Here is a 113338-nt window from a genome sequence, read left to right on the forward strand (position 1 = left end):
CACCTCGACGAACTCGGCATCCCCGACCGTACGCTGGCCTGGCTCTCGCACCAGTTGCGGGGATGATGCGGCGGCATGGGAGGCCGGCCGGTGGACCTACCCCCTTCACAAGACCGACACGTTAATCCTACATTGTGTTGGACGAACAGCCGAATCGGCCTTTTCGGCTGGACTGATGGTGACGGGAGCGCTTCGTGACAGCGCATGTTTCGCCTGCTGTGTTTCATCCGCCGGTCTCGCCCGAGGCGTGCCCCGCCCTCGTGCTGAACGCCGATTACCGGCCGCTGTCCTATTATCCGCTGTCGCTATGGTCCTGGCAGGATACGGTGAAGGCGGTCTTCCTCGACAGGGTCAACATCATCTCCGAATATGACAAGGTGGTGCGAAGTCCCACCTTCGAGTTCCGATTACCCTCGGTGGTGTGTCTCAAGACCTACGTCAAACCCAGCCGGAACCCAGCCTTCACCCGCTTCAACGTCTTCCTGCGCGACTGTTTCACCTGCCAATATTGCGGCACGCGCTCGGATCTGACCTTCGACCACGTCATCCCCCGTTCCCGGGGCGGACAGACCACCTGGGAAAACGTCGTCGCTGCTTGCTCGCCCTGCAATCTGAAAAAGGGCGGCGCCATGCCCGCCGAGGCCGGCATGCATCCCAACCAGAAGCCCTACGCCCCTTCCCTCAGCGACCTGCACCAGAACGGCCGGCATTTCCCGCCGAACTATCTGCATGAAAGCTGGCTCGACTATCTCTATTGGGATACCGAACTGGAGCCTTGATCGGCTTCATCCACCGGGGCATGCTTTACGCGTTGCGACAGCTTCATTCCGCGCTTTCGGCGTGGTTTGATGGCGACCTTTCCGATTGTTAACGAGCGCTCACTACGGAACTCTCCTATAGTGAAGCGGCCGCAAGGCAATCATCAAACAGATCTGGGGTGCTGTAAGCACGTCGAAGGCTCGTTACGACCGCGAAGGGAGGTTCCATGCCGCACGAGACACCGTTGATTGCAACGATCGTGGCGGGTTTGGGACTGGCATTCATCTTCGCGCTCGCCGCGCAGCGATTGCGGCTGTCGCCGATCGTGGCCTATCTGCTCGGCGGTGTGGTGATCGGCCCCTTCACGCCCGGCTTCGTGGCCGACCAGAATCTCGCCAACGAGCTGGCCGAACTCGGCGTCATCCTGCTGATGTTCGGCGTCGGCCTGCATTTTTCGCTGAAGGACCTGCTTTCCGTCCGCGCCATCGCCATTCCCGGGGCGCTGGGCCAGATCGCGGTGGCGACACTGCTCGGCATGGGCTTTGCCTGGATCATGGGCTGGGGGCTCGGCACGGGCCTGGTCTTCGGCCTCGCCCTCTCGGTCGCCAGTACCGTGGTGCTGCTGCGCGCCATGCAGGAACGCAAGCTGATCGAGACCGAACGCGGGCGCATCGCCGTCGGCTGGCTGATCGTCGAAGATCTGGTGATGGTGATCACCCTGGTGCTGATTCCTCCTCTGGCAGGCCTACTCGGCGGCCATGCACCGGGTGAGGTCGCCCCCTCCGGCCTTGCCGCCAATCTCGGCCTCAATTCGATCGCAGCCACCCTGATGGTCACCGCCGTCAAGGTCGCCGCCTTCGTGGCGCTGATGCTGGTGGTCGGGCGCAAGGTCATCCCCTGGGTCCTGCATTTCGTCGCCCATACCGGCTCGCGTGAGCTCTTCCGCCTGGCCGTGCTGGCGATTTCGCTGGGGGTCGCCTATGGCGCCGCCGTGCTGTTCGGCGTTTCCTTCGCGCTGGGCGCCTTCTTCGCCGGCATGGTGCTGGCCGAATCGCCGCTCAGCAAGCAGGCCGCCAATGAGACGCTGCCGCTGCGCGACGCCTTCGCGGTGCTGTTCTTCGTCTCGGTGGGCATGCTGTTCAACCCGGCGATCCTGCTCCAGCATCCGCTTGCCGTGCTCGCCACCTTCCTGATCATCGTGGTCGGCAAGTCGATCGCCGCCTTCCTGATCGTGCGCGGCTTCGGCTATTCCAAGGGCGTGGCCCTGACCATCTCCGCGAGCCTGGCCCAGATCGGCGAGTTCTCGTTCATCCTGGCGGTGCTCGGCGTCAAGCTGCAGATCATCCCGGGTACGGCACGCGATCTGGTGGTGGCGGGCGCGCTCATCTCCATCGTGATCAACCCGATCCTGTTCATGGCGCTGGACCGTTTCGTCTTGCGCCCCGAACGCCAGCCGGCTGCGGCACCTAAAGCTGAGACCAGACCGGAGGCCGAGCCCGAGGCGCCGGCTCAGCCCGAGGCCCAGCCGGGCGCGCCCGTGGCGGAAGCCGCTCCCGCACCTTTGCCTGAGGAGGACGACATCGAGGTCGTCCAGCCGACCAAGCTCAGCGAGCACGCCATCCTGGTCGGCCATGGCCGCGTCGGCAGCCGGGTGGCCAAGGCCCTGCATGAGGCCGGTATACCGTTGGTGGTGATCGAAGAATCGCAGAACGAGGTCGAAAAGCTCAAAGCCGCGGGCATCGAGGTTTATTCCGGGCCGGCCGGCGACTACGAGACGCTGGAACTGCAGAATCTGGCCGGCGCGAAATGGCTGGTCGTCGCCATTCCCGACGCCTTCGAAGCCGGCCATCTGGTGGAACAGGCCCGCAAGCTCAACCCGTCCATCCGCATTCTCGCCCGGGCTCACAGCGAAGAGGCCGTCGACTATCTCAAGGGGCTCGGGGCCGACGTGATCCTGATGGGCGAAGAGGAAATCGCCCGCGGCATGATCCGCGACCTGTTGCACCCCGTGGAAAGCCATCCAGGCCAGGCCGCCTGAGCCGGCGCGACCTGGTCATTGCCGGGCCCGCCGGCCCTTCGCGAGCGGAAAATACCTGAACGGCGAATGAGCAGGTCAAGCCCAGGCACGGCAATACGAGAACCGCTTGGCCGATGTCTGATACTTACCCCCACTAAACACAGGCTGGCGCCAGCTTTTACCTCTACGTTAAGACCTCGATAACCGTACGAATTGTTAATGAAGTGATACTCTTTACCCGCATTTTCAGCGGCTTTATTGCTATTCCATGAATAGAGCGAACCATTTTTAGACACCAACTCCATTTTGGATAGCGGGCGAAACCCACGGGCGCCCCGTGTCGTCAACGTCAGATCGAGATGCAGCACGAACCGTCGGGTCCTGGCCCGGACGGATCGCGGCTGCCTGCAAGGCATTGGGGGAAAGCGGCGATGCAGACGCCCACCGTCGACGAGGCAGATCAGGACCAAGAGGCAATAGCGGGCCATCCGTCCCTTGCGATCGATAGTCCGCCTCGTGACACCCGGGCGAGCGAGCCCACCATGCCGGCCGAAAGGCGCAGGCGGCGACCGATAGCCCCCACCAAGCTGCAGAAGAGCGCCGGGCGCATTACGCTCATCGTGGTAGGGTTCGTCTGCATCTATGTGGCGATCCTGGCCCGGCTGGTGCAGTTCGGCATCGCGCCGGACGAGCAATATGACGCGCGCCGCTCGGCGGCCGACCAGTTGGCGGCATCCCGCCCTGACATTCTCGACCGCAACGGAAAGATCCTGGCGACCGACGTGCAGGTGCCCTCGCTCTATGCCGAGCCCAGGAAGATCATCGATGTCGACGAGGCGACCGAACTGCTCACCGCCCAGATGCCCGAATTCGACGCGCGCGACCTGAGAGCGAAACTCTCCTCGGGCAAGGGCTTCATCTGGCTCAAGCGAGAGATCACGCCCGAGCAACGCAACCGCATCTACGCGCTCGGCCTGCCGGGCATCGGCTTCCTCAACGAGGCCAAGCGCATCTACCCCAACGGGCCGACGGTGAGCCATGTGCTCGGGGCCGTGAACATCGACAATCAGGGCATCGCCGGCATCGAGCGCTATATCGACAGAAAGCGCGGCCTCTCCGAATTGCAGGCGCTCGGCTACGCCTCGGACCCGCATGACCTCAAGCCGGTCCGCCTGTCGATCGATCTGAGGGCCCAGGCGGTGATGCGCGATGAACTCGTCGCCGGGATGGAGCACTACCAGGCCAAGGCGGCGGCCGGCGCCATCATGGACGTCAATACCGGCGAGATGATCTCGCTGGTGTCCCTGCCCGATTTCGATCCCAACAACCCCGCCGAAGCGCTCGATCCCAACCGGATCAACCGCATCAATGTCGGCGTGTTCGAGATGGGTTCGACCTTCAAGGCCCTGACCTCCGCCATGGCCATCGAATCGGGCAAGTTCACCACCGCCTCCATGCTCGATGCCCGTACCACGCTCAAATATGGCCGTTTCACCATCCACGACGACCATGCCCGCCGGCGCATGCTGAGCCTGCCGGAGGTGTTCACCTATTCGTCCAATATCGGCTCGGCCAAAATGGCCCTCGCCCTCGGCGTCGATGCCCACAAGGCCTTTCTCAAGATGATGGGCCAGACCACGCGGCTGATCACGGAATTGCCCGAGAATGCCATGCCGATCCTGCCCAGGCGCTGGAGCGAGATCAACACCATCACCATCGCCTTCGGCCACGGCATGGCCGTGGCGCCGCTGCAGGCGATGATGGCGGTGGGAGCGATGATGAATGGCGGCCATCTGATGAGGCCGACATTCCTGGCGCGCAGCGAAAGCGATGCCCTGGCGGGATCCAAGCTGGTCCTGAAGAAACACACCTCGGACGTGATGCGCTACATCATGCGCCTCAACGCCACCGACGGCTCCGGCAAAAAGGCCAATGTTCCCGGCCTCGGCGTCGGCGCCAAGACCGGTACGGCCGAAAAGGTCATCAACGGGCGCTATTCGAAGAAGCTCAACTTCACCACCTTCATGGCGGTGTTTCCCTTCGACAAGCCGAAATATCTGGTGCTCGTGCTCTATGACGAGCCCAAGGGCCTGCCCGAGACCTATGGCTATTCATCGGCCGCCTGGAATGCCGGCGTCACCACCGGCAAGATCCTGGAACGTGTCGGGCCGCTGCTCGGCGTCAAGCCGCGCTTCGAAGAGATCCCTAACCCGGTGCCGCCACTCTACGCCCCCCGCAACGAAGACCACCCGATGGAGTGGCTGGTCACGCATTGAGGGCGGAAGGCTCTGCATGGCGCACCTTTCAGGGTGTTTGACGCTGTCGCGTCAGGTCTGATCGTCGAAGTCGCGCTGCCCGTCAGCTCCCCGACCCGCTCAGGGAAAATGCGTACCGGGCGGCGCGGGGATGGAGGCGAACACCTCGGCTACGTCATCCTCGAAGATTGCCGCCGTCAGCTTGCCGCCATAGCAGGCGCCGGTGTCGAGATTGATGCGGTTGGTGCGGAAATCCGGCTCCTCCACCGAGGTGTGGCCGTGCACGATCTTCTTCTCGAAGAGCTGGCCGGAGGGCAGGAATTCGTCGCGGATCCAGATCAGATCATATTCCTTCTGCCTGGCCAGCGGCACGTCCGGCCGCACGCCGGCATGCACGAAAAAATAGTCACCGAAGGTGAGACTCAAAGGTCGCGTACGCATGAAGTCGAAATGGTCGGGCAGCATCCTGGCGCGGAACTCGGCCCTGATACGCTCGACATCCCGCTTCGAATGCGGGTCGGCTCCCTCGATGTCGACGCCATAGCTGCCGACAGTCGCCATGCCGCCCCATTTGAGCCAGACATCGGCGTCGGGGTCCCCGGCCAGGAAGGACATCAGCAAGGTTTCGTGATTGCCCCTGAGCACATGGAGCTCGCAACCCGGCAGGTCCCCCATCAGCCGGGCCACGACACCGCGGGAGTCCGGGCCGCGATCGACGAGATCGCCGAGGCTGATGACGATGTGGCGCCGGTCCGGCTTGGCCCGGGCCCGGGCTTGCGCCTCGGCCAGGATCTCCTCCATCAAGGAGAGATGGCCGTGGACGTCGCCGAAGGCAATGATGGTCGTCCCCGCCGGCGCGCGCGGCGGGATTGGAAAGGGTACCGTACGATTCTGCATGTCATCAGCATAACAGCCACGCTTGCGCCAGCAAGGGGATGCGGCAATGCCGCTCAGGCCCGAATGCAGTTCACCAATGCAAGTTCCCCTTGATCGAGCCAAAGGCTCGATCAAGGGGAACTTGCAAGATTTCAAACACTTGCAGAATATCTCGATATTGCCCATTCGTGGGCAGTATCGAGATATTCTGCTTAGCCGACTTCGAGTTTGCACGCCCCTTGTCATTGCCGGGCTCGACCCGGAAATCCAGCCCCTTCGCGCCGATCCTGGATAGCCGGGTCAAGCCCGGCTATGACAATTCGGGATATTGCCTGCCTAAGAAAGCCGCATTGGGCGGCTCAGGCCCGATAGTCCAGGCCGATGTCGAGGATCGGCGCGCTGTGGGTGAGCCAGCCGATCGAGATCAGGTCGACACCCGTGGCCGCGATCGCCGGCGCCGTTGCCGCCGTGACCCGACCAGAGGCCTCGGTAAGCGCCCGCCCGCCGACCATGGCCACCGCCTCGCGCAGCTGGTCCGGGCTCATATTGTCGAGCAGCACGGCATCCACGCCGACGGCCAGCGCCTCCTCGAGCTGGGCCAGCGTATCGACCTCCAGCTCGATCTTGACCATGTGCCCTGCCGCGGCCTTGGCCCGCTCGAGCGCCGGGCGGATGCCGCCGGCGATGGCGACATGGTTGTCCTTGATCAGGATGGCATCGTCGAGCCCGAAGCGGTGATTGCCGCCACCGCCGGCCCGCACCGCATATTTCTCCAGGGCGCGCAGACCGGGCGTGGTCTTGCGGGTGCACACGATGGTGGCCCTGTGCCCCTTCACCGCCTCCACCACCGAGGCCGTCGCGCTGGCAATGCCGCTGAGGCGGCAGAGGATGTTGAGAGCCGTGCGCTCGCCCGTCAGCAGGGCCCGGGCCGAGCCGGTGACGGTGGCGATGGTTGACCCCGACGACACTCTGGCTCCGTCGCCACGCTCCACCGCGATCACGGCGGAGGGGTCGAGCAGGCGGAAAGTGGCTGCGGCGATGTCGAGGCCGGCGACCACGCCGTCCTGGCGCGCCGCCAGCACGGTGGTCGCCTTGAGATCGGCGGGCACGATGGCATCGGTGGTGAGATCGCCGGCCCGGCCGAGATCCTCGACCAGGGCCGCGCGGACGATGGGCTCGAACAACAGGGGAGAGAGAGGAGAAAGGGACATGTCAGGCACTTTCCGCGAAACAAAGGGAGAGGGCGACCTCGCGGGCGATGGCAAGGGTCTGGTCGAGCGAGAGCAGCGAGGGCACCGCCTCGGAACGGCTGGACGGGAAATCCGCCCGCCAATGCGCGCCCCGGCTTTCCTGCCGGTTGAGGGCGGAGACGGCCAGCATCAGGCCGACCAAAGCCGGTCCCGCAGCAGGCCGCGCGCTGGTGGCCAGCGGCAGGAGCTGCGCGACCGCCACCTCCAGCGCGGCACGATCCCGGACCAAGCCGAGCGCGCGCGACAAGATCGGACGCGTTTGCTCGGCGTCCCCGGTGCGCAGGTCGGCGACCTTCGCGGCGACGGGCGCTCCTGCGAGAAGGCGGCTCGTTGCCGGCGCATTCCCCACGCTGTCGGCGACCCAGGCGGCACAGACCGCGGCCTCGGCCAGGGAATTGCTGGCCAGGCGATTGGCGCCATGCAGCCCGGTACAGGCCACCTCGCCGCAGGCCCACAGCCCTGCTACGGAACTCCTGCCTTGTCCGTCCACCGCAATGCCGCCCATGTGGTAGTGCTGGGCCGGGCGCACTGGCAGCGGCTGCAAGGCAGGATCGAAGCCCGCGTCCCGGCAGAGCCGATCGATACCGGGGAAACGGCGCGCGAACCCCGCGCCGGGTTGATGGCGGGCATCGAGATAGACGCGGTGGCCCGCAACCAGATGCTGCCAGATGCCGCGGGCGACTTCGTCGCGCGGGGCGAGCTCGGCGCCCGGCAGGTGGCGAAGGAAGCGTTCGCCGGTCTCGTCGATCAGCACGGCGCCCTCGCCCCGTACGGCCTCGCTGACCAGCGCCATCGGCCGCGCCGCGGTATCGAGCGCCGTCGGATGGAATTGCACGAATTCGAGGTTGGCGAGCAAGGCGCCGGCGCGAGCGGCCAAAGCGAGCCCCTGCCCCTGGCTGCCCCGAGGATTTGTACTGTCGCAGAAGAGGCCACCGATGCCCCCGGTGGCCAGCACCACGCGGGCGGTCGGAATCGTCATCGCCTCGCCGTTCGGGCCGACGCAGACGATGCCGGCAACGGCGCCGTCCTCGACGATCAGGCGCCGTGCCTCGACGCCCTCCAGCACGGCGATCGAGGGCGTGGCGCGCACGGCGGCAGCCAGGGCCCGTACGATCTCCCGCCCGGTGGCGTCGCCATGGGCATGCACGATGCGGCGGCGGCCATGGGCGGCTTCGAGGCCAAGCTGGAAGCCTTCGCCGTTCCTGTCGAAAACGACACCGAGTGCGGCGAGCCGGCGCACCGCCTCGGGGGCCGCCTCCAGGATGGCGCGGGCAGCGGCCGCATCCACCAGGCCGGCGCCGGCGGCCAGCGTGTCGTCGAGGTGGAGGCTGGGCGTGTCGTCATCGGCCAGGCTCGCGGCAAGTCCGCCCTGCGCCCAGCCGGTCGAAGTCTCCGCACCGAGCGGTGCATGGGAGAGCAGCACCACCGGCTCGGGCGCAAGCGAAAGCGCCGTCATCAGTCCGGCGAGGCCGGCCCCGACCACCACCGGCCGGTCGCGATAGAGCTGGGGATGATCGGTCATAGCTCGAGCATCCTTTCGACAGCCCGGCGTGCGGGAGCCGCCACGGCGGGATCGATGGTGACTTCGTGCTGGCCGGTCTCCAGCGCCTTGCGAATATTGGCGAGCGTGATGCGCTTCATATGCGGGCAGAGATTGCAGGGGCGCACGAAATCGACGGTGGGGTGCTGCACGGCCACATTGTCGCTCATCGAGCATTCGGTCAGCAGCACCACGCGGGCGGGCCTGTGCTCGGCGACATAGTCGGACATCAGCGCGGTCGAGCCGGAGAAATCGGCTTCTGCCACCACTTCCGGCGGGCATTCGGGATGGGCGAGCACGACAACGCCCGGATGGTCTTCCCGGAGCTGGCGCACTTCGGCCGGCGAAAAGCGCTCATGCACCTCGCAATGGCCCTTCCAGGCGATGATCTCGACATCGGTCTCGGCGGCGATGTTGCGGGCAAGATATTCGTCGGGAAGCATGATCACCCGGGGCACGCCGAGCTTTTCGACGATGCGCCTGGCATTGCCCGAGGTGCAGCAGACGTCGGATTCGGCCTTCACGGCTGCCGAGGTGTTGACATAGGTGACGATGGGCACGCCCGGATAGCTCGCCCGCATCAGGCGCACATCTTCCGGCGTGATCGAATCGGCCAGCGAGCAGCCGGCGCCGAGATCGGGGATCAGCACCGTCTTGTCGGGATTGAGCAGCTTGGCGGTCTCGGCCATGAAATGCACGCCCGCCAGCACGATGATGTCGGCGTCGGTAGCGACAGCCTTGCTGGCGAGCGCCAGGCTGTCGCCCACCACGTCGGCGACGCAGTGGAAGATCTCCGGCGTCTGGTAGTTGTGCGCCAGGATGACGGCGTTGCGCTCGCGCTTCAGCGCCAGGATGGCGTCGACGTCGTCGGCGAAGACAGGCCATTCCATCGCCGGAATGACACGCCTGACCCGCTCATAGAGCGGCGCGGTGCGGGTGAGGACGGCAGTATCGGGGCCCATATTTATACTCCCATTGAGCATATATCGGTCATATGCTTAATCTGAGCATATGCAATGTCAAGCGAATTATGTTCACTTGGAGCATAAGAGGTCGGAGCAAAATCGAGAGTGCACACCGCGACTCCCTTCTCCCCTTGCGGGAGAAGGTGGCGTGAAACGCCGGATGAGGGGTCTCTCGACCTTGCCAGCCTTGGCGCTCGCTCGAAGCGTCGTTTCTGGACGGAGTGCGAGACCCCTCATCCGCCCCTGCGGGGCACCTCTAGTCAACTCAAGGGAGTTGACGACACCCGCAGGGGGAGAAGGGAACCGTGCCAAACTCGGGGAGGCGAGCCCCTACCCCCGCGCCAGTGGGAGTTTGGTGCCGGCGGCAACACGTTCGGCGAGCACGGCCTGGCGGAAGCGGAACAGCTTGGCCGGACGGCCGAGAGTCTCGGCGGCGATTTCGCCGGTTTCCTCCACCAGTTCCTGCTGCTCGATCAGGCGGCGAAAATTCTGCTTGTGCACCAGCCGCCCGGCCAGGGCCTCGACACTGCGCTGGAGTTGCAGCAGGGTGAAGGTGGCCGGCAGCAACTCGAACACCACGGGACGATATTTGATCTTGGCTCTCAGTCGCGCAATGCCGGTGGCGAGGATGCGGCGATGATCGGCGAGCATCGGGCGCCCCGGCACCGCCTGGGCATCCCCCGCCGTCGCTTCCGGCACCAGCCCGGCCTCGTAGAGCAACTCGTAGCGCTGCAGCACGAGTTCCTCGTTCCAGGCAAAGCCCGCCAGCCCGAAGGTGATGGCGACCCGCTGTGACCGGATCTCACGCAGGCCCGCAGTCTCGCCCCCCCCGGCCCAGGCGCTGAGAGGAGCGACGATCCCGGCCTGGAAGAAGGCCGGCAGGCCGGAACGATGGTCCTCCCAGGGGAAAAACTCGTACCAGTCGCGCCAACCGGTCTCTTCGCTTCCGGCGGCATTTTCCCGCGTCAGGCCGAGATAGGAGATCGAGATCGCCCGCTGCAGGCCCTCCGCGTCGCGGTCCTTGTCGGCGAAGGTATAGAGCTGCTCGACATAGCCGAGCGGATGGCCGGTCTGCCCCTCGACCCAGGCGCGCAGCCCCGTTTGCAGCGAGCGATGTCCGGCTTCGAAAGGCCCCGAAGGCAGCCCCCTGCCCTCGCGCACCGTCATCACCCGCGGCCGCCCCGCGGTGACCGCCACGAGCACGGCGATCAGGTCGGCGGTGACGAGGTTGCCGGTCTCTGGCGGCACGATCGGTTTCTCCTGGTGGCAAAGCTGCTATCTGGTGCGGAGACTCGCAGTTGCGCCCGGCTGGGGCAAGCAATCGGCAGCTTTTGACCAGAGGTTTCAACAGGCGAAGCGACGGAGGCGCCTCAGAAAATCGTCGCCTCCGTCCCTTCCAGCAGCACCGCGGTCAGCGGGCCGCCAAAACAAGCGCCGGTGTCGAGATTGATGCGGTTGTGCCGAAAGGTGGCGATATCGACCGGCGTATGGCCGTGCACGATGCGCTTGCCGAAATCACCGTCCCAGTCGAGAAACTCGTTGCGGATCCACAAGAGGTCCTCCTCGTCCTGCCGGTCGGGCGGACGGCCCGGGCGAACGCCGGCATGCACGAAGAAATAATCGCCGCAGGCATAGCTGAGCGGCATCTTTGCCAGGAAGGCGAGATGATGTTCCGGTATCGCGTCGAGAAAGGCGCGGCGCAGGCCATGAAGCGTCGGGCCCTCGGCCAGGGTCCGCTCCAGATCGATGCCATAGCTCGCCAGTGTGCGCAGGCCGCCATTGTGCAGCCAGGCCTCGGCGTCCTCGCCGCCGCGGATGAATTCCAGCATCATGGCCTCGTGGTTGCCCTTGAGCACCACGAGTTCGCAGCCCGGCAAGCCGGCCGCCAGCCGTTCGATCACACGGGCCGAATCCGGGCCGCGATCGACGAGATCGCCGACGGAGACGACGATGTGCCGCCGCTCGGGCATGGAGGCCAGGCGTTCCTCGATCTGCTCGAGCAGAATCTCCAGCTTGTCGTAACAGCCATGCACGTCGCCGAAGGCGATGACGCTGACATCGTCGGGGATAGCGGGCAGATGGAATGGCCCCATGATGCGCTCCCTCCATGCGACACAATAAGGGGGGCGCGGGCCGGGCTGCAAGAGGCCGGGAGCGCGGACATCTTGTCCGCTCTTGGAAACACAGCGCTAGCAAATAAGAAGAAGCGGACTGGAAGTCCGCGCTCCAAGGAGGTCAGAACACCACGGCCTCGATGCCCTCGAACCGCACGGCCGTCAGGATGCCCGAGGCATAGGCCTTGGTGTCCAGATTGATGCGGTTGCGGTTGAAGTCCGGCTTGCGCACAGGGGTGTGGCCGTGGACGATCTTCTTCTCGAAACGCTGCTTGGAATGCAGGAATTCCTCGCGGATCCAGACGAGGTCGCGGTCATCCTGCTCGGCCAGCGGCACGCCGGGGCGCACGCCGGCATGGGCGAAGAAATAGTCGCCAATCGAGTAGGAGGTGGGCAGGGCACGCAGGAAATCGAGATGGGCCTGCGGTATGGCGGCCAACATGTCCTGACGCAGGCGGTCTGGCGTCTTCTCGACCTTGTAGTTCTGCCGGCTGGCAATGCCGTAGCTCTGCAGGAAGGCGTCGGCGCCGAAGAAGCTGCGCCAGGCGTCGCCGATCGGCTTATCGTCCAGAAAGCCGAGCAGGGCGTCCTCGTGATTGCCGAGCAGCACAATGAGTTCGCAGCCCCGCACGCCATTCATCAGCCGCTCGATCACTCCGGCGGAATCGGGGCCCCGGTCGATGAGATCGCCGACGCTGACCACGATATGCCTGAGGCCCGGAAGCAGCGAGGCACGCCTCTCGATGCGCACGAGCAGCGGCTCCAGCAAATCGAGCCGCCCGTGGATATCGCCGATGGCGATGACGGAGGTCTCGGGCGGCATGCTGGGCGGCTCGGGAAAGCGCTCGATCTTCTTCTTGGCGACGGGTTTGGCTATCGGTTTCTTGGGCATTGCAGGCTCCCTCTCCCACACCGGGAGAGGGTTGGGGATTGAGATCCCTTACTTCCGCGTGCCGGCCCCAAACGTCAACAAGAGGGAGCAATTGTGACGTGGAGAACTCGGCACAGTTCCATGGAGGCGGGAACGTGGCGATATCATAACTGGGCAGGAGAAAGCGCGACCAGCCCTCTCCAGCGGAGCTGGGAAGGGCTGGTCGCGTTTCAATCTGCCCAGACTAAGCCGTACCCTCAGCTCCGCGGCTTGGTGTTCTCGGGGTCGTAGAGCGGCTTGTAGCCGACGCCGGCCACCTCGACCGGATAGGTCTCGCCAAAATACTCGACCTGGAACTTGCGGCCCTCCTCAGCATAAGCATGCGGCAGATAGGCGAGCGCGATGTTCTTGCCGATGGTCGGACCATAGGCGATCGAATAGGTGTAGGATCGGCGACCGAGTTCGTCGACCAGCGTCTCGCCCGTCTCCGGATCCATCACCGGCAGGATGCCGACGGGATAGCGTGCGACACCCTTGGCATCGACATTGTCGGTGATCACCAGCGTGCAGAGCATGGCCGGCTGGTGGGCGCGGGCGCGGTGCTCCAGATGCTTGGCCTTGCCGCAGAAATCGGCCTCCTTGACCTTCGGGCGCTGGAGGTCGGTTTCGATCAGATTGTACTCGGTGTTGAGCTCGGCATTCTGCAGGCGCAGGCTCTTTTCCATGCGGCGGGAATTGGCGTAGGTCTCGACGCCGACCGCCATCACGCCGGTGGAGCGCAGCGCGTCCCAGACGGCGAGGCCGTCCTCATAGCGCATATGCAGTTCCCAGCCCTGCTCGCCGACATAGGAAATGCGGAAGGCGGAAACGTCTTTGCCGCCGATGCGGAGCGGCTTGATGGCGGCGAAGGGGAAGTTCTCGGGATCGAGCCCGGCCGGATTCTCCACCACCTTCTTGAGGTTGACGCGGGCATTCGGGCCCCAGATGCCGATGGTGACGTATTTCTCGGATGTATCGGTGACGGTGACGTCGAAGCCCTTGTCCTGGGCGACGCGGCGCAGATAGTTGAGATCGCGCGGGCCGGCATCGGCGCCGTCGACCACGCGGCAACGGTCGGCCATGCGGAACACGGTGAGGTCGGCGCGCACCATGCCGTCCTCGTCGAGGAAATGGGTGTAGATGCCCTTGCCGACATTGGCGTCACCGCCGATCTTGGCGGCGCAGACCCATTCCATCAACGCGACATGGTCGGGGCCCTCGACGTCGATCATGGCGAAGTGCGAGAGGTTGATGATGCCGCAATCCTCGCTCATGGCGAGCTGTTCGGCATTGGAGACACGCCAGAAATGGCGATTGTCCCACTCGTTCTCGCGCACCGGCACGCGGTTGCCGTATTTTTCGAGCAGATGCTCGTTGGCGGCGTAGCCATGGGCGCGTTCCCAGCCGCCGAGCTCCATGAAATAGCCGCCGAGCTCCTTCTCACGCTCGTAGAAGGGCGAGCGCCGGATGTTGCGGCCGGTGTCATAGGGCTCGCGCGGATGCACGGCCGGATTGTAGATCTTGCGGGCCGCCTCGCCGCAACGCCCCTCGATGAAGCCTTCCTCCAGCATATGCGGGGAGAAGCGGGCATAGTCGATCTTGTTGTGGTCGATCGGCGTGCGACCGTCGGTCATCCAGTCGGCAATCAGCTTGCCCATGCCGGGGCCGTCCTTGACCCAGATGGCGACGGCATACCACAGGCCCCGCACCTTCTGGCTTTCGCCCATCGAGGGGCCGCCATCGGTGGTGACCTGCAAGAGGCCGTTGAAGGAATGACCCTCATTGTAGCCGAGTTCGCCGAGGATCGGCGTCAGCTCCATGGCGCGTTCGAGCGGCCCTATGATCTGCTCCATGTCGAGGTCGCGCTGCGAAGGCGACAGGCGCGCCTCGTGCTTTTCGAGAAGCTCGCGCGGATGGCACAAGCGCGGATTGGTTTCCTCGTAATAGCCCCACTCGATCTGGCCGCCCTCGGCAGTGGTCGGATCGCCGGTGTCGCGCATATAGGCGGAGTTGCCCTGGTCGCGCATCAGCGGCCAGCCGATCTCCTTGCCGGTGCCGGCGAACTCGTTATAGGGCCCGAAGAAGGTGAGCGGATGGTCGACCGGCATCACCGGCAGGTCCTCACCGGCCATCTCGGCGATCAGGCGGCCCCACAGGCCGGCGCAGACCACGACATGATCGGCCTCGATGGTGCCGCGGCTGGTGACCACGCCCTTGATGCGGCCGTTCTCGATGACGAGCGAGGTGGCCGGCGTGTTGGCGAAGACCTGGAGCTTGCCGGCGGCCTCGGCCTGGTCGACGAGCTTGCCTGCAACCGTCTGCGAGCGCGGGATGACCAGGCCGGCATCCGGATCCCACAGACCGCCCTGCACCAGATGCTCCTCGATCAGCGGGAACTTTTCCTTGATCTCGGCCGGCTCGATCAGGCGGGCACGGGTGCCGAAGGCCTTGCCGGAGGCGACCTTGCGCTTGATCTCGTCCATGCGGGCATCGTCGCCCACACGCGCCACTTCAAGGCCGCCGACGCGGGCGTAGTGACCCATCTTCTCGTAGAAATCGATGGAATAGAGCGTGGTCCAGCAAGACAGGAAGTCATGGCTGGTGGCATAGCAGAAGTCGGAGGCGTGGGCGGTGGAGCCGATATCGGTCGGGATGCCCGACTTGTCGATGCCGACGATGTCGTCCCAGCCCCGCTCGATCAAATGATGGGCGATCGAAGCGCCGACGATCCCGCCCAACCCGACGATGACGACCCTCGCCTTTTTTGGAAACACTGCCATTTGCCTGCGACTCCGGATGCGTTGCGGGGGACCTTAGCGCCTTCGCCGCCGCGGTTGCTGCCTGGGTGCGACCATCTCGCAAACCCGTGCGACCATCACCGCAGGACGCGGCACCGATGCCATCCCGTTGCCGACTAGCTCTATAGAAGACGCGTCAGAACGATGTCGCATATGGGCCGGGACATGGCCAGAAAACGACGTCATGAGAAATCCTGTCGCCGAGGCTGATCGCCAGCCGAGCTATTCCCTTCTCCCCTTGCGGGAGAAGGTGGCGCGAAGCGCCAGATGAGGGGTCTTACGACCTGACTTTTCTGATGCTCACTCGCAAGCACGACCTAGATAGGTTGCGAAACCCCTCATCCGCCTGCCGGCACCTTCTCCCGCAAGGGGAGAAGGAAAGATCCCGCCTTGTGCGCGCCGTCACGGCGGTATCCCGCTGCCTGTGGCTCTTACGCCATAGTCACGCACCGGACCCCGCCATGAATCGCTCCCTTCGTCCCCCGCTGCTCGCCGTCTGCCTCGCTTGTCTCTGGCCGGCCGCAGGCTCCGCCATGGAACTGTGCCATCTGCGCAAGACGCCGGATGGCTTCGTCGCCTTGCGGGCCGGCCCCGGCCCGCAGCATCGCCTGATCGCCCGCATGAAGCCTGAGGACGAAGTGCAATATGGCCAGGGCCGGCAAGGCAAATGGGTCGAGGTCACCTGGTGGCGCGGCGATTCGCGCCTGGAACAGGATGGCTTCAGCAAGGGCGTCCATGGCTGGGCCTTCTCGCCGCTGATCGCCGAGGATTGCGGGTGAGCCCCAAGGCAGTACGACACCATCGTACTTGAGGTCTCGCACCGTTTGCGCCTAAGGGTGAACGGTTCCAGCCCACCTCAGCCTGCGGTTATCAGCGATGCATCAGCCCCTCCCCGCCACCAACAGCATGAACGGCGCCGAAAGCCTGGTGCGCACGCTGGTCGATAGCGGCGTCGAGGTCTGCTTTGCCAATCCCGGCACGTCGGAAATGCACTTCGTCGGCGCGCTCGACCGTATCGAGGGCATGCGGCCGGTGCTCGGCCTGTTCGAGGGCGTGGTCACCGGCGCGGCGGATGGCTATGCCCGCATGACCGGCAAGCCGGCCGCGACATTGCTGCATCTCGGACCAGGCCTCGCCAATGGCCTGGCCAATCTCCACAATGCCCGCAAGGTGCCGGTGCCGATGGTCAACATCATCGGCGACCATGCCTCGGCGCATCAGGGGTTCGATGCGCCGCTGACCTCGGATGTCGCCGCCTTTGCCCGCCCGGTCTCGCATTGGGTGCATTCCTCGCCCAACGCCCGCAGCGTCGCCGCCGATGCTGCCCGTGCCGTGCAGGCCGCCCGCAACGCGCCCGGCCAGATCGCCAGCCTGATCCTGCCGGCCGACACCGCCTGGCTCGCTGCCGACAGGCCGGCCGCGCCGCTGCCCGTCCTCGGTCCCGCGCCCGTCTCCGACAGCGCCGTGGCGCAATCGGTGGCGGCCCTCAAGGCTGGCGGCCCCGTCGCCTTCCTGCTGCGCGGCGAGGCCCTGCGCGGCCGTGCACTCGCAGCCGCCGGCCGTATCGCCGCCAAGACCGGAGCGCGGCTGATCTGCGACACCTTCGTGCCGCGCGTCGAACGCGGCGCGGGGCGCATTCGCGTGGAAAGGCTGCCCTACCGCCCCGGCCCCGCCCTCGAATTCCTCGAGGGCACCCAGACCCTGATCCTGGTCGGGGCACAGGCGCCGATCGCCTTCTTCGCCTACCCGGGGCAGCCGAGCGAACTGACACCGCCCGGATGCCGACCTCTCGTCCTCGCCTTTCCGCACGAGGACGGCACCGGGGCGCTGGAGGCTCTGGCCGAGGCGATCGGCGCTACCGCGCCCGGCAAGGCCTCCGCGCACGCCCCGCCTGCCTTGCCTGCCGATGGTCCTATCACGGCGGAGGGTATCATGCGCATCGCCGGCCATTTCCTGCCCGAAAACGCCATCATTTCCGACGAGACGATCTCCTCTGGCTTTCCCTTCTACCCGCTCAACGAGACGGCCGCGCCGCATGACAGCCTGCAACTCTCGGGCGGGGCGATCGGCGACGGCATGCCGGTGGCCACCGGCGCCGCCATCGCCTGCCCCGACCGCAAGGTGGTGTCGCTGCAGGCCGATGGCAGCGCCATGTACACGCTGCAGTCCCTATGGACACAGGCGCGCGAAAAGCTCGACGTCACCACGGTGATCTACGCCAACCGGGCCTACAAGGTGCTGATGGATGAGGTGGCGGGCGTCGGCCTCGGCAGTGTCGGTCCCAGGGGTCAATCGATGTTCGACATCGGCAATCCCGATCTCGATTGGGTGAAGCTTGCCGAGGGCATGGGCGTGGAGGCGGTACGGGCGGAAAGCCATGCCGCCCTCGCCGCCGCCTTCAAGGCGGCGATGGGACAGCGCGGGCCGAGATTGATCGAGGCAGTGCTGTAGGGGCTGGTCTTCGGACCTCCCCCCGATCACACCCGTCCGCTCAGATGCCGCGCCTTGCGCAGTTCTGGGAACCAGTGCCACCACAGGCCGGCCACGGCGATGGTGGCGACGCCGCCGAAAATCACGGCGGGCACCGCACCGATCAGTCCGGCAGAGATGCCGGCGCGGAATTCGCCCAGTTCGTTGGAGGCACCGACGAAGACCTGGTTGACAGCGTTCACCCGGCCGCGCACCGCATCGGGGGTCCAGAGCTGGATCAGGGTCTCGCGCACATAGACGCTCACCATGTCAAAGCCCCCCATCAGCGCCATGGCGAGGATGGAAAGCCAGACCACGGTGGAGGCGCCGAACACAGCGGTAAACAGCCCGAACAGCGCTACGCAGACGAACATCACCACGCCGGCGTGGTCCTTGATCGGGTGGCGCAACAGCAGGGCCGCCACCACGATGGCACCGACGCCGGGCGCCGCCCTGAGCATGCCGAGACCCCAGGGCCCGACATCGAGGATGTCGCGGGCATAAACCGGTAGCAGCGCCGAAGCGCCACCGAGCAGAACGGCGAACAGATCGAAGGAGATGGCGCCGAGCACGATCTTCTCGTGCCAGATATAGCGGAAGCCCGCCACCAGCGTTTCGAAGCTCGGCTTTTCCTTCACCGTTTTCAATTGGGGCGGTGGCGCGATGGTGATGGTGAGCAGGGCAGCGAAGCCGAGCAGCACTAGCGCCGTGCCATAGGCGATATTGGCCGACAGGCCGTAGAGCAGGCCACCCGCGACCGGGCCGATCACGGTAGCGATCTGCCAGGACGAGGTGCTCCAGGCGATGGCGCTGGCCAAATCCTCCGCCGGCACCAGATTGGGCATCAGCGACTGCTGGGCCGGGCCGAAGAAGGCCCTGAGCGTGCCGAACACCACCAATGTGACGAAGATCGGCACGGCCGTCTGGTTGCCCCACAGGCCGAACAGCATCAAGGCCAGGGCGCACAATGCCTCGCCTGCGAGGCAGAGCGCCATGATCCTGACGCGGTTGAAGCGATCGGCCACCGCGCCGGTGACCAGCACCAGGAGGAAGGCTGGCAGGAACTGTACCAGGCCGACGATGCCGAGATCGAAGGGATCGCGCGTGAGGTCATAGACCTGCCAGCCGACGGAAACGCCGATGATCTGGGCCGAAAAACTACCGAGGAAGCGCGCCAGCCAATAGCGCGCGAAACCGCCGTGACGGAAGGCGCCTGCGCGCGAAAAAGAAAGCTCTGGCATGTCCAAAACCGTGGGAGAGAGGCCTTCTTGTAGAAAGACAGCGGATTCGGGGCAAGTTCCCGCGAATGGAACCTAGCCATACCCGGAATATGCTTCCGGCAGCACCGCTATCGGGCCGATCACCGTCTGACGTTGATATCGCAGAGAAGGTCCACCTTCGAGTTCTCGGGGTGGTTCCACGTCATCCGCCCAATCGTCTTCGCTGCGATGGAGGGGATCGAAAGCAGTGCACCGCGGGAATTGGCGACTTGCAGCCCATATACACCTTGCTCCAGCACGACCTTGACCGTCCAATCCTCTTCGCGCAGATCCGGAAAGAGCAGAAGGGCGAGGCCTGTGGTTTTTTTCAGCTTTGCGGTGCCTTTGCCATCAAGGACGAACTCCATGGCATTGTCACCCTCGCGACAGATCATGGTCCTCTGCGGCGGCTGATCGGCGCAGACCGATTGAACCCAGCATGCTCCGACGATCGCCAACAGGGTGGTTTTCGCCAAGAGCGGTCGCCAGCGCTCCAGGCCGGGATATCGCAGCTTTGCCGAAGGCAGGAAGGCACCTCGCCGGATAGCCGCTTTCATCATGGGATTTGCCGCCTGCATCAACATCCTGGGGCATCGCAGCGAAAAGTGAGCGCCGATCTTAGATAAAAACAATGCGGCAACAACAGCCTACAGCGTCAGACCCGAATCCGAAATCGGGTCTGACGCTGTAGAGGCATGTCGTGAACGACCGGTGCGGCAGGCTTCTCAAATGCTGCGGAGGTCGATTGCGGTTTAGGACGCAACGAACCGAAACGCTCGCCGCGCCCATCTCGTTGCCTCCGCAGCTAGGCGGCCGCCCTGGCGGATTTCACCACGGCCGGATCGACCCAGCCACCGAAGCCGACCGCGATGCGGTTCCAGCCATTGATGACATTGATCAGCAAGGTGAGCTTGACGCGCTCCTCCTCGCTGAAATGCACCTTCAGGGCCTCATAGGCCGCTTCATGCGCATGCCCCTCGCAAAGCCTTGTCAGGGCTTCGGTCCAGCCGAGAGCGGCCCGCTCGCGATCGGTGTAGCAGGGCGCGTCGCGCCAGGCTGGCAGCAAATAGACGCGCTGCTCCGTCTCCCCGTTTTCGCGGGCGAACACGGTGTGCATGTTAAGGCAATTGGCGCAGCCATTGATCTGGGAGGCGCGAATCTCGACGAGTTCGCACAGGCCTGGATCGATATTGGCGGCAATGATGGAGGAAACGCGCTGCCACTCCTTCATCAGGGCGGGAGCGGCGGCGAGGGGATTGAGCTTGGCGGTCATGGTCGGTCTCCTTGTTGGTACCGAGGCCATGACGATCCGGGATTCGAGTTTGTGACATCCAGGCCAGTTTTATCGGCGCTTGCATGTGTTGACAGTCTTCTTGTGACCGCTCCGTTCTAATGCGGTTCATTTAAGAAGGAAGCATTCCGAATTGTCATTGCCGGGCTTGACCCGGCTATCCAGCAGCCGCCCGCGCAATGCAGAGATCGAGGCTGGATTGCCGGGTCAAGCCCGGCAATGACAAAGGTCGAGCAAACTCGAAGACGCTCAAGTGAACTGCATTGCTGCCTCATACAGCCTTTCCCGCAGGAAGCGACGGGTCAGCTTCATCCCTGTCGGCGAGATGGTGTGGCCGACGCCGCGCAGGATGTGACTCTGCACCATCATGCCTGCTCCCTGAAGCATCCCGGCCGCCCGCCGGGTTTCCTCGGGCGGCACGGCCCCGTCCGCGCTGCCATGCACCAGCAACACCGGCGTGGTATGGGCCGGTAGAAAAGGAGCAGGCGTGACGAAGCGGCCTGAAAGCAGCACCAAGGCCCCCACGGGCCAGCGTCCGCGGGCCACGGCATCGAAGGCCAGGGTCGCGCCCTGCGAGAAGCCGACCAGGGCGACGCGGTCCAGCCGGCCAGCCAATCCGTGTGCGGCAACGAGCGAGCCGATCAGCGCATCGAAGGCCGGCCGCACCGCCGCGATGCGGGCCAGCCGGTTTTCCGGCGTGACGCCCTCCAGGCTGTACCATTGCCGGCCCGGCCCCTGCTCATAGGCAAAGGGCGCATCGGGAGCGACCACGGCCGTTTTGGCCAGCGAGCGCCGCAGCACGCTTGCCAATGGGTCGAGATCGTAGCCGAAGGCGGCCACGCCATGCAGCAGGATGACCAGACTGTCGGTTACCTGATCCGTCACGACACGCCTGGCAATCTCAGCGGTTTCCGCCCACCCTGCTGCGTAGCGCCATGCCGGTCATCAACGAGGCGAAGCCGTAGAACAGCAGCTCGACGCCAAGGAGGATACCGAGCAGCGAGGAGGCCGATTGCTGGAAATCCGAGAAGATCAGGACCGCCAGCAGAATCGAAATCAGGCCCGACAGCAGTAACCAGGTCCAGTTGGTGGAGGAGCGGATGTTGAAGGCGACGACCACCTTGGCAATCCCGTAGACCAGGAACATCGCGCCCAGCAGAGCCGTCAGGGAGACCACACCGGCCAGGGGATTGAGCAGCAGGGACGCCCCGAGCAACAGCGCCAGAATGCCCATGAGCGCCGTCATCAGGAAGCCGCCCCAGGCCCGGATCACCGTGGCATGCACCAATTGCCCCACGCCCAGCACGATGAAGGCCCAGGCTGCCCAGACCACCACCACCAGCGAAGCGAAGCCCGGATGGATCAGCGCAAGAATACCGCCGATCACCGCGATCACGCCGAGAATGACGAACCAGGGCCAGGACCGCTGCAGAACTTCCATCGTCGTCTCCCCCTTTGCCGTTGAAGAACGATGAGCAACATAGCATTGCCGCTGCCGGATTCGAGCTTTCAGCAACAATATGGTTTCGATGACGCTTCAGCCTGTCCTCGGCGGTCGCCGGCCCTCGCGCAGCCATCTTCAATATCCTGCCTCCGCCGCACACGTCGCTTTCCGGCAATTCGGCGGCGCGCTTGAGCCGCAGGCGGGCGGCGCATTCCCCTATTCAAGTCTCAGGTCCAGAATTCTCGGGAGAACGCCATGACGGACGCAGCCGACAACGCCACGCATACCGAAGCTCCGTCCGCCTCGCGCCGCGGGCGCGACGCCCGCCGGGCCGCCCGCGTGCAGCGCGGCGGCACCTCGGTGCCCTATATCAGCCGCAACATCCCGCTCACCGAGGTGCTCTCGGAAGAAGCGATGCAGATCATCGAGCACAATGCCGAGACGCTGCTGGAAGAGGTCGGCATCGAGTTCCGCGAATATCCGCGCGCGCTCGAACTGCTCAAGGCCGCCGGTTGCGACATCAAGGGCGAGCGGGTGCGCTTTCCCCGCGGCCTCGCCCGCAAGCTGATCCAGACGGCGCCTTCGCAATACACCCAGCATGCCCGGAATTCCGAGCGCAACGTCGTCATCGGCGGCAACAACACGGTGTTCGCCCCCAATTACGGCTCGCCCTTCGTGCATGACCTCGACAAGGGCCGGCGCTACGGCACGATCGAGGACTTCCGCAATTTCGTGAAGCTGGCCTATGCCAATCCCTATGTGCACCATTCGGGCGGCACGGTGTGCGAGCCGGTCGACCTGCCGGTGAACAAGCGCCATCTCGAGATGATCTATGCGCATATGCGCCTCTCGGACAAGCCGTTCATGGGCTCGGTCACCGCGCCCGAGCGCGCCCAGGACACGGTCGATATGGCCAAGATCCTGTTCGGCGAGGAGTTCATCCAGCAGAACACGGTGTGCACCAGCCTGATCAACGCCAACTCGCCGATGGTGTGGGACAACACCATGCTCGGCGCGGCCGACGTCTACGCCCAGAACAACCAGGCCTGCATCATCACGCCCTTCATCCTCTCCGGCGCCATGAGCCCGGTGACGGTGGCCGGCACGCTGACCCAGGTGCTGGCCGAGGTACTGGCCGGCGTCTCCTTCCTGCAGCTGGTCCGCCCCGGCGCGCCGGCCATCTTCGGCACCTTCGTCTCCACCCTCTCGATGCAGTCGGGCGCGCCGACCTTCGGCACGCCGGAAGCGGCGCTCGCCATCTATGGCGCCGGCCAGCTCGCCCGCCGCATGAAGCTGCCCTTCCGCTCCGGCGGCTCGCTCTGCGCCTCCAAGATCCCTGACGCCCAGGCCGCCTATGAGAGCGCCAACACGCTGATCCCGGCGATGTTCGGCGGCGTGAACTTCATGCTGCACTCGGCCGGCTGGCTCGAAGGTGGCCTCTCGGCTTCCTACGAGAAGTTCGTGATGGATTTCGACCAGCTCGGCGCCATGCATGTGTTGGCCAAGGGCGTCGACATGTCCGAGAACGGCCAGGCCATGGACGCCTTCCGCCAGGTCGAGCCGGGCGGCCACTTCCTCGGCTGCGCCCACACCCAGGCCAATTTCGAGACCGCCTTCTACCGCTCCAACATTTCCGACAACAATTCGGTGGAGCAGTGGGAAGCCGAGGGCAAGCAGGACGCCGCCCAGCGCGCCAACAAGATCTGGAAGAAGACGCTGGCCGATTACGAGGCACCCGCCATCGATCCCGGCAAGGACGAGGCCCTGCGCGAGTTCATCGAGCGCAAGAAGGCTGCCGTTCCCGACGCGAACTACTGAGAGTGTGCCTGCTCCATCCCTCTCCCGGCCGGGAGAGGGATGCGAGCGCACCGACCCGGCTTTCGTTCCCCCACGGCAAAGTGCGGTTTCTCCGAACCGCACTTTTTCTTTACTTCCAGGCTTCGACGCGTCTTCGCAATTCGAAGTGATGCCAGCAACTCGCAAGACGCTTCAGCCGCCGCAGCCTCCACCACCACCGCAACCGCCCCCTCCACCGCCACCGCAACCGCCCCCGCAGGAGCCGCCTCCGCCAGCCTTAGCGGCCGAGGCCGGCTGGTTGGCGAGGAAGAGCGAAAATGCCGTGAGGCCGAGGCCGGCCAGCCCGGCATGGCCGTGCAGGGCAACCCATTCGGTCAATCTCGGACTATTGGCTGCCGGCTTGCCGCGCGCCTGGAGCCGCCCCTCGGCCTGCCGAAGCAGCGTTCCGCCGGCCGGTGTGCGCGGCGGCTGCCTCATCGCCGCGATTGCAATCAGGAATGGCGTCGCCACCAGGCAGAAGGCCAGCAGGGCGATCGGGCGCTCATTGGCGATGCCAAAGAAAAAGCGAAGGAGGGCGAGCAGAAGCAGCGGGCCGAACAGCAGGAAAGGGATCTCCTGTGTCCGGGCCAATTCGTCCGGCCCGGGCACCAGGCCGGCGGCAAGCAGGTCCCGCCGGATCGGTTCGACAGCTATGTCGATGCTGGTGTGCCCGATTCGCAGCGGCCCCTCGGCCAGCTTGTCACCGATCAGGCGCTCCACGGCAGGAGCTCGCTGTGGGACCGGGCGAAGCAGCACTGCCTCGTCCGAATGCATGGCGATAGTCCCGTCGAGATAGAGCTGCGTCAGCGCCGTCTCGAGCACTCGATTGGCACCGCCGGCCAGATAGGCGAAATGATACGGGCCGAGCAGAACGCCAGCATCCCCAGGCATGGCTGGCCCGTTCACCCTGTCCTGCAAAGCGCGGCTGAGCACGAAGGCGCCAGCCAGAAGCACCACATAAAGCGCCAGGAAGCCCGGCCCTTGCAGGGCACCGGGGCTCGACGAGTTGTAGATGGCGGCGCAGCCCGGCAACGCCGGCAGCAGGGCCAGGAAAGCCAGGGGCTTGACGGCACGCTTCAAGAGCGCTCGCAGGCGCGCCATCAAGGCTTGCCTGCCCGACGATGCCGAAACGGCGAGACCCGGCGCATCCGGGTCCGGCCAGATCTCGGCCGGCGGTTCCTCGCCGAAGAACTGGCGATAGTTAGCGAGCGTCTGCCGGTAGAGGCGGTCGAAGCGCAAATCCTCCGCGATGCCGCCGCGGCTCGGCTCATGGTGAAACTTGCGCTGCAACACCTCACTACAGAACTCGCCCCAATAGCGCCTGGTGTCGAGCAGATGCAGATGCCAGGCTTCGTCCACCGCTCGCGAGGGACAGGCGCCATGCCCGCTCGAGAGGGCAATGGCGACGAAGCGCTTATATTCGAAAGCGACCCGGCGGGCCTTGTCGCGGCTCCAACCGCATTCGGCCGCCAGCTTTGCCGTGAAGGGGATAAGATCGTCGGGCTTGTCGAACTCATAGGCTTCGAGCCGGGCCCAAAGCCGGGTGAAAGCCGCCTGCCCCTCGGCTTGAGGGGACTTCAAGGTCGTTCTGGCTTCACCGGCATCCGACAAGAAGCACCGCAGCGGTTCTGGGGGACGTCACGAGCATTATATCACAGGGCGCGAGTATGGCTATATCTGCTCGACGAGCATGGGCTCTGCCCGATGCGCCGATATTTCAAGCCTGTTCGCAATCGCCTGCGCCCAGTTGCGAAAGCCATCTCGCAACCTATGGTAAGCAAGGTGTCGCAAGGGAGAAGCGCCATGATGGGCCGCAGGGCGTTCCTGGCGAGTCTCGCCGCCAGCCTGACGACATCGGTCCATGCCAAGGAGGCGGGTCCGCCTGATTCGAACGGCACCGTGCTCGGGCCCTTCCAGGTCGAGCCCCTCGCGGGCCTTGCCGATATTCCCGCCCCCACGCTCGAAGCGCTGCAGGACCAGGTCACCGTCCTGAATTTCTGGGCCTCATGGTGCCAGGCGTGCCGGGAAGAGCATCGCTACCTCGTTGCCCTCCAGCGCAAGGGTGTCCGCATAGCCGGCGTCGCCGTCCAGGACCAGGACGAAGCGGTGCTGCATTATCTGGAAAAGGCGGGCAATCCCTACGGCCTCGTCGGCATCGACAACAAGCGAGAGCTCATCACCATGCTGTCCTTGCGTTCGATCCCGCAGACTTTCCTGATCAGCCGGCGTTGCGAGGTCGTCTGGCAGACGGACGAAGGCCTCGACAACGCGCTAGTGGCCGAGCTCCTCGCCAAGATCGGGACCATCGGCGGCTAGCAGTACAGCCGTAATTCTGTTGCTTGACCGTCATTGCGAGCGAAGCGCAATGACACGGCCGTGCCGCCTCATAGCGCCGCCACCTTGCGCCGGATCTCGGCAATCTCGTCGGCATGGTCGCCGCTGCGGGAGAGCAGGTCGATCAACGCCTCATAGGCGTCGGCCTGGTTTTCGACCGCGGCGCCGCGCAGGCGCGCCAGCTTTTCCAGAAGCTCGATCTGGCGGCGGCGCGTGGCGATGGCCGGTTCGGTACGGTCCAGCCCTTGCTCGGCCCTGGCGATCTTGTCGAGAATGCGGGCCCGGCGGCGCAGGAGACTGTTGTTCTCCGGATCCTCAGCCAGACTCTTGTCGCTCGCCTCGAGCGCCTGGCCGAGATGGGTCAGCGCCGCCTGGTATTTGCCGGCTTCCAGATAGGTATCGCCGATATTGATGCTCGATACCGCCAGGAAGTCCTGGTCGAACTTCTTGTCGCCGAGCTTGTCGAGATGGGCGAGATTGGTCGCCTGCGCCCGCTTGTAGTGGATGAGCTTCATCATGGTGGAGCGGGCCGCGTGGCCCATCGCGACCTGGATCGCCGACATCGCTTCATAGGAGCCACCCCTGTCCGGGAAGCGCTCGAGCAAGGTCGCGCCGACCTGCGCTCCTTCCTGGTAGCTGGCCTGCGCGCCCTTGTCGTCTCCGACATGGCGCTGCTCGTCGCCGAGATCGCGCAGGGCCCAGACAGTGTCGCTGAGTTCGTCGAAGCCCAAGGGATTCTTCTCCTTCAGCTCGCGCCGGATCGCCACGCGCTTGCGGGCCTGATCCAGCGCCTCCTTCTCCCGGTTCGCCGCATCGAAGGCGTCGGAGAGGTCGCGATAGGCGTTTGCGAGGCCATCCAGCCGATCGGCCCGCTCGGCGGGATCGCGCGCCAGCGGCTCGCGCAGGGCGACCTCGCGCTCCAGCAACCCGATGCGCGGCGCCTCGATGCCGGCCTCCTCCAGGCGTTTGGCCAGGGTATGCAGAGCAGCGGCGATCTGCAGGAGCAGGCGTGCCCTCTCCTTGCCGTCCAGCCCCTCGAGCGTGCGCAAGCGAGGCTCGGCGACATAGTCGATCAGCGCGCGCGCATGGGCGTCGGTATCGAAGCGGCGAGCATCCCGCCGGCCGAGTTCGAACAGGTTTCGCGCCGCCGCGAAGAAGCGCCAGCTCTTCTCTCCGTCAAGCGGCACCCCCGCGAGTTCCGCCATGGACTGGCGATAGCGCCGCATCGCCGCCTCCACCTTGCCTTTCGTCTGGTAGCGGGCGGCAATCATGTCGCGCAATTGCGCCCGGCGCTCTGGTTCAGCCAGAACGGAGAGCAGCTTCGTCTCGATGGCTTCGGCCGTGGCGGCGTCCTGCTTGTCGATGCGCTCGCCCGCCAGCATCGCGGCAGCCAGGATCAGGTCGTCGCCGCTGCCCTGGGCAGGATCGCCCTGCGTCCCCGCATGCAACTGTTGCAGCCCTTCGGCGAGGGTGGAGGCGGCACGGACCGGCTCGGTCTTACCCTGCGCCACCGCCCTGACGCGATGGCTGGCGACGAGCGCCTCGCTCTCAATCGCATCGAGGCGGGCCGAACCTGCCGCCGGCCTGGCCAGGACAGCCAGGGCCTCGGCGTCGGCGAGGGCCAAGGCCGCCTTGTCGGCGAGATTGCGTTCGTCGGCCCGCGCCGCCAACGCACTCACCAGGGATCTGCGCGCCTTCGGATCGGCAGGCGCGACACCGGCCCAGCGGCGGCAGATCTCGACGAGGCGGTCATACCTGCCTGCGTCGTAGTAATTGTCGCGCAACACCTCGACCAGAAGCGGGAAGCGGGCCGGGTCGCGCGGTGCCCGCTCGAGCCGGGCCGAGAAAGCCTCGATCGACGCCTGCAGCAAAGCGGCCTGGGCCTTGCCGACATCACGGTCATAGTCCTCGATCGCCTCGTCGAGATCGAAAACCGCCCGCCTGGCGATCAGGCCGGCCAGCAGATCGGCATCATCCCTGGTCGGCCCGGCCTGTCCGCCGCGCGCGGCACCGCTGCGCACAGCTTTGATATCGGCGAGCGCCGCCTCGACGAGTGTCGTGATCCTGGTATCGGCCTCTTCTCCCTCGGCATCTATGGTGGGAATGCTGAGCAGGCGCGCCAGGGCCGCGACCACGGGATCGGCTACCTTGCCGGCCTTGGCGAGGAGATCGGCCAGAGAGGCGGCGATCGCGGCCTGCTTGCGGTTGTCCGCGCCCAGCATGATCAGCTCGAACCTGGCAAGGTCATCCGCGGGATTGGCCTCGAGCGTCTTGCGCAGGGGCTCGATACGAGCCTGCCGATCCTTTTCGTCCATATCCTGGAGGATGGCGAGTGCCGTCTGATAGGACAGGCCCAGTGGAGTCCTGCCCATCGTCGCACAGGCCGTCGGCTCACCTGGACAGGGCGCAGCGACGGCCGGCGGCGGCGACACGAAGGCCAGGCCCAGACCGAAAGAGCCCAGAACCAACCAGACGCCAACTCGCCACCCCGACCGCATGCCATTCCTCCGCAACCGCCAGACGTTACGTCATCCTGGCGACGAAAGGAAACAGCAGCGTGACCCTGGTTCAGGAGCGCTGGCATGCCGTGTTTCCCGGTGTCGAATCGCACGGAAATAACGGGGCCGCGGTGACATCCTCACCCCATCAGAGCAAGCGCAGCCCGCGCAAGACGAGAGATGGGAACGAGACGATGTTCAAGAAGATCCTGACCGGAGCCCTGGTTGCCGCCACGCTGGCCGGTACCGCGATCGCCACCACCGGCACCGCCGAAGCCCGCTATGGCCGTGGTGGCGCCTTCGCCGCCGGCGCCGGCATCGGCCTGCTGGGCGGCCTCCTCGCCGGCTCCGCCTACAACAACGGCTATTACGGTGGCGGCTATTACGACGAATACCGCCCCGTCTATTACCGCCAGTACCGCCGCTGCTACATCCAGAAGCGCTGGGTCGAAGACTACTATGGCGGCCACTGGGCCCGCGTGCGGGTCTGCTACTGAGTTGCGTTGCGTTCGAGTTGCGTCAAGTCGCGTTGCGTAATGTCGAGTTGCGTTTTGGGGCCCCGCCACGGCGGGGCCTTTTGCTTGCCATTCTCCGCACTCCCGGCCGGCGCAGAACGCTGCCCCCGCCGCCAGGCGATGGGGCTGACGCCGGTAAGGCGCAGAAACTCGCGGTTGAAATTGGATTTGCTGAGAAAGCCGGCCTCCATCATCACCTGGATGACGGACGTATCGGTGGTCGCCAGCAGGCGGCAGGCCTCCTCGATCCGGTATTTGTTGACATAGTGCGACACGCTCATGCCGTGGATGCGGTTGACGGCCGAGGAAACGCGCCGCGCCGGCAGGTTCAGCCGCCGGGCGAGCCGTCCGAGATTGAGATCGACATCCTTGTAGAGCGAACGATCCGCCATCAGGGCATCGAGGGCCAGCGCCACCGCCTTGTCCTCGTCGCTGCCAGGCCGGGCTGGCGGTTCGACCGCCGATGGCTCGGCCTCCTCGGTCGGTGCCGCCGATCCCGCCGAGGCGGCCGCCACGCCCAGCACCAGCAGCAGCACGACATTGCCGCCGGACACCATGGCTTCGGAAATGACGCCTCCCATCCAGCGCATGTCGAGACCGATGATGACGTCCGTCACCCCGCCGACCAGGCAGGCCCCGGCCGTGATCTGCAGCGCGCGGTAGGATCGCAGCACGCCGTCCAGCCGGGGCGTGATCAGCATGTCGGGGCCGGCCAGCGCCAGGCGTGTCAAAGCAAGGCCGTAGCCGAGGAACGACAGGATGACGAGAAGATCGACCGCCACCGACGAAGTCACGAAAAGTGGCCCGACAAGGCCGGCAGGCACGAGATGAGGCCACACCGTGGCCCAGCGCAGCGCCGGGCCTTCGGCAGTGAGACCGCGAAAGGCGAGCCACGCCAGTGCCGGCGTCAAGGCAGCCAGCGTGGCCTGAAGCGGGATGAAAATCCTGACCCCGTACCCCCAGCGCAGGCCAAGCAGCACCGAGAGCGCGGTGAAGCCGAGCAGCAGCAGGAAAAAAGCATTGTCCCGCCAGGGACGATCGCCCTGCCGCACCATCTGCACCAGCAGGATGGCAAAGAGCAGCGCGCTGACGAAGGGCAGGGGTACGAAGATCATGGGGATGCTTCCGGAACGGGACGAATCTACACCATTCATGTCCTCGATCACGCTCGGATTCGTCCCCGATCGCGATCGAGGTCGCCGAATGCACCGGATTCCGGCGTCGTCTTCCCAAGGTTCAAAAAGGGAAGACAGCCATGCGAAGGCCTTTGATCCTCATCGTCCTGTTCGCCGTCGCCGGGATGGCCCCAGGCAGGGCGCACACGAGCCTCGGCGAACTTGACGTCGCCTCGGTGACCTCGGTGACGGTCAGCGGCCCTTCCAGCCTGGTCCGGCTGACGGCCAGCCGCACGGGTCCCTATCGCGCCGAACTCCGCGGCCGCCCGGACGGCTGGTTCGGCTTCTGGAGCTCGAGCTGGAGTGGCGCCGGCTGCACCAATGCCGGCTCGATCCGGCTGGTCGGTACGCAATTGCAGGTCGACACCGGCAATGGTGCCTGGTTCGGTGCCTCCGATTGCCGGCTCGAACTCACCGCCACCCTGCCCGAAAACGTCGCCGTCTCCATCGTGCAGGACGCCACTTCGAGCCGCCTGTCGGGCAGCTTCGCCTCGCTCGACGTCAACAGCCGGGCCGGCGACATCGCGCTGGACGGGCATGCACGCAACGTCTCGATCGAGGGCAATGCCATCCGTGCCCGCCTCTCCTATGCCCGCATCGACAAGGACGAGAGCATCGACCTCGGCGGCAACGCCATCGACGCCGAATTGCGCTTCGCCGGCGCGGAGGCAGTGAACTACGCGGTGAGCGGCCATGCCTCGCTGGTCGACAGCGCCCTGCCGAACAGGCCGGGCATCAAGCCGGCCATCACCATCAAGGGTGATTTTCTGCGGATACGCATCGGCGGAGGATGAGCACCGATGGGGGGCGGGGACGTGGTCAGATGGCGCCCCCACGCGGAGCCGGCGTTAGCGGTCCCCCTCCCCGACATCAGGGAGCTCGTTGCGCCTCTATTTCTTCACGCCATAGGCGGCCATGAACACCCGCACGGCCGACTGCGCCACCTCGCGGATGCGCGCCTTGGTCGGCGGCGTGTTGTTGGCCATGAAGAACATCGGCTTCAGCAAGGGGCCGTGCGACATTTCCAGGAACTGGGCAGCGGCCAGCTCCGTATCGTCGATGTCGAGCTGGCCGGCGGCCACGCGCAGATCGAGATATTTCGCCAGTTGCTTGCGGGAATGGCCGGGGCCGGCATTGTAGAAATGCGCCCCGATATCGGGCATGCGCTCGGTGATACCCATCACGGCCCGCATCGCCGAGATGATGCGCGGCTGGCAGATGAAAGCGGTGATGGCGGCGGAAAGCTCCAGCAGCGTGCCTTCGACGTCGGGCGAATTATAGTCGAATTCGAAGATGCGCTCGACATGGGAAGAGCGTTCCTCGTCGACGATCGCCGCGAACAACCGCTCCTTGTTCTCGAAATAGACATAGAGAGTGCCCTTGGAGACGCCTGCCTCCTTGGCGATATCGTTCATGCTGGCGCCTTCGAAACCATGGGCCAGGAAGACACGACGAGCGCCATCGACGATCTGGCGGCATTTGGCATTGTCGGCGGCCGGTGGGTCGGTAGCCGGCTCTTTCGCAGGTGCCGGGCTTTCGGCGAGCATGACTGAAATCCCTCCAAAAATTGACTGAACCGTTCGGTTCGATTTTTATTGCGTATCGCAGCGCAACATGATAGTCAACGGAAACTGACTGAACCGTTCGGTTCGATCCTGACAGTCCCAGCCAGACGGTATTGATCTTGTCGACCGGAGCAAAGCGCGTTTCCACGGAAGCGCATTTTACTCCAAGCCTTTGTTCTAATGCATATTTGCGATCCTCGGCATAGCCACCCAAATCGTAGAATGCTCCGGGGCAAGATCAACACGGTCTGGTTTTGCAGGCAACTTTTTCGAGTTGTCCAGGGGCGTCTCACCTTCCGGTTGGGAGACCACGATGGACGCAGCTCGCGACCACAATGCCGTGCCGGGTGGCCAGGGCGCCACCGGCCCGGCCGATGCCACCGACAATGTCGTGACCTTGGAGCGCCAGCGTACCGACGCGCCGGCAGCGCCCGAGACGGGGAAGGCAGAGGCCCAGAAGGCCGAGGCTCCCGCGGCTCCGGTGCAATCCAAGCCCGCCGCGACGGCCGGCAAGAAGAAATCCAAGGCCCGCACCGTTCTGCCGATCCTGCTGGTCGTCGCCCTCGCGGCTGGCGGCTGGTATGGCTATGACTGGTGGACCAATGGCCGCTTCATGGTCGAGACCGATGACGCCTATGTGCAGGCCGATGTGTCGACCCTGGGCGTGAAGGTCTCGGGCTATGTCGACAGCGTGCCGGTGCAGAACGGCGACAGCGTCAAGGCTGGCGACGTCATCGTCAAGCTCGACGACACCGACTATCGCACCGCGCTCGAATCCGCCAAGGCCAAGCGCGCCACGCAGAACGCCACCATTGCCCGCATCGACCAGCAGGTCGTGGCCCAGCAGGCGGCGATCGAAACCGCCAATGCCGGCGTCGCCTCGGCCAAGGCGGGCATCGAGTCGGCCCAGGCCGGCGTCGCCTCCGCCAAGGCCGAAATCGTGCGCGCCAATGCCGCCTTCGATCGCGCCGACGCGCTGGCTGCCCGGGATTTCGGTTCCAAGGCCACGCTCGACCAAGCCACCGCTGACCGTGACAAGGCCAATGCCGGCCTTGCCAGCGCCAATGCCACCCTCACCAATGCCCAGGCGAGCCTGAACAGCGCCGAGGCCAATGTGATCGCGGCCAAGGCCAATCTCGCCGTGACGCAGGCCCAGAAGGACGAGGCCGAGCAGGGCGCCAAGGAACTCGACGTCGCCATTACCAAGGCGCAGAACGACCTCGACGCCACCGTGGTGCGCGCACCCACCGACGGCGTGGTCGGCAACCGCGCCGCCCAGCCAGGCCAGTATGTCTCGCCCGGCTCGCGCCTGATCGCCCTGGTGCCGCTCAAGAGCATCTATGTCGCCGCCAACTTCAAGGAAACCCAGCTCGCCCCGCTGGTTCCCGGCCAGAAGGTGGAAGTCTCGGTCGACTCCATGGACGGCGACACCTTCGAAGGCGTCGTCGGCAAGTTCTCGCCGGCCTCCGGCTCTGTCTTCAGCCTGCTGCCGCCCGAGAACGCCACCGGCAACTTCACCAAGATCACCCAGCGCGTGCCGGTGCGTATCGAGGTTCCCGCCGACATCGCTCTCAGCGGCAAGCTGCGTCCCGGCCTGTCGGTGGTGGTGACGGTCGACAGCCGCACCGGCCCGAAGGGGTAAGGTAAGGCAAGACAAGAGCCTTCTCCCCTTGCGGGAGAAGGTGGACCGGCGAAGCCGGGCCGGATGAGGGGTCGCGCCGCGCTCTCTCCGGCAAGGATGCGAGACCCCTCATCCGGCACTTCGTGCCACCTTCTCCCGCATGGGGAGAAGGCTATCTGCTTCCAAGGAGGCCGCCATGGCCACCGCAACAGCAACCGCCATACCGGTGCCCGCCGAAGAAACCATCGACAAGCGCAAGCTGATCGCCTTCCTGGCGATGGTGTTCGGCATGTTCATGGCGATCCTGGACATTCAGGTCGTCTCCGCCTCCCTGCCTCAGATCCAGGCCGGCCTCGGCGCCTCCGGCGACGAGATTCCCTGGGTGCAGACGGCCTATCTGGTGGCCGAAGTGGTGATGATCCCGCTCTCGGGCTTCCTCTCCCGCGCCTTTTCGACGCGCTGGACCTTCGCGGTCTCCTGCGCGGGCTTCACCGTCATGAGCTTCATGTGCGGCACCGCGACGAACATCAACGAGATGATCATCTACCGCGCGCTGCAGGGCTTCATCGGCGGCGGTATGATCCCCACCGTGTTCGCGGCCGCCTTCACCATCTTCCCGCGCTCCAAGCAGGCCATCGTCTCGCCGATGATCGGCCTGGTGGCGACGCTCGCCCCCACCATCGGCCCGACGGTCGGCGGCATCCTCACCGATGCGATCTCCTGGCACTGGCTGTTCTTCATCAATGTGGTGCCTGGTGTCATCGTCACGCTGATGACCTTCTCCATGGTCGACTTCGACGAGCCGGACCTGTCTCTGCTCAGCAATTTCGACTGGACCGGCCTGATCTCGATGGCGGTGTTCCTCGGCGGCCTCGAATATGCGCTGGAGGAAGGGCCGGGGCATGACTGGTTCGCCGAAACGCCGGTCCTGGTGATGTCCGTGCTCGCGGCCGTCGGTGCTGTAGTGTTCTTCGCCCGCGTGCTGCTGGCCAAACAGCCCATCGTCGATCTCTATGCCTTCAAGGACGGGAACTTCGCCACCGGCTCGCTGCTCTCCTTCGTGCTGGGCGTCGGCCTCTACGGCCTGACCTATCTTTTCCCGGTCTATCTTGCCGGCGTGCGCGGCTATGATTCCCGCATGATCGGCGAGACCATGTTCGTCACCGGCCTGTGCATGTTCTTCACCGCGCCGATCGCAGGCAACCTCACCCGCTTCGTCGATCCGCGCCTGATGATCGCCGGCGGTTTCATCGGCTTTGCGGCCGGCACCTGGATCATGACCGGCATCACGCATGACTGGGATTTCTACGAGATTCTGCTGCCGCAGATCCTGCGCGGCGTCTCCTTGATGATCTGCATGGTGCCGATCTCCAACATCGCGCTGGGCACCCTGCCCCCTGCCCGCATCAAGAACGCTTCCGGCCTGTTCAATTTGATGCGCAATCTCGGCGGCGCGGTCGGCCTTGCCATCATCAACACCGCCCTCAACAAGCGCCAGGACCTGCATCTGTCGCGCCTGGGCGAGGCGGTGAACTGGAGCCGCGACAATGTCATGCAGACCTATGAGAACATGAAGGCCGGTTTCGTGGCTTTCGGGGCGGCAGCCGACCAGATGACCGTCTCCAGGCTGGTCGGGCTGATGCGGCGCGAGGCACTTGTGATGGCGTTCTCCGACGTGTTCCTGCTGCTGACACTGCTGTTCGGCCTGCTCAGCTTCTCCATCTTCATGCTGAAGAAGCCGCAGATGGCGGGCGGCGGCGGGGGTGGCGGGCATTGAAGCCCGGAGAGCGGACATCCTGTCCGCTCTTAAAAACAAAGAACGGCCAGGATGTCCGCGCTCCAAACAGCCTTGCAACCACTGTCGATCCGGCCTAACCACGTCAGCCTGATCTTTTGAAAAACCGACAGGGTGAACCATGCCCGACGAAAACCGGGGAATGGAAGACGGCAATGTCATTGCCGTCATGCGCAAAGTAGGACAGGCGGCCCGTTCGGCCGCGCGGATCCTGGCGCTCGCCCCGGCCCCAGCCAAGAATGCCGCGCTCGAGGCGATGGCCAAGGCCATCCTCGCCAGTGAAGCCGCCATCCTCGCCGCCAATGCGCAGGATGTCGCCGATGCTCTGGCGCGCGGCCAGATCGCTTCCTATGTCGACCGCCTCACTCTCGACGAGAAGCGCGTCGCCGGCATCGCCCAGGCCATCCGCGAAGTCGCCGCCCAGCCCGATCCGGTCGGCCGGGTGCTGGCGAGCTGGACGCGGCCGAACGGCCTGGAATTCGAGCGCGTCTCCACCCCGCTCGGCGTCATCGGCGTGATCTTCGAAAGTCGCCCCAACGTGCTGGCCGATGCAGGTGCCCTCTGCCTCAAGGCCGGCAATGCCGCGATCCTGCGCGGCGGCTCGGAGAGCTTCCGCACCTGCAGCGAGATCGCCAAGGCCTTGCGCGCCGGCCTGCAAGCCGCCGGCCTGCCGGAGGCCGCCATCCAGATGGTGCCCACGCCCGACCGCTCCGCCGTCGGCGCCATGCTGGCCGGGCTCGACGGCAATCTCGACGTCTTGGTGCCGCGCGGCGGCAAGAATCTCGTCTCCCGGGTGCAGGCGGAGGCCCGCGTGCCGGTCTTCGCCCATCTGGAAGGCGTCAACCATACCTATGTCCATGCCGGCGCCGCGCTCGACATGGCCGTCGCCGTCGTGCTCAACGCCAAGATGCGTCGCACCGGCGTGTGCGGCGCCACCGAGACGCTGCTGGTCGACCAGGCCGTGGCGCCGGTCTTCCTCAAGCCACTGGTCAAGGCCCTGCTGGAGGCGGGCTGCGAGGTCCGCGGCGATTCGCGCACCCTTTCGGTCGATCCGCATGTGAAGCCGGCCGACGACACCGACTGGGCCACCGAATATCTCGACGCCATCATCTCGGTGAAGGTGGTCTCGGGCCTCGACGCGGCGCTCGCCCATATCGAACGCTACGGCTCGCACCATACCGACGCCATCGTCACCGACGACGAGGCTGCGGCAGCGCGTTTCCTGGCCGAGGTCGATTCGGCCATCGTACTGCACAACGCCTCCACCCAGTTCGCCGACGGTGGCGAATTCGGCTTCGGCGGCGAGATCGGCATCGCCACCGGCCGCATGCATGCGCGCGGGCCTGTCGGCGCCGAGCAGCTCTGCTCGTTCAAATATCGCGTGAAGGGCCAGGGTACGGTCAGGCCTTAATCTTGCTGGGACCGCCGGCTCCAGCCGGCCCTTCCCGCCAGCGTTGTGTATCCAAGAGCCGGCTGGAAGCCGGCGATCCCAGGGAACTGGCAATGGCGCCGCGCCATTGCTACATAGGGGGCGAGAGGTTTCCATGGCCCACCGCCACGCCCACGATCACGAGCCAGCACCGGTCTTCGCCGAACCAGGCCATGATCACAGCCATTGCAGCTCATCCGTGCTGGCGCGGGCGGAAAGCCTTTCGGCCGAACGCGGCGTCCGGCTGACCCAGATCCGCCGCCAGGTGCTGGAGGCTCTCGCCGCCACCCACCAGCCGATCGGTGCCTATGAGCTGATCGAAAAGCTGGAGGATGGCGAGGGCAAGCGCCCGGCGCCGATCACCATCTATCGCGCCCTCGACTTCCTGCTCGAACAGGGCTTTGCCCATCGCATCGAGAGCCGCAACGCCTTCATCGCCTGTGCGCACGACCACAAGGACGGCAGCGTGGTGATGTTCCTGATCTGCGAGAGCTGTGGCACGGTGGGCGAGGCGGAGTCGGACACCGTCGGCAAGGCCCTGGCCACCGCTGCCGGTGCCATCGGGTTCACCCCCCGCGGCCAGGTCATCGAGCTCGCCGGCATCTGCCGCCACTGCCGTGAAAAGACGCAGGCCTAGCGCAGCTTCTTTCCGGGTGCGCGGACGTAGCCGCGCAATCGGCTTTGCCGATTGTCGCGATAGCTGCTCTTGGAAGCGCCAGGGTCAGACAAAGGAAAAGGCGGACGCAGCCGCTTGACTCTCCACTTGGTGGAGCCCGTAGAACCCGCCGCATGAGCGAGAAAACCTACACCATCGGCGAACTCTCCAGGCTGAGCGGCATCGCCGTCCGGCGCATCCGCTTCTATTCCGACAAGGGCCTCCTGCCGCCGACCGCACGCGCCGGGAGCGGCTACCGCGTCTATTCGGAAGCGGACCGGGCCCGGCTCGATCTCATCCTCGCTCTGCGCGATGCCGGCGTGAAGCTCGGCGACATCGCGCGCCTCATCGCCCGCCGCCTCGGCCTCACAGACGTCCTGGCCCTGCGCCTCGACGCCATCGAGGTCGAGATCGCCGCCAAGCGCCGCATCGCCGCGGCCTTGCGCGCCACGCTGAGGCTCGCCGATCCCACCCCGCAAGATCTGAGGAGACTTTGGACCGTGACCGCCCTTTCCCAGACCCAGTTCCGCACCGCCATCGAAGCGTTCTATGCCGAAGCCGGCTCCGATGCCCGCATGGACCCGGCCTGGCGCGACAAGATGATCGCCGCCGCCACGCCCGACCTGCCCGACGATCCCACGACGGCCCAGTTCGATGCCTGGACCGAACTGATGGGCATGCTCACCGACAGGCACTATAGGGACGAGATGCAGGCCAGCATGCGCGAATTATGGCATGACGGCTTCGACCCCGCCGCCTACCGCCAGGCCTCGGACCAGACCTTCGCGCAGGTTCGAGCCGCCATGGACAAGGGCATAGCGCCGGATTCGGATACCGGCCGTGCCATCGCCGAGGCATGGCTGGAGAGCTCGGCCCGGGCCATGAAGAAAGAGCCGGATGCGGCCTTTCTCGACTGGCAGCTCGAGCAATATCGCAAGCACCATGCCCGCTCGCGGCGCTATCTGGAGCTGATGGCGATCCTGCGCGGCGATCCGCCCGGCCAGTTGGCGGCCAGCGAATGGGGCTGGATCGTCGAGGCCCTGTCGCGCCGGTTGTGAATTATACCAGCGTGCAAAATTCGTGACCTGTCATCCCCGGCGGGGTCGAAGACCCCGGGAAGGGGATCCAGTGGCCAGCGAGCGCGATTTACTGCCCCTGGATCCCAGTCACAAGCAAGACTTGTGACGATACCCTCGCGAAGCTCGGCCGGGGATGACAGGTCAAGCTTTATGAGGCCTGGTATTAGACACCCCCCTTTCAGGGTGTTGATGTGTGAAGTTCGGACGAGCGGCGAAACCCCTCATCCGCCCCTTCGGGGCACCTTCTCCCGCAGGGGGAGAAGGCGATCGGCTGGCGTTGCGGCTGACGAAATGATCCCTTCTCCCCTTGCGGGAGAAGGTGCCGGCAGGCGGATGAGGGGTCGTAGTGCCCTATCCCAGCCTTTTCGCGGTTCGTTCCAAACACCTTGAAAGGGGTGGGTATTAGACACGCCGTCATCCCGCGCGGATGGCGGCGATCAGGGCGCGCAGCCCGGCCGAGACGTGGCGGTGCCCGGGATAATAGAGGCATAGCCCCGGAAAAGCCGGGCACCAGTCGTCGAGAATGCGTTCGAGGCGCCCGTCCGCCAGGGCGCCCACCACCAGATGATCGGGCACGAAGGCGATGCCGATGCCCTGGATCGCCGCCTCGACCATCAGGGGTTGGTCGGTCAGCGTGAGCGGCCCCGTGACGTTGATCGTCTCCGTCATGCCGTGACGCTCGAATTCCCAGCGATAGATCGCGCCACTGTCGAAGCGAAAGCGGATGCAGGCGTGGCGATGCAGGTCCTGCGGCACTGCCGGCCGGCCATGGGCCGCGAAATAGCCCGGCGACGCTACCGCGGCAAAGCGTGCCGTCTCGGTGAGGCGGACCGCAATCATGTCCTGCGGCACCGCCTCAGCCAGCCTGATACCGGCATCGAAGCCATCGGCCACGACGTCGCTTAGCCGGCCGTCGCTGACGATATCGAGATGGACCTGCGGATAGTCCCTGGCAAAGCGTGCCAGCACCGGCAGCAGCACGAGGCGGATCGCGCCCTCGCTGGAATTGATCCGCACCGTCCCGCTGGGCGCCTCGCGAAAATCGTCGACCACCTGCAGCGCCTCGGCGATCGAGGACACCGCCGGCCTGAGCTTGGCGGCGAGACGTTCCCCCGCATCGGTGAGGGAGACGCTGCGGGTCGTGCGGTTGAACAGGCGAACGTCGAGGCGCTGTTCGAGACTCTTGACCGAATGGCTGACCGCCGAGGGCGTGACGTCGAGCTCGATCGCCGCCGCTCGGAAACTGCGATGGGCGGCAACCGAGAGGAACACGGCGAGTGCGAAGAGATCGCCGCTCTTTAATTGATGAATATCTCTCATCTCAACATCAAGAATTGGCGAGATTGTTGCAGCAGTCAAGCTTCCTTAGGGTGGTTCCCGGATCTCGATCATCGAGAACGGAGGAAGACCATGTCGAAGAAAATCCTGATCATCGGCGCCAGTTCCGGTTTCGGCCGCGGCGCTGCGATCGAGCTGGCCCGCCAGGGGCACCAAGTCGTCGCGACCGCCGAATCCTGGCCCCTGGTGCGCAGCCTGCGCGCCGACGCCGCGGCCGCGGGCGTCAAGCTCGAGGTCATCAAGCTCAACCTCCTCGACGACATCGATATCGCGCATGCCGCGGGTTATGATCCCGACATCCTCGTGCTCAATGCCGGCGTGATGGAAAGCGGCTCCGTCATCGACATCCCGATGCAACGCGTGCGTGAATCGTTCGAAATCAACGTCTTTGGCCATATCAGGCTGGCGCAGGGCATCGTCCCGAAGATGGTGGCGCGCAAGGCCGGCAAGGTGGTGTGGACCTCCTCGATGGGCGGCATCCTCGTCATCCCCTTCGTCGGCGCCTATTGCGCCACCAAGCATGCCATCGAGGCCATCGCCGGCTCGATGAGGGCCGAGCTGGCGCCCTATGGCGTCAAGGTCGCGACCGTGAACCCGGGCGTGTTCGGCACCGGCTTCAACGACACCGGTGCGGAGAGCCATACCCAGTGGTACGACGCCGGCAGCGTGGTCGTGCCCATGCCGGACTTCGCCAGCGCCCTCGCGGACCAGAACGATCCGCAGGAGATGATCGATGCCATGGTCGAGATCATTCCGGCCGAGGAGCATCTCTATCGCACCATGCGCCCCCTCGACACCATCAAGGCCGCCAGGCAATGGCAGGAAACCGAGTGGAGCCAGAATGCCTGAGATCACGCTCGAAGACGCGCATGGCGTCGTCGCCAAGGCGCGCACCGCCGCGGAGAAGACTGGCATGAAGGCGGTCTTCGCCGTGCTCGACAAGGGCGCCAACCTGGTGGCCTTCTCCCGCATGGACGGCGCCTGGCTGGCAGCGAATGAGCTTGCCATCGCCAAGGCCCGGACCTCGGTGATGTTCCAGGCTCCAACCGCTGCCCTGAGCACACCGTTGAAAATCGGGGAACCGCTCCTGCATTTCGACCATATCCACCATGGCGGCCTGCTGCTGGTGGGGGGCGGCGAGCCCTTGTTCGACGTTGAGGGAGCCCTGATCGGTGGCCTGGGGGGTTCGGGCGGCAGCCCGGAGCAAGACGCGGCCATCGCCCGCTCGGCGATCGAGCAACAGAGCTGACGGCGCCTCCCGATCCGTCGGAAATCACGCTTCGGAGCGCGGACAGGATGTCCGCGCTCCGATTACTCCCGAGCAAGGTCGGAGCTGCGCTCGACCAGGTCCTTGATGTCCTGGCCGAGCTGCTCGAAGCCGAAGCGCAGGGCGTAGAGGCGGCCGACCTCCTCGCTTTGCAGGTCCCGCAGCACGCCGGCGCCGCGCAGCTTGTCCATGGCGGCGACATAGGCGGAAAGGCTGGCATCGAAACCCGCGGCATCCGGCCCGAGATAGCCGCGCCGCAGGGCTTCGGCGATGCCGCGCAGCAGGCCGACGGTCGCGTCCCGCATCGCCTCCAGAGGCTCCGTGAGGGTCGGCGCCACCCGCTCCGGCAAAGCGCGCACGCAGACGCGGGCGATGATGACGAGATCGTGCCGGACACGGTAGAGCGTGCGGGCCATCGGCTCGGGATCGATGGCATGGCTGAGATGGGCGCTGCGCTCGCGCACCGTCTCCTCGACGGCGGCATCGATCTGGCGCAGGCTCGCACGGATGCGCTTGTTGATGCCGGCAAGCTCCGGCCGGCCCTTGCCGTCGAGGAGGCTGCCGGTCAGGGCAAGCAGGAGCTCGGCATTGAGATCGGCCACGCGTGCGGCCGCGGCGGCAAGCGCGCCCTGCGCCCGCGCCGGTAAAACGAACAGGGCGACGCCGACGCCGACGATGATGCCGAGCGCAATCTCCGCCACGCGCTCGGCGGCATAGGCATAGGGCGGCAGCAGCGTGCCGCCCGCCGGGATCAACACGATCAGCGCCGTGATGGGTGCCACCCGGAAGCTCGGCCTGAGCGCCGAGGCCACCGCCATCGGCGCCACGGCGGTCAGTACCGCAAGGCCCAGCGCGACATTGCCCTCATGGTGCGGCAGCACCACCGACACCACCGCGCCCCACAGGGCCCCCAGCAGCGTCCCGGCCATCCGGTCCATCGCCGCCTTGACCGAGCCGCCGAGGCTTGCCTGCATGACGATGATGGAGGTGATCACCGCCCAGCTCGACTGGGAAAGGTCCACCAGCTTGACCGCAACGAAAGTCAGGCCTGCCGCCACCGTGACGCGCACGGCCAGGGCCAGTTCCATGCGCTTGGCCGCGAACCATTTGAACAGGCGAGCCGTGGCACCAGCGCCGATCATCATCAACCCATCACATCCTTTGCAAGATGCGATGGTAGAAAGGTTCGAGCGGAGCGCAAGGGCCGGCTCTCTGATCGTGGGGGGCGGGTCTTCAGACCCGCCGTCTCGGCTCTGCTGGCGGCGTGGTTCCAGGCCGGTCCGAAGACCGGCCCCCCAAGACCTTGACGTGCCAGCCGGTGAGGTCCATGTCATCCCCAAACGAAACCAGCGGTGCCCGATGATCCCGTCCTATGCGCGCTTTGGCCTGATGTCCCGTCGCCCTACCGTTCCCGTCGATGTCGGCGGCGTCCTGGTCGGCGGCGGCGCGCCCATCGTGGTGCAATCGATGACCAACACCGACACGGCCGATATCGACGGCACGGTACGGCAGGTCGCGGCATTGGCCCGTGCCGGCTCTGAAATGGTGCGCATCACGGTCGATCGCGACGAGGCCGCCGCCGCGGTGCCGCGCATCAAGGAAAGGCTGATGCGCATCGGCGTGACCACGCCGATCATCGGGGATTTCCACTATATCGGCCACAAGCTCCTGGCCGACCATCCCGCCTGTGCGCAGGCGCTCGACAAATACCGCATCAATCCCGGCAATGTCGGCTTCAAGGACAAGCGCGACCGCCAGTTCGGCGCCATCATCGAGATGGCGATGCGCCACGACAAGCCGGTGCGCATCGGCGCGAACTGGGGCTCGCTCGACCAGGAGCTGCTCACCCATCTGATGGACGAGAACGCCAGGAGCGAGGCGCCGGTCGACGCCCGCACAGTGACCTGGGAGGCGCTGGTACAGTCGGCCCTGCTCTCGGCCGATCGTGCGGTGGAGATGGGCCTGCCCAAATCCCGCATCATCATCTCGGCCAAGGTCTCGGCGGTGCAGGATCTCATCGCGGTCTACAACGAGATGGCCAGCCGTTCCGACTATGCCCTGCATCTCGGCCTCACCGAGGCCGGCATGGGCTCGAAAGGCATCGTCGCCTCGGCCGCCGCCCTCTCGCCGCTGCTGCAGGCCGGCATCGGCGACACCATCCGCGTCTCGCTCACGCCCGAGCCCGGCGGCGATCGCACCCAGGAAGTCAAGGTCTCCCAGGAGATCCTGCAGGTGATGGGCATCCGCACCTTCGTGCCGCTGGTGGCCGCCTGCCCCGGCTGCGGCCGCACCACCTCGACCGTGTTCCAGGAACTCGCCCAGAGCATCCAGGGCTTCATCGTCGAGTCCATGCCGGACTGGAAGACACGCTATCCGGGCGTCGAGACGCTGAAGGTCGCGGTGATGGGCTGCATCGTCAACGGCCCCGGCGAGAGCAAGCATGCCGATATCGGCATTTCCCTGCCCGGCACCGGCGAGACGCCGACCGCACCGGTGTTCATCGACGGCCAGAAGGCCGCAACCCTGCGCGGCCCCAGCATCGCCGACGAATTCAAGCAGATGGTGATCGATTATATCGAGAACCGCTATGGCGTCAGGCCGGCGGCGGAGTAATTGCCGGGAACTGTTCCCAGGCTTACCGGTATCGGTCGATCAGATCCCACGCCGAGAAAGCGCCGTTGTTTCCTTTGCCTCGCCCGGTATTGCCGTCGAGCACGCCGATATCCCGCAGCAAATGATCCGAAAGATCATAGGGACCGATGAAGCGGGGCCTGATGAATGTCTCATTCGGCTTGGCCACGCGTTCGCTATCCGCATGACCGCAATAAGACTGCCCTATGCGATTGAATTGAACGGCCGTCATGGCCAAGTCTCCTGTGCGGCAATTAGAGATATCTGACAGGGATATTCCCATTCCGCGCGGGATGTGGCTAATTGAAGCTCGATTTGGAGCCATAAAACAGGCTTATCGTAAATGACCCTTCCGCTTCCGCCCCTCACCGCCATCCGGGTGTTCGAGGCCGTGGCTCGGCACCAGAGCTTCACGCGTGCCGCCAACGAACTCGGCATGACCCAGGCCGCCGTCTCCTATCAAATCAAGCTGCTGGAAGAGCGCTTCGGCGCACCGCTTTTCTTGCGTCGCCCGAAACAGGTCGAGCTTACGGAAGCCGGCCAGCGCCTGGCACCGGCGGTGAGCGAAGCCTTCTCCCTGCTCGCCCAGGCCTATGCCTCGGCGCGCGGCGATGCGGAGGGGGTGCTCACGGTCACGGCCTCGATCACCTTCGCCACGACCTGGCTGGCCCGCCATGTCGGCGCCTTCCAGATCCGCTACCCTTCCCTGGCCGTGCGGATCGACGCCATCAACCAAGCAGTCGACTTTGCACGCAGCGACATCGATCTCGCCATCCGCCATGGCGACGGCAACTGGCCGGGCCTGTGCAGCCATCGCCTACTATCGGGTGAATACTCCCCCATGCTCAGCCCGAAGCTCGCCGCCACCATCGGCGGCGTGAAGCAGCCAGCCGATCTCCTGCGCCTGCCACTGCTCGATCCCGGCGACACGTGGTGGGACGATTGGTTCGACCTCGTCAAAGTCGCCCGCCGCCCCGGGGGCCCTTCGCGCAGCGAAGTGCAGTCCGCACCGCCAATCACGCGCGGGCAGGATCGCTTCGGCGGTGTCCATCGCGGGCCCGTGGAGATTCCCTGCATCGGCTCACAGGCCTTCGTCGGAACCGCCGCACTCGACGGCCAGGGCGTCGCCATCCTCTCCTGCGCCCTCTGGGCCCAGGATCTGGCGGAAGGGCGGCTGATCCAGCCCTTTCATCAAGTCGCCGGCGAACATTCCTTCTACCTGGTCTATCCCGAAGCCCGCCGCAACCTGCCGAAGATTCGCGTCTTCCGCGACTGGATCCTGGAGGAGGTCGGCAGGACCGCCAGCCTCGGCAACCGGGGTGAAGAGGCCATGGCGTCTTAAGACGATCAAGAAGCCGCTTTCCTTCCGCCCCCCTCTCTATCGATAGCGATCGATCAGAGCGCGGGCGCTGGCGTCAGGCTCAGGCCGATCGTTCTTCGCATGGCCATCGATAACACCGATGTCGCACAACAGGTGATCGGAGAGCTCACGCAGCGCCTCCCTCAATAAGGCTGGCCGATGGACCGGCTGCGTTTCGCCATGCCCCGTATCGGCCCTATATGAATAAGCTTGCCCTATACGTTCTATCCGCGCCACTATCATGGCTAAATCTCCAGATCGGCCCTGCTTTTGGCCGTTTCATCCGGAGATTTTCCATGAATTTCGGGTTCTGACGAATTGAAGCTCAAGCAGTACCCATAAAGAGAGCTGATGCATCGTGAGCACTTTGCTGCCGCCGCTGGCCGCTATCCGGGTCTTCGAGGCCGTGGCGCGGCATCTGAGCTTCACCCGTGCGGCCGCCGAGCTCGGCATGACCCAGGCTGCCGTCTCCTACCAGATCAAGCTCCTGGAGGAACGTTTCGGCGGGCCGCTCTTCCTGCGCAAGCCGCGCCAGATCGAGCTCAGCGCAGCCGGCCAGCGCCTGGCGCCGGCGATCACCGACGCCTTCGCCCTGATGGCGGAGGCCTATGCGGCGGCCCGCGGCGGCGTCGAGGGTGTGCTGACCGTCTGCGCCAAGGTGAGTTTCGCCACCAGCTGGCTTGCCCGCCATATCGGCGCCTTCCAGCTCGCCCACCCCACTTTGGCAGTCCGTATCGAGGCGACCGACCGTGCCATCGACTTCACCCGTGAAGAAACCGATGTTGCCATCTTCTTTGGCACCGGGGACTGGCCCGGCCTGCAGGCCCACCGCCTGCTCCCGGGGGACTACACGCCCATGCTCAGCCGCAACCTCGTCGCTCGTCTCGGCCCGCATTACACGCCGGCCGATCTTTTGCGCATCCCCCTTCTCGATCCCGGCGATTACTGGTGGCGCGAATGGTTCGAAGCAGCCGGCGTCAGCTATGAAATGCCCAAGCTCGTCTACAATCTCAGCAGCCAGGCGGTGATCAACGCGGCGGCCAAGGCTGGACAGGGAGCTGCCATCCTCTCGACCGCCCTTTACGACGACGACCTCGCCGAGGGCCGGCTGATCCAGCCTTTCGAGCTGGTACTGCCGAGCGATCGGGCCTTTTACCTCGTCTATCCCGAAATGCGCCGCAACCAGCCCAAGATCCGCACTTTCCGCGACTGGATCCTGGCGGAGCTGGCTGATACAGCGGGGTAGAACGCTAGGCCTCCCCCTTGCAGGCTATCGGCTGCACACATCTCAATATTGGCAGTATTGAGCGCGGGTAATCCTTCCCCGGCTTCGGGGAAGGATTTCTTGCGCCTTTTCTTGCCACGTCGAGATGTGTGAATCCGATAGCCCGCAAGGCGGAAGGTTCTCACGCCTATTTCGGCCTGAGCCCGCGGCGGCGGACCGGCTCGGGCGCCGGCTGCACCAGTTCCGGCGGCGTCGGGCTGAGAGGTCCCCGATAGCCGAGAGCCGCAAGGTGCTCGCCCATATGGTCCGGCGGCGCTGCTTCCGCCGTGACGGCCGGCTTCTTGGGCAGGATCGGCACGCTCACGCCTCGGGCATGCAGATGCAGCACCGGGCCGCCCTCGCGCGGCGCGCTGCCATAGATCGGATCGCCGACGATCGGAAAGCCGGAGGCGGCGCAATGCAGGCGCAGCTGATGGGTACGGCCGGTGCGCGGCTTCAGCTCCAGCCAGGTATGTTCCCCGGCCCGACCCAGCACACGGAAATCAGTCTGTGCCGGCAAGCCGTCCTCGGCCGGCTTCATCCACCAGCCGCGCTCGGGCGACCGCCGGGCGATCGGCATGTCGATCAGGCCACTGTCCTCGGTCGGGCCGCCCTCGACCACCGCCCAATAGGTCTTCTCGACGCCGCCCTTGGCGAAGAGATCGTTGAGAGTGCGCAGGGGCCTGGCATGCCGCCCGAGCACCAGGCAGCCGGACGTATCCTTGTCGAGCCGATGCGCCAGCTCCGGATTGCGAGGCAGGCCGAAGCGCAGTTGCTCCAGCATGGCCGTGAGATTGGGCCCGCCTTTCGGCCCCGCATGCACGGGCAGGCCGGCAGGCTTGTCGAGGATCAGGATCAGGGCGTCGCGGTGAATGAGCCGCGTGGTCAAATCGAGCGATATCATCGCTTAGCGCTATCGTGATCGGGCATTGTCGGCTAGAGGTTCCTTCAACATGAGACCATTTTTCGGTGGCAGGTTGGCCACCCAAGAGCAAAACGCGTCGACGACCGAGCGCATTTTGCTCTAACTTCTTGTTTTGACGCGTCTTTGCGATTCTCGGCGATTCCGCCTGATCGCAAAACGCTTTTGGGATTCAGACCGTTTCGATGACTGAGAGCGACAAGCAAAAGCCCGGCTTCTTTTCACGGCTGTTCGGGCGAGGCGCCACGACGCCGGAAACCGAGACCAGGCCCGAGCCAGCCGCTGAGCAGGCGACGCCGGCTCCCGTCGAGGAATCCGGCACGGCGCCAGAACCGGCACAGGCGCCGCTCGAGGCCCTGATCGAACCCGTGCCCCTGGCCGCGGCCGAATTGATCGTTCCCCTGGAGCCCGGGTCGCCTGCACCACCAACTCCTGCGCCGCCAGCTCCTGCGCCGGCACCGCCTCCCGCACCGGAGCCGTCTCCAGCTCCGCGCACCAGCGAGCCGGCCCCGCCGCCCGCGCCCGCCGAGAAGAAATCCTGGTGGCGCCGCCTGCGCGACGGCCTGTCGCGTTCGTCCAACGCCATCAGCCGCGGCATCACCGACATCGTGCTCAAGCGCAAGCTCGATGCCACCACGCTCGAGGAGCTGGAGGACGTCCTGATCCAGGCCGATCTCGGCGTCGACGTCTCCACCCGTATCGCCGCCGCGATCGGCAAGGGGCGCTTCGATCGCCAGATCTCGCCAGAGGAGGTTCACCAGGTCCTGGCCAGCGAGGTCGAGGCCATCCTCACCCCGGTGGCCAAGCCCCTGGAGATCGACCGGTCCCACAAGCCCTTCGTTCTCCTGATGGTCGGCGTCAACGGCTCGGGCAAGACCACCACCATCGGCAAGCTCGCCGCCAAGTTCAGCGCCGACGGCCTCAAGGTGACGCTAGCGGCCGGCGACACCTTCCGCGCCGCCGCCATCGAGCAGCTCAAGGTCTGGGCCGAGCGCACCCGCTCGCCCATCGTGGCTCGCGAGCAGGGTGCCGATTCCGCGGGTCTCGCCTTCGACGCCCTCAAGGCCGCGCAGGAAAACGGTTCCGACGTGCTGCTGATCGACACCGCCGGGCGGCTGCAGAACAAGGCCCAGTTGATGGACGAGCTCGCCAAGGTGGTGCGCGTGATCAGGAAGATCGACGCGAGCGCGCCCCACGCGGTGCTGCTGGTGCTCGACGCTACCGTCGGCCAGAACGCCATCTCGCAGACCGAGATCTTCGGCAAGACCGCTGGCGTCACCGGCCTGGTGATGACCAAGCTCGATGGCACGGCGCGCGGCGGCATCTTGGTGGCCTTGGCCGCCAAATTCGGCCTGCCCGTGCATTACATCGGCGTCGGCGAGGGCATCGATGACCTCGAACCCTTCTCTGCCCGGGACTTCTCCCGCGCCATTGCCGGGATGGAGTGAGCCATGACCGCTGAAACCGCAGGCGCTCCGCGCCAGAAGGTCAATCCCGTCCTCAAGCTCGTGCTGGAAATGGGGCCGCTGGTCCTGTTCTTCCTCGCCAATTACAAGCCGGAATTGTTCAAGCCCCTGGTCGAGCGCTTCATGGCGCCGGCCCTGTTCGAGGGGCCGAGCGGCAACATCTTCACGGCCACCGCCGTGTTCATCCCGGCCACAGTGATCGCGCTCATCGCCGGCCTCGTGCTCACCCGGCACATTCCGGTGATGCCGCTGGTCTCGGGCATCTTCGTGCTGGTCTTCGGCGTGCTGACGCTCTGGCTGCAGGACAAGACCTTCATCAAGCTCAAGCCGACCATCGTCAACACGCTGTTCGGCCTGATCCTGCTGGGAGGCCTCGCCTTCGGCAAGCCCCTGATCCGCATCGTCCTCGATGCTGCCTTCGACCTCAAGCCCGAGGGCTGGCGCAAGCTCACCCTGAACTGGGGCCTGTTCTTCCTGTTCCTGGCAGTGCTCAACGAAATCGTCTGGCGCAACTTCTCGGATGATTTCTGGACCAATTTCAAGGTCTTCGGCACCATGCCGATCACCCTGATCTTCGCCGCCACCCAGGTGCCGATCCTGATGAAATACGAGGTGAAGCCGGACAGCCCTGACGCTACCGAGCAAAGCAAGACCTAGGTCGATCATGCGTCTTTGGGTCTTGTCGGATCTCCACGTCGATAACAGCCCCTATACGCTTGCTCCAACACCTGCCGGGGCCGATGCCGTCGTCATTGCCGGCGATGTCTGCAACCGCCTGCATGACCGGGCTCTGCCTTGGCTCGCGCAGCATGTCCTGCCCCGCGGCCTGCCGCTGATCTATGTTCCCGGCAACCACGACTTCTATCGGGAGAACGTGGAAACGGAACTGCGCAAAGCCCGCGATCGGGCGCGGCTGGAAGGCATCCACCTGCTCGCCGAGGGGGAGACTCTCACCGCCGGCGGGGTGCGCTTCATCGGCGCCACGCTGTGGACCGACTACGCCGTGGCGGGCAGCCCCTTTCAGGGGCAGGTCGCCGCAGGCATGCAGATGAACGACCACAAGCTGATCCGGACCGGGCCCAACTATCGGCGCTGGCAAACCAGGGACGCTCTGCTCAGCCATGGCCGGCACCGGTCGGCAATCGCAAACACCCTTGCCCGGCCGTTCAACGGCCCCAGCGTGGTGATCAGCCATCACGCCCCGCACCCCCATTCGCTCTGGCAGAATGCCGTCAGCGAGCCGATCGATGCGGCCTATGCCAGCGATCTGACCTCCCTGATTGCCGAATATCGGCCGCACCTTTGGATACATGGTCACATTCATGCCAGCCGCGACTATCGCGTGCATGACACCCGCATCGTCAGCAATCCGCGCGGCAACATCTATGCCTATCGAAAGGGCAAGCAATCCATCATCGAAGTGGAGAACCCGAACCACGATCCGAGCCTTGTCGTGGAGGTTTGAAGCCGGGCAAGGCGAGAAGCGGCCGGCAGGACGATCAACCTTGAAACCGGGCGAGTACTGCCGATACCATCAGGGGGTGCTATCGAGCCGTCTGTCGCCCCCGGGGTGACCGTGGCCAAATCTGAGGCGACAGCATTGACCAGGCAGTTTGCATATACGGTATTTCAGGGCCGGGCTGGCGATCACAACGATCTGGCCATGCCGGGAGCCCGGGCGATCGGCGAAGCCTTGGCACGGCGGACGGGCATCGCGCCTTTCGTGGTCGGCACGCCGGAACCTGCGCTGAATACCGGCTGGCGCGAGGAACTGGACGTCGCGCTGCCGGCGCTCAAACAGGTGCAGGCCCGCTTCGACGACGTGCTGGCGAAGGGAGACGTCTCCATTGCAGCCACCAGCCGCTGCGCGGTCTCGCTCGCGACACTGCCGGCCGTTGCCAGGCATCGTCCCGATGCCTGCATCGTCTGGTTCGACGCCCATGGCGATCTCAATACGCCGGAGGCCTCGGCTTCGGGCTTTCTTGGCGGTCTCGCCATTTCCGGTCCCGCCGGACTTTGGGACTCGGGTCTGGGAGCAGGCTTGAGCCTCGACCGGCTCGTTCTCGTGGGCCAGCGCGATCTCGACCCATTCGAGCAGGATTTGATCGACAGGCACGGCATTCCGCTGGTCGAGCCACGCGGCGACCTGGCCGCCGAATTGCGCAAGGCGATTGCCGGCCGTCCGGTCTATGTGCACCTGGATTGCGACGTGCTGAATCCGGGCGTCGTTCCGACCGACTATGCCTGCGAAGGCGGCCTGTCGCTCGCCGATCTCCGCGCTTGCTGCGAGGTGATCGCCGAGCAGGCCTTCGTGGGCATCGAGATCGCCGAGTTTCAATATGCCTGGGAACCGGGAGGGGAAGCCTTCTCCCCCGACCCGCTTCTCGATGCCCTGGCGCCGCTCCTGGCGCGGTAAGCCGATCAGGTCTACCGGCTTACTTGAACCACTTGTCGTAGATCTTCTGGTAGGCGCCCGTCTCGATCGACTGGTGCAGCCATTGGTCGACGAAGCCCTTGAGGCCGATGTCGCGCTGCACCCAATAGGCTTTCTCGGCAAAATTGAAGGGCTTGTCGGGATGCACGGCGCACAGCACGCCCGGATGCAGCTTTTCCTGATAGAGGGTCTCGGAGGCGTCTGTCATCATCAGGTCGGCCCGCCCCGCCGCCACCTCGTCGAAGATCTTGGTGTTGTCGGGAAAGATCACGATCTTGGCCTGCTTCAGGCTGGCGCGGGCGAATTTCTCGTTGGTGCCGCCCGGATTGGCAACGACCGTCACCCCTGGCTTGTCGATATCCTGAAGTGTCTCGAACTTGCCCTTGTCGGCGCAGCGGGCGATCGGCGTCTTGCCCTCGCGCATATAGGGGGTGGAGAACAGGCCCTTCTTCTGGCGATCGAAGGTCACCGACACGCCGCCCATGGCGACGTCGAATTTGCCGGCTTCGAAATCCGCCGACAGATTGGACCAGGTCGTCGGCACGATCTCGAGCTTCACGCCGAGTGTCTCGGCGAGGCTCTTGGCCTGATCGATGTCGAAACCGGAGAACTCGCCGCTCGCCGGATCCTTGTAGCTGAAGGGGCGGTAGTCGCCGGTGGATCCTACCTTGAGCACGCCGGATGCCAGCACGGCGTCGAGCCCCGGTGCCGACGGCGCCTCCCGTGCGATCGCGGCGGGCGCAAGGCAAAGCAGGCCGAGACAGACGACAAGCAAACGAAGCATGTGATTCCCCCAAATGGTTTGTTGCGGGCAGCATAAAGCTGCGAGCCCCTCGTTCAACCCATGAGGAGGATCCGTTGTCAGCGCGCGCCCTCGCCCCTATTCGGGCACGAACAGGCGCGGCAGCTTGAGGCCAGGCAGGAAGGCACCGGCGCGGATCTTGCCGTCGGCGATGGTCAGGGGCACTTCGACCGCTGCCTTGCCATCGATGTTGGTGGGCTTGCCCAGCACGGGCAGGCCGACGGTGAGGGTCGTCGCCACCATATCTGGCACCCGGCCCGATTGCTTGAGCGTCTGGGCGAGTTCCGGCACGCCGGCGAGGGCCACCGTCACGTCGCCGGAGGGAAAGCCGCTGGTTTCCAGCCCGACTGTGCCGGTTGCCTTGACGACGCTCGGGCCACGCTCGACCTGGGCCTGCGTGATGGTCAGCGTGCCACCGGCGGCGGCCCAATCGCGCAGGCGCTCGGGCATCGGCATGGGCCTGAGGTCGATCTTGGTGATCACCCCGCGGAAAGTCCCTTTCATCAGGGAAGGAGCGCCGAGGAAATCGTCGAGCGGCGCGATCGCCTTGGCGTCGACATCGGCGGCAAGATCATAGGCGCCCGGCGCGGCATTGGTGCCCTCGGCCAGGCGGATATGGACCTCGACATTGCCCTCCTCGACCAGATTGACGGCCTGGTCACCGCGCTTGACGGTACCGCTGAGGCCCTTGATCACCACCGCGGCATTCTGCGGCCCGGAAGTCCAGATCGACATGCTGGCCTCGGCGCTCTTCCAATCGGCGGTCAGCGTCGCTCCGGCATCGCTCTTGTCGACCAGCGTTACCGGTCCCTTGGCCTGGAGCAGCACCTTGTTGGGCTGGTAGACCTGGGCCACCGCATTCACCTCGGCGAGTGCGGCACTGAAGGGCCTATTGGCTCTGACGCTCTCCACCGTCGCCTGGCCGCAATGCATTTCCAAGCGGAAGGGATAGCCGCCGATGGTCTGCTCGCCGCATTTGATCTGGCGTCCGAGCTCGGCCTGCTTGGCCAGGAAGCGCGCCCATTCGGCCTCGAGCCGAGTGGAGGCGTACCACCAGAAGCCCGACCAGGCGATCGCGATCAGGGCGAACAGGATGGTCGGCAGATAGATGCGGCGGGAAGAACGGCGCGGCGCGGGATTGATCAGGTCAGTCGGCACGAAAGGGTCTCGCTAGAGCGTCTTGCGATTTGACGGGATCACCACGAATCGCAAAGACGCGTTGAAACAGGGAGTTAGAGAAAATAAGCGTTCGGTCACGAACGCGTTTTGCTCTAGGATTGGCCAGGTCGCGGATAGATATTTCGGCCTCTTGAATCAGCCTTGTTTTAGCGCAGGAATAACGTGATTCGAGACGAGGGCCCTCTATCGCGGAGAATTGGGCCAAAGTCAGGGCAATAGGAAACCTGCGAACGTGACGTCATCCATGCAAGATCTGATCGAAACCAGCCTGGAAGCGGCGCTTGCGCCCGAACGCCTGGTGGTACTGGACGAATCGGCTGCCCATGCCGGCCACGCCGGTCATCGCGAGGGCGGCGAAAGCCATTTCCGGGTGAGGATCGTCTCGCCGCATTTCAGCGGACGCAGCCGCGTCGAGCGCCATCGCCTGGTCAACGAAGCCCTGAAGCCTGCCTTTGCGCGCGGCGTTCATGCCCTGGCGATCGAAGCCAGCGCACCGGGCGAACCGGTGCGCTGGTAAAAACTCTGGCTTAGTTGGAGGCGATCGAGCCGGTGAAGATATCCGGCATCGGCGCGAAGCTGGCGACGCGCAGGGGCTTCACCGCGGCGCCGGTGAACTTGTCGGCCCGCAGGTCCTGATAGGCCGCCACGCCGAAGCGCACCACTACCGTCTTGGACGGCGCCGCGATCAGCGAAGCCGTGGTGCGCAGGTCCGGCTTGACCAGGGTCGCCTGCTGCTTGTTGCGGGCAGCGGAAACCGGTGCCGACAGCGAAGCGAAGTTCTGCTTCTCGAAGCGCGTCGCGATCAAAGCCGGCCGTGGCGGCCGGGCCGTGTTGGTCACGGGCGCCGGATCGGCGAAGCCGAGGGCGCGCTGCGACTGACGGTTGGCGCTACGCTTCATGAAGCCTTCGCTGCCCTGGGAAAGGTCTGCGAAGACCGGAGGCTTGGGATCGAGCACCGGCCGCGTCGCCGGCACCGCCGGCGGAGCATCCAGGGAAGCGAGCTGCACGGGGGCCGCCTGGCTCTCCTCGGCTGCCGTACCCGGACGCAGCGGCGGCAACGGCACATTGGCAGCCACCTCGCCACCTGCGCCATTCGCCCCGGTCTGCCAGATCATGCGCGGACCGGTATCGGCGGAGGCGAGCTGTGCTGTCGCAGCATCGGCAGCCTGTGCGGCGTCGATATCATTGGGACGGCGCTCGGGCAGCGGCACAGGCGCCATGCGACGCGGCGAGGTCGCCAATTCATCGGCCATCGCCATCTGCTGCATCGCCGGAGGAGCCACTTGAGCCGCCGGCTGCGGCGCCACGGCCGGTATGCGGGCACTGCTGCGCGTGGTCGGCGCATAGGCCTGGGCCACTTCGACCGGCGGGGCGCTGGTGGTCGTATTGCTGCGCGAACCGAACAGGGCTGCGAAGAAGCCGCCGCCGCTGGTCTCGGCGACGTCATCCTCGCCGGCACCACCGCCAGCCGAGCCGCCATTGCGGCGAATTTCGTTCATCGCCAGCTGGTAGCCGGGCATCGGACGTCCGTCCGAAGGCACCAGCACCGTCTTGCCGTCGGGGAAGACGGAAGCGAGTTCGCTGCGCGACATGCGCGGCCACATGCGTACGCCGCCGGAATCCATATGGACGAAGGGCGAGCCGGACGAAGGGTAGTAACCCACGCCGCCACGCTGCAGGCGAAGACCGGCGACCCGCAGCTTCGACAGCGACACGCCGGGAATGAAATAATCGATCGCCTTGCCGAGCGTGTGCTGGCTGAATTTGGCGACGCCGCGCGAACGCCGGCGCAGCATGCCGTTGGTGCCGGGCGAGCGATAGCCGCAGACGATGTTGATCGGCTGGGAGGCGCCAACCTGGCGATAGACCAGCCACAGCGTATCGAGCGTGCGCGGATCCATGCGCACGGCCTGGTTCTGGCGCCAGTCGCGCATGAACCAGTCGATCTTCTTCAGCGCGGCGGAATCATAGGAGCCGTTACGCTTGTAGGTGATGTTGATGGTCTCGCCCGTATGCAGGTGGCGCATATAGAGCGAGCGGGTATCGCCATTGGCAATCGCGTCCTGCGTCGGCCCGACCAGAACCGTCGTCATCACGGTGGATGCGAGGGAAATGGCCAGAATGCGACCGGTACGCGAAACTTTGATCCGGGGCAAAAGGCTGAGTGGGTTCTGCACGATTAGCACTCTCGGCAAATAGGCGAGGGAACCAGAGCCGAGCGTATTTCCACAAATGGGACGCTCGGCGCCAGGTCCGGATTGCCGGAGTCTTGCCGAGATTGGTTAAAGCACCGTTGATGCACCGTTCGACCCCTAATATCTAGCCGTTGAAACCGGCCTTGGGAGTGGCCTTTTGCTTGGGAAACGTGGCAAAAAGACGAACGCGGGTTGGCGAACGCCAACCCTTACCAAACATGGTAAATCGTTGCATAACAGATTTCAGCCGGGAAGGCCAAGCGCCGAAATCACCTTCCGGTCATATCCGTAGATGTCGTTGAGGCGCTGCAATTCGCCGTCACCGTCCACATAGGCGGTGAAATAAGCGATGTGGACCGGAATTTTCCTCTCCAAATCAATGCGCTGCTCTTCCCCGCCCTGCAGGCCGCGGACGCTGTCCTCGGTCCAGCCATTGCCCATCACGAGCTCGGCAAATTTATAGGGGTTATCCACACGCACGCAGCCATGGCTGAAGGCCCGTTCGTCACGCGAGAACAGGTTGCGCTGCGGCGTGTCGTGCAGATAGACCGAGAAATTGTTCGGGAACATGAACTTGATGAAGCCGAGCGCATTGCGCTCACCCGGCGGCTGGCGCACCTGCATCTGGCCGCCGACATAGCTCACTTCATAGCCCCGGCGCTCGAGATAGCCGGGATCCTGGGCGAGCTTGGGCATATATTCCTTCTTGATGATCGACTGCGGTACGTTCCAGGACGGATTGACCACCACGAAGCTCATCTGATCGGAGAAGATCGGCGTCGGCGTATTGGCCTTGCCGACCACCACCCGCGCCTCATAGCTCAGCACGCCGTCCTTGGTGAACCAGACCTTGTACTCGGGCACGTTCACGAAGACATTGGTCAGGCCCATGTCATGGGGCAACCAGCGCCAGCGCTCCATATTGGCGATGATCTCGCTCTCGGTATTGACGCGCGGCTGGCGCAGGGCCGCATTGAGGGCGACCACCGTGGCGGGACCCAGCGTGCCGCTGGCCTTGAGATTGCGGGTGGCCTGGAAGTCGCGCACCGCCGCCTGCAATGCCTCGTCATAGACATCGTTGTCGGCATCGCTGGCCGTCAGGCCGAGGCGCGTGCGCAGCACCGCAACCCGGGTGTCCGTCATGCCCACCTTCAGCGTGGGACCGGCAGGAACTTCCGGCAGAGTAGCTTCGGCGGCGGCGGCATTGGCGGCCCTGACGTCGGCCAGCTTCTGCTTCAGCGCCAGGTATTGCGGCGAGGCCGGATTGTAGCCGTCAAGCACCGTGACAGGATCGGAGGCGATCGCCACCGAAGCGAGCGCCGCCACCGGGTCGGGCATGTTGGGAGCCTTGGCGATGTCGCGGCTGATCTGCCGGGTGTCGACCCGGCCCGAGGAAGCCTGGCGGACATAGGTAAGGACAGCCGCGCTCAGCGCGATCTCGGCATCCGCCTGGGCATCGGCGCTCGCGCCGCTCAGGGCGTCGAGCCCGGCAACGCGGAAGGCCGAGGCGTCAAGGCCATCCTCGCCTGCGCGGTTCATGCGATCGACCAAGGCCTTGGCCGCGGGCGTGAGCGCACCATTGTCGATCCAGAGCGGCGTCGCGCCGCGGAGCGCGTAGAAATCGCTGATGGCCTGCGCGTCGGCGCCACGCTTGGCGACGTAATCGGCAAGCCTGGCGGCGAGATTCATGGTGACGGCGGCAGGAGCAACCGATGGCGCGGGAGCAGGCGTGCTGGCCTCAGCGGGCGGCACGGGCTCAGCCTTGGGCTCGACCTTGGGTGCCTGCGTCTCGGCCGGAACGGCAGCGGGGATTTCCGGGGTCGGTGCCATGCTGGGCGCGGGTTGCCCGGCCGGCGAAGCGGTTGCCACGGACTGGGAGCCCGTCGGGGCGGCCTCGCCCTTGGGGGCCGTTGCAGAGATCGAGGACGGCGTGTCCGGGGCAACGGCCGTCTCGGCCGGCTTCGGTGCCATTTCGACGGGAGCCGGCACCGGAACGGGGCCGACCGGTGCAGGTGCAAGGGTCGCGGTCGAAGCCGGTGCGGCGTCCGGCTTGACATGCTGCACGCTCACCCGCTCCTGCGGCGAAGCGGCGGCCGGCGCGGTCTGCGGCACGGCCGGGGCGAAGGCGCTCTGCTTTTCGCCGGCACTCAGGCCGGGAACCGACGGCGCGGCAGCATCGGGCTTATGGCTGGTGGGCGTACCGCTGTCTTGGGCATAGGCCGGGAGCAATGTGGCGCTCAAGCTCAAAGCCAGAGCGACCGAACTCAACAAATTAGCGCGGTAACTCATAAGATTCCTCAATCTCCGGCGCCCAATGTCCCAACGCCGCCTGCAATTGTGTCGATAGTGACAAGTACCATGCCAGATTCAAGACAAATTCTGGTGTGCAAACGATCACATAACCGTTCACGCCGCCTGGTGAGACTCGCCCGTTTCTCCGGCTCTCACGCCGATCGACGCTTCGTCAAGCCCAAGTTCCTTGAGCTTGCGATAAAGCGTGGATCGTCCGATGCCGAGCTTGCGCGCGACTTCGGTCATCTGCCCGCGATGATGGCGGATGGCAAATTTCAGCATGTCCGTTTCCAGCGATTCCAGCGTGCGGACGTCCCCTCGCGCATCGAGCATGGTCATGGTGTGGGGTTCGCGCACCGTGATGATCTCGCGCAGCGGTGTCCCGGTGATCATGGCCGGACCGATGTGCACCGGCTTGGGCGGCAGCAGCGGCGCAGAAGGGATGCGCACGTCGAACCCATCCACGCGGGCGGCGATCTGCGGCAGGTCCGGCACGCCGATCTCGTCGCCTTCAGCGAGAATCACGGCACGATACATCGCATTTTCGAGTTGGCGCACATTGCCGGGCCAGTCATAGGCCGTGAGCAGCGCCTGGGCCTCGGCGCTAATGCTGCGTACGGCCTTGCCTTCCTCGGCCCCGAAGCGTGCGAGAAAATGCCAGGCAAGGTCGGCGATATCCTCACGCCGCACCCGCAGCGCCGGCAGCATGATCGGGAAGACATGGAGGCGATAATAGAGGTCTTCGCGGAACAGCCCCGCCTTGACCAGATCGATCAGGTTGCGGCTGGTCGAGGAGATCAGGCGGAAATCCGTACGCACAGCCCGCCGAGCGCCGAGCGGTTCGATCTCGCCACTGCGCAGCGCGTCGAGCAGCTTGACCTGCAGAGCGGGCGACAATTCGCCGACATTGTCGAGAAAGAGCGTGCCGCCATGGGCCTCCGCCAGCTTGCCGGCCTGCTTGTCGACGGCACCGGCCGGGTTCTTGTCCTGGCCGAACAGGATGCGTTCGGCCTCGGCCTCCGGCAGGGTGCCGCAATTGACGGCCACGAACGGCCGGCCGCGGCGTTCGCCGCCGCCATGGATCGCCTGCGCCACCATCTGCTTGCCGGTGCCCGCTTCGCCCTCGATCAGCACGGGAATGGTCGACCCCGCCGCTTTCTCGGCCAGGCGCACCACCCGCTCCATCTCCGGACCGCGGGCAACCAGATCCTTGAGGCCGAGCTGACCCGTGACGCGCTTGGCGAGCACGGCCACTTCGCGTTCCAGCGCGCGGTGCTTGAGAGCATTGCGGATCGAGGCCTGCAGACGCTCCGCCCCCACGGGCTTGACCACGAAATCGGCCGCACCCGCCTTCATCGCCGAGATTACGGCATCGATCGAGCCGTGGGCCGTCTGCACGATCACCGGAACCTGCAGGCCGCGGGCCCGCATGCGGCCGAGCACGCCCATGCCGTCGAGGTCAGGCATCACCAGGTCCAGGACGAGAAGATCGATCTTGCCGCCTTCGAGTTCACGCAGCGCCGCTTCGCCACTGTCGACAAGGCAGGCATGATAGCCAAAACGCCTCACCATGGCCTCGAGAAGTCGGCATTGCACCGGATCGTCGTCGGCGATCAGAACAGTCGAGCCCATCAATCCCCCGTCCCATTTCATCCGGCGCAGCGATCGGATGCCGATCCCTGCGGAACCCGGCATCACCGCGCCAGCACGAGGCCACCCTCCGGAGAGGCGCCACGATTTCACCCGGGCGAAGCGCCCCGTGTGCCGTTTCGGATCATCTAGGAGGAGAAGCGTGAAGGACTGCTTAACGACGTTTCATCAAAGTCACATTCCGCGGAGATGGTTGAAACCGCGGCCGCGAACGGCGATATGTGGGACCATCACGGGGCCGTATCGCCGGCCCGGCTTTGTTGCAAACACGGAGTGTCAGCCTCCGGCTGGCATTCAGGAATGCCGTTCGAACGATAACCGCAATCGTAGTTGCCAAGCGGTCTCAAGGAGTTTTCATGGCCGGCCAATCTTTTTCCGCATCCTCCGGTTCCTCTTCATCCGAGGCATCCAAGGCTGATTCGCCGGAGACCAGGGCCGACCGGAAGGGCAGCGAACTCGGCCGATTACCTGAATGGAATCTCTCCGATCTCTACCCGGGCCTCGATTCGCCCGAGATTGCCGCCGATCTCGACAGGGGCCTGGCCGACTGTCTTGCCTTCGAGGAGGCCCATAAGGGCAAGCTCGCCGAGATTCTGGCCGGCAAGGAGGGCGCCCGCCGTCTCGCCACCATCATCAAGACCTATGAGGGCCTCGAGGACAGGCTCGGGCGCATCGCCTCCTTCGCTGGCCTCGTCTATGCCGGCGACACCACCGATCCCGTCCGCGCCAAATTCTATGGCGACGTGCAGGACAAGCTGACCACCGCCTCCTCCCACCTCCTGTTCTTCACGCTGGAGCTCAACCGCATCGACGATGCGGCCTTGGCCGAGGCGGTCGAGCAGCAGACCGACGAAGACTTGGCGCTCGCCCATTGGAAGCCCTGGCTCGACGACATCCGCATCGAGAAGCCCTATCAGCTCGAGGATCGCGTCGAGCAACTGTTCCACGACAAGTCGGTCACCGGTCGCGGAGCCTGGAACCGCCTGTTCGACGAAACGATCTCGGGCCTGCGTTTCCGGGTGGAGGACAGTCAGGAACTGACGCTGGAGCCGACCCTGAACCTGCTGCAGGATCCCTCCCCGGCCAAGCGCGAGAAGGCGGCCCATGCCCTCGCCCGCACCTTCAAGGATAATCTCAGGCTGTTCACCCTGATCACCAACACGCTGGCCAAGGACAAGGAGATCTCCGACCGCTGGCGCGGCTTCGAGGATGTCGCCGATTCGCGCCATCTGTCGAACCGGGTCGAGCGCGAGGTGGTCGATGCGCTGGTCTCGGCGGTGCAGGAAGCCTATCCGCGCCTGTCGCATCGCTACTATCGCCTCAAGGCCAAGTGGTTCGGGCTCGACCAGCTCAACCACTGGGACCGCAATGCGCCGCTGCCCAAGGTCGAGAGCACGCCGATTAAGTGGGAAGATGCGCGCGGCACCGTGCTGGAGGCCTATGCCGGTTTCTCGCCGCGCATGGCCGGCATCGCCCAGCGCTTCTTCGACGAGAACTGGATCGATGCGCCCGTCCGCCCCGGCAAGGCGCCCGGCGCCTTCGCCCACCCGACCGTGCCTTCGGCCCATCCCTATGTGCTGCTCAACTACCAGGGCAAGACGCGCGACGTGATGACGCTGGCCCATGAGCTCGGCCACGGCGTCCACCAGGTACTGGCAGGCCACAACGGCGCGCTGATGGCGCCGACGCCGCTGACCCTGGCCGAGACCGCCTCGGTGTTCGGCGAGATGCTGACCTTCCGCGCCTTGCTGGCAGGGGCGGCCAGCCCGGCGCAGAAGAAGGCCATGCTCGCCGCCAAGGTGGAGGACATGATCAACACGGTGGTGCGCCAGATCGCCTTCTATTCCTTCGAGCGCAAGGTACATGTCGAGCGCCGCCAGGGCGAGTTGACCGCCGACCGCCTCGGCGAGATCTGGCTGTCCGTTCAAGAGGAAAGCCTCGGGCCGGCCATCAAGATCGGGCCGGGCTACGAGACCTTCTGGACTTACATCCCGCACTTCATCCACTCGCCCTTCTACGTCTATGCCTACGCCTTCGGCGACTGCCTGGTGAATTCGCTCTATGCCGTCTACGAAAAGGCGCATGACGGCTTTGCCGAACGCTATCTCGCCATGCTGGCGGCCGGCGGCACCAAGCATCATTCCGAACTGCTCGCCCCCTTCGGCCTCGACGCGCGCGATCCTGCCTTCTGGCAGATCGGCCTCAACCTGATCGAGAGCATGATCATAGAGCTCGAAGGAATGGAGTGAGGCTGACAGCGCTGCAGGCAGCGGCTTTACTGCCTCACCCTTCTCCTCTCCCCGCCGGGGGGAGGCAATGACTGGTGCCGAGCGAGACGATGCCAGCCCCGACTTGATCGCAACACCGAAGTCTCCCTCTCCCGGGCCGGGAGAGGGTGTTGCGGACTGCGGCCATCCTCATCCCGCGGCAATCGCCTCCAGCTCCACCAGCCAGCCCGGTTCGAGCGTTTCAACCACGATGGCCGTGGTCGGGATGCGGCGGCTGCCAAGAGCCTCGAGCCGCGCCGCCTGATTGGCTTCGACATAGGCGGCATCGCGCAAATAGCTGGTGACGCGCACCAGATTGTCCACGCCCATGCCGGCCTCGGCAAGGATGCGCCGGATATTGGACCATACGCAGTCGAGTTGCTCCGCCAGACCGGCGGGCGCCCTCCCCGCCAGATCGAGGCCCATGGTACCGCTGAAGAAAAGCAGGCGCTGCGGCCTCACCACTTCCATGGCGTGGACGTAGTCCGGTGTCGCTTCATAGATGCCTTCAGCAGGATTTCGCACTATCATCTGCATGATCAGAGCTCCTTGGTTGGGCTATTCTGAGCAGAAAAATCTTCGATAAAAAGTGATTTTTGCCGAATGAAATCAAAAACGAAGGATCTTCAGCCGAATGAAAGGCCAGACCGTATCCTCGACGATTTCGACCGAAAGATCTTAAGTGCGCTGAGCGCGGATGCGCGCTAGACCTATGCCGAGATCGGCCAGAATGTGGGACTTTCCGCTCCGGCCGTGCATGAACGCGTCAAGCGGCTGCGCGAATCCGGCGTGCTCAAGGGTACGACGGCCGTTCTCGACGCCCAGGCCATCGGCAAGCCCTTCCTCGCCTTCGTGCATGTCGACACCGAGGGCTGGGGCAAGAGCGAACGCATGATGACACTGCGCCGCTTTCCCGAGGTGGAAGAGATGCATTCGGTAGCCGGCGATACCGGCGTGGTCATGAAGGTCCGCACCCGACACGCGCGGGCCATGGAGCATTTCCTCTCCCAGCTCTATGTCCTGCCGGGCGTCAGGGGCACCAAGAGCTATGTGGTGCTCTCCACCTATCTGGAACGGGCAATCCAGCCCCTGGCCACCGAGGATTGGCCGGAAATCCCGCTGCCGCGGGATTAAGTTCAATATCCGGCTCTCCTGGGCGGCGTCCGCCTGCCCGCAATGCCCGTGCAATCCGCCCACCCTAGGTTGCGCCCGCATTCGGGAGCTGGACGATGATCCGCAGGAAGCAATGGGCTGCCAGGGCAGCCGGCTATGGGCTGCATGCCTATATCAGTGGCGTGATGCGCACCACGCGCTTCGCCCCTCTGCCGGGCGAGCAGCGGCCCTGGGAGAGGACGGACGGTTCCTTCATCGCACTGACCTGGCATGGCCAGCAAATGCTGAGCGTCGCAGCCCTGCGCGGGGCACCGCGCACCAGCGTGCTGGTCTCGCTGCATTTCGACGGCTCGGTGATCGCCACGGCACTGGCGCGGGCCGGCTACGGCACCATCCGCGGCTCGGGCACCCAGACCCGGGCCAAGATCCGGGGCAAATGCGGCATCCCCGCCTTCCTGGCGATGCGCCAGGCGCTGGAAACCGGCACCAATGTGCTGATGACGGCCGACGTGCCCAAGGTCGCGCGTGTCGCCGGCAAGGGCGCGGTGCAGCTGGCGCGGGCGACCGGACGGCCGATCTTCCTGTTCGCGGCGGTGACCAGCGCCCGCATAGACCTCGACAACTGGGACAAGGCCAGCCTGGTCCTGCCCTTCGGGCGCGGCTGTGTATTGTGGTCGGAGGCCCTCACCGTAGCCAGCGATGCCGACGCAGCAGAGATCGACGCGGTCAGCCATCGCATCACCATGGGGCTCGACGACCTGCACGCCGAAGCCCATCGGCGGCTGCGTTCCGGGAGCTGACGGCGCCCTTGCGCGTTTTGGCTGGATATTGCCGCGCTTTGGCATGGCTCTGCGTTCCGAGGAGGCAAGGGCTGCAGCTAAGAGGGACGAAGCCTCAAAGAAGTACGTTCCTTCCACGGCCGAACAGCGGACGCAAACATGGCAATTCTTCTCGGCCTGGCGGCAGCCCTGTGCTGGGGCGGCACGGATTTCCTCGGCGGCGCGGCGGCGCGGGCGCTCGGGGTGCGCCAGTCCCTGTTCTTCAGCCAGGCCATCGGCTTTGCCGGCCTGTCGCTGCTGGTCCTGGTCCTGCCTGGCATCCGCGGCCAGATGGCGTCGGCCCCGCCGGAGGCCTGGCTGTGGGGCCTTGCCGCCGCCCTCTGCAATTTCCTGGGCATGCTGGCCCTGCTGTCCGCCCTGGCTCGCGGCAAGGCCGCCCTGGTCGCCCCCCTCACCGCTACCTATGGTGTGATCACCACCTTGCTGTCACTGGCAACCGGCGAGATACTGGGCTGGTGGGCCCTGGCGGGCCTGGCGCTCTGTTTCATCGGGGTACCCTGCACGGTCTACGCGCCGGATGACGACAGCGCCTCGGCGGGTTCGAGGACTTCTCTGCGCCTGGCACTGGCGGCGGCTCTGTTCTTCGGTATCGGCTTCTGGCTGCAGGGACACCTGGCCCTGCCCGGGCTCGGCACCACGGCGACGCTGTGGCTGCTCTATGCCACCAATCTGATCTGTCTTGCCGGCATGCTCGCGGTGCGGCCGGCAGAGTTCCAGCCACCGCCTTCATCGCTCTGGCTCCTCATCACCGCGATCGGCCTGCTCAGCCTGTGCGGCTTCGGCACGCTGGCCCTGGGCGCGCTCACCGGGGCCGTCGCGGTGGTCACCGTGCTGAGCACGCTGTCCGGCGCTGTCACCGCCGCCCTCGGCGTGGTGCTGCGCGGCGAAAGGCTGTCGGCGCTGCAATGGTTCGGCATTGCCACCGCCCTTCTCGGCGTCCTCCTGCTCAGGATCGGGGGCTAGCCGGCGTCCCCGGCACCGCTGCCTCGTTCCGGCGCAAGGGCGACCAGCCGAGCGTCATGCCGGCCGCCGCGACCAGGATGGCGCCGGCACCAACCATCTGCAGCCAGTCCAGGCGGTGGCCGAAGGCGACGAGGTCGACCAGGATCGCCACCACCGGATAGATGAAGGAGAGCGCGCCGGTGAGGCTGGTCGGCAACTTCTGGATGGCGCCGTAGAGCAGGATATACATCAGTCCGGTATGGACGATGCCGAGCGTGCCCAGGATGGCCCAGGTCTGTTCGCCGACGGGTGGATGGGATAGGCTGGCGAGCGGGGCCAGCATCAGGGTGCCCACGATCACCTGGATCAACGCGATCAGGTGCGGCGGCACGCCCTTGAGCTTCTTGGCGACCAGAGCGGCGATGGCATAGAAGAAGGCGGCGCCGAGCGCCAGGCCGATGCCGACCAGATAATCGGTCCCCGCAGCCCCGCTTTTGGCCTGCACGATGCCGAGCATGCCGGCAAAGGCGAGGCCGAGCCAGAACAGCTTTGACGCCGTCAACTTCTCCGAAAAGAACAGCACGCCGAAACCCACCAGCATGAAGGGCTGGGTGTTGTAGACGGCGGTGGCGATCGAGATCGAGGCGCGCGGATAGGCGGCAAACAGCATGAGCCAGTTCGCCACGATGGCGACGCCGCCGACCACGGCGAGGCCGATCTGCCGCACCGTGATGACGTCGCGCCTGAAAAGGCCGAGCCCCAGGCAGATCAAGGCGAGCGTGCCCGCCCCGAACAGGCAGCGCCAGAACACCACGTCGATGACCGGCTGGCCGGACAGGATGACGAACCAGCCGATCGTGCCGGATATGATCATGGCCGCCGTCATCTCGGCCGTTCCGCGGAGCTTGTCCATGGCATGCACCTCTCAAAGGAGGCTGAATTCTATTCGGGCACCGTGCAGTTTTATATGGATAGGATTAGGCAAGATATGACATCCTCCTAAATCACGAAGGAAAAATCGTGGATTGGCATCATGCTTGATGAAGTGGACAAACGCATCGTCGACATTCTGGTCGAGAATGCCCGCATCTCGCTGAAGGAACTGGCGGGCCGGGTGAACCTGTCCTCCCCCTCGACCTCGGAACGTCTCAGACGCTTGGAGGAGCGCGGCGTGATCCGCGCCTTCACCGTGGACGTCGATCCGCAGGCCCTCGGCTATACGCTGCAGGCGATCGTGCGCATCCGCCCCCTGCCCGGCCAATTGCCCCGGGTGCAGAGGCTGATCGAGGAAATCCCGGAATTCTCCGAATGCGACAAGGTCACCGGCGACGACTGCTTCGTCGCCCGGCTGCACCTGCGCTCGATCGAACAGCTCGACGAGATCCTCGACCGCCTCATCGACAAGGCCGAGACCAACACCGCCATCGTCAAGTCGCAGCCGGTGAAGCGCCGCCTGCCGCCGCTGTGAGGGCGCGCTTCGCCGAGACGAGATCAGCGCAGGAACAGCAGGGGCCCCGTCGCCACCAGCAGCAGCCAGGCGATGCCGTCCCATTCCGTCAGCGAGGAGGATGGCGCCCGGCGACGAGCCCCGAACGCCGCCATCGCCTGCAGCACGGCAAACAGGGCGAGCAGCGCGGCGAAGGTCGCCGCAAAAGCCTTCGATCCACAGGCCGCCAGCAGGGCGGCGAAGAGGACTTCGGCAGCAAAGACGTGAATGGTTACCCTGGACACGATGTCCAGTTTTTTCGGGACTGAATGCGACATGGCGGAAGCGGTTCTGAAAATGCCTTGTTCTCACGCCGGCCCGCGAAAGCATTCGGTCGGACGAGGGAAAGATAAGGACGTTATCCTGCCCTGCCGCAATTGTTCGGCGGGCTGACATCGAAGGCATTTTATGAAATGGCATGCCCATTACACAAATAAATATTGTGTATTATTTGGAGCATAACGCGTAAGCAGGATATAAGGACGCCGGCCCTGCTTTAGGCAGGCGGTGCAATATCCCGGGGTCGCAGGCGTCGCGCCTGCAACGTCCTCACCTCAGTCGCAGCGCAGCAGGGAGGGCGGCGTGCCGATGTCGGCGACCACTGCCTCGAAGCGGCGGGTTTCGGGATCGCGGACCAGGAGATGGCCGGAAGCGATGCCGAAATAGGCGCCGTGGAGCTGCAATTCGCCGGCATCGACGCGGCGGCGCACGCTGCCGAAGGTCATCAGATTGGCAAGGCTCTGTTCCACGGCGGCCAGAGCGAGGCGGGTGATGTAGTCTTCGGACGGCGTCTCGCCGGGATCCTCGAGCGTATCCACTGCCGGGGCGATGATCGACATCCACTTGCCGATGAAGTCACCGGAGGACAGCGGCGCCCGCTTCTCCGCGAAGGAGCGGATGCCGCCGCAGCTGGCATGGCCCATGATCACGATATGCTTGACCTTGAGCGCCTCGACCGCGAATTCCAGCGCGGCGCTGGTGCCGTGGAATTGGCCGCCCGCTTCATAGGGCGGCACGATATTGGCGACGTTGCGCACCACGAACAGCTCGCCGGGCCCGGCGTCGAAAATCACTTCGGGCGAGACCCGCGAATCACAACAGCCGATCACGAGCACTTCAGGGCTCTGCCCCGTGGTTCCCAAGGTCTCGTAGCGCTGGCTTTCCCGGGAGAAGCGATCACCGAGGAAAGACTTGTAGCCGGCGATGAGACTGTCGGGGAACATGGGATCTCCTCGGAGCGCGGACATCCTGTCCGCTCTTGAAACGACAACGGTCGAGAAGAGAGCGAGGCGGTGATCTCAGGAGACACCGCCATGCATGGATACCGGAAGAGGGCGGATACCGCGACATGCAAACATGTCGTCGAGAGGCCCGCCCTCCCGGGATCATGCCGCCAGGTTGCGCAGCACGAACTGCAGGATGCCGCCGTTCTTGAAGTAGTCGAGCTCATCCAGTGTGTCGATGCGGCAGAGCAGCGGCACCTTGACGACCTTGCCGTCGGCGAAGGTGATCTCGGCCTCGATGGTGGCGCGCGGCTTGATCGTCTCGATACCCTCGATCGTCACCGTCTCGTCGCCCTTCAGGCCCAGCGTCTGCCAGGAGGTGCCTTCGGCGAAGGTGAAGGGCACCACGCCCATGCCGACCAAGTTGGAGCGGTGGATACGCTCGAAGCTCTGGGCGATCACGGCGCGCACGCCGAGCAGCTTGGTGCCCTTGGCCGCCCAGTCACGCGAGGAACCGGTGCCGTATTCCTTGCCGGCGAACACGACCAGGGGCACGCCCTCGGCCTTGTAACGCATGGCCACGTCATAGATCGGGGCTTCCACGCCATCGGGATAATGGATGGACAGGCCGCCTTCGATGCCCGGCAGCATCTGGTTCTTGATGCGGATATTGGCGAAGGTACCGCGCATCATCACCTGATGGTTGCCGCGGCGGGTGCCGTACTGGTTGAAGTCCACCGGGCGGACCTGATGGTCGCGCAGATATTCGCCCGCCGGGCTCGCCGCCTTGATCGAACCGGCCGGGGAGATGTGGTCGGTGGTGATCGAGTCGAGGAAGAGGCCAAGGACGCGGGCCTTGTGCACGTCGGTCGGCGGCACCGGCGTCTTGGTCATACCATCGAAATAGGGTGGGTTCTGCACATAGGTCGAACGCTCGTCCCAGGCATAGGTCTGCCCGGCCGGGGCCGAGATCTTCTGCCAGTTCTCGTCGCCCTTGAAGACGTCCGCATATTTGGACTTGAACATCGCCTGGGTGACGAATTCGTCGATCACCGCCTGAATCTCGGCACCATCGGGCCAGATATCGGCGAGGAAGACGGGCTTGCCGTCGCTGCCGGTGCCGAGCGGCTCCAGCGTGAGATCGACCTGCAGGGAGCCGGCCAGCGCATAGGCGACCACCAGCGGGGGCGAGGCCAAATAGTTGGCCTTGACGTCCGGATTGACGCGGCCCTCGAAGTTGCGGTTGCCCGAGAGCACCGCGGCGGCGACGATGTCACCCTTGTTGACGGCCTCCGAGATCGGCTCGGGCAACGGGCCCGAATTGCCGATGCAGGTGGTGCAGCCGAAGCCCACCAGGTTGAAGCCGAGGGCATCGAGGTCCTTCTGCAGGCCGGACTGGCTGAGATAGGCTTCCACCACCTGCGATCCCGGGGCGAGCGAAGTCTTGACCCAGGGCTTGGACTTCAGGCCCTTGGCCGCCGCCTTGCGGGCGAGCAGGCCGGCCGCGACCAGCACGGAGGGATTGGAGGTGTTGGTGCAGGAGGTGATGGCAGCGATCGTCACCGCGCCGTGGCCGATGCCATAGTCGGTGCCGGCGACGGCCTGGGTCTTGCCGGCCTCGTCTGGCTTCTTGAACTCGCCTTCCAGCGCGGCGAGGAAGCCGGCCTTGGCATCGGAGAGCAGGACGCGGTCCTGCGGGCGCTTGGGACCGGCCAGCGAAGGCAGCACGGTGGCGAGATCGAGCTCGAGGATGTCGGTGAACACCGGATCGAAGCTCGCCGCGGTGCGGAACATGCCCTGTTCCTTGGAATAGGCCTCGACCAGCGCGATGCGGTCGGCATCACGGCCGGACTTGTCGAGATAGCGCAGCGTCTCGGCATCGACAGGGAAGAAGCCGCAGGTCGCGCCATATTCCGGCGCCATGTTGGCGATGGTGGCCTTGTCCTCCAGCGTCATGGCGTCGAGGCCCTGGCCGAAGAACTCCACGAACTTGCCGACCACGCCCTTCTTGCGCAGCATCTGGGTGACGGTGAGCACGAGGTCGGTGGCGGTGACGCCGGCCGGCAGCTTGCCGGTAAGGCGGAAGCCGATCACTTCGGGGATCAGCATCGAATTGGGCTGACCGAGCATGGAGGCCTCGGCCTCGATGCCGCCGACGCCCCAGCCGAGCACGCCCAGGCCGTTGACCATGGTGGTGTGGCTGTCGGTGCCCACCAGCGTGTCGGGATAGGCGACGGTGACACCGTCCTCTTCCTTGGTCCACACCGTCTGAGCCAGATATTCCAGGTTGACCTGGTGGCAGATGCCGGTGCCCGGCGGCACCACGCGGAAATTGTCGAAGGCCGATTGGCCCCATTTCAGGAAGCGGTAGCGCTCCTGGTTCTGTTCATATTCGCGGGCGACATTGTTCTTGAAGGCGTCGTTGTTGCCGAAATAGTCGACGACGACGGAGTGGTCGATGACCAGGTCCACCGGCACCAGCGGGTTGATGCGGGTGGGATCGCCGCCCAGCGCCTTCATGGCGTCACGCATGGCGGCAAGGTCGACCACGGCCGGCACGCCGGTGAAGTCCTGCATCAGCACGCGGGCGGGGCGGAAGGCGATCTCGCGCTCGGCCTTGCCGCGATTGGTCAGGAAGGCGGCGATGGCTTCGATGTCGCCCTTGGAAACGCTGCGGCCATCCTCGAAGCGCAGGAGGTTCTCGAGCAGGACCTTCATGGAGACCGGCAAGGCGGAAATGCCGGGAAGACCGTTCGCTTCCGCTGCCTTCAAGGAATAATAGGTATAGGTCTTCGAGCCCACCTGAAGTGTCTTGCGGGCTTTGAAGCTGTCGAGAGAGGCCATGGCAGGTTCCCTGAAAAAGGCCGGGGAGCGTCCCCAAGCCTATGATAGGTCAGCGGAATTCGCGCTCGCGAGGCGATTTGTGCGGCGCGGGATGGTGCGTTTATAGAAGGATTCCAGTCAGGCCGCTACTGCCTATTTGGCGACGTCTGCCATGCCCGGATCGCGGGGTCTGCCACCGGACGGGTAGGAGGCGGGAGCGGCAGAAAAATCGATCGGATTTTTACGCTTTGTTAAGGCTGTCGGCCGATTCCGGAGCAGAACACCGCGTTTCCTCTCTATTTCCGCGGTGTGACCATCGACACGGCACGCTCGCGCCGCAATCGGCATCTACTCCGCCAGCTTCAGCTTTCAGAACGCGGCCGAACGTTTGCTCTTGAGGATATCATGCAGCCATTTGCCCCCTTGCTCGCCAAGCTTCGCACCGAGTTCCGGCATGCCTGGTTCCCGACCCTGCTGATCTGCTCGATGGTGATCCTGCATGACCTGGCCACCGGCATTCAGCATGGCGGCCTGGTGGTGGCGTTGCTGATCGCCGCCTTCGTCCTGGCGCGCCCCGCCTTGCTCCGCCAACGCTCACCGCTGCAGAGCTGGCGCCACAGCCTGATCTATGCCGGCACCATCCTGGTTGCGACCCTGGTCTCCCTGGGCACGCTCGACTGGCTGAAGCTCTAGGAACGGAGGACGACGGTCGAAGCGTTGCCGTATTCACGGTCGTTACGACATTGTCCATGGCTCAGCGCCTTCAGGTGCCGCTCGCGCCGAAGCTCGCTTGCGCCATGTCGAGAAAGGCCGACAGGGCGCTCGAAACATAGCCATCCGCCCGGCGCACGAACAGCGTATCGACCTCGGATCGCTCGGGCGGGAGGTCATGGATGGCGATCCTGCCCTCCTGCCAGGTGCCAGCCACGACGCTTCTCGGCAGCAAGGTGACGCCGACGCCGGCCGAGACACAGCTGATGATCGCTTCCAGCGAGCCGAATTCCAGCGGCCTTGCGGTCACGATTCCTCTCTCGGCCAGCAAGGCTTCGAGCCGCTGGCGATAGGAGCAACCGATCTGGAACACGATCGTCTTCAGATCCGCGACCGCAGCCAGTTCGTCGATGCTGCGATGGTTGCGCGCGGTGACGAGGACGAGCTCTTCCCGGAAAACTACCTGCCAGCTCAGTTCCGGATGGCTGATGGGGCCGGCAACGAAGGCACCTTCGAGGCGGCATGCCAGCACCTCGTCCACGAGCTTGCGCGTGGTGCCGGTGGCGAGGACGAGCCGGACGGCGGGGTAGGCCTTGGCAAACCGGCTGAGCAGGCCGGACAGCCGCAGGGCCGCCGTCGTTTCCAGGCTGCCGAGCGACAGGGCGCCACTCGGCACGCCCTCGTCCTGCGCGGCCATTCGCGCATCCGCGAGCAGCCTGGCGATGCGGCTGACAAAGGGCAACACCCGCTGCCCCGCCGGCGTGGTGGAGACACCGCGCGCATGGCGCTGGAACAGGCTGACGCCAAGGTCCTGTTCGAGTGTACGGATGCGAGCCGTCACATTGGATTGGACGGTGTTCAGCTCCTGGGCGGCCCGGTTCATGCTGCCGAGCCGGGATACGGCCTCGAAAACCTTCAGATCGGATATGTCCATGCCGGTCGCATCCGCCACCAATTGGCTAATCTTAAAAAGAGATAACTTATATCTTTTATATTCGTTTTTATAGATTGATACAGGCTCGTATGGTCGTCAAGCGTGACAATCGAGGGTCGACGAATGGCCGGCACCACCATCTTGGACCGTGGCGGGAATTCCCACGAGGGCAGCCTCAATCTGTGGAGGGCCATCCTGTCCGCCTTCTGTGCCAGCCTGATCGGCATCGGCCTTGCCCGCTTCGCCTACACGCCGCTGCTGCCCGCGATCGTCGATGCGCGCTGGTTCGAGGCCTCGACGGCCGCCTATCTCGGCGCCGCCAACCTGGCTGGCTATCTTGCCGGCGCCCTCATGGGCCGGCCGATGGCCGGGCGTTTCTCGACAGTGGCCACTCTCAGGGCCATGATGGCCCTGGCCACCCTCACCTTTTTCGCCTGCTCTTATCCGTTCGGCTTTGCCTGGTTCTTCGCCTGGCGCTTTGCCGCCGGGCTGGCGGGTGGCGTGCTGATGGTCCTGGCAGCTCCAACCGTCCTCACCCATATCGCACCGGCAAGACGGGGGCTTGCCGGCGGCGCCATCTTCATGGGGATCGGGGCGGGCATTGCCGCATCCGGCACGCTGGTGCCATTGCTCCTGCAGCAGGGACTGCGGCAGGCCTGGCTTGGCCTCGGTGCACTCTCGCTGCTGCTGATGGCCGCCGCCTGGAGCGGTTGGCCGCGCGGCGAGAATGCCACGGCCCGGCCCGCCGCGTCCGGCCATGCCCCGCGAACGGCAAGCCTGCGTGCCCTTTATGCCGAATACGCCCTCAATGCCGCCGGCTGGGTGCCGCACATGATCTTCCTGGTCGATTTCGTCGCGCGGGGATTGGGTGAAGGCGTCGAGGTCGGCGCCCTCTATTGGATCATCTTCGGCATCGGCGCCACCATCGGCCCTCTGCTGGCCGGTCACCTTGCCGATCGCATCGGCTTCGGCGCGGCCTTGCGCATGGCCTTCCTGCTCGAGGCCGTCGCGGTAGCGCTGCCTGCCGGTATGGCCGGGCAGGCATGGCTGATCGGCTCGAGCCTGATCGTGGGTGCCTTCGTCACCGGCACAGTGCCGCTGATCATCGGCCGCATCCACGAACTCCTGCCGCACCACCCTGCCCAGCAAAAACGGGCCTGGAGCCTGGCGACGGTTTGGTTCGCCCTGTTCCAGGCCGGTGCCGCCTATGCCCTGTCCTTCCTCTTCGCCCAGAGCGGCGGCAATTACCGCCTGCTCTTCGTGATCGGCGCGGCCGCGATGATCCTCGCTTTGGCGATCGATCTCGTCGCCAACGGCATTGGCCGTCCTGGCAACGAAGGCAGGCAAGGCTGAGCGCCGTGGCATCGGGAACCGGCCGGGCACGGCCATATCCTTTCCCATCCGGAGCTTTACCTCCCACCGCTGCATGCCGATGATGCCCGCGAGGGGAATCGTACAGGGGGAACTGGGTATGAGGAAGGTCGGATTCGCGACCCTCGTTGCGGCCGCCACCATGGTGGCCACGCCCGTGCTGGCTGAGCCGGTCCTGATCGAGAACGTCAAGGGCTATACCATCCGCAACGGCGAGCTCGTCCGCTTCGACGCTCTGGTCTTCGGCGAAGACGGCAAAGTCATCGCCACCGGCACGCACAAGGAACTGGTCAAGGCCCATGCAGGTGCCGTCAAACGCGACGGCCGTGGCAAGGTGATGCTGCCAGGCCTGATCGATGCGCATGGCCATGTCGGCGGCCTCGGCGAAACGCTGACGACGATCGATCTGTCATCGACCACCAGTCTCAAGGCCGCCCTCAAGCAAGTGAGTGCCTATGCTGCGGCCAATCCCAAGGCGGCCTGGATTCGTGGCAGCGGCTGGAACCAGGTGATCTGGAAGCTCGGGCGCTTTCCGAACGCCGCCGAGCTCGACGCCGTGCTGAAGGACAGGCCGGTCTGGCTCGAGCGGGTCGACGGCCATGCCGGCTGGGCCAACTCGAAGACGCTCGCCTTGGCCGGCATCACCAGGGACACCAAGGATCCCGATGGCGGGCGCCTCGAACGCGATGCGCAGGGCAATCCCACCGGGGTACTGGTCGACAAGGCCATGGACCTCGTCGTCAAGATGCTGCCGGCCAAGACCGAGGCCGATCGCTCCGCCAATCTCACCGCCGCCCTCGCTCATATGGCCAGGCTTGGCCTGACAGGGGCGCATGACGCCGGCGTCGAGGCCGCCGACATCGATGTCTACAGAAAGTTCGCCGACGAGGGCCGCCTCACCGCCCGGATCTACGCCATGGTTGGCGGCGTCGGCGAGGATTTCAAGAAAGTCTCGGCTGGAGGCCCGCTGCTCGGCTATGGCCAGGACCGGTTGACGGTACGCAGTGTCAAGCTCTATGCCGACGGCGCGCTGGGCAGCCGCGGCGCTGCGCTGATCGAGCCCTATAGCGACGATCCCGGCAATCGCGGCCTGCTTTTCAAGAAACCCGAGGCGATGCAGGCCGATATCGAGACGGCACTGAAGGCCGGCTTCCAGGTCAATGTTCACGCCATCGGCGATGCCGGCAATCGCGAAGTGCTCGACGCCTTCGAGGGCGCCTTCGCCAAGGTGGGCGGGCGCGATCTGCGCAACCGCATCGAGCACGCCCAGGTGCTGGCGCTCACCGACCTGCCCCGCCTCGAGAGCCTCGGCCTCGTCGCCTCGATGCAACCCACCCACGCCACTTCCGACATGAACATGGCGGAAGACAGGGTCGGCCATGAGCGCATCCGCGGCGCCTATGCCTGGCGAACCGTGCTCAACCAGGGCACGGTGATTGCCGGCGGTTCGGACTTTCCGGTGGAATCGGCCAATCCGTTCTTCGGCCTGCACGCGGCTATCAACCGCACCGATCACGAAGGCAAGCCCGTCGCCGGCTGGCACGCCGAGCAGGCGATGACGCGGGTTGAAGCGTTCCGCGCCTTCACCCTGGATGCCGCCTACGCCGCACATCAGGAGAAGAGCCTCGGCAGCCTCGAACCGGGCAAATGGGCCGATTTCATCCTGGTCGACCAGGACATCTTTGCCGTCGATCCCCAGTTGATCTGGAAGACCAAAGTCGCGGAGACCTGGGTCGGCGGCAGGCGTGTGTTTCCTGCCGGAAGATGAGGGACGAAATCGGGGCCCCGTCGGGCAGGAACGCTGCTTTCGGCTCAGGCCCTCAGGCCTGGCCGACGCTGCCATAGACCATGCGGCCCTGGTGGAAGGTGGCCGTACGCGCAGGCATGCGGGCCACCGCCTCGGCCGAGCAACTGGCGGGAACCAGGGTGAAACCCGCCTCGTCGCCGGCCTTCGGCCAGGCGCGCTTGCCGCTGCCGTCCAGCGGCAGCACGCCGCCGGTGGCGATCGACAGGGCGCGAGAGAGGTGGAACTCGTCCGAGCCGTCATAGAGCTGGGCGTAGAGATTGGCCTTTTCCAGCATGTCGCCGCTGCCGAAGGGCGACCAATGATCGATCACGCTGTCCGTGCCGGTCATCACGAAGACGCCCTTCTCGCTGAGCTCAGGCAGCGGCATCACAAAGCTGCCGATCGGCACCGTCGAGGCGACGGCGATACCCTGCGCGGCAAAGCGGGTGGCGAGTTCGGACAGTGCCTGCGGCGAGAGCGTGCTAAGCGCGAAGGCGTGGCTGATGGTGACCTTGCCCTTGAGCGCTGCGTTCTTCTCCACCGTTTCGACCATGTACTCGATCGCCGCCACGCCGGCCGGACTGGTCTCATGCAGGTGGATGTCCACGCCCTTGCCGGTATCGAGAGCGATCTGGAACATGGCGTCGAGGGATTTTTCCATGGCGCCATCGACATTGGTCGGGTCGAGCCCTCCGACATAGGCGGCACCCATGGCCATCGCCTCGCGCAACAGCCCCTCGACCCTGGAATGCAACAGGCCGTGCTGGGGGAAGGCGACGATCTCGCAGGAGAAGTCCTCGCGGTGGTTCTCCAGCGCCCGCTGCACATGCTCCAGGGCCTTCAAGCCGCTGATCGGGTCGATGTTGCAATGGCCACGCGCCACCGTGCTGCCCTTGGACTGCAACAGGGCGATCAGCCCCTCGGCACGCTGCTGCGCGACGGGCAACAGCGTGGGCAGCAATGTCTGCTCCCGAGCGATCATGTCCATGATGGTCTTGCCTTGGCGCGGGCGCGGCGCCTGCCAGGGGCCGCCATAGAAAGTCTTGTCGAGATGGATGTGCATGTCGCGCATCGCCGGCAGCAGGAGCTGGCCATGCGCCCCGTAACGAGGCAGGCCGTCGGCCAGCCCGGCGTTGGCCGCAAGCAGGGCTGCGATCTTGCCGTCCTTGATCTCCAGCGTGTAGAGCGCGGTGCGGGTGCCGATCACCGTCTCGCCGTCATACTCGAAGCCTTCTTCGAGCCGCACGTCGCGGAGATAATAATGGCGATCCCGCAGCGTGGTGGCACCGGATTCGCCGCCCGGGCGGCCGGTGCCGGCCATCGCAGCCACGGCGCTGCCACCGGCCATGTCCATGACTGCCGAGGCGGCGCTGCGGTTTCCGCTGTGGCTGAGAACCGCCCTGAGGCTTGGCTGCTGGTGGTTTTCCACGGTGGTTTCCTGCCTTCGATCGGTTGTCTGGGCTCCCAATTTACGGGAGAGCCAATCTCGATGGCAGCGAGATTTGCCAATGCTGACCATTCGATTCGACAATGATGGAGGCTCTCCACGAAGCGCAAATGAATAGCCAACCTTCATGCAGAAGGGAGCGGCGATTTCCGCACCCTAGGCCTCCAGCCCGCAGAAGGTGATCAGCCGCTCTGCCAGGGTGACGACGGCATCGACAGCACCATCGCGGAAATACAGCGCCAGCTCGAAATCGGTCACCGGCTGCAATCCCTCGGCCTCCCCCAATATGCGATGGCTGGGCAGCCGGCAGCCGGCAGGCAGCAGGGTGATGCCGAGGCCGGCGGCCGACGCCGCCATGAGCGCTCCGAGGCTGGCACTGCTGTAGCCGACCCGCCAGCGTCGGCCGAGATCATCGAGGGCCTGGCATAGTTCCTCGCGATAGAGCCCATTGGGCGGGAACACCGCCAGCGGCACCGGCGCCTGCTCGATGGCCGGATGGGCCAGGCTGTCCAGCCATAGCAGGGGTTCGGGCCGGGCAGCGCGTGGCGGCTGGCTGCGGCGCTGCTTGACCAGGATGAGGTCGAGTTCCTCGCGGCCATAGGCGGCATGCAGATCCGCGCTCAGGCCGCTGGTGACATCAAGCCGCAGATGCGGGTGCTCCCGGCTGAAGACAGCGAGCAGGTCGGCGGTGGGCACGGTATAATCCTCGGGCATGCCCAGCCGCAGTACGCCGTCGCGCCACAGGCCCGTCAGGGCATCATGCGCCTCCTCGTTGAGGGCGATGATGCGCCGGGCATAGCCCAGCAGCTTCACCCCCTCCTCGGTGAGCTGCACCTGATGCGAGGAACGTTCGAACAGCGGTTTGCCGAGCATCTCCTCCAACCGACGGATCTGCTGGCTGACGGTGGACTGCGACAGGGATACGCGCTCCGCCGCACGGGTAAAGCTCATGGTGTCGCATACCGACACGAAGCTGTTCAGCAGCTGCGGATTGAACATCGGATAGCGATTCATGCGCCCACCGCCGGCACCCCTCGGTTCGATCGCCCGACAATAGACCACAGTGGGCTCGATTGCTTGGAACGAAGATGTGCAAAAGAAAACGGCGCGGTCGAGCCGCGCCGTTTCATCAAACTCGATGGAGGGTGCCTCAGTCCTTGCGGCGCAGACGCACGATCACGTCGACGCGCGCAACTTCATAGCCTGCCGGCACCTGCGGCATCTCGGCCATGTTGACCTCGCCGGGGATGTCGAGCACCTCATTGTCGCCTTCGACGAAATAATGATGGTGCTCGTGCACATTGGTGTCGAAATAGGTCTTCGACCCGTCCACGGCGAATTCGCGCAGCAGGCCGACTTCGGTGAACTGGTGCAGCGTGTTGTAGACGGTGGCGAGCGAGACCGGCACTCGGGCCTTGGAGGCCTCGTCATGCAGCATCTCGGCGGTGATGTGCCGATCGCCCTTCTGGAACAGCAGCCAGCCCAGCGCCAGGCGCTGGCGGGTGGGCCTCAAGCCGACGTCGCGCAGCATCGAACGCACGTCATGGAACGGGCAGCCCGTGCGCTGGTGGTCGCGGGAGGGAAGCTCGCGCGAGGGCGATGCATCCGGCGTGGCCGCCTTGGCGGAACGATCGAAGTGAATGACTGTGGTCGCTGACATGATGCGGTTCTACAACTTTTCTCGGCGACATTCTAGGGCAAGTGATGCCGCAGACGCAATCATCATAATGGCTGATGCCAACTAGCCCCTGGAAAAATGGCGCTTTTTGGCGATCATCCGCGCTTCAGGGCGGTCAGCACCTTCAACCCAGGGTGGCCGGTGACCGGCAGGCCGAGCCGGCGCTGCACGTCGCGGATGGCCTGGATGGTCTTGTTGCCGATCGAGCCGTCGGGCGTGCCGATATCATAGCCCTTGCGGGCCAGCAGGGCCTGCAATTCCTTGCGCTGCGCCCGCGACAGGCCAGGATCGTCGGTCGGCCAGGGCGTCGCGAAGGGGCTGCCGCCCCGGATGCGGTCCGACAGATGGGCGATCGCCAGCGCATAGGACTCGGCAGCATTGTAGGAATAGATCGCATCGAAATTGCGGAAGACCACGAAGGCCGGCCCCTGCGGCCCGGCCGGCAACAGGATCGCAGCCCGGGCATTGCCGCCCTGCAGCGGCGCACCGTCGATGCGGGTCACCCCCATCGCGGCCCAGGAACCGAGCGGGCGCTTCTTGGTGCGGCCGGCCAGTCCCGCCTTGAAGCCGGGCGGCAGGCGCACCTCATAGCCCCAGCGCGTGCCGGAGGTCCAGCCGGAACGGGCCAGGTAGTTGGCGGTGGAGGCGAGCGCATCAGGCACGGAATCGACCACGTCGCGGCGACCATCGCCGTCACCATCCACGGCCAGGCGCAGGAAGGTCGAGGGCATGAACTGGGTGTTGCCGAAGGCGCCGGCCCAGGAACCGACGAGATGATCGGGATTGACGTCGCCGCGCTGGATGATCTTCAGCGTGGCGATGAGCTCACCCTGGAAATAGCCCTGCCGGCGGCCCGCATAGCAGGAGAGCGTGGCCAGCGACTGCACCAGCGGGCGCGTGCCCTTGCTCTCGCCATAATTGGACTCGACGCCCCAGACCGCGACCACTACCGCCGGGTCGACGCCGTAGCGCCGCTGCACGCCCGAGAGCACCGAGCCATATCTGGACAGCATCTGCTTGCCGTCGGCCACGCGTTGCGCGTCGACCAGCGAGGCCATGTAGTCCCAGATCGGTGTCTTGAACTCGGGCTGCTTGTTCATCGCGTCGATCACGGTCATGTCCGGCTGCAGGCCGCTGAACTGCCGGTTGATAACCGATGACGACACTCCCGCCGCGCCGGCGCGCGCGCCGATGGCGGAAAGGCACTGTTGGAAGGAGGCGGCCGACGCCGGCAAAGCGGAGAGGGCGAGCAGCGCAAGGGCGGACACGACTGTCTTTTTCATGGCCATGATCATGATTCATCAAGGTAAATGAAAGATGGCCAAACCGGCCGAAATGGGGTGGGTTCGGATTAATTACGCGCAATGATTGCGTGGACGTGACGGGAGATCACGCAAATGCCTTCGCCCCTCTCGGGGGCGGGGAGCTCACCTGTTCGCACCAGGCACCCAGAGCACGTCGCCGCTGGCCTTGTGGTTGAGGTAGCGGCTGGCCACGAACAGATGGTCGGAGAGGCGGTTGACATAGGCCAGCGCCTCGGCGGAGACCAGTTCGCCCACCGATTGCGACAGCGCCACCATCACGCGTTCTGCTCGCCTGCTGACGGTACGCGCCATGTGCAGATGGCTGGCGCAGGGTGTGCCGCCCGGCAGCACGAAACTCTTCAGTGGCGCGAGGTCGGCATTCATGGCGTCTATTTCCTGCTCCAGCCGGTCGACCTGGGCCTGTACGATGCGCAACGGCGTCCAGGTGATTGCCTTCTCGCCGCCCTCGGGCGTGCACAGATCGGCGCCGAGATCGAACAGATCGTTCTGGATGCGGGCGAGCATGGCGTCGACATCGGCGTCCTCGCGGGCGCTGTGCTGGCGGGCGAGGCCGATCACGGCATTCGCCTCGTCGACCGTGCCATAGGCCTCGACCCTCAGATCGGCCTTGGAACGGCGCTCGCCGGTGCCGAGCCCGGTGGAACCGTCGTCGCCGGTACGGGTGTAGATCTTGTTGAGACGAACCATTGCGCTTGCCCGAGTTTGTTTGGCTTTCAGGGATCATTGTCATTGCCGGAGCAGCGACGCAATCCAGGGGCCGGGAAGCGGAGAGGCTGAAATGCCTCTAGTGGCCCGGCCAGGAGAGCATCCGGCCGGGCCTTGTGCCGGCACCACGTTATCCCCAACAGGCACCGGACGGGCGGACCCTAGGGGCCGGATGTAACTCAAAGGTAAACGCAGGAAGGTTTATGGCACCCATGGCGCGATGCCATTGACCGGGATAGGCCATGCGGCGGCTCACCAAGCCGCCGCGAGCCCCTCATGGGATCACTGGCTCAGGGCACCGCCGAGAAGGGCACCAAGCGCAAACGCTGCCACGGGGTACCACATGCCGTCACGGTGGCGACGATAGCCCGGCCGGTAATCGCGATAGCCGCGATAGCCGTGGTAATAGCCGGCACCATCCGGCCGGCGATTTGGTCCCCATCCCCTGGGATAGCGGTCGGGTCCGCGGTGCTGTCCACCCCAGGTGCCGGGACGATGTTCTCTCCAGTCTCGCTGGTGTTGTTGGCGCGGAAAGAAATTTTGCGCTTGAGCGCTCGCCAATGGAGCAGCAATCACCAATGAAGCTAAGGCAATCTTGAAAAAATTCGACATGAATCGTTCCTCGGTTAATAAGAGAACCAAGGTTACGTTGCGAAATGTGAATGCAAGATGAAGCCTATATTCAAGATATCGTGGGTCTTGAAAAACGTTCTTCACTTATTTGTGAGCGAAATAGATCGCCGCCATGATGATGATGATCGCCACGGCTTGCAGCAGGACGCGCATCTGCATCAGCCGCTGGGAGCGCCAGCCATCGCCACCCTTGAGCATGTTGTGCAGGCCCATGCCGAGCACGATGGCAACCGCCAGGATGGCGAAGGGCACGAGAATATAGAAGAACTTGGCCATTCGCCGGTTCTATGCCTTCGCTTAGCCGGCGTCGAGGCCGATATGGCATCCGGTCGAAAAAGTCGCGGCCACCGGCGGCGATGTCGCCCTTCCACCGCTGGCCCGGGCAATGCTATGACAAATGCGATCATCCGCTCGAATACCGCGCCGCGGCCCCCTTCGTTCGATGACGTCATTTTCATCGCACAGGGAGAGAGCGGTGCCCGAATCGGCCGGCAAGATCGTGCATGTGGTGTGCTGCGGCGCCTCTTCCTTCGATTCGATCTTCCAGCTCGATAGCCTGCCGAGCGGCCCTGGCAAGGTCCTGCCCAGCCGGGTAACCGAGGTGGCCCATGGCATGGCCGCCAGCGCCGCCGCCGCGATCGCCAAGCTGGGCGGGCGCAGCGCCCTGCTCTCGCGCGTCGGCGACGATGCCATCGGTGAGCGTATCGTCGCCGACCTGACGGCAGCTGGCATCGACTGTCGCTTCATCCGCAGGGCCCAGGGCGCACGCTCGCCGATCTCGACCGTGCTGATCGACCGCCATGGCGAGCGGCTGGTGGTGCCCTATTACGATCCGGCGCTCGGCCAGGATCCGTCCTGGCTGCCGCTCGAACTGGTCGCCCGTGCCGACGCCGCGCTGGTCGACATACGCTGGCCCGAGGGTGCAGCCGCCGTGCTCAAGGCCGCGCGCGCTGCCGGCCGCCCCGCCGTGCTCGATGCCGACACCGGACCCGCCGGCGTAACGGCGGAACTTGCGGCGCTGGCAACCCACATCGTCTTCTCGGAACCGGCCGCGCTGGCGCTGAGCGGCGCATCGAGCCCCAGCGCGGCCCTGCATGCGCTGGCCGGACGTTTCACTGGCTTTCTTGCCGTCACCGCCGGACCGGAAGGCTGCTTTTGGCTCGACCGTGACAAGAACCAGGTCGAGCAGTTGCGCCCGCCGGCAGTCGAGGCGGTCGATACGCTGGCGGCGGGCGACGTCTTCCACGGCGCCTTCACCCTCGCCATCGCCGAAGGGGCGCCCATCCCGCAGGCCATCGCCTTCGCCAATGTCGCTGCCGCCCTGAAATGCCGCAGCTTCGGCGGGCGGCTGGGCACGCCCGACCGGACCGAGGTGGAGGCGATGCTGTCTAGAGCAAAACGCGTTCAGGCGTGAACGCCTATTTGCTCTAACTCTTTGTTCCGACGCGTCTTTGCGATTCGAGGTGACTCCGTCAAATCGCAAAACGCTATAGTTTGGAAAGAACAGGTCTGGAGGAAAGATGACGACCATTGCCGAATTGCGGGCCTGTCTCGCCGAAACCCCGATCCTGCCGGTCATGGCGATCAAGGATCTGGATGAGAGCCTCGCCGACATCGATGGCCTGGTAGCGGCGGGTGCGCCGGTGATCGAAATCCTTTTTCGCACGCCTGAGGCACCGGCAGCGCTCAAGGCGGCCAAGGCGCGCCATCCTCATTGCCTGTTCGGTGCCGGCACCATGCTGCTGGCAAACCATGTGCGCCTGGCCCTCGACGCCGGTGCGGACTTCACCGTCAGCCCCGGCCTCACGCCAGCCCTGCAGGCGCTGGTCGCCGCCAGCGGCCTGCCGCATATCCCCGGGGTGCAGACGGCCTCGGAGACCATGCAGGCCTGTGAATATGGCTATACGCTGATGAAATACTATCCCTCGGAAGCCTCAAACGGCCCTGTGGTGTTGGCCGATTACGCCAACATCTTCGAGGGCGTGGGCTTCGTCACCACCGGCGGCATCGAGACAGCACTGCTGCCGGCCTATGGCGCGGTGCGCAACATCGTCGCCGTCGGCGGTTCCTGGATGCTGCCCTCGCGCCATACGCCCGGCTCACCCTGCCTGCGGCAGCAGGCCGCCATCTTCAAGGCGGCGCGGGGATGAGGGCAAGCAGATTCCCGTGTGCGCGGATGTCTCGTCCGTGCACACGGGAAGGCCACTCTGCCTATCTCACTTCGGCGGCGTGCCGACCTCGAATTTGAAGTATTTCTTGGCCATCGGCTCGAACTCGCCGCTCTTGTAGATGGTGCGGATGGCGTCGTCGAAAGCGGCCTTCAGCTTGGTGTCGTCCTTGCGCATGCCGCCGCCGATGCCGGTGTCGAAGCTCGGATCCTTGGGGAAATCCTTGACCTCGCAGCAGGCCCCGTCCGAACTGGTCAGAAAGCCCTGCATGCCCACGGCATCGCCGATGATCAGGTCGATGCGCCCGGCCGCCAGGTCCGAATTGGCGGTATCCTGCTGGCTGTAAACCTTCAGCGTCGCCTCCGGATGAGCCTTCTCGATATAGGCGGCGTGGATGGTGCTCACCTGCGCGCCGATGCTCTTGCCGGCGAGGCCACCGGAGCCGAAGTCGAACTTGTCGTCCTTGTTGCCGATGAATACGGACGGCGTGTTGTAGATCGGAAGGGTGAAAGCGATCTGCTTCTGACGCTCCGGCGTGATCGACATCGAGCCCCAGATCACGTCGATCTTGCCCGATTTCAGCGCCGGCATCATGCCATCCCAGGCCATCGGCGTGATCACGCAGTCAAGCTTGGCGGTCTTGCACACGGCCTTGGCGTAGTCGAGCGCGAAGCCTTCCCACTCGCCCGAGGCATTCTTGTAGGCGATCGGCGGATAGGGTTCGGCGGCGATGCCGACCTTCACCTGATCGGCCTGGGCCGCAGCGGTGGCGGTGATCATGGCCGCGCCGGCGAGCAGCATCATCAGTTTCTTGGTCTTCATGGCAGGTTCCTCTCTGGTTTTTGCCGAATGCATTCGAGGCATCCGGGTGGTTTGATGTCGGATGGCACGCCCAAAAGCCGTCTCCCCTTGAGGGAGAAGGCAGTCGCGTTCTTCCCGGCCTCCTCACAGCCTATTGCCGCGCCGCCACCTCATCGAAGGTCTCTTCCAGGACTTCCATGAGGAGATCGGCGTCGGCCTTGGCGAAGATCATCGGCGGGCGCAGCTTGAGGACATTGTCATGCGGCCCCTCGGTGCCCATCAGCACACCACGCCGGCGCGCGCCGTTGTTGACGGCCCGGGCGAATTCGTTAGCCGGCGCCTTGGTCTTGCGGTCGGTGACGAGCTCGATGCCGAGGAAGAGCCCCTGCCCGCGCACGTCGCCGATGATCTCGTGCCGCTCCTGCAGCTTGCGGAAGCGCGCCAGGAGATAATCACCCATGGCGAGCGCATTGGCGCGCAGGCCGTCGCGCTCGATCACGTCGAGCACGGCGAGGCCGACGGCGCAGGAGACCGGATTGCCGCCGAAGGTGTTGAAATATTCCATGCCGTTGTTGAAGGAAGCGGCAACCTCCTTGGTGGTCACCACCGCGGCCATCGGATGGCCGTTGCCGATCGGCTTGCCCATGGTGACGATGTCGGGCACCACGTCCTGCAACTCGAAGGCCCACCAATGGCTGCCGACGCGCCCGAAGCCGACCTGCACCTCGTCGGCGACGCACAGACCCCCGGCCGCGCGCACCATGGCGTAGACTTCCTTCAGATAGCCTTCCGGCAGGAAGACCTGGCCGGCGACGCTGGGAATGGATTCGGCCATGAACAGGCCGGGCGCCCGGCCCTGCCGTTTCATTTCAGCGATCTCGTCGGCCACGCTCTCAGCATAGCGGCTGGCGATCTCCGCCACCGGCCAATCCGCCGGGGCGCGATAGCTGTCGGGGATGGCGGCCTCGAAGACATGCGCCTTGCGACCCTCGCCGCCCTTGCGCTTGTACTTGTAGGGGCTGAGGTCGATCAGGGCCTGGGTGGTGCCGTGATAGGCCCAGTCCAGCACGATCGCCTCGTCCCGGCCGGTATGGGTGCGGGCCATGCGCAGCATCAGGCTGTTGGCCTCGCTGCCGGTGCAGGCAAAACTTGCCACCGTCAGATCGTCGGGCAGCGTGGCGGTGAGCCTTTCGGCATACTCGACGATATTGTCGTGCAGATAGCGCGTATTGGTATTGAGGATGCCCGCCTGGCGCGCCAGCGCCTCCACGACATGAGGATGGGCGTGGCCGAGATGGCAGACATTGTTGAAGCAATCGAGATAGGCCCGGCCGCGATCGTCGATCAGCCAGACGCCCTCGCCGCGCACGAACTTGATCGGCTCCTGGTAGGAGATCGAGAGGTTGGGCAGCAGCCCGCGCTTGCGCTCGGCCACGATCGCCTCACGGCTGCGGCCGGTCTGGTGGAAGGTCTCGGGCGGCACGCCGGCGAAATCGGCCGGATCGGGGAAGAGCTCGGCCCAAACAGGCAGATAGGGGGCTTCGCCGACACCGAGTATCTCCGTGGCCGTAAGGCCGGTCGCGGTTGACAGCTGCAGGTGCAGATGCGGCGCCCAGCCGCCATTCTCGGCCGGCGCACCCATTTCGCCGACGAGATCGCCGGCCTCTAGGCGGTCGCCTGGCTTGAGGCGCCCGACCGCCTCATGCGCCAGATGCCCCCACAGGCTGACGAAGGGCGGGCAGCCCTCCGGGGCGTGTTCGAGCTTGATCAGGCAGCCATAGCCGAGCGCCTCGGTCTCGATCACCACTTCCTTCACGCTCGCCGCCAAAGGCGTGAACAATTTGGTGCCGGCCGGCAGGAACAGGTCGAGGCCGAGATGGCGCGTGCGCCGCGTGCCCGCCACCAGGCGGGATTCGAACATCGGGCTGGTATAGACGGTGCGCTCCTCGCCCCAGGGGCCGATGCCGAGATCGATGCCCTCCCGCGCGCAATGTTCATCCCACCAGGCCGTCGCCTTTTCCGGCTCCTCGGTGGCGGAGGCCACGGTCATCGGATTGGCCGGATCGCCATAGGGCACCAGCCCCTTGCGCATGCGAGCCGGATGCTGCGACAGCACGGAGTGCAAGCCCTTGGCCTCCGCCCGGATCCAGCCGATCGCAGCCCGGGAACCGGGCGCGGCGTCGAAACCGCAGGCCTGGCGCAGGATCGCGGTGGCGAAGACGGGATTGATGGCATCGAGCCGCTGCAGCAACGCCCAGGCCGGCGCTTCGCTGACGGAGAGATAGGGATTGTCTGCGATCTTGTCGTGACGCTGGGCTGACATCGTCACGCTGATCACCAGGCGCATGGCGATCAGGTCGAAGAGAACGTCGATCTCCTGTTCCTGCAGCGGATAGGCGCCATGGAAGCCGGCGACGATGGCGGCGGCGGCCCCGATCGGATCGTCGAGATCGAGGATCGAATAGGCACAGGCGACGGCGACTTCCGCGATCAGCAACGAATGCAGGGCATCGCCGAAATCGATCAGCCCGGCGACGCGGCCCGAGCCGTCGGCATCGACGAGCACGTTCCAGTCATTGGCGTCGTTGTGGATGACGGCAGCGCGCAGCCCGGGCAGGCGCGGCGCCACCTTCGCATCGAAACGGTCGAGGAAGCGGGTCAGCAGGGCTCGCTTTTCCGGATCGGTGACGAAGCCGAGGCGCTGGCGCGCCTCTCCGGCCGTGCGGATATCCCATTCGAAGCTGCGGAGCGCACCAGGATGGATGAAACCCTGCATGGCACGGTCGAGGTCGCCGAGCACGCGACCGAGATCGCCGAGGGTTTCGAGCGTACGCTCGGCCTTGGCCAGCGGCTCGCCGAGCTGCCATTCGACCATGCGCGCCCGGAACGGCCCGCCTTCCGCCTGCACCTCGGCGAGGGCCTTGCCATCCCGGCTGCGCTTGAGCCGCGGCACCGACAGACTGGGTGCATGCGCCGCGAGATGATCGAGCAAGGCGGTCTGGAAATCGCTCTGCTCCTGGGGCTCGCTGGCATTGACGATCTTGAGCACGAAGCCCGGTTCGCCGGGAACCTCGATACGGAAATTCTGGTCGCGCTCGCTGGCGAGGGGGCTGATGCCGCCTTCGACACCAAAGAAATCCCGCGCAATCGCTTGCGCCTCGGCGAGCGACAGGGAGGGCGAGGGATGAGTGAGATCGGTCATGGAAAAGCTTTTCGGCAAAGCGTTTTGCGATTTCTTGGAATCACCAAGAATCGCAAAGACGCGTCGGAACAATGAGTCAGAGCAAAGCAGCGATTACGTGTAACCGCACTTTGCTCTAGGCTACGATGGTGCCGAGCTTCACCCGGACCGCGCGCCGGGGCATCCGTTTATCGGCCGGTTCGGCCGGACGTTTGCCGGCTTTGACCGGCAATCGGTCGGCGGCTAAGAAGGGCGGCGATGAAGGATCTCGACGACAAAGACCGCGCCATTCTCAGCATCCTGACGCGCGATGCCAAGATTCCGCTGAAAACTCTGGCGGGCCGCATCGGATTGTCGCGCAGCGCCACCAGCGAGCGCGTACTGATGCTGGAAAAAGCCGGCATCATCCGCGGCTACCGCGCCGATGTCGGCACGCTCGAAGACGGCGCGGTCGGCGCCTTCCTGATGATCAATCTGGTGCGCACGCCCGCGCCCCGCGTGCTGGACCAGCTTGCCGCCTATCCCGAAGTGCGGCGGGTCTCCTCGATCGGCGGCCAGCTCGACCTCGTGGTCGAGGTCGAGGCCCCCTCGATCGGCCGCCTCAACACCATCCGCGACAGCGTCGCCCTGCTCGAGGATGTCGACGACCTCACCACCGCCATCGTGCTGCGGCGGGATATCGACAGGATGGGGTGACGGCGTTTTCGAGAAGGCACGGGCATCATCACTTTCAGCTCGGCGTATCCGTATCGTCCCAAAGCGTGCCGGGCGGGTTGTGGAAGCCGGTCAGCCAGTTGAGGGCGAAATGGCGCTCCATCACCACGCCGCCGTCGAGGCCCACCGGCTCGGTGCCATTCTGCCGAGCCTGCCTGACAATCCAGTGCTGGCGCCAGGCAAGATCGAGGGCATCGAGAATCTCGGCAGCCGGCCGCAGGCTGACACGTGCGGGCAGGTCCTTGTCCTGGGCGCTCTTCAGCATGGCCAAAGTAAGGGTTCCGGCGTCAACGATCCTGTCCGCCGGCCCGGGTTCGATGCCGTCGATCGAAAGCGCCCAAGCCAGAATATTGACTGCCTCGTAACGCCAGCCCATGGCAACGGTGGTCTGGTTGTCCGGCGCTTCGGCCAGCATGAAAGCCTGCTCTCTGGGGGTCAGCGCGGCAATGCCGGCCGGATTGCGCTCGCGCAATTTCGTCAGGAGGCTGCCGTCTCCCTTGCCCATCGACTCGCCCTGAGTCGCCACGCAGATCAGGCCGAGCGCCCGAGCCAGCACCTCGCCCGCCGGCCGCAGCTCGACTTCCCCGATGCCGAGCGACGGGGGCATGCTGGCCGGCTGCTTCGGAGTGAAACCTTCCAGCGCTGCAAGCGTGCGCGTCCGCCGCTCCAAGGCGTCCGGCGGATAGGGCAAGGCGGCGGCGGTATCCGTGCTGCCGTCCGCGGTGATCAAGGCATTCATGTCGGCATCGCGCACCGAACCGTCCGGAAAGAACAGCACGGCATTGGCCCGGCGTGCCCAGGCCCCCATCGCAGGCAAATCCTCGTCGGCGACGGTAAAGCTCGCCTGGTTGCGCACGCGCTGGATGTGGCGCCACAGATGATAACGCTGCGCGGTCATCCGGCCATCACCCCGGCCCATGACATAGCCGGCAAAGCCTTCGAGATGCCCCGCCATCTCGGGATCCGTCAGATCGCGCCGGTTGATCAGCCGGTGCGGGAAGTCGAGCGGCGGCACTTCCCGCAAGGTGGCATAGGCGTTGACGAGCCAGGATTCATCGTCCCCCTCCACCTCGCCCCTTTGCGCTTCGACGGCAGGCTTTGCCGCGCCCCGCCCGAAAATCCGCGAAAGAATGCCCAATGCCGCCTCCCCCTGCACATGCCGCCATGGCCCGCCTCATACCGCTACGGCAGCAGGACTATGGGCCGAGGTCAAGCTGGATCAGGCGGCAGTACTGTGTGGAGGTTTCCGGGGATACAGGCGCGCATGGATTATCCGGGGCAGGCTTATCGCCATCAAGAGCCGAGCTGGCGGCGGCGCCGGGCGCACGGGCATCCTGCCCGTTCTTCCATTATCCCCAATGCGCCGCTTCCAAGAAGGGGCAGGATGCCCGTGCGCCCCTCCCCTACTCCTCGTCCTCCTGGCTCTCCTCCTCGCCGTTCCGCACGTCGCGGCTGTAGACCAGGATCTCGCGCTTGCCGGCGTGGTTGGCCGGGCCGACGATGCCTTCCTTTTCCATGCGCTCCACCAGCGAGGCGGCGCGGTTGTAGCCGATCTGCAGGCGGCGCTGGATGTAGGAAGTCGAGCACTTCTTGTCGCGCATCACCACCTTGAGCGCCTGGTCGTAGAGGTCGCCGCCGTCTTCGGAGCCCATCGCGGTCTTGTCGAACACCGCGCCGTCGGCGGCCTCGTCGTCGCCGCCCTCGTCCTCGTCGGCGGTGATGGCGTCGAGATAGTCGGGCCGGCCCTGGGCCTTGAGATGGGTGACCACCTTCTCCACCTCCTCGTCGGAGACGAAGGGCCCATGCACGCGCGAGATGCGCCCGCCGCCGGCCATGTGCAGCATGTCGCCCTGGCCGAGGAGCTGCTCGGCGCCCTGCTCGCCCAGGATGGTGCGGCTGTCGATCTTGGTGGTGAGCTGGAAGGAGATGCGGGTGGGGAAGTTGGCCTTGATCGTGCCGGTGATGACGTCGACCGAGGGACGCTGCGTCGCCATGATCAGATGGATGCCGGCGGCACGCGCCATCTGGGCCAGGCGCTGGATCGGCCCCTCGACGTTCTTGCCCTCCTGGATCATCAGGTCGGCCATTTCGTCGACGATGATGACGATATAGGGCACCGGCGAGAGATCCATCTCCTCCTGCTCGTACAGGGCCTGGCCGGTTTCCTTGTCGAAGCCGGTCTGCACGGTGCGCAACACCGTCTCGCCCTTGGCCATCGCCTCGGCGGCACGCTGGTTGTAGCCGTCGATATTGCGCACGCCGAGCTTGGCCATCTTCTTGTAGCGCTCTTCCATCTCGCGCACGGCCCATTTGAGCGCGAGCACCACCTTCTTCATGTCGGTGACGACGGGCGCCAGCAGATGCGGGATGCCGTCATAGATGGAGAGCTCGAGCATTTTGGGGTCGACCATGATCATGCGGCACTCCTCCGGCTTCAGCCGGTAGAGCAGCGACAGGATCATGGTGTTGATGGCGACCGACTTGCCCGAGCCGGTGGTGCCGGCGACGAGCAGATGCGGCATCTTCTCGAGCTGGGCCATCACCGGCTCGCCGCCGATGGTCTTGCCCAGGGCGAGCGCCAGCTTGAACTTCGACTTCTCGAAATCCTCCGAGGCCAGAAGCTCGCGGAAATACACCATTTCGCGCTTGGAATTGGGCAGCTCGATGCCGATGACGTTACGGCCGGGCACCACGGCGACGCGGGCCGACAGCGCCGACATCGAGCGGGCGATGTCGTCGGCAAGGCCGATGACGCGCGCGGCCTTGATGCCGGCAGCAGGCTCCAGTTCATAGAGCGTCACCACCGGGCCGGGGCGGACATTGATGATCTCGCCGCGCACGCCGAAATCCTCCAGCACCCCTTCGAGCAGGCGGGCATTCTGTTCCAGCGCCTCCTGGGAGACGCCGACACCGCTCTGCTTGCGGGGTTCCGCCAGCAGCGAAAGCGGCGGCAGCTCGTAGCGATGCTCGAAGGGGAAGTCCGGCTCGCTCTCGCGCTGGAGACGCTTGCCCGGCTTCGGCGCCGCGCTCGGCTGGGCCACCCGTGTCGTCGTGATGGCGGGCTCGACCCGGCGCGCAGCCTCCTCGGCGCTGATCAGCGGCCGGCGCGGCGGCGGCATCGGCGGCAGCTCGTCCTCGTCGTCATAAGGCTGATAGCCCGGCTGGCTGCCGGAATATTGATCGATCGCCTCGGGCAGTCGATCGTCCAGTTCCTGGCCGTCGAGTGACACGGCCTCATGCGGACGCCGGGCATCTGCGCGCGGAGCGGTGCGCGGCGTGAAGGCCGGCTCGCGGCGGGCCGGCCCGGGCTCGGCCTGCGCCGAGACGGGGCGAGCGATGAGGTGGGCGGCCGCCTTGACGCGGGCAAAGAGATCGGAAATACCGCCGGGCCGGTACATCGGCGGCTCGCGACCGTCGCGCTCATAGCGCTGGCGTTCGATCCGGCTCGGCGTGACCTTGACGCGCTTGCGGAACAGCGCGCTCTTGGCCATCAGCCCCCAATGCATCAGGGCGCCGAGCACGGCGGAACGCTCGTCCTCCTCATCCTCCTCCTCGCTCATCCGGCGCGGCTGGCCGCGGATGCGCATCGGCATCTCAGGCGCCGGGCGCTCCTCCTCGCGATATTGGAAGAAGAAGCCGGAGGCGATGGCCAGGGTGAAAAAGGCACCGAAACCAAGTGCCAGCGTCAGCACGGCCTGGCCGATCACCGACTTGCCGGCGAAGAACAGCGGCGTGAACAGATAGAAGACCCAGTCGCCGACCGCGCCACCCAGGCCCGTGGGCAGCGGCCAATGCGCGGTGACCGGCAAGCCCGACAGGCAGCCCGCCGCCAGGAGAACGCCCACGACGAGGCAGATCAGGCGCATGCGCTGCGAATCGAAGGCCTTGTGGGCGAGCAGGCGCCAGCCCAGGAAGGCGAGCGGCGCCAGCAGCGCAATCGAGGCGATGCCGAACATCTGGGTGAGGAAATCGGCGGTGACGGCACCGGAAAAGCCGAGCCAGTTGCGGATCGGCAGGGCGCCGCCGACATGGTTGTAGCTGGCATCCTGCACCGACCAGGTCGCCAGCGCGATGGCGGCCAGGCCCGTGAAGCCGATCAGCGCCATGCCGAGCAATTCGTTCAGCCTGCGCGTCAGCATGCTCTTCAGTTCGTCGGGAAGAGCGTAGCTTTGTGCAAAGCCGCGTCGCATGGTCCGCATTGCCGTAAACCTCAAAGTTGCAAGGTGCGGCAATCCGGATCGGATCGAGACGTCCTTTCGGAAATCTGACGGGAACGCAACACCAATAGCTCAGGCTCACGCTAGGCAAGGCGGGTTAAGGGCCGGTATATGGCAGGGGACAGCCAATTTCCGGCTGCTTGACCGTATTTTCAGCGGTTTTCCGGCCCTGCGGGGCGTTTCCTGGAGGCGGACAAGATGTCCGCGCACCCGGGAATGGGCCTCGGCTTCATCGGAAGTTACCGGGATGGTTTATGCGGCGTAAATTTGGCGCGATCCGGAGCGCGGACTTCCAGTCCGCTCTTGGAATCGCAGCGGTTGCAGGATGGGAAGAGCGGACATCGCGACATGCAAGCATGTCGCTGTGATGTCCGCGCTCCGATATCCCTCACACCGGCTTGGCCGAGTCGAGCCGGTAGGTCCAGGTCTCCGTCAGCGTCTCCGAGCCCAGGCGCAGGAAGGCCCGCAAATCGATGTCCTCGCCGGGCGGCGGCTCGGCGTCGAAGCTCGCCCTCACCCCGTTGATGGCGGGATTGGCCACCACGGAAGGGCCCGAGACCGTGCCGTTCGAGCCCCAGATCACCAGCTCGATCTTGCTGACGTCGAGGGCGACGTCCTTCAGACGGTCGCCGACGAAATCGATCAGGAAGCGGGTGACGCTGGGCTTGCCGGCGGTGGTGGCGGCGGCATTGTGGGTTTCGAACGTGGCATAGGCCTGGCCGCCCTGATGCAGCGGACCGGCAACGGCATGGATGACATAGGAAATCTGGGTCTCGCTGCCGGCCTTGGGCTGGATGTCAGGCACCCAGGTGGCAACGACATTGTCGTCGGTCTCGGCATTCGAATGCAGTTCCACCAGCACCACGCGCCCCTGCCCGAGCCGGCTCTTCATCTCGACCCAATAGCCGGGGCGCTTGTCGTAGAGAGCCTCCAGATCCTGGTAACTGCCGAAGGCACGGTCGCGCTGGAGGAGACCGAAGCCCTTGATGTCCTTGGAAAAGAAATTGGCGACGGAATTGCGCGTGGGGTTGCGCAGCGGACGCCATAGCCATTCCCCGCTCTCGGACTGGATGGCCAGCCCGTCGGAATCATGCACTTCGGGGCGGAAGTCCCGCGGGCGGTTGAGGGTATTCTCGCCATAGAGGAACATCGAGGTCAGCGGTGCCAGGCCCATCTCCTTGAGGTCCTTGCGCGCGAAGAGGGTGGCCTGCACCGCGACATCGTCACCGGTGCCGGGCTCGAAAGTAAAACGATAAGCGCCGGTGACGGAGGGGCCGTCGAGCAGGGCATGCACGGCGATGCTGCCCTGGCCGGCCTGCGGCGTCTCGACCCAGAATTCGACGAAATCGGGAAACTCCTCGCCCGGCCCGCCCGAGCCGAGCGAAAGCCCGCGCGCGGAGAGGCCGTAGTGCTGCCCCTTGCCGAGGAAGCGGAAATAGCTGGCGCCCAGGAAGGCGGCGAGCTCGTCCATCTTGCCGCTGTGATTGAGCGGATAGAGCAGGCGTATGCCGGCAAAACCCAGCGAGGTCGGCAGGCCTTGCGGCGGCCCCCTGTCGCCGAAATCGAACAGATCGGGCGAATAGAACAGCGGCTTGACGGTGCCATCGGCCACCAGATTCACCTTGGCCTGATGCTTGAAGATGCTGCCGCGATGGAAGAGCTGCAGGCCGAAATTCGAGCCGCCGTCACGCAGCAAGGTACGGTCGGTGCGGAAGTTGATACGACGGAAATCGTCATAGCTGAGCTGGCTCAGGCTTTCGGGCAGGGCATCCCCGGGGCCGACATAGGGCTTGGCCGCCAACTCCCTCGCCTTCGCGATCACCATCTCCGGACCGAAGGCATCCGTGGCGGCAAGGGCACCGCCCCATCCGGTCGCCAGGCTCGCACAGGCCGTTCCGGCCAGTTGCAGGGCGGCACGTCTGGTCAGATCCATGTCAAAGCATTCCCATTTCAAGGCCGGAACACCAGCGAAGGCATTCACGGCCGCAATTTTACGTTACGGGAATTGGGCCCTGCCAAAATGGCTGGATTTTGTTGCAAAAATGACGCGGCGGGGGTGCTGTTCCCTAGAGCAAAGCGCGTTCAGGCGTGAACGCTTTTTTGCTCTCACTCTTTGGTTCGACGCGTCTTTGCGATTCTTGGTGATTCCACCAAATCACAAAACGCTTTAGGGATCGGCCCAGCGCCATCCCGGACGCCCGACCTTGCAGGACGGCGCAGGACACGCGGTGTGCCGGTCTTCATGCCGGCATTGTCCCCGCCGGCAAGCGCTCCTGCGCAGATAGGCAGAGCGGAAATTGCCGGTCTGAAGACCGGCACACCACGCCCGAGCTCGCTTAGCCACCTCCCGAAAACGCTGTCAATTGCAGCGGGTTTTTTCTACCCTTCCAGGACACCCCGACGATCCCTGGGAAATGCGCAGCCTGAGACGGGTTTCCCCAACCGCAAGGACCCCGATTCATGTCTCAGACCGGCCGCCCATCCTTTCTCAGGAGCTTCCTCGCCACCGAGGCGGCCGGCGGCATCATCCTGATGGCGGTGGCAGCGCTCGCCCTGATCGTGGCCAATTCCCCGCTCGGCGAAGCCTATTTCCATACGCTCCACCTCTATGTCGGCGGCCTCAGCCTGCTGCACTGGATCAATGACGGGCTGATGGCGCTGTTCTTCCTGCTGGTGGGCCTGGAGATCAAGCGCGAGGTGCTTGACGGGCAGTTGTCGAGCTGGCCGCGCCGGGCCCTGCCGGGCATCGCCGCAGTCGGCGGCATGGTGGTGCCGGCCCTGATCTTCGTGGCGGTCAACTGGCGGGCCGAGGGCACGCTGCAGGGCTGGGCCATTCCCTCGGCCACCGACATCGCCTTCGCCCTGGGCGTGCTCGCTTTGCTCGGCCCGCGCGTGCCGGCCTCGCTGAAAGTCTTCCTCACGGCGCTCGCCATCATCGACGATCTCGGCGCGGTGGTGATCATCGCCCTGTTCTATACCGCCTCGCTGAATATCTGGATGCTCAACGGCGCCTTCCTCGTTCTGGTGGTGCTTTCCGTGATGAACCGGCGCGGCGTCACCTTCCTGCCGGCCTATCTGGCGCTCGGCGCGGTGTTGTGGGTCCTGACCTATCTGTCGGGCGTACATGCCACGCTGGCCGGCGTGGCGCTCGCCTTCACCATCCCGCTGCGCCGCAAGGGCGGGCACGAGCATGATCACACACCGTTGCATAAGCTCGAGCACGGGCTGCACCCTTACGTGACCTATCTGATCGTGCCGATCTTCGGTTTCGCCAATGCCGGCGTCGCCCTCGGTGGCCTGTCGCTCGGCAATTTCGTCGATCCCGTCACGCTCGGGGTGACGCTCGGCCTGTTCGTCGGCAAGCAGATCGGCGTCTTTGCCTTCGCGGCCCTCGCCATCCGGGCCAACTGGGCCGAACTGCCAGCCAATGCCAGCTGGCGCCATCTCTATGGCGTGGCGCTGCTCTGCGGCATCGGCTTCACCATGAGCCTGTTCATCGGCGGCCTTGCCTATGCCAATGCCCCGAACCTGCTCGACGAGACCAAGATCGGCGTGCTGCTGGGCTCCATCCTTTCGGCCATATTCGGCGCAATCTTGCTGCGAACCACCAAGCCGCAACACTAAACGTTCAATTGCATGCGGCGGCGCACAATGATATTCCAGCGCGCCGCTCCCATATGGGAGACGGTTGTACATCCGACAATTCACGGAGAAGGACTTAAGACAGTGGGTTACAAGGTCGCCGTCGTGGGCGCCACAGGCAATGTGGGCCGCGAGATGCTGAACATTCTGGCCGAGCGGGCGTTCCCCGCCGATGAAGTGGTTGCTCTGGCTTCGCGCCGCAGCCTGGGCACGGAAGTTTCGTATGGCGACAAAACGCTGAAAACGCGGGACTTGGCCACTTATGACTTCTCCGACACCGACATCGCGCTGATGTCGGCCGGCGGTGACGTATCCAAGGAATGGTCGCCGAAGATCGGCGCGCAGGGCTGCGTCGTCATCGACAATTCCTCGGCCTGGCGCTACGACGCCGACGTACCGCTGATCGTTCCGGAAGTGAACGCCGATGCGGTCGCCGGCTTCTCGAAGAAGAACATCATCGCCAACCCCAACTGCTCCACCGCCCAGCTCGTGGTGGCGCTGAAGCCGCTGCATGATCGCTTCGGCATCAAGCGCGTCGTCGTCGCCACCTACCAGTCGGTCTCCGGCGCGGGCAAGGAAGGCCTCGACGAACTCTTCGCCCAGACCAAGGCCATCTATGTCAACGACGCGGTCGAGCCGAAGAAGTTTCCCAAGCGCATCGCTTTCAACGTGATCCCGCATATCGATGTCTTCATGGAAGACGGGTACACGAAGGAAGAATGGAAGATGGTGGCCGAGACCAAGAAGATCCTCGACCCCAAGATCAAGCTGACCGCGACCTGCGTGCGCGTGCCGGTGTTCATCTCCCATTCGGAAGCCGTGAACATCGAATTCGAGAAGCCGGTGACGGCGGACGAAGCCCGCGAGATCCTGCGTTCGGCGCCGGGCTGCCTGGTGATCGACAAGCGCGAGCCCGGCGGCTACATCACGCCCTACGAGGCCTCGGGCGAGGATGCCACCTACATCTCCCGCATCCGCGAGGACATCACGGTGGAGAACGGCCTGGACATGTGGGTTGTCTCCGACAATCTGCGCAAGGGCGCCGCGCTCAACGCGATCCAGATCGCCGAGGTGCTGATCAACCGCAAGCTGCTTCCGGCCAAGAAGAAGGCGGCCTGAGGTTTTGACGTTTGAAAGCCGCCGTTCGGGCAACCGGACGGCGGCTTTTGTTTTTCGAGCAAGGTGCAATTTCTCCGAATCGCACTTCTTCTCTAACTCTTTATTTCAACGCGTTTTCTTGATCGAAAAGTCTATCGGCTTTTCTGGAAAACGCTTTTGAGCTCCCATGTCCAGCGCCGATTCCGCCGTTCACCGTCCCGCCCTGCCGTCCTCCGTGCTGGCGGCCCTGTTCGTGCCCTTGTGGTCGACGGGCTTCGTCACGGCGCGGTTGGTAGCCCCCCATGCCGAGCCGCTGACCTTTCTCGGCCTGCGCTTCGTGGCGGCGGGGTTGCTGCTCGGCGTCTATGCGTTGTGGAGCGGCGCCTCCTGGCCCCAAAACGGCCGGGCCTGGCTGGATGCGCTCGTGGCCGGCCTGCTGATCCATGGCCTCTATCTCGGCGGCGTGTTCTGGGCCGTTTCACACGGCCTGCCTTCGGGCATATCGGCGCTCATCGCCGGCCTGCAGCCGCTGCTCACCGGTCTCCTCTCCAAGCCGCTGCTCGGCGAAGAGGTCTCGCGCCGGCGTGCGCTCGGCATCGTCATCGGCGCGGCCGGCGCCGGGTTGACCCTTATTCCCAAGCTCGGCGCGAGCGGGGATGGCGGCATCCCGCTTGTGCCTCTCCTGGTCTGCCTGGCGGGCATGGTGGCGATCACGCTCGGCACCATCTGGCAGAAGCGGCGCGGGCGCGGCGCCGATCTCGCCACCAACACCGCCGTGCAATATGCCGGCGCCATGGTGCCGATCGTCATCGGCGGCCTCGCGACCGAGAGCGGCCATTTCGACTGGGCCTCCGTCGCCGCCTGGACGGGCCTCGCCTGGTCCGTCTTCGGCATGTCGATCGGCGCCATCCTGCTCCTGATGGTGCTGATCAAGCGCGGCGCGGTGGCCCAGGTGGCGGCGCTGCTCTATTTGGTGCCCGGTGTCTCCGCCCTGATGGCCTGGGGCATGTTCGGCGAAGCCCTCACCCCCATCCAGATCGCCGGCCTCGCCATCGCGGCACTCGGCGTGGCGGTCGCCAACAAGGGATAGCTTCCTCGCGGCACATCAAATCGGAAGCCGGCGAAACTGCCCGCCTCTGCCGGGGCGCAGACACTTCAACCGGCTTCGACGACGAACATCCTCGCTTGCTGGGCTTTTCGGCGTTCGGCCTTGATCGGCGCATACTTTTCGGAATTGTAGAAGGCCAGCGCCTGGGCCAGGGTCGGAAACTCGAACACGCCGGCCATGGGAAGAGGCGTCTCATCGCCCTCAAGCACCTGTGCGACACGGCCGAAATGCAGAATCCGTCCGCCAGCCTCCTGCAGAGCCGCCTGAAAGCGAGGGGCGAGTGCTGCCTGCTTGGCTGGGTCTGTCACCCGCAGATTGACATGCACATATGCGGCCATGGCAAAATCTCCAAATAATGTATATACAGTATTACGGTCCCATCCGGTTGTCGAGAGTGCCAACATGAGCAGGCTTGATCCAGAATCTCTCAAGGACATTGCCGCGGAATGTCCGGGCTTTCGGGCTCGCGCGACCGCCCGGGCGGTCACGCGTTATTACAACGCCTGCTTCAAGCCGCTCGGGCTGACGGCCGAGCAATTCAGCCTCCTGGTTGGAATTGGAGCGTCCGAAGCAGCGACACTCGTTGACCTTGCAATCAGCGCCGGAGTCGATGCGACGACACTCAGCCGAAACGTTCAGAACCTGGAGGCACGAGGTCTGGTCCGCGCCGAAGGTGGCCGTGGCCGCGCAGGAAAGCGGCTGGAATTGACCGAGTCCGGGCGCGGCCTCCTCACACAGGCATTTCCCGTATGGAAATCGGCCAAGACCAAACTGTCTCGCCATATGGGCAATGAACGCCTTCGGTCGGCAACACAGGCAATGGCGGAACTAGCCGAGGCTGCGGCGCGGGCATAGAGTCCGCGCACTCCCCTACCTTACTGGCCGTAGGTCGCAGTAATCGTGGCCGAGGCCAGGGCATTGGCGCGGATCATGAAACCGATCATCGCGCCGCTGGCCGTGGCAGGCAGATCCAGCTTGGGCACCTTCAGCGCGGTGATCGTCAGGACATAGCGATGGGCTGGGCCGGGTGGCGGGCAGGCGCCCATGAAAGCGGGCATGCCGGCATCGTTGCGCCCCTGGACCGTTCCCGCTGGCAGCGCCTTGCCGTCCCCCGCCCCGGACGGCAGGGATGTCGCCGAGGCCGGAATGTCGTACACGATCCAGTGCCACCAGCCCGAACCCGTCGGCGCATCGGGATCGTAGAGCGTCACCGCATAGCTCCTGGTGCCTTCGGGCGGGTTCTTCCAGTTCAAAGCGGGCGAGACGTTTCCGCCCGAACAGCCGAAGACGTTGGACACCTGTGCCTTGGCGAGTACAGCTCCCTCGCCAATATCGGCACTCGCCAGTTCAAAGGCCGGGGCGGGCTGGGTGGCGGCAAATCCCAGCGCCACGGCGCTGGCCAGGATGTATTTCATGATTGAGCTTCCTTCGTTCAGGGAAGCGATCCTGTCATCCCGTTGGCATCGCGGCAGCGCCATCCAGCTCGAATTCCGTGCCGTTCCGATCAAACTCACGATGATGACCTCTGATTTCGCTGGGTGCAAAACCAAAGCGACTGCGGAACCGCACAGAAAAACGGGAGGCGGAGTCATAGCCGACATCGAGGGCAATCCGTGTAACCGGCTGGTCGGTCGATTGCAGCAGATAGAGCGCAGCCGTCATGCGGACATCGATGAGCAGTCCGGTGAAGCTGGTGCCGCGTTCGGCAAGATGGCGGCGCAGGCTCGGCTCGCTCATGCCGATCGAGGCTGCGACCGGGGCGGCACGCCAGGAACGAGCTGGCTCGGCCACCAGCATCCGGCGCAGGCGCGCCACGAGATCGTTGCCGCCGCGCAGTTCGAAACCATAGCCGAACCCATCCAGCCAAAGCAGGATCTCGCGCACACGCGCCGCGGCCACCGCCTCAGGCAAGGTCTCCCGTTCCGCGATGGCCCGCGCCGCGACATCGCAAGCGTGCCGGAACGCTGCGGATGGATCGACAAGGACCTCGATCCTGCGCAGGGGCGGAACATTGGCGACCCGCAGGTCCCGAAAGAGAGCAGGCGCGAAATTCAGGGCGACGGCGCGATAGGGGCCGTCGGATGCCGGCTGGTTGATCACGTCGAAATCGCAGCCGTCCGGCACCAGCACGATCTGGCCGGCCGAGGCCGTCAGCTCGACGCCATCGCTGCGGATGATCTTGCGGCCCCTCTCGACCAGCACCAGGCCGGGGCCATCGGAAGCGAGCCTGCGGCACAGCAGCGAGGCGTGCTGCACCACCTCCGCCGCACTGCCGATACCGGACCACGAACGGATCGTCCGGCCCAAGGCCAGATCGCCCCTGGAGATATCGCTTTTGCTCACCCTCTTCGCCTCGCATCAAGACAGCACGACACCCCAAGGCACGCTGCCTCCAAAGGCAGCCCCCCTTTCAGGCAAGTCGGGCGACCCAAATCGTCGCCCCGCCGCAATCGGGATCTTCCATCACGTGGGAGATGACATCAAAGCCGTTGCTCTCCAGCAGGTGGCGGTATTCCCGCACATCCAGGCTGCCGTGATAGAGCGGCTCGCCCTGAAATGTGCCGACTGCCTCGCCATGCCCGGTACCGCTGGTGAAGATCAGCGCCGCCTTCGGATTCGCATGCCGGCGAAAGATCGGGAACATCCCCCTCTGGTCCGCCGGCGGGAGATGGAAGAGGCTGTTCCAGGCGATGATGCCGTCGAAAGTCCGGCCAAGCGCCAAGGTTCGCATGTCGCCGGCCAGCCAGTCATGGCCCGGGAAGCGCGCCTGGCAGAGCCCGACCAGGGCGGGAGCAGCATCCAGGCCGGTCACCCGATGCCCCCGTTCGATGCAATGGCGGGCGACCGGCTCGCCAGCACCGCAGCCGATATCGAGGATAGAAGCCTGCACTGCCGGCAGAAGCGCCAGGAACCGGTCGAACCAGGCCTCCTCGAGGAAATGCCGACGCCGTATTTCGTCCCAGGCATCGGCATGGGCTTCGTAAAGGCTGACGACCAGGTCTGCGGGGTCCCTACCGCCAGGCCGTTTCGCCCCGGATGGCATGCATCAGCCGCCCTGGTAGATATAGTAGCGCACGCCGTTGCCGGGGTCGACGAAGCTGGTCTTGGTACGGTCGCGCACCTTCTGCCCGGCCGTGAAGCGGCGGCAGCGCCCATCGGCCATGTGGTTGTCGAACTCGCGCTGGAATTGCTCCCCTGAAGCATGCAGCGTGCCGACATGCTGCTGGGTGCGGCAAGCCACGATGGGCCGCTCCAACCCGCGCGTCACCGTCTCCACCTTCGGCGGCGTGGTGGAACAGGCGCCCAGCATGGCGAGCGGGGCGAAAAGTGTGCACAGACGGAACATCGGGGGTCCTTGAGCGAGTGGGAGGCCTATTGTCCCGCGACCGCATCGTGGCAGCACACGCAGAGCTTGTTGCCATCGAGGTCGCGGAAATAGGCGCCGTAATAGTCGGCATGATACTCGGGCCGCAGTTCGGGCGCACCCTCATCCGTGCCGCCATGGTTAAGGGCCGCTTGCCAGGCCCGAGCCACGGCGGGCCGGTCCGGCGCCAGAAGGGCGACCATCGGACCGTTGCCGGGTGCTGGTACCTGCCCGTCGAAGGGCCGGCCGATCAGGAAGATCGGGCGCGAGACGTCCGGCCTGACCCAACCCGCCCAGGGACGCTGATTGGGCCGCTCATCCTCGCGAAAGCGCAGCACCAGCCCCAGCTCCGTCAGCACGGCCTCCTAGAGCAAAGCGCGTTGATGGCTCAACGCTTTTTTCTCTAACTCCTTGGTTCGACGCGTCCTTGCGATTCCAGACGACTTCGTCAAATCGCAAAACGCTATGGAAATGAAAGGCCCTGTCGAAATCGCCGACGCCGAGGAAGGTGTGCGAGATCAAAGACCTACTCCACCGTTACGGTGCTGAGGTCCTCGAAGCGGCTGAACAGAGCCAGATCGTCGCGGTGGATCATCTCGCTGGGGCCGGCCCAGCCGAGCACGTCCTCGATGCTGCGGCTCTTCTTGCCGGCGATCTGGGCCGCCTCGCCGATGTCGTAGGCCACCAGGCCGCGGCCGATCTCGGCACCGGAGGGATCGCGGATGATCACCGCGTCACCCTGCGAGAAGGTGCCCTCCACCCGCTTCACCCCGGCCGGCAGCAGGCTGGCACCGCCGCGCAGGGCCTTGGCGGCGCCGGCGTCCACATGCAGCGTGCCGCGCGGTTCAAGATGGCCGACGATCCATTTCTTGCGGGCAGTGACGGGATTGGAGGGGGTGAGGAACCAGGTACAGGGTCCGCCTTCCTCGATGCGCAGCAGGGGCTGCTCCACCTTGCCCGAGGCGATCACCATGGTGGTGCCGCCGCCCACTGCGATCTTGGCCGCCTCGACCTTGGTGCGCATGCCCCCGCGCGAGAGCTCGGAGCCGGCATCGCCGGCCACGCCCTCGATCGCGGCGGTGATGCGCTGCACCACCGGGATCAGGGTGGCCGCAGGGTCGAGATGCGGCGGCGCGGTATAAAGGCCGTCAATGTCGGAGAGCAGCACCAGGCAGTCCGCCCCGGCCATGGTGGCGACGCGTGCGGCGAGCCGGTCATTGTCGCCATAGCGGATCTCGGTGGTGGCGACGGTATCGTTCTCGTTCACCACCGGAACGCAATTGAGCTCGAGAAGCTTGTCGATGGTGCGGCGGGCATTGAGATAGCGCTTGCGCTCCTCGGTATCGCCGAGCGTCACAAGGATCTGGGCCGCCGTCAGCCCCTGCGCGCTGAGGGTCTCGGCCCAGGCCTGCGCCAGCCCGACCTGGCCAACGGCCGCCGCCGCCTGGCTCGATTCCAGCGCCAGCGGGCCCTTGGGCAGTTGCAGGAGCGTGCGCCCCAAGGCGATGGCGCCGGAGGAGACCACGATCACCTCGGCGCCGCGCTGGGTGTGACGGGCGAGATCGGCCACCAGGGAAGCCAGCCATTCGCGGCGCAGCTTGCCCTTGGCCTGGTCGACCAGCAGGGAGGAGCCGATCTTGACGACGATACGACGGAAGGAACTGAGTTCGGGCATGGCGGGACGGAGCTGAAGCGTGGTGGGAGGCGCGGTGGCAAGGCAACCGTACCGGTCAACACGGCCTAATGCGGCCAGCGCCGTTCGACAAGCGCAAACACGAAGCAGCGGTGGCGGATCCGGGCCGGCAGGGCGTCCCCAGTTGGCGCCCGTCCCGCCAGGTCACTTCACTTCCTTTCCTCGCTCACCAGAAGCAACACCTTGATGTCCGTCTTGGGCACGTAGTTCTTCACCACCATCTCGAACGTGGTCGGGCCGATCTTCTTCACGCCTTCACCGCAGAAGGACACCAGCGTCTTGGGATCGCCCTTGTCGACCACCAGGCGGAAATCGCCGATCGGGCCGGCCCAGTTGCCGCCGGAGGTGATGACATAGGCCAGATATTGTTCGTAGCTGACGAAGGTCTTGCCTTCATCGGCCGAAGCGCGCTTGCGCAAGGCTGCCGCCGCCTTGGTGAAGGCCGCATCGGTGCAGAAATCCTTCTCGTAGGACTTGCGCTGCTTGGCATCGAGATCCGGCGAGCCGAAGACGAGAGACGAGACGCCGCCATGGCTGGGCACGTAGTCCTGCTGGACGATCACGTCCTTGCCGGCCGGGAACACCTGCTTGCGCCAGAATTTCGAGCGCAGGGTCCAGAGCGGGTAATAGACTTGGCGTTCGCCCTTGTCGTCGGCGTTGTAGCTGTCCTGATAGACGATGTCGGCATCGGCCAGGGCCTTGCGATCGGCTTCGCTGAGGGCATTGATGGCCTTCTCGGTCGCCTCGATGGTCGGCAGCATCGGAATCTTGAGAGTTTTCAGCCTGTCGGTGATCTCGACATCGGGCTTGCCGTCCGTGCCCTTCATGAAGGCGCGCTGCTCGACCTGCGATTCCACCGGCTTGCCGTCGACCTTGGTGGTGAACTTCAGGAAATTGTCGCTGGTGGGATCGGGAATGTCGGTGATGCCGCCGGGCCCGTCGCCGGTGATGTCGGGCATCGGAAAGGCTACCAAGGCCTCATAGTCGGCATTGGTGAGGTTGCGGAAACGATAGCTGATCTTCACCGCCTTGATCGACAGATAGAGATCCTCGGAGACGAGCGCGATCTTGTCGGTCTTGGTGAGCACGAGCCCGCCGGCATCGAGAGAGGCCAGGGTGTCGTCGGCCCGCGCGGGCGATGCCAGCAGGGCGGCAAGAACGGCAATGGCCGGGATGAAACGGGGCACGAACGACTCCTCACAACAACATGAAACAAGCGCGACGAGCATATAGGTGTCACCTCCCCGGACACAACGTCACGACATGGCTCAGGGGAGTGTTCGCGCATGGCAATCGTGATCACAGCCCAGATCTGAACCCTTCTATTCTTTGCGACTCTATCTTGTGGCTAAGCTCATCGGGACGATCTTAGGGCTTGGCGGTATGGTAGGAGGAATGCAACAAATAGATCAGGGAACATGAAACGTCGGCTTTAGCGGACAATCAAACCAACGGATCGCGCAAAAGCCTGTTTCGGATAAAACAAGGGGTCGTCAATGGCACGCAGCGCAAGCCGCTCTCGCTCCGGTGCAGCACAAACCCGCCACAGCCAGGCGGCGGCGCTGATCGGCCAGCGCATCGTTGCCGGAGAATGGGCGGTCGGCATGGCACTGCCGACGGAGGCCGACCTCTCGCGCGAACTCGACGTCTCCCGCGCCTCGCTGCGCGAGGCCATCAAGCTCCTGGCCGGCAAGGGCCTGCTCTCCTCCACCCCGCGCCGCGGCACCATCGTGCAGCCCCATGCCAATTGGAACCGGCTCGATGTCGATGTCCTGGTCTGGCAGACCTCGGGCGGCGCGACCAAGAGCTTCGTCAAGGACCTGTTCGAGCTGCGCCGCATGATCGAGCCGGAAGCGGCCGCCCTCGCCGCCCTGCGCGCCACGCCGGAGCAGCGGGCCGCCATCGCCGAAACCTTCGAGGCGATGGCCAATGCCGAGGACATTCAGCTTTCCATCGACGCGGATCTCGCCTTCCACCGCGCCATCGTGCGGGCCACCAACAATGTGCTGCTGGCCGCCTTCCAGCCGGCGATCGAGGCTTCGCTCGCCGTGTCCTTCAAGGTCTCGCGTGCCGGCAATGTGTTGCTGCCCTACACGGTGCCGATGCACCGCGCGGTAGCCGAGCCGATCCTCGCCGGCGATGCCGACGGTGCCCGCAAGGCGATGCTCGCCCTGCTCGACCGCTCCGAAACGGATGCGGAAAGCGCGGCCGTCGAAGACAAGAACTGATACCAGCGGTCTTGGTGCTTGTCCGGTCAAGCACCGTCATTGCGAGCGTAGGGAAGCAATCCAGGAATTGTGGCCGCCACGTTTTCCACCCCTGGATTGCTTCCCTACGCTTGCAATGACACAGAGGCAGATATCGCTGCCGCCAGTATGAATAGGCAAGAAAAAAGGCCCAGCCCGTCTTCGCCCACGAGGGGGACGACGGGCTGGGCCTTTTCATGGATCCGAAGATCGACCCGATCAGTAGGGGTTGACCACCTGCGCATCGGCGATGCGCGAAGCTGAGCCGAAGTCGAGATTGTAGATGTCAGGACGGAAATGGGCGGTGCCGTCCGGCGTGACATAGGCGGTCATGTAGACCCAGTGCACCGGAACGCGGTCCGGAATGGCCTGGTCCTTGCGGGCGCCGGTCGCAATCTCCTGGCCGACGCGCTTGGCGTCCCAACCGGAGCCGAGCAGCCAGGCGGCGAGATCGTTCACGCCCTGCACGCGCACGCAGCCATGCGAGAAGAAGCGGTCGACCGAGCCGAACAGGCGCTTGGACGGCGTGTCATGCATGTAGACCGAATCCGAGTTCGGCATCTGGATACGCAGCTGGCCGAGCGAATTGCCGGCGCCATAGGCCTGGCGAATAGTGTAGTTGGCAGCCTTGCCGCTCGACCAGTCGATCGTCTTGGGATCGATGGTGCGGCCCGAACCGTCGATCACCGACATCCTCTGGCGCGAGAGATAGGAGGGATCGCGCACCATATGCGGGCCGATTTCCTTCTTGATGATGGATTGCGGCACCGTCCAGGTCGGATTGAAGTTGATGGCGCTGATGGTGGCGTCCACCTCGGGCGAGGGATTCTGCGGACGGCCGACCACGGCGATGTAGCGGCGCGCCACCTCGCCATTCTCGATGGCCTCGACCTGGGCGCTCGGGATGTTCACCACCACATAGCGGCGGTTGAAATCGATGAAGCGGGCACCGACCCGCTCCATGTTGTGGCCGATCTGGACCAGGCGGTGCTGCACCGAGACGGCCATCTGGGCGCGGGTGCGTTCATCGATCTTGCCGGTGGCCTGCAGGCCGTAGCGCTGCTGGAAGCGGCTGACGGCAGTGGTCAGCCTGGCATCCCATTTGGGATTGTCGCGCTCGGATTCCGGTAGGTCCTTCTCCATCACCAGGCGCTGGCGCAACGCCAGCACGGCACTGCCCGTGGCCCCCTGGGACAAGCCGGCGGGCGGAGCAGCGGGGAAGCCGCCATTGCGGGCGATCTGGGCATAATATTGCGACAGGCCGTTGAGACGGTCGAGCGAGCCGGCATCGAATGTCGGCATCGAGGACCAGGGCGTGGCCGGGATCTTGATCGGCGTCGAGGCGGCGTAGGACGGACCGGCTGGAACCGGCTTCTTGGCCACCTTGGGCTTGGCCGGCGTGGCGGCAGGCGCCGCGGGGGCAGCATTGTCGGCTGCCGCGGGAGCCGTCGGAGCCACGGGAGCGGCAGGTGCCGAGGCATCGGGAGCCGAGACCGTCGCCGCCGGTGCAGGAGCAGCCGGTTCAGGAGCAGCCTGCGCGGCCGGCGCCGGAGCGGGGCTGGCGGGCTGGGGCGCCTCAGCGGCAGCAGCGGGAGCGGCCGGGGCAGCAGGTGCCTCAGGAGCCGCAGGCGCGGCAACCGGAATGTCCGCCGTTGGCGGGGTGCTGTCCTGTGCCAAGGCCGGCGAGGCCAGAACCAGGGCCAAAACGGAAACGGCGGCCAGAACAAGAGGGGTAGGCTGCTTCATAGCAGGAACTTCCACGCTGGTTGCCGAAACGTAAGGTCCGGCACAAAAAGGGATCATAGGCAGCCCTCTATCACGCGACCGGGCCGCGCGGTATGGCCGCCACAGTCTTGCCGCACGATTGTCGGACGGCGTGTCCGATTAACCACATCAGCACTATGTGCTCCGAACTTAATCCGAAGTTTTGGCCTCAAAAGGGCAGAGCTTCTTCATAGCCGAGCAGGGTTAACAGAAGATATGCCGGTCAGGAGCGCCCTCCCTCCCGCGCAGCCAGGGCATAGAAAAGGCGCGGTTGCCTTCTCCCCCTTGCGAGGAAGGACAGCCGCGCCTTTCGAGATTGGGAAAAATGGCGCTTGAGGTCAGCGCGTCGCCACCGGTTTTTCGCCGCGATAATCGTAGAAGCCGCGCTTGACCTTGCGGCCGAGCCAACCGGCCTCGACATATTTCACCAGCAGCGGGCAAGGCCGGTATTTGGAATCGGCCAAGCCCTCATGCAGCACCTGCATGATCGACAGGCAGGTGTCGAGGCCGATGAAATCAGCCAGCTGCAACGGGCCCATGGGATGATTGGCACCGAGCCGCATCGCCATATCGATGGATTCGACCGTACCGACGCCCTCATAGAGCGTGTAGATCGCCTCGTTGATCATCGGCAGCAGGATGCGGTTGACGATGAAGGCCGGGAAGTCCTCGGCCACCGCAACCTGGCGATCGAGCTTGGTGATGAAGGCCTTGGCGGATTCAAACGTGCCGTCATCCGTGGCGATGCCGCGGATGATCTCGACCAGTTGCATCACCGGCACCGGATTCATGAAGTGAATGCCGATGAAACGCTCGGGCCTATCGGTAGCCGCGGCCAAGCGCGTGATCGAGATCGAAGAGGTATTGGTGGCGAGGATCGCCTCCGGCTTCAGATGCGGGCAGACATTGCCGTAGATCTTGACCTTGACGGCCTCGTTCTCGGTGGCCGCCTCGATCACCAGATCGCAAGCACCCAGACCTTCCACATTGGGCTCGGCCTTGATGCGGGAGAGTGCTTCGTCGTTCTGGGCCTGCGTGATGAAACCCTTGGAGACCTGGCGCTTGAGATTGCCGTTGACGGTGGCCAGGCCATTGTTGACCCGATCTTCCGACACGTCGTTGAGCACCACGTTCAACCCGGCCAGAGCGGCGACATGCGCGATGCCGCTGCCCATTTGCCCGGCGCCCACAATCCCGACCGTCCTGATATCCACCGTCATTTCCAGTTCCCTGCCATTTGCTCGATCTTATCGAGGCAATCGGCGCGTGGGAAGACCGCAGTCGCAGCTTTCCTGCAGGCCTGTCGGTCGAAATGGTCGCATTCTGACGCCGGCCTCTCGCGGGGAGAAGTGCGTCCCATGCGGCCCGACCTGCCGGAAGAATATCACGAAACGGGCTGCCTGGAAAAATGCAGTTCGATGAAACCGTGATTTCCCTAGATCAGGCAATGCCCGCCATCGATATGGATGGTCTCGCCCGTGGTGAAGGCACTCTGCATCAAATAGAGATAGGCGGGGGCGACATCTGCGGGGGTCGCGATCCTGCCCGCCGGCAGGCGGCCCGCCATGCCCGCGAAGAAGCCGGATTTGGCCTCTCCGACGATCTCGTCCCACATCGGCGTATCCACCCAGCCGGGCGAGACGATGTTCACGCGCCGCGGCGCCAGTTCCAGCGCCAGGGCGCGGGCGAAGAAGCCGAAGGAACCGGCGATCGCCGAAACGACCGCGCCTCCGGGAATCGGCGGCCGGTCCTTGTTGATTCCGGAGGTGAAGATCATCGAACCGTCCCGCCTCAAGGTGGCGGCGGCGTGCTTGGCCAGCATGACGGCGCCGATCAGCTTGTTGTCGACGAAGCGCCGCACCATTGCCATGTCGGTGCGTTCGATAGGATCGCCTGGCGGTGGCGTTCCGGCCGTCGACACCAGATGATCGAAGGCGCCGGCATTTTGGAAGAGCCGGGCAAGATCGGCCTCTTCCGTCATGTCGGCAACGACGGATCGCACCTGCAGGCCCGCATCGAGGCTCTGCTCCGCAGCCCGCAGCTTGTCGGGTGAGCGGCCGACGATCACCACGTCCGCACCGTTCTCCAGGGCCGCCCTGGCAACACCGAGGCCGATGCCGGAGCTCCCCCCGACGACGATGATCTTCTGTCCCGTGAACGCGGCCATGGGAAACCTCCGATTGTCTGCTGTCACAGGGATGGGTCAGGCCCGGCCCGCATAGGCCGCCTCGAGATCGGCGACGATGATCTTGGTCATCTTGTATAGGGCCTGTCTGACCCGATCCGCCTTCTCGCGGTCGGGATCGGCCATCAGCCGCAGTGTGACCTCCGGGATGACCTGCCAATAGACGCCATATTTGTCCGTCAGCCAGCCGCACGGCTTTTCGGAGCCGCCATCGGCCGTAAGCGCCTGGTAGTAATAGTCGGTCTCGGTCTGATCTGACGTCTCGACATAGAGCGAGAGCCTTTCATTGAAGGGCGGCATCGACCCGGCGTTCAGCGCCGTCAGGCGCAGCCCCTCGAGTTCGAAGTCGAAGGTGGCATGCGGAACCGTCCTGTTCGTCCCGGAGATCCAATCGGTGAACTCGGTATCCCCGAGCGCCTTGGCGTTCTTGAAGACCGATAGATAGAAGTCCCGGGCCTCCCGGGCATTCAGGTTGAACCAGAGAAAGGGATGGATCGTTGCCATGCTGTCCTCGTGAGGATTGATCACAAATCCTGCGCATTGTGGGCAGCAGATTCTCGACAGACAAACCAAAATTCGGCATATTTCTGTGATTCAAACTCACAGATATCATGGCTCGCAAACTTCCACCCCTTCATGCCCTGCCGAGTTTCGAGGCCGCAGCCCGGCATCTGAGTTTTTCCCGGGCGGCGCAGGAGCTCAACGTCACCCATGGCGCCATCAGCCGGGCGATCAAGACTCTCGAAGATCGCCTCGGCGTCCTCCTGTTCGAACGCACGAGCCGTACGGTGCGCCTGACTACCGTCGGCGCCCCCTATGCGCAGGCGGTTCGCGACGTGCTCGACCAATTGGGGGGCGCCACCGCTGCGGCGACGGCCCACCAGTCGAGCTCGACCCTGAACGTCAGCACCTCCGACGGCTTTGCGGGACGCTGGCTGGTGCCACGCCTCTATCGTTTCCATCGCGCAAACGGCGATATCGACGTGCGGGTCTCGACCACCGGCAGGCTGACCAACTTCCTGGGCGACGGCATCGACATCGCCGTACGCTATGGCGGCGGCACCTATCCGGGCCTCACCTCGGAATTCCTCATGGGCGAAGAGGTCTTTCCCGTCTGCAGCCCGAAGCTGCTGGAGGGCGCTCATGCGCTGCGCCGGCCCGAGGATCTCAGGCACCACACCCTGATCCATGACGGTTTTCCGATCAATTGGGCGAGCTGGCTCGCTAGTGCCGGGGTCGAGGGTGTGGATCCGCATAGCGGGCTCACCTTCGATTCCTATTCCTTCGCCGTCGAATCCGCGGCGCAGGGCGAAGGCGTCGTACTCGGCCGGACCATGCTGGTCGCCGCCGATCTCGCTGCCGGTCGGCTGGTACGCCCTTTCGGACACGCTCTCAAATCCCTCTCCAGCTTCTATGTCGTCTATCCCCCCGACGCCATCCGACAGCGCAAAGTGAAAGCTTTTCGCGACTGGCTCTTTGCGGAGATGGCGCCGCCATCGGCTTGACCACGGCCTAAGGCCTTGCAGCCGAAGCCTGGCGTGCCCTATTTAAGGCGGCAAAGTCTCGCATTGGCGATGCGGGCGGATCGGGCGGCGAAACCCGCAAGCAAGGCCGGGTCCTCGGCCGCGCGCCCCGCCTTCCGGCACATGGGAGCTGGGACGGCACGCTCCTTCCACCTTGTCCAATTCATTTGAGAACGCACGACCGATCATGACGATTTCGAACGAAGACGAATTGCTCAAGCTCAAGGAGATCGGCCGCATCGTCGCCAACACGCTGGCGGCGATGGGCGCTGCGCTCGAACCGGGCATCACCACGGCCGAGCTCGACGCGATCGGCCGCAGGCTGCTCGAACGGGAGGGAGCCCGCTCCGCACCCGAACTTTGCTACGATTTCCCCGGCGCGACCTGCATCAGCGTCAACGAGGAGATCGCCCACGGCATTCCGGGCCAGCGCCGGATCGAGCCCGGCGACCTCGTCAATATCGACGTCTCCGCCGAGAAGGATGGCTTTTTTTCCGATACCGGCGCCTCCTTCGCGGTGGAGCCGGTCTCCAAGGCCACCCAGCGCCTGCTCAGGGACGGCAAGCGGGCGATGTGGACGGGTATCCGCCAGGTTGGCGCCGGCCTGCCGCTCGCCAATATCGGCAACGCCATCGGCGAATTCGCCCGCAAGAACCGCTATACGCTGGTGCGCAATCTCGCCAGCCACGGCGTCGGCCGATCCCTGCATGAGGAGCCCAAGGAGCTCGCGACCTGGCCTGATCGCTCCGAACGCCGGAAGATGCAGGAAGGCCTGGTGTTCACGGTGGAACCGTTCCTTTCCCTGGGCGCCGAATGGGCTGCGGATGGCGACGATCCGTGGACATTGTTCAGCGAACCCCGCGCCCCGACCGTGCAATATGAGCATACGGTGGTGGCAACCCGCACCGGTCCCCTCGTCCTCACGCTGGCGGCGTGAGGCCACCCGGAGGAAGCGAGAAGCAAGCCCAATGGACGCCACCATTCTCGCAGGCCTCTACCAGGCCTACATCGCCTGCCTCAACCGGCAGGACTGGAGCGAACTCGGGCATCATGTCGATGAGGCTGTCGAGCATAATGGCCGGCGGCTGGGGCTGTCAGGTTATCGCGGCATGCTCATCAAGGATTTCGAGGACATTCCCGACCTGGCCTTCCACATCGAGCTCCTGGTCTGCGAACCGCCCCTTGTGGCAGCCCGGCTCGCCTTCGATTGCACGCCGAAGTCCGGCTTCCTCGGCCTGAAGCTTGACGGGCGCAGGGTCTCGTTCACGGAGAATGTGTTCTACACTTTCAAGGCCGGGAAGATCGTCACGGTATGGTCTGTAATCGACAAGGCCGCGATCGAGGCGCAACTGGAGCTCTGACGAACGGTCCCGCCAAGAGGCGAGAATGTGTCGCGGTCCGGCCGCCACTTGCGACAGCGTCGATCTCGGGTGCTATGGTCGCCGCCCAACCCCGAAGCAGATGGAAGCCGACGATATGCCCTCCTTTGACGTGTTGCTCGCCTTCATCGTCACGACGGCCCTGTTTTCCGTACTGCCGGGCCCCTCCATGCTCTATGCCGCGGCCAGAACCATGGCGGGTGGGCGCCAGGCCGGGCTGATGGCAGCGCTCGGCCTGCATCTGGGCGCCTATGTCCATGTCGCCGCAGCGGCCGCCGGCCTGTCGGTGCTGTTCCATGCGGTGCCCATCGTCTATGCCGGCGTCAAGCTCGCCGGTGCCCTCTACCTGATCTGGCTTGGCATCACCCTGTTCCGGGCGCGGCAAAGCACGGATGCCGGGACGACCGGCGCCACTCGCTCGGCCAGCCAGGCCTTCGCGCAAAGCGTCACCGTCGAGGTGCTCAACCCGAAGACCGCGCTGTTTTTCCTGGCCTTCCTGCCGCAATTCGTCGACGGAGCCGCCGCGTTTCCGCTCTGGCTGCAATTTGCCATCCTGGGCACGGTCGCCAATGTCCTGTTCGGTTTCGTCGATGTGGTGATCGTGATGCTGGCCGCCGTGATCATCGGCCGGCTCAAGCGTTCCTCCGGCGTGCAGCGACTGATGCGCCGCGTGGGCGGGGCGATCCTGGTCGGCATGGGCGTCCATCTCGCCCTGCAGAGGGGTTAGCGAAAGCCCACGATATTGATCGAGAATACCGTCGCGATCAGCCGCATTGCTGCGCGAGCAGCCCCTGATAGAAGCCGAGCTCGGTCACCCTCGCCGACCAGTCGGCATCGGGATTCAGCTGCGCCGTCCCGCATCGCCGCATGATTGGAGCCGCCGTTTTCAGCACGTCGACACGCCGCCGATAGACTTGGCAGATGGCGGCCTGGTCAGTCGCACTGACGGCCCTCAGCTCTTGATCCGAAGCTCGCATGGCCTGTTCCGCCGCCACGACCTCAGTGGTGCAGGAGGATCTGTAGGGCGAGAGAGCGATCCACGAGGCGAGGAAGGCGATCGCGGCTGCCGTCGCGAGAAGGGGCGTCCTCCACCGCTTGAGTGACGGCATGAAGATGGCCTCCGGTTCTGGTTTTCTCAATCAGCCAGATTCGTAACGCTGTTTCGCTCCGGATCAAGGACATCCTTTTCGCGCCACCGGCGTTGAAGGGCCTGAGCTCCCCTCGACGCCGGTGCAGTATCGAAGGCTCTCACGCGGCCGGAGCCAGTTGCTCCCGCGGCTTGGCGAAAGGCCGGAAGGTCAGAGCGATCAGCGTCGCCGCGATGCCCATGCCCCAGGAGCCGACATAAAGCCACATATAGGTATTGAAGTAGTCGTAGATCATGCCGCCCAGCAACGGGCCGAGTGACATGCCCAGGCTGCCGGCCATCGCCGTCCCGCCGATGATGGTGCCCATCATCTTGAGCGGGAAATTCTCGCGCACGATCACGGCATAGAGCGGCATCACGCCGGCATAGATGAAGCCCACCACCACGGCTACGGCATAGAACTGGCCGAGCTGGCTGGCGAAGGCATAGAACAGCACGCCGAAGGCCTGGGCGAACAGCCCGATCACCAGCATGCGCTGGGCACCGAAGCGGTCGCCCATCACGCCGAAACCGATGCGTCCGAACATGCCTGCCAGGCCCTCGACGCTGTAGATGGTGACGGCGGCGATCATCGGG

The 113338-nt window shown here is 65.1% G+C and carries 102 protein-coding genes and 1 pseudogene (2 of these 103 running past the window's edge); 45 read left to right on the forward strand and 58 right to left on the reverse strand.

Annotated elements, in window-relative coordinates; all coding sequences use genetic code 11:
* The 4 genes from ABXS05_RS26420 to ABXS05_RS26435 all read left to right on the forward strand — a co-directional run.
* Window positions 1–66, forward strand: partial view of a gamma-glutamylcyclotransferase gene (locus ABXS05_RS26420; RefSeq protein WP_311934362.1) — the end only. 462 nt of this gene lie to the left of the window's left edge; the window shows 66 of its 528 coding nt (coding positions 463–528); its start codon lies beyond the left edge, outside the window; its stop codon occupies window positions 64–66.
* A 152-nt stretch (window positions 67–218) separates the two neighbouring features.
* Window positions 219–779 (forward strand): HNH endonuclease, encoded by a 561-nt coding sequence (locus ABXS05_RS26425; RefSeq protein WP_068290559.1) that lies wholly within the window; start codon window positions 219–221, stop codon window positions 777–779.
* A gap of 206 nt (window positions 780–985) precedes the next feature.
* On the forward strand, window positions 986–2797 hold the full coding sequence (locus ABXS05_RS26430) for a cation:proton antiporter domain-containing protein (protein ID WP_311934350.1): 1812 nt from the start codon (window positions 986–988) through the stop codon (window positions 2795–2797).
* Window positions 2798–3207: 410 nt separating this feature from the next.
* The gene (locus ABXS05_RS26435) at window positions 3208–5052 is read left to right on the forward strand and encodes a peptidoglycan D,D-transpeptidase FtsI family protein (protein ID WP_376717639.1); all 1845 of its coding nucleotides are present in this window, start codon (window positions 3208–3210) and stop codon (window positions 5050–5052) included.
* Between the two features lie 99 nt (window positions 5053–5151).
* Here ABXS05_RS26435 and ABXS05_RS26440 read toward each other — a convergent pair whose 3' ends face one another.
* The 8 genes from ABXS05_RS26440 to ABXS05_RS26475 form a co-directional block, all read right to left on the reverse strand.
* Window positions 5152–5928, reverse strand: a complete 777-nt coding sequence (locus ABXS05_RS26440; protein ID WP_367625913.1) for a metallophosphoesterase family protein — start codon at window positions 5926–5928, stop codon at window positions 5152–5154.
* Between the two features lie 338 nt (window positions 5929–6266).
* On the reverse strand, window positions 6267–7118 hold the full coding sequence (gene nadC, locus ABXS05_RS26445) for a carboxylating nicotinate-nucleotide diphosphorylase (RefSeq protein ID WP_367625914.1): 852 nt from the start codon (window positions 7116–7118) through the stop codon (window positions 6267–6269).
* 1 nt (window position 7119) lies between these two features.
* Window positions 7120–8679, reverse strand: a complete 1560-nt coding sequence (locus ABXS05_RS26450) for an L-aspartate oxidase (protein WP_367625915.1) — start codon at window positions 8677–8679, stop codon at window positions 7120–7122.
* Window positions 8676–9659, reverse strand: coding sequence for a quinolinate synthase NadA (nadA, locus tag ABXS05_RS26455; protein ID WP_367625916.1), 984 nt, complete (start codon window positions 9657–9659; stop codon window positions 8676–8678). The genes ABXS05_RS26450 and nadA overlap by 4 nt, the downstream gene beginning before the upstream one ends.
* A 333-nt stretch (window positions 9660–9992) precedes the next feature.
* The gene (locus ABXS05_RS26460; protein ID WP_367625917.1) at window positions 9993–10910 is read right to left on the reverse strand and encodes an NUDIX hydrolase; all 918 of its coding nucleotides are present in this window, start codon (window positions 10908–10910) and stop codon (window positions 9993–9995) included.
* A 122-nt stretch (window positions 10911–11032) separates the two neighbouring features.
* Complete coding sequence (locus ABXS05_RS26465) at window positions 11033–11755, reverse strand: metallophosphoesterase (RefSeq protein WP_367625918.1); 723 nt, start codon at window positions 11753–11755, stop codon at window positions 11033–11035.
* A 142-nt stretch (window positions 11756–11897) separates the two neighbouring features.
* Window positions 11898–12668, reverse strand: a complete 771-nt coding sequence (locus ABXS05_RS26470) for a metallophosphoesterase family protein (protein WP_367625919.1) — start codon at window positions 12666–12668, stop codon at window positions 11898–11900.
* Window positions 12669–12904: 236 nt separating this feature from the next.
* On the reverse strand, window positions 12905–15466 hold the full coding sequence (locus tag ABXS05_RS26475) for a GcvT family protein (RefSeq protein WP_367625920.1): 2562 nt from the start codon (window positions 15464–15466) through the stop codon (window positions 12905–12907).
* 479 nt (window positions 15467–15945) lie between these two features.
* On the opposite strand from ABXS05_RS26475, the gene ABXS05_RS26480 reads away from it, so the two are divergent.
* A complete protein-coding gene (locus tag ABXS05_RS26480; RefSeq protein ID WP_367625921.1) occupies window positions 15946–16263 on the forward strand; it encodes an SH3 domain-containing protein in 318 nt (105 codons plus the stop codon).
* A 97-nt stretch (window positions 16264–16360) separates the two neighbouring features.
* Window positions 16361–17935: an acetolactate synthase large subunit gene (locus ABXS05_RS26485; RefSeq protein WP_367625922.1), complete on the forward strand. Its 1575-nt coding sequence runs from the start codon at window positions 16361–16363 to the stop codon at window positions 17933–17935.
* Between the two features lie 26 nt (window positions 17936–17961).
* Here ABXS05_RS26485 and ABXS05_RS26490 read toward each other — a convergent pair whose 3' ends face one another.
* From ABXS05_RS26490 to ABXS05_RS26510, 5 genes are all read right to left on the reverse strand, one after another.
* Window positions 17962–19194 (reverse strand): MFS transporter, encoded by a 1233-nt coding sequence (locus ABXS05_RS26490; RefSeq protein WP_367625923.1) that lies wholly within the window; start codon window positions 19192–19194, stop codon window positions 17962–17964.
* Between the two features lie 119 nt (window positions 19195–19313).
* Window positions 19314–19796 (reverse strand): hypothetical protein, encoded by a 483-nt coding sequence (locus tag ABXS05_RS26495; protein WP_367625924.1) that lies wholly within the window; start codon window positions 19794–19796, stop codon window positions 19314–19316.
* A gap of 221 nt (window positions 19797–20017) precedes the next feature.
* Window positions 20018–20485: a carboxymuconolactone decarboxylase family protein gene (locus ABXS05_RS26500; protein WP_367625925.1), complete on the reverse strand. Its 468-nt coding sequence runs from the start codon at window positions 20483–20485 to the stop codon at window positions 20018–20020.
* Between the two features lie 267 nt (window positions 20486–20752).
* Window positions 20753–21388: an alpha/beta hydrolase gene (locus ABXS05_RS26505; RefSeq protein WP_367625926.1), complete on the reverse strand. Its 636-nt coding sequence runs from the start codon at window positions 21386–21388 to the stop codon at window positions 20753–20755.
* A gap of 16 nt (window positions 21389–21404) precedes the next feature.
* On the reverse strand, window positions 21405–21944 hold the full coding sequence (locus ABXS05_RS26510) for an HdeD family acid-resistance protein (RefSeq protein ID WP_367625927.1): 540 nt from the start codon (window positions 21942–21944) through the stop codon (window positions 21405–21407).
* Between the two features lie 258 nt (window positions 21945–22202).
* Here ABXS05_RS26510 and ABXS05_RS26515 point away from each other — a divergent pair, with 258 nt between their 5' ends.
* A complete protein-coding gene (locus ABXS05_RS26515; RefSeq protein WP_311935904.1) occupies window positions 22203–23765 on the forward strand; it encodes a trimethylamine methyltransferase family protein in 1563 nt (520 codons plus the stop codon).
* 171 nt (window positions 23766–23936) lie between these two features.
* Here the strand turns inward: ABXS05_RS26515 and ABXS05_RS26520 are convergent, their stop codons facing one another.
* Window positions 23937–25364, reverse strand: coding sequence for a TIGR04222 domain-containing membrane protein (locus ABXS05_RS26520; RefSeq protein WP_367625928.1), 1428 nt, complete (start codon window positions 25362–25364; stop codon window positions 23937–23939).
* A gap of 222 nt (window positions 25365–25586) precedes the next feature.
* Here ABXS05_RS26520 and ABXS05_RS26525 point away from each other — a divergent pair, with 222 nt between their 5' ends.
* Window positions 25587–26099: a TlpA family protein disulfide reductase gene (locus ABXS05_RS26525; protein ID WP_367625929.1), complete on the forward strand. Its 513-nt coding sequence runs from the start codon at window positions 25587–25589 to the stop codon at window positions 26097–26099.
* Between the two features lie 68 nt (window positions 26100–26167).
* Here ABXS05_RS26525 and ABXS05_RS26530 read toward each other — a convergent pair whose 3' ends face one another.
* Window positions 26168–28489 (reverse strand): amino acid adenylation domain-containing protein, encoded by a 2322-nt coding sequence (locus ABXS05_RS26530; protein WP_367625930.1) that lies wholly within the window; start codon window positions 28487–28489, stop codon window positions 26168–26170.
* 185 nt (window positions 28490–28674) lie between these two features.
* Between ABXS05_RS26530 and ABXS05_RS26535 the strand changes: the two genes are divergently transcribed.
* Window positions 28675–29112, forward strand: a complete 438-nt coding sequence (locus tag ABXS05_RS26535; protein ID WP_367625931.1) for a hypothetical protein — start codon at window positions 28675–28677, stop codon at window positions 29110–29112.
* Here the strand turns inward: ABXS05_RS26535 and ABXS05_RS26540 are convergent.
* Window positions 29106–30245 (reverse strand): helix-turn-helix domain-containing protein, encoded by a 1140-nt coding sequence (locus tag ABXS05_RS26540; RefSeq protein WP_367625932.1) that lies wholly within the window; start codon window positions 30243–30245, stop codon window positions 29106–29108. The two genes, ABXS05_RS26535 and ABXS05_RS26540, sit on opposite strands and share 7 nt — an antisense overlap.
* A 140-nt stretch (window positions 30246–30385) precedes the next feature.
* Between ABXS05_RS26540 and ABXS05_RS26545 the strand changes: the two genes are divergently transcribed.
* On the forward strand, window positions 30386–31099 hold the full coding sequence (locus ABXS05_RS26545; protein WP_367625933.1) for a hypothetical protein: 714 nt from the start codon (window positions 30386–30388) through the stop codon (window positions 31097–31099).
* A 96-nt stretch (window positions 31100–31195) separates the two neighbouring features.
* On the opposite strand, the gene ABXS05_RS26550 is transcribed toward ABXS05_RS26545, so the two are convergent.
* A complete protein-coding gene (locus ABXS05_RS26550) occupies window positions 31196–31852 on the reverse strand; it encodes a TetR/AcrR family transcriptional regulator (RefSeq protein WP_311935882.1) in 657 nt (218 codons plus the stop codon).
* 331 nt (window positions 31853–32183) lie between these two features.
* On the opposite strand from ABXS05_RS26550, the gene ABXS05_RS26555 reads away from it, so the two are divergent.
* The 5 genes from ABXS05_RS26555 (at window position 32184) to ABXS05_RS26575 (ending at window position 38428) form a co-directional block, all read left to right on the forward strand.
* Window positions 32184–33512 (forward strand): HlyD family secretion protein, encoded by a 1329-nt coding sequence (locus ABXS05_RS26555; RefSeq protein WP_367625934.1) that lies wholly within the window; start codon window positions 32184–32186, stop codon window positions 33510–33512.
* Between the two features lie 175 nt (window positions 33513–33687).
* The gene (locus ABXS05_RS26560) at window positions 33688–35268 is read left to right on the forward strand and encodes a DHA2 family efflux MFS transporter permease subunit (RefSeq protein WP_311935877.1); all 1581 of its coding nucleotides are present in this window, start codon (window positions 33688–33690) and stop codon (window positions 35266–35268) included.
* Between the two features lie 139 nt (window positions 35269–35407).
* Entirely contained in the window at window positions 35408–36697 is a 1290-nt protein-coding gene (locus ABXS05_RS26565) for a glutamate-5-semialdehyde dehydrogenase (RefSeq protein WP_367625935.1), read from the forward strand.
* Window positions 36698–36830: 133 nt separating this feature from the next.
* Complete coding sequence (locus ABXS05_RS26570) at window positions 36831–37352, forward strand: transcriptional repressor (RefSeq protein WP_367625936.1); 522 nt, start codon at window positions 36831–36833, stop codon at window positions 37350–37352.
* Between the two features lie 152 nt (window positions 37353–37504).
* Window positions 37505–38428, forward strand: a complete 924-nt coding sequence (locus ABXS05_RS26575; protein ID WP_367625937.1) for a MerR family transcriptional regulator — start codon at window positions 37505–37507, stop codon at window positions 38426–38428.
* Between the two features lie 435 nt (window positions 38429–38863).
* Here ABXS05_RS26575 and ABXS05_RS26580 read toward each other — a convergent pair whose 3' ends face one another.
* Window positions 38864–39769: a LysR family transcriptional regulator gene (locus tag ABXS05_RS26580; protein WP_367625938.1), complete on the reverse strand. Its 906-nt coding sequence runs from the start codon at window positions 39767–39769 to the stop codon at window positions 38864–38866.
* A gap of 90 nt (window positions 39770–39859) precedes the next feature.
* Between ABXS05_RS26580 and ABXS05_RS26585 the strand changes: the two genes are divergently transcribed.
* Complete coding sequence (locus ABXS05_RS26585; RefSeq protein WP_367625939.1) at window positions 39860–40636, forward strand: SDR family oxidoreductase; 777 nt, start codon at window positions 39860–39862, stop codon at window positions 40634–40636.
* Entirely contained in the window at window positions 40629–41036 is a 408-nt protein-coding gene (locus ABXS05_RS26590) for a GlcG/HbpS family heme-binding protein (protein ID WP_367625940.1), read from the forward strand. Before ABXS05_RS26585 ends, ABXS05_RS26590 begins: the two co-directional genes overlap by 8 nt.
* A 62-nt stretch (window positions 41037–41098) precedes the next feature.
* On the opposite strand, the gene ABXS05_RS26595 is transcribed toward ABXS05_RS26590, so the two are convergent.
* Complete coding sequence (locus ABXS05_RS26595; RefSeq protein WP_367625941.1) at window positions 41099–42199, reverse strand: FUSC family protein; 1101 nt, start codon at window positions 42197–42199, stop codon at window positions 41099–41101.
* 214 nt (window positions 42200–42413) lie between these two features.
* Here ABXS05_RS26595 and ispG point away from each other — a divergent pair, with 214 nt between their 5' ends.
* Window positions 42414–43667, forward strand: coding sequence for a flavodoxin-dependent (E)-4-hydroxy-3-methylbut-2-enyl-diphosphate synthase (ispG, locus tag ABXS05_RS26600; RefSeq protein WP_437178699.1), 1254 nt, complete (start codon window positions 42414–42416; stop codon window positions 43665–43667).
* 22 nt (window positions 43668–43689) lie between these two features.
* Here the strand turns inward: ispG and ABXS05_RS26605 are convergent, their stop codons facing one another.
* Entirely contained in the window at window positions 43690–43923 is a 234-nt protein-coding gene (locus ABXS05_RS26605; RefSeq protein ID WP_367625942.1) for a hypothetical protein, read from the reverse strand.
* 105 nt (window positions 43924–44028) lie between these two features.
* On the opposite strand from ABXS05_RS26605, the gene ABXS05_RS26610 reads away from it, so the two are divergent.
* Window positions 44029–45027: a LysR substrate-binding domain-containing protein gene (locus ABXS05_RS26610; protein ID WP_367625943.1), complete on the forward strand. Its 999-nt coding sequence runs from the start codon at window positions 44029–44031 to the stop codon at window positions 45025–45027.
* 376 nt (window positions 45028–45403) lie between these two features.
* Window positions 45404–46291 (forward strand): LysR substrate-binding domain-containing protein, encoded by an 888-nt coding sequence (locus tag ABXS05_RS26615; protein WP_311935841.1) that lies wholly within the window; start codon window positions 45404–45406, stop codon window positions 46289–46291.
* Window positions 46292–46457: 166 nt separating this feature from the next.
* Here ABXS05_RS26615 and ABXS05_RS26620 read toward each other — a convergent pair whose 3' ends face one another.
* Window positions 46458–47213 carry an RluA family pseudouridine synthase gene (locus ABXS05_RS26620; RefSeq protein ID WP_367625944.1) on the reverse strand — a complete coding sequence of 252 codons (756 nt, stop codon included), beginning with the start codon at window positions 47211–47213 and terminating at the stop codon, window positions 46458–46460.
* Window positions 47214–47416: 203 nt separating this feature from the next.
* Between ABXS05_RS26620 and ftsY the strand changes: the two genes are divergently transcribed.
* The 4 genes from ftsY to ABXS05_RS26640 all read left to right on the forward strand — a co-directional run bounded on the left by ftsY (window position 47417) and on the right by ABXS05_RS26640 (window position 51113).
* A complete protein-coding gene (gene ftsY, locus ABXS05_RS26625; RefSeq protein WP_367625945.1) occupies window positions 47417–48679 on the forward strand; it encodes a signal recognition particle-docking protein FtsY in 1263 nt (420 codons plus the stop codon).
* A gap of 3 nt (window positions 48680–48682) precedes the next feature.
* Window positions 48683–49354: a septation protein A gene (locus ABXS05_RS26630; RefSeq protein WP_367625946.1), complete on the forward strand. Its 672-nt coding sequence runs from the start codon at window positions 48683–48685 to the stop codon at window positions 49352–49354.
* Between the two features lie 7 nt (window positions 49355–49361).
* Window positions 49362–50162 (forward strand): metallophosphoesterase, encoded by an 801-nt coding sequence (locus ABXS05_RS26635; protein ID WP_311935830.1) that lies wholly within the window; start codon window positions 49362–49364, stop codon window positions 50160–50162.
* A 198-nt stretch (window positions 50163–50360) separates the two neighbouring features.
* Window positions 50361–51113 (forward strand): arginase family protein, encoded by a 753-nt coding sequence (locus tag ABXS05_RS26640; RefSeq protein ID WP_311935827.1) that lies wholly within the window; start codon window positions 50361–50363, stop codon window positions 51111–51113.
* 19 nt (window positions 51114–51132) lie between these two features.
* On the opposite strand, the gene ABXS05_RS26645 is transcribed toward ABXS05_RS26640, so the two are convergent.
* Together ABXS05_RS26645 and ABXS05_RS26650 are read right to left on the reverse strand one after the other, a co-directional pair.
* Window positions 51133–51915, reverse strand: coding sequence for a transporter substrate-binding domain-containing protein (locus ABXS05_RS26645; protein ID WP_367625948.1), 783 nt, complete (start codon window positions 51913–51915; stop codon window positions 51133–51135).
* Window positions 51916–52011: 96 nt separating this feature from the next.
* Window positions 52012–53091, reverse strand: coding sequence for a DUF2125 domain-containing protein (locus ABXS05_RS26650; RefSeq protein WP_367625949.1), 1080 nt, complete (start codon window positions 53089–53091; stop codon window positions 52012–52014).
* A gap of 265 nt (window positions 53092–53356) precedes the next feature.
* Here ABXS05_RS26650 and ABXS05_RS26655 point away from each other — a divergent pair, with 265 nt between their 5' ends.
* Window positions 53357–53629 (forward strand): BolA family protein, encoded by a 273-nt coding sequence (locus ABXS05_RS26655; RefSeq protein ID WP_311935940.1) that lies wholly within the window; start codon window positions 53357–53359, stop codon window positions 53627–53629.
* 10 nt (window positions 53630–53639) lie between these two features.
* On the opposite strand, the gene ABXS05_RS26660 is transcribed toward ABXS05_RS26655, so the two are convergent.
* From ABXS05_RS26660 to ABXS05_RS26670, 3 genes are all read right to left on the reverse strand, one after another.
* Window positions 53640–55205 carry a peptidoglycan L,D-endopeptidase MepK gene (locus tag ABXS05_RS26660; protein ID WP_311935818.1) on the reverse strand — a complete coding sequence of 522 codons (1566 nt, stop codon included), beginning with the start codon at window positions 55203–55205 and terminating at the stop codon, window positions 53640–53642.
* A 345-nt stretch (window positions 55206–55550) separates the two neighbouring features.
* The gene (locus ABXS05_RS26665) at window positions 55551–57548 is read right to left on the reverse strand and encodes a L,D-transpeptidase scaffold domain-containing protein (protein WP_311935815.1); all 1998 of its coding nucleotides are present in this window, start codon (window positions 57546–57548) and stop codon (window positions 55551–55553) included.
* 165 nt (window positions 57549–57713) lie between these two features.
* Window positions 57714–59231, reverse strand: coding sequence for a sigma-54-dependent transcriptional regulator (locus ABXS05_RS26670; RefSeq protein WP_367625951.1), 1518 nt, complete (start codon window positions 59229–59231; stop codon window positions 57714–57716).
* Window positions 59232–59605: 374 nt separating this feature from the next.
* On the opposite strand from ABXS05_RS26670, the gene ABXS05_RS26675 reads away from it, so the two are divergent.
* Window positions 59606–61498, forward strand: a complete 1893-nt coding sequence (locus tag ABXS05_RS26675) for a M3 family oligoendopeptidase (RefSeq protein WP_367625952.1) — start codon at window positions 59606–59608, stop codon at window positions 61496–61498.
* 168 nt (window positions 61499–61666) lie between these two features.
* Here ABXS05_RS26675 and ABXS05_RS26680 read toward each other — a convergent pair whose 3' ends face one another.
* Window positions 61667–62053 (reverse strand): RidA family protein, encoded by a 387-nt coding sequence (locus ABXS05_RS26680; RefSeq protein ID WP_367625953.1) that lies wholly within the window; start codon window positions 62051–62053, stop codon window positions 61667–61669.
* 66 nt (window positions 62054–62119) lie between these two features.
* Between ABXS05_RS26680 and ABXS05_RS26685 the strand changes: the two are divergent.
* From ABXS05_RS26685 to ABXS05_RS26695, 3 genes and pseudogenes are all read left to right on the forward strand, one after another.
* A pseudogene (locus tag ABXS05_RS26685) lies at window positions 62120–62650 on the forward strand (Lrp/AsnC family transcriptional regulator).
* A 95-nt stretch (window positions 62651–62745) separates the two neighbouring features.
* Window positions 62746–63429 carry a lysophospholipid acyltransferase family protein gene (locus ABXS05_RS26690; protein ID WP_311935795.1) on the forward strand — a complete coding sequence of 228 codons (684 nt, stop codon included), beginning with the start codon at window positions 62746–62748 and terminating at the stop codon, window positions 63427–63429.
* Window positions 63430–63567: 138 nt separating this feature from the next.
* Complete coding sequence (locus ABXS05_RS26695; protein ID WP_367625954.1) at window positions 63568–64431, forward strand: EamA family transporter; 864 nt, start codon at window positions 63568–63570, stop codon at window positions 64429–64431.
* Here ABXS05_RS26695 and ABXS05_RS26700 read toward each other — a convergent pair.
* Window positions 64415–65323 carry a DMT family transporter gene (locus ABXS05_RS26700; protein WP_367625955.1) on the reverse strand — a complete coding sequence of 303 codons (909 nt, stop codon included), beginning with the start codon at window positions 65321–65323 and terminating at the stop codon, window positions 64415–64417. The two genes, ABXS05_RS26695 and ABXS05_RS26700, sit on opposite strands and share 17 nt — an antisense overlap.
* A 120-nt stretch (window positions 65324–65443) precedes the next feature.
* On the opposite strand from ABXS05_RS26700, the gene ABXS05_RS26705 reads away from it, so the two are divergent.
* Window positions 65444–65878: an Lrp/AsnC family transcriptional regulator gene (locus tag ABXS05_RS26705; RefSeq protein WP_068298273.1), complete on the forward strand. Its 435-nt coding sequence runs from the start codon at window positions 65444–65446 to the stop codon at window positions 65876–65878.
* 23 nt (window positions 65879–65901) lie between these two features.
* Here the strand turns inward: ABXS05_RS26705 and ABXS05_RS26710 are convergent, their stop codons facing one another.
* The 3 genes from ABXS05_RS26710 to acnA form a co-directional block, all read right to left on the reverse strand.
* On the reverse strand, window positions 65902–66174 hold the full coding sequence (locus tag ABXS05_RS26710) for a hypothetical protein (protein WP_367625956.1): 273 nt from the start codon (window positions 66172–66174) through the stop codon (window positions 65902–65904).
* A 276-nt stretch (window positions 66175–66450) separates the two neighbouring features.
* A complete protein-coding gene (locus ABXS05_RS26715; RefSeq protein ID WP_311935778.1) occupies window positions 66451–67119 on the reverse strand; it encodes a carbonic anhydrase in 669 nt (222 codons plus the stop codon).
* Window positions 67120–67281: 162 nt separating this feature from the next.
* Window positions 67282–69963 (reverse strand): aconitate hydratase AcnA, encoded by a 2682-nt coding sequence (gene acnA, locus ABXS05_RS26720; RefSeq protein ID WP_311935775.1) that lies wholly within the window; start codon window positions 69961–69963, stop codon window positions 67282–67284.
* 384 nt (window positions 69964–70347) lie between these two features.
* On the opposite strand from acnA, the gene ABXS05_RS26725 reads away from it, so the two are divergent.
* The gene (locus ABXS05_RS26725) at window positions 70348–70635 is read left to right on the forward strand and encodes a hypothetical protein (RefSeq protein WP_367625957.1); all 288 of its coding nucleotides are present in this window, start codon (window positions 70348–70350) and stop codon (window positions 70633–70635) included.
* A 70-nt stretch (window positions 70636–70705) separates the two neighbouring features.
* Here ABXS05_RS26725 and ABXS05_RS26730 read toward each other — a convergent pair whose 3' ends face one another.
* Window positions 70706–71587, reverse strand: coding sequence for a LysR family transcriptional regulator (locus ABXS05_RS26730; protein ID WP_367625958.1), 882 nt, complete (start codon window positions 71585–71587; stop codon window positions 70706–70708).
* Window positions 71588–71710: 123 nt separating this feature from the next.
* Between ABXS05_RS26730 and ABXS05_RS26735 the strand changes: the two genes are divergently transcribed.
* Both ABXS05_RS26735 and ABXS05_RS26740 read left to right on the forward strand, forming a co-directional pair.
* On the forward strand, window positions 71711–72940 hold the full coding sequence (locus ABXS05_RS26735) for a YbfB/YjiJ family MFS transporter (protein WP_367625959.1): 1230 nt from the start codon (window positions 71711–71713) through the stop codon (window positions 72938–72940).
* 118 nt (window positions 72941–73058) lie between these two features.
* Window positions 73059–74726 carry an amidohydrolase gene (locus tag ABXS05_RS26740; protein WP_367625960.1) on the forward strand — a complete coding sequence of 556 codons (1668 nt, stop codon included), beginning with the start codon at window positions 73059–73061 and terminating at the stop codon, window positions 74724–74726.
* A gap of 52 nt (window positions 74727–74778) precedes the next feature.
* Here ABXS05_RS26740 and ABXS05_RS26745 read toward each other — a convergent pair whose 3' ends face one another.
* From ABXS05_RS26745 to ABXS05_RS26775, 7 genes are all read right to left on the reverse strand, one after another.
* Window positions 74779–76173, reverse strand: a complete 1395-nt coding sequence (locus ABXS05_RS26745) for an amidohydrolase family protein (protein WP_367625961.1) — start codon at window positions 76171–76173, stop codon at window positions 74779–74781.
* A gap of 174 nt (window positions 76174–76347) precedes the next feature.
* Window positions 76348–77205 (reverse strand): LysR family transcriptional regulator, encoded by an 858-nt coding sequence (locus ABXS05_RS26750; protein WP_367625962.1) that lies wholly within the window; start codon window positions 77203–77205, stop codon window positions 76348–76350.
* Window positions 77206–77341: 136 nt separating this feature from the next.
* A complete protein-coding gene (gene irrA / locus ABXS05_RS26755) occupies window positions 77342–77851 on the reverse strand; it encodes an iron response transcriptional regulator IrrA (RefSeq protein WP_311935754.1) in 510 nt (169 codons plus the stop codon).
* Between the two features lie 113 nt (window positions 77852–77964).
* The gene (locus ABXS05_RS26760; RefSeq protein WP_415086105.1) at window positions 77965–79158 is read right to left on the reverse strand and encodes a lytic murein transglycosylase; all 1194 of its coding nucleotides are present in this window, start codon (window positions 79156–79158) and stop codon (window positions 77965–77967) included.
* Between the two features lie 138 nt (window positions 79159–79296).
* Entirely contained in the window at window positions 79297–79881 is a 585-nt protein-coding gene (locus ABXS05_RS26765; RefSeq protein ID WP_367625964.1) for a cob(I)yrinic acid a,c-diamide adenosyltransferase, read from the reverse strand.
* A gap of 300 nt (window positions 79882–80181) precedes the next feature.
* A complete protein-coding gene (locus tag ABXS05_RS34885) occupies window positions 80182–80511 on the reverse strand; it encodes a hypothetical protein (RefSeq protein WP_376717660.1) in 330 nt (109 codons plus the stop codon).
* A 105-nt stretch (window positions 80512–80616) separates the two neighbouring features.
* Window positions 80617–80808 (reverse strand): twin transmembrane helix small protein, encoded by a 192-nt coding sequence (locus tag ABXS05_RS26775; RefSeq protein ID WP_068298234.1) that lies wholly within the window; start codon window positions 80806–80808, stop codon window positions 80617–80619.
* Window positions 80809–81007: 199 nt separating this feature from the next.
* Between ABXS05_RS26775 and ABXS05_RS26780 the strand changes: the two genes are divergently transcribed.
* Both ABXS05_RS26780 and eda read left to right on the forward strand, forming a co-directional pair.
* Window positions 81008–81946 carry a PfkB family carbohydrate kinase gene (locus ABXS05_RS26780; protein ID WP_367625965.1) on the forward strand — a complete coding sequence of 313 codons (939 nt, stop codon included), beginning with the start codon at window positions 81008–81010 and terminating at the stop codon, window positions 81944–81946.
* A 106-nt stretch (window positions 81947–82052) separates the two neighbouring features.
* Window positions 82053–82682: a bifunctional 4-hydroxy-2-oxoglutarate aldolase/2-dehydro-3-deoxy-phosphogluconate aldolase gene (gene eda, locus ABXS05_RS26785; protein ID WP_367625966.1), complete on the forward strand. Its 630-nt coding sequence runs from the start codon at window positions 82053–82055 to the stop codon at window positions 82680–82682.
* A 66-nt stretch (window positions 82683–82748) separates the two neighbouring features.
* Here the strand turns inward: eda and ABXS05_RS26790 are convergent, their stop codons facing one another.
* On the reverse strand, window positions 82749–83522 hold the full coding sequence (locus ABXS05_RS26790) for a transporter substrate-binding domain-containing protein (protein WP_367625967.1): 774 nt from the start codon (window positions 83520–83522) through the stop codon (window positions 82749–82751).
* Window positions 83523–83652: 130 nt separating this feature from the next.
* Window positions 83653–86703, reverse strand: a complete 3051-nt coding sequence (locus ABXS05_RS26795; RefSeq protein ID WP_367625968.1) for an aminotransferase class III-fold pyridoxal phosphate-dependent enzyme — start codon at window positions 86701–86703, stop codon at window positions 83653–83655.
* A 237-nt stretch (window positions 86704–86940) separates the two neighbouring features.
* Between ABXS05_RS26795 and ABXS05_RS26800 the strand changes: the two genes are divergently transcribed.
* Entirely contained in the window at window positions 86941–87378 is a 438-nt protein-coding gene (locus ABXS05_RS26800) for an Lrp/AsnC family transcriptional regulator (protein WP_311935732.1), read from the forward strand.
* A 34-nt stretch (window positions 87379–87412) separates the two neighbouring features.
* On the opposite strand, the gene ABXS05_RS26805 is transcribed toward ABXS05_RS26800, so the two are convergent.
* The 3 genes from ABXS05_RS26805 to ABXS05_RS26815 all read right to left on the reverse strand — a co-directional run bounded on the left by ABXS05_RS26805 (window position 87413) and on the right by ABXS05_RS26815 (window position 93546).
* The gene (locus ABXS05_RS26805) at window positions 87413–88534 is read right to left on the reverse strand and encodes a DUF4272 domain-containing protein (protein WP_367625969.1); all 1122 of its coding nucleotides are present in this window, start codon (window positions 88532–88534) and stop codon (window positions 87413–87415) included.
* A gap of 265 nt (window positions 88535–88799) precedes the next feature.
* Window positions 88800–91595 (reverse strand): DNA translocase FtsK, encoded by a 2796-nt coding sequence (locus ABXS05_RS26810; RefSeq protein ID WP_311935726.1) that lies wholly within the window; start codon window positions 91593–91595, stop codon window positions 88800–88802.
* Between the two features lie 406 nt (window positions 91596–92001).
* Window positions 92002–93546, reverse strand: a complete 1545-nt coding sequence (locus ABXS05_RS26815) for an OpgD/OpgG family glucan biosynthesis protein (RefSeq protein WP_367625970.1) — start codon at window positions 93544–93546, stop codon at window positions 92002–92004.
* Window positions 93547–94073: 527 nt separating this feature from the next.
* Between ABXS05_RS26815 and nhaA the strand changes: the two genes are divergently transcribed.
* From nhaA to ABXS05_RS26830, 3 genes are all read left to right on the forward strand, one after another.
* Window positions 94074–95237: a Na+/H+ antiporter NhaA gene (gene nhaA / locus ABXS05_RS26820; RefSeq protein ID WP_311935721.1), complete on the forward strand. Its 1164-nt coding sequence runs from the start codon at window positions 94074–94076 to the stop codon at window positions 95235–95237.
* Window positions 95238–95339: 102 nt separating this feature from the next.
* The gene (locus tag ABXS05_RS26825) at window positions 95340–96374 is read left to right on the forward strand and encodes an aspartate-semialdehyde dehydrogenase (protein ID WP_311935718.1); all 1035 of its coding nucleotides are present in this window, start codon (window positions 95340–95342) and stop codon (window positions 96372–96374) included.
* Window positions 96375–96540: 166 nt separating this feature from the next.
* Entirely contained in the window at window positions 96541–97443 is a 903-nt protein-coding gene (locus ABXS05_RS26830) for a DMT family transporter (RefSeq protein WP_311935715.1), read from the forward strand.
* 65 nt (window positions 97444–97508) lie between these two features.
* On the opposite strand, the gene ABXS05_RS26835 is transcribed toward ABXS05_RS26830, so the two are convergent.
* Entirely contained in the window at window positions 97509–97799 is a 291-nt protein-coding gene (locus ABXS05_RS26835) for a DUF1330 domain-containing protein (protein WP_311935712.1), read from the reverse strand.
* A gap of 64 nt (window positions 97800–97863) precedes the next feature.
* Here ABXS05_RS26835 and ABXS05_RS26840 point away from each other — a divergent pair, with 64 nt between their 5' ends.
* Window positions 97864–98316: a MarR family winged helix-turn-helix transcriptional regulator gene (locus ABXS05_RS26840; RefSeq protein WP_311935709.1), complete on the forward strand. Its 453-nt coding sequence runs from the start codon at window positions 97864–97866 to the stop codon at window positions 98314–98316.
* Between the two features lie 20 nt (window positions 98317–98336).
* Here ABXS05_RS26840 and ABXS05_RS26845 read toward each other — a convergent pair whose 3' ends face one another.
* The 7 genes from ABXS05_RS26845 to ABXS05_RS26875 all read right to left on the reverse strand — a co-directional run bounded on the left by ABXS05_RS26845 (window position 98337) and on the right by ABXS05_RS26875 (window position 103705).
* Complete coding sequence (locus ABXS05_RS26845) at window positions 98337–98876, reverse strand: YbhB/YbcL family Raf kinase inhibitor-like protein (RefSeq protein ID WP_311935706.1); 540 nt, start codon at window positions 98874–98876, stop codon at window positions 98337–98339.
* Window positions 98877–98910: 34 nt separating this feature from the next.
* Window positions 98911–99804: a helix-turn-helix transcriptional regulator gene (locus tag ABXS05_RS26850; protein WP_311935702.1), complete on the reverse strand. Its 894-nt coding sequence runs from the start codon at window positions 99802–99804 to the stop codon at window positions 98911–98913.
* Between the two features lie 67 nt (window positions 99805–99871).
* On the reverse strand, window positions 99872–100504 hold the full coding sequence (locus ABXS05_RS26855; RefSeq protein WP_311935698.1) for a class I SAM-dependent DNA methyltransferase: 633 nt from the start codon (window positions 100502–100504) through the stop codon (window positions 99872–99874).
* A 3-nt stretch (window positions 100505–100507) separates the two neighbouring features.
* A complete protein-coding gene (locus ABXS05_RS26860) occupies window positions 100508–100807 on the reverse strand; it encodes a hypothetical protein (protein WP_311935695.1) in 300 nt (99 codons plus the stop codon).
* Window positions 100808–100833: 26 nt separating this feature from the next.
* The gene (locus tag ABXS05_RS26865) at window positions 100834–101184 is read right to left on the reverse strand and encodes a VOC family protein (RefSeq protein WP_367625971.1); all 351 of its coding nucleotides are present in this window, start codon (window positions 101182–101184) and stop codon (window positions 100834–100836) included.
* A 167-nt stretch (window positions 101185–101351) separates the two neighbouring features.
* Window positions 101352–102500 carry a glutamate 5-kinase gene (gene proB, locus ABXS05_RS26870; RefSeq protein WP_367625972.1) on the reverse strand — a complete coding sequence of 383 codons (1149 nt, stop codon included), beginning with the start codon at window positions 102498–102500 and terminating at the stop codon, window positions 101352–101354.
* A gap of 167 nt (window positions 102501–102667) precedes the next feature.
* A complete protein-coding gene (locus tag ABXS05_RS26875) occupies window positions 102668–103705 on the reverse strand; it encodes a DUF4424 family protein (RefSeq protein ID WP_311935685.1) in 1038 nt (345 codons plus the stop codon).
* A 309-nt stretch (window positions 103706–104014) separates the two neighbouring features.
* Here ABXS05_RS26875 and ABXS05_RS26880 point away from each other — a divergent pair, with 309 nt between their 5' ends.
* On the forward strand, window positions 104015–104746 hold the full coding sequence (locus ABXS05_RS26880; RefSeq protein WP_322435270.1) for a FadR/GntR family transcriptional regulator: 732 nt from the start codon (window positions 104015–104017) through the stop codon (window positions 104744–104746).
* A gap of 237 nt (window positions 104747–104983) precedes the next feature.
* Here ABXS05_RS26880 and ABXS05_RS26885 read toward each other — a convergent pair whose 3' ends face one another.
* The 4 genes from ABXS05_RS26885 to ABXS05_RS26900 form a co-directional block, all read right to left on the reverse strand.
* Entirely contained in the window at window positions 104984–106510 is a 1527-nt protein-coding gene (locus tag ABXS05_RS26885; protein WP_367625973.1) for a L,D-transpeptidase family protein, read from the reverse strand.
* Between the two features lie 356 nt (window positions 106511–106866).
* Entirely contained in the window at window positions 106867–107748 is an 882-nt protein-coding gene (locus ABXS05_RS26890) for a 3-hydroxybutyryl-CoA dehydrogenase (protein ID WP_311935676.1), read from the reverse strand.
* A 215-nt stretch (window positions 107749–107963) separates the two neighbouring features.
* Window positions 107964–108695, reverse strand: a complete 732-nt coding sequence (locus tag ABXS05_RS26895; protein ID WP_367625974.1) for an SDR family oxidoreductase — start codon at window positions 108693–108695, stop codon at window positions 107964–107966.
* Between the two features lie 36 nt (window positions 108696–108731).
* The gene (locus ABXS05_RS26900) at window positions 108732–109217 is read right to left on the reverse strand and encodes a VOC family protein (RefSeq protein ID WP_367625975.1); all 486 of its coding nucleotides are present in this window, start codon (window positions 109215–109217) and stop codon (window positions 108732–108734) included.
* A 107-nt stretch (window positions 109218–109324) separates the two neighbouring features.
* Here ABXS05_RS26900 and gcvA point away from each other — a divergent pair, with 107 nt between their 5' ends.
* From gcvA to ABXS05_RS26920, 4 genes are all read left to right on the forward strand, one after another.
* Window positions 109325–110218 carry a transcriptional regulator GcvA gene (gene gcvA, locus ABXS05_RS26905; RefSeq protein ID WP_367625976.1) on the forward strand — a complete coding sequence of 298 codons (894 nt, stop codon included), beginning with the start codon at window positions 109325–109327 and terminating at the stop codon, window positions 110216–110218.
* Between the two features lie 205 nt (window positions 110219–110423).
* On the forward strand, window positions 110424–111173 hold the full coding sequence (map, locus tag ABXS05_RS26910) for a type I methionyl aminopeptidase (protein ID WP_311935664.1): 750 nt from the start codon (window positions 110424–110426) through the stop codon (window positions 111171–111173).
* 31 nt (window positions 111174–111204) lie between these two features.
* The gene (locus tag ABXS05_RS26915; protein WP_367625977.1) at window positions 111205–111597 is read left to right on the forward strand and encodes an ester cyclase; all 393 of its coding nucleotides are present in this window, start codon (window positions 111205–111207) and stop codon (window positions 111595–111597) included.
* Window positions 111598–111712: 115 nt separating this feature from the next.
* On the forward strand, window positions 111713–112342 hold the full coding sequence (locus ABXS05_RS26920) for a LysE family translocator (protein WP_367625978.1): 630 nt from the start codon (window positions 111713–111715) through the stop codon (window positions 112340–112342).
* A gap of 37 nt (window positions 112343–112379) precedes the next feature.
* On the opposite strand, the gene ABXS05_RS26925 is transcribed toward ABXS05_RS26920, so the two are convergent.
* Both ABXS05_RS26925 and ABXS05_RS26930 read right to left on the reverse strand, forming a co-directional pair.
* Entirely contained in the window at window positions 112380–112724 is a 345-nt protein-coding gene (locus tag ABXS05_RS26925) for a hypothetical protein (protein WP_311935654.1), read from the reverse strand.
* 139 nt (window positions 112725–112863) lie between these two features.
* Window positions 112864–113338 carry the 3' end of an MFS transporter gene (locus ABXS05_RS26930; RefSeq protein ID WP_367625979.1) on the reverse strand. The gene runs 743 nt beyond the window's last position, so 475 of the gene's 1218 nt are visible here — the last part of the coding sequence; the start codon falls outside the window, past its right edge; it ends in the stop codon at window positions 112864–112866.

Source organism: Labrys neptuniae (assembly GCF_040797145.1).
GTDB lineage: Bacteria > Pseudomonadota > Alphaproteobacteria > Rhizobiales > Labraceae > Labrys > Labrys neptuniae.

What these genes read in the sequence shown, in the direction of transcription:
- ABXS05_RS26430 (WP_311934350.1), top strand. Translation starts at nt 986, where the DNA reads ATGCCGCACGAGACACCGTTGATTGCAACGATCGTGGCGGGTTTGGGA.
- ABXS05_RS26435 (WP_376717639.1), top strand. Translation starts at nt 3,208, where the DNA reads ATGCAGACGCCCACCGTCGACGAGGCAGATCAGGACCAAGAGGCAATA.
- ABXS05_RS26440 (WP_367625913.1), bottom strand. Translation starts at nt 5,928, where the DNA reads ATGCAGAATCGTACGGTACCCTTTCCAATCCCGCCGCGCGCGCCGGCG.
- nadC (WP_367625914.1), bottom strand. Translation starts at nt 7,118, where the DNA reads ATGTCCCTTTCTCCTCTCTCTCCCCTGTTGTTCGAGCCCATCGTCCGC.
- ABXS05_RS26450 (WP_367625915.1), bottom strand. Translation starts at nt 8,679, where the DNA reads ATGACCGATCATCCCCAGCTCTATCGCGACCGGCCGGTGGTGGTCGGG.
- nadA (WP_367625916.1), bottom strand. Translation starts at nt 9,659, where the DNA reads ATGGGCCCCGATACTGCCGTCCTCACCCGCACCGCGCCGCTCTATGAG.
- ABXS05_RS26465 (WP_367625918.1), bottom strand. Translation starts at nt 11,755, where the DNA reads ATGGGGCCATTCCATCTGCCCGCTATCCCCGACGATGTCAGCGTCATC.
- ABXS05_RS26470 (WP_367625919.1), bottom strand. Translation starts at nt 12,668, where the DNA reads ATGCCCAAGAAACCGATAGCCAAACCCGTCGCCAAGAAGAAGATCGAG.
- ABXS05_RS26475 (WP_367625920.1), bottom strand. Translation starts at nt 15,466, where the DNA reads ATGGCAGTGTTTCCAAAAAAGGCGAGGGTCGTCATCGTCGGGTTGGGC.
- ABXS05_RS26480 (WP_367625921.1), top strand. Translation starts at nt 15,946, where the DNA reads ATGAATCGCTCCCTTCGTCCCCCGCTGCTCGCCGTCTGCCTCGCTTGT.
- ABXS05_RS26485 (WP_367625922.1), top strand. Translation starts at nt 16,361, where the DNA reads ATGCATCAGCCCCTCCCCGCCACCAACAGCATGAACGGCGCCGAAAGC.
- ABXS05_RS26490 (WP_367625923.1), bottom strand. Translation starts at nt 19,194, where the DNA reads ATGCCAGAGCTTTCTTTTTCGCGCGCAGGCGCCTTCCGTCACGGCGGT.
- ABXS05_RS26495 (WP_367625924.1), bottom strand. Translation starts at nt 19,796, where the DNA reads ATGTTGATGCAGGCGGCAAATCCCATGATGAAAGCGGCTATCCGGCGA.
- ABXS05_RS26500 (WP_367625925.1), bottom strand. Translation starts at nt 20,485, where the DNA reads ATGACCGCCAAGCTCAATCCCCTCGCCGCCGCTCCCGCCCTGATGAAG.
- ABXS05_RS26510 (WP_367625927.1), bottom strand. Translation starts at nt 21,944, where the DNA reads ATGGAAGTTCTGCAGCGGTCCTGGCCCTGGTTCGTCATTCTCGGCGTG.
- ABXS05_RS26515 (WP_311935904.1), top strand. Translation starts at nt 22,203, where the DNA reads ATGACGGACGCAGCCGACAACGCCACGCATACCGAAGCTCCGTCCGCC.
- ABXS05_RS26525 (WP_367625929.1), top strand. Translation starts at nt 25,587, where the DNA reads ATGATGGGCCGCAGGGCGTTCCTGGCGAGTCTCGCCGCCAGCCTGACG.
- ABXS05_RS26530 (WP_367625930.1), bottom strand. Translation starts at nt 28,489, where the DNA reads ATGGGCAGGACTCCACTGGGCCTGTCCTATCAGACGGCACTCGCCATC.
- ABXS05_RS26540 (WP_367625932.1), bottom strand. Translation starts at nt 30,245, where the DNA reads ATGATCTTCGTACCCCTGCCCTTCGTCAGCGCGCTGCTCTTTGCCATC.
- ABXS05_RS26545 (WP_367625933.1), top strand. Translation starts at nt 30,386, where the DNA reads ATGCGAAGGCCTTTGATCCTCATCGTCCTGTTCGCCGTCGCCGGGATG.
- ABXS05_RS26550 (WP_311935882.1), bottom strand. Translation starts at nt 31,852, where the DNA reads ATGCTCGCCGAAAGCCCGGCACCTGCGAAAGAGCCGGCTACCGACCCA.
- ABXS05_RS26555 (WP_367625934.1), top strand. Translation starts at nt 32,184, where the DNA reads ATGGACGCAGCTCGCGACCACAATGCCGTGCCGGGTGGCCAGGGCGCC.
- ABXS05_RS26560 (WP_311935877.1), top strand. Translation starts at nt 33,688, where the DNA reads ATGGCCACCGCAACAGCAACCGCCATACCGGTGCCCGCCGAAGAAACC.
- ABXS05_RS26565 (WP_367625935.1), top strand. Translation starts at nt 35,408, where the DNA reads ATGCCCGACGAAAACCGGGGAATGGAAGACGGCAATGTCATTGCCGTC.
- ABXS05_RS26570 (WP_367625936.1), top strand. Translation starts at nt 36,831, where the DNA reads ATGGCCCACCGCCACGCCCACGATCACGAGCCAGCACCGGTCTTCGCC.
- ABXS05_RS26575 (WP_367625937.1), top strand. Translation starts at nt 37,505, where the DNA reads ATGAGCGAGAAAACCTACACCATCGGCGAACTCTCCAGGCTGAGCGGC.
- ABXS05_RS26580 (WP_367625938.1), bottom strand. Translation starts at nt 39,769, where the DNA reads ATGAGAGATATTCATCAATTAAAGAGCGGCGATCTCTTCGCACTCGCC.
- ABXS05_RS26585 (WP_367625939.1), top strand. Translation starts at nt 39,860, where the DNA reads ATGTCGAAGAAAATCCTGATCATCGGCGCCAGTTCCGGTTTCGGCCGC.
- ABXS05_RS26590 (WP_367625940.1), top strand. Translation starts at nt 40,629, where the DNA reads ATGCCTGAGATCACGCTCGAAGACGCGCATGGCGTCGTCGCCAAGGCG.
- ABXS05_RS26595 (WP_367625941.1), bottom strand. Translation starts at nt 42,199, where the DNA reads ATGATGATCGGCGCTGGTGCCACGGCTCGCCTGTTCAAATGGTTCGCG.
- ispG (WP_437178699.1), top strand. Translation starts at nt 42,414, where the DNA reads ATGATCCCGTCCTATGCGCGCTTTGGCCTGATGTCCCGTCGCCCTACC.
- ABXS05_RS26610 (WP_367625943.1), top strand. Translation starts at nt 44,029, where the DNA reads ATGACCCTTCCGCTTCCGCCCCTCACCGCCATCCGGGTGTTCGAGGCC.
- ABXS05_RS26620 (WP_367625944.1), bottom strand. Translation starts at nt 47,213, where the DNA reads ATGATATCGCTCGATTTGACCACGCGGCTCATTCACCGCGACGCCCTG.
- ftsY (WP_367625945.1), top strand. Translation starts at nt 47,417, where the DNA reads ATGACTGAGAGCGACAAGCAAAAGCCCGGCTTCTTTTCACGGCTGTTC.
- ABXS05_RS26630 (WP_367625946.1), top strand. Translation starts at nt 48,683, where the DNA reads ATGACCGCTGAAACCGCAGGCGCTCCGCGCCAGAAGGTCAATCCCGTC.
- ABXS05_RS26635 (WP_311935830.1), top strand. Translation starts at nt 49,362, where the DNA reads ATGCGTCTTTGGGTCTTGTCGGATCTCCACGTCGATAACAGCCCCTAT.
- ABXS05_RS26640 (WP_311935827.1), top strand. Translation starts at nt 50,361, where the DNA reads ATGCCGGGAGCCCGGGCGATCGGCGAAGCCTTGGCACGGCGGACGGGC.
- ABXS05_RS26645 (WP_367625948.1), bottom strand. Translation starts at nt 51,915, where the DNA reads ATGCTTCGTTTGCTTGTCGTCTGTCTCGGCCTGCTTTGCCTTGCGCCC.
- ABXS05_RS26655 (WP_311935940.1), top strand. Translation starts at nt 53,357, where the DNA reads ATGCAAGATCTGATCGAAACCAGCCTGGAAGCGGCGCTTGCGCCCGAA.
- ABXS05_RS26660 (WP_311935818.1), bottom strand. Translation starts at nt 55,205, where the DNA reads ATGACGACGGTTCTGGTCGGGCCGACGCAGGACGCGATTGCCAATGGC.
- ABXS05_RS26670 (WP_367625951.1), bottom strand. Translation starts at nt 59,231, where the DNA reads ATGGGCTCGACTGTTCTGATCGCCGACGACGATCCGGTGCAATGCCGA.
- ABXS05_RS26675 (WP_367625952.1), top strand. Translation starts at nt 59,606, where the DNA reads ATGGCCGGCCAATCTTTTTCCGCATCCTCCGGTTCCTCTTCATCCGAG.
- ABXS05_RS26680 (WP_367625953.1), bottom strand. Translation starts at nt 62,053, where the DNA reads ATGCAGATGATAGTGCGAAATCCTGCTGAAGGCATCTATGAAGCGACA.
- ABXS05_RS26690 (WP_311935795.1), top strand. Translation starts at nt 62,746, where the DNA reads ATGATCCGCAGGAAGCAATGGGCTGCCAGGGCAGCCGGCTATGGGCTG.
- ABXS05_RS26695 (WP_367625954.1), top strand. Translation starts at nt 63,568, where the DNA reads ATGGCAATTCTTCTCGGCCTGGCGGCAGCCCTGTGCTGGGGCGGCACG.
- ABXS05_RS26700 (WP_367625955.1), bottom strand. Translation starts at nt 65,323, where the DNA reads ATGGACAAGCTCCGCGGAACGGCCGAGATGACGGCGGCCATGATCATA.
- ABXS05_RS26705 (WP_068298273.1), top strand. Translation starts at nt 65,444, where the DNA reads ATGCTTGATGAAGTGGACAAACGCATCGTCGACATTCTGGTCGAGAAT.
- ABXS05_RS26710 (WP_367625956.1), bottom strand. Translation starts at nt 66,174, where the DNA reads ATGTCGCATTCAGTCCCGAAAAAACTGGACATCGTGTCCAGGGTAACC.
- ABXS05_RS26715 (WP_311935778.1), bottom strand. Translation starts at nt 67,119, where the DNA reads ATGTTCCCCGACAGTCTCATCGCCGGCTACAAGTCTTTCCTCGGTGAT.
- acnA (WP_311935775.1), bottom strand. Translation starts at nt 69,963, where the DNA reads ATGGCCTCTCTCGACAGCTTCAAAGCCCGCAAGACACTTCAGGTGGGC.
- ABXS05_RS26725 (WP_367625957.1), top strand. Translation starts at nt 70,348, where the DNA reads ATGCAGCCATTTGCCCCCTTGCTCGCCAAGCTTCGCACCGAGTTCCGG.
- ABXS05_RS26730 (WP_367625958.1), bottom strand. Translation starts at nt 71,587, where the DNA reads ATGGACATATCCGATCTGAAGGTTTTCGAGGCCGTATCCCGGCTCGGC.
- ABXS05_RS26735 (WP_367625959.1), top strand. Translation starts at nt 71,711, where the DNA reads ATGGCCGGCACCACCATCTTGGACCGTGGCGGGAATTCCCACGAGGGC.
- ABXS05_RS26740 (WP_367625960.1), top strand. Translation starts at nt 73,059, where the DNA reads ATGAGGAAGGTCGGATTCGCGACCCTCGTTGCGGCCGCCACCATGGTG.
- ABXS05_RS26750 (WP_367625962.1), bottom strand. Translation starts at nt 77,205, where the DNA reads ATGAATCGCTATCCGATGTTCAATCCGCAGCTGCTGAACAGCTTCGTG.
- irrA (WP_311935754.1), bottom strand. Translation starts at nt 77,851, where the DNA reads ATGTCAGCGACCACAGTCATTCACTTCGATCGTTCCGCCAAGGCGGCC.
- ABXS05_RS26760 (WP_415086105.1), bottom strand. Translation starts at nt 79,158, where the DNA reads ATGGCCATGAAAAAGACAGTCGTGTCCGCCCTTGCGCTGCTCGCCCTC.
- ABXS05_RS26765 (WP_367625964.1), bottom strand. Translation starts at nt 79,881, where the DNA reads ATGGTTCGTCTCAACAAGATCTACACCCGTACCGGCGACGACGGTTCC.
- ABXS05_RS34885 (WP_376717660.1), bottom strand. Translation starts at nt 80,511, where the DNA reads ATGTCGAATTTTTTCAAGATTGCCTTAGCTTCATTGGTGATTGCTGCT.
- ABXS05_RS26775 (WP_068298234.1), bottom strand. Translation starts at nt 80,808, where the DNA reads ATGGCCAAGTTCTTCTATATTCTCGTGCCCTTCGCCATCCTGGCGGTT.
- eda (WP_367625966.1), top strand. Translation starts at nt 82,053, where the DNA reads ATGACGACCATTGCCGAATTGCGGGCCTGTCTCGCCGAAACCCCGATC.
- ABXS05_RS26790 (WP_367625967.1), bottom strand. Translation starts at nt 83,522, where the DNA reads ATGAAGACCAAGAAACTGATGATGCTGCTCGCCGGCGCGGCCATGATC.
- ABXS05_RS26795 (WP_367625968.1), bottom strand. Translation starts at nt 86,703, where the DNA reads ATGACCGATCTCACTCATCCCTCGCCCTCCCTGTCGCTCGCCGAGGCG.
- ABXS05_RS26800 (WP_311935732.1), top strand. Translation starts at nt 86,941, where the DNA reads ATGAAGGATCTCGACGACAAAGACCGCGCCATTCTCAGCATCCTGACG.
- ABXS05_RS26810 (WP_311935726.1), bottom strand. Translation starts at nt 91,595, where the DNA reads ATGCGGACCATGCGACGCGGCTTTGCACAAAGCTACGCTCTTCCCGAC.
- ABXS05_RS26815 (WP_367625970.1), bottom strand. Translation starts at nt 93,546, where the DNA reads ATGGATCTGACCAGACGTGCCGCCCTGCAACTGGCCGGAACGGCCTGT.
- nhaA (WP_311935721.1), top strand. Translation starts at nt 94,074, where the DNA reads ATGTCTCAGACCGGCCGCCCATCCTTTCTCAGGAGCTTCCTCGCCACC.
- ABXS05_RS26830 (WP_311935715.1), top strand. Translation starts at nt 96,541, where the DNA reads ATGTCCAGCGCCGATTCCGCCGTTCACCGTCCCGCCCTGCCGTCCTCC.
- ABXS05_RS26835 (WP_311935712.1), bottom strand. Translation starts at nt 97,799, where the DNA reads ATGGCCGCATATGTGCATGTCAATCTGCGGGTGACAGACCCAGCCAAG.
- ABXS05_RS26840 (WP_311935709.1), top strand. Translation starts at nt 97,864, where the DNA reads ATGAGCAGGCTTGATCCAGAATCTCTCAAGGACATTGCCGCGGAATGT.
- ABXS05_RS26845 (WP_311935706.1), bottom strand. Translation starts at nt 98,876, where the DNA reads ATGAAATACATCCTGGCCAGCGCCGTGGCGCTGGGATTTGCCGCCACC.
- ABXS05_RS26855 (WP_311935698.1), bottom strand. Translation starts at nt 100,504, where the DNA reads ATGCCATCCGGGGCGAAACGGCCTGGCGGTAGGGACCCCGCAGACCTG.
- ABXS05_RS26860 (WP_311935695.1), bottom strand. Translation starts at nt 100,807, where the DNA reads ATGTTCCGTCTGTGCACACTTTTCGCCCCGCTCGCCATGCTGGGCGCC.
- proB (WP_367625972.1), bottom strand. Translation starts at nt 102,500, where the DNA reads ATGCCCGAACTCAGTTCCTTCCGTCGTATCGTCGTCAAGATCGGCTCC.
- ABXS05_RS26880 (WP_322435270.1), top strand. Translation starts at nt 104,015, where the DNA reads ATGGCACGCAGCGCAAGCCGCTCTCGCTCCGGTGCAGCACAAACCCGC.
- ABXS05_RS26885 (WP_367625973.1), bottom strand. Translation starts at nt 106,510, where the DNA reads ATGAAGCAGCCTACCCCTCTTGTTCTGGCCGCCGTTTCCGTTTTGGCC.
- ABXS05_RS26890 (WP_311935676.1), bottom strand. Translation starts at nt 107,748, where the DNA reads ATGACGGTGGATATCAGGACGGTCGGGATTGTGGGCGCCGGGCAAATG.
- ABXS05_RS26895 (WP_367625974.1), bottom strand. Translation starts at nt 108,695, where the DNA reads ATGGCCGCGTTCACGGGACAGAAGATCATCGTCGTCGGGGGGAGCTCC.
- ABXS05_RS26900 (WP_367625975.1), bottom strand. Translation starts at nt 109,217, where the DNA reads ATGGCAACGATCCATCCCTTTCTCTGGTTCAACCTGAATGCCCGGGAG.
- gcvA (WP_367625976.1), top strand. Translation starts at nt 109,325, where the DNA reads ATGGCTCGCAAACTTCCACCCCTTCATGCCCTGCCGAGTTTCGAGGCC.
- map (WP_311935664.1), top strand. Translation starts at nt 110,424, where the DNA reads ATGACGATTTCGAACGAAGACGAATTGCTCAAGCTCAAGGAGATCGGC.
- ABXS05_RS26915 (WP_367625977.1), top strand. Translation starts at nt 111,205, where the DNA reads ATGGACGCCACCATTCTCGCAGGCCTCTACCAGGCCTACATCGCCTGC.
- ABXS05_RS26920 (WP_367625978.1), top strand. Translation starts at nt 111,713, where the DNA reads ATGCCCTCCTTTGACGTGTTGCTCGCCTTCATCGTCACGACGGCCCTG.
- ABXS05_RS26925 (WP_311935654.1), bottom strand. Translation starts at nt 112,724, where the DNA reads ATGCCGTCACTCAAGCGGTGGAGGACGCCCCTTCTCGCGACGGCAGCC.